96 protein-coding genes and 1 pseudogene (2 of these 97 running past the window's edge) are annotated in these 113,859 nt (G+C 72.8%); 37 read left to right on the plus strand and 60 right to left on the minus strand.

Annotated elements, in window-relative coordinates:
- Position 1, minus strand: partial view of a hypothetical protein gene (locus ACFWUZ_RS09775; protein WP_384369926.1) — a 1-nt sliver only. Its footprint begins 248 nt before the window's first position; just 1 of its 249 coding nucleotides falls inside the window; only part of the start codon is in view: it crosses the left edge, with 1 base visible at position 1; its stop codon lies beyond the left edge, outside the window.
- A 216-nt stretch (positions 2–217) separates the two neighbouring features.
- Here ACFWUZ_RS09775 and ACFWUZ_RS09780 point away from each other — a divergent pair, with 216 nt between their 5' ends.
- A complete protein-coding gene (locus tag ACFWUZ_RS09780; RefSeq protein WP_384369929.1) occupies positions 218–772 on the plus strand; it encodes a hypothetical protein in 555 nt (184 codons plus the stop codon).
- A 27-nt stretch (positions 773–799) separates the two neighbouring features.
- Here ACFWUZ_RS09780 and msrB read toward each other — a convergent pair whose 3' ends face one another.
- The 4 genes from msrB to ACFWUZ_RS09800 all read right to left on the minus strand — a co-directional run bounded on the left by msrB (position 800) and on the right by ACFWUZ_RS09800 (position 4,057).
- A complete protein-coding gene (msrB, locus tag ACFWUZ_RS09785; protein WP_384369932.1) occupies positions 800–1,207 on the minus strand; it encodes a peptide-methionine (R)-S-oxide reductase MsrB in 408 nt (135 codons plus the stop codon).
- A 15-nt stretch (positions 1,208–1,222) separates the two neighbouring features.
- A complete protein-coding gene (gene murC, locus ACFWUZ_RS09790) occupies positions 1,223–2,620 on the minus strand; it encodes a UDP-N-acetylmuramate--L-alanine ligase (protein WP_384369935.1) in 1,398 nt (465 codons plus the stop codon).
- Positions 2,621–2,680: 60 nt separating this feature from the next.
- Positions 2,681–3,148, minus strand: coding sequence for an indole-3-glycerol phosphate synthase (locus tag ACFWUZ_RS09795; RefSeq protein ID WP_384369938.1), 468 nt, complete (start codon positions 3,146–3,148; stop codon positions 2,681–2,683).
- Positions 3,149–3,283: 135 nt separating this feature from the next.
- Positions 3,284–4,057 (minus strand): pyrimidine reductase family protein, encoded by a 774-nt coding sequence (locus ACFWUZ_RS09800; protein ID WP_384369941.1) that lies wholly within the window; start codon positions 4,055–4,057, stop codon positions 3,284–3,286.
- A gap of 84 nt (positions 4,058–4,141) precedes the next feature.
- Here ACFWUZ_RS09800 and zapE point away from each other — a divergent pair, with 84 nt between their 5' ends.
- The 5 genes from zapE to ACFWUZ_RS09825 all read left to right on the plus strand — a co-directional run bounded on the left by zapE (position 4,142) and on the right by ACFWUZ_RS09825 (position 9,334).
- Complete coding sequence (gene zapE, locus ACFWUZ_RS09805; protein ID WP_384370321.1) at positions 4,142–5,203, plus strand: cell division protein ZapE; 1,062 nt, start codon at positions 4,142–4,144, stop codon at positions 5,201–5,203.
- Between the two features lie 62 nt (positions 5,204–5,265).
- Positions 5,266–5,694, plus strand: a complete 429-nt coding sequence (locus ACFWUZ_RS09810) for an OsmC family protein (protein ID WP_384369944.1) — start codon at positions 5,266–5,268, stop codon at positions 5,692–5,694.
- Positions 5,695–5,998: 304 nt separating this feature from the next.
- Positions 5,999–7,342: an alkaline phosphatase PhoX gene (locus tag ACFWUZ_RS09815; RefSeq protein ID WP_384369947.1), complete on the plus strand. Its 1,344-nt coding sequence runs from the start codon at positions 5,999–6,001 to the stop codon at positions 7,340–7,342.
- An 85-nt stretch (positions 7,343–7,427) separates the two neighbouring features.
- Positions 7,428–8,402, plus strand: a complete 975-nt coding sequence (locus ACFWUZ_RS09820; RefSeq protein WP_384369951.1) for a PPK2 family polyphosphate kinase — start codon at positions 7,428–7,430, stop codon at positions 8,400–8,402.
- A 17-nt stretch (positions 8,403–8,419) separates the two neighbouring features.
- Positions 8,420–9,334, plus strand: a complete 915-nt coding sequence (locus ACFWUZ_RS09825) for a polysaccharide deacetylase family protein (protein ID WP_384369954.1) — start codon at positions 8,420–8,422, stop codon at positions 9,332–9,334.
- Between the two features lie 10 nt (positions 9,335–9,344).
- Here ACFWUZ_RS09825 and ACFWUZ_RS09830 read toward each other — a convergent pair whose 3' ends face one another.
- Together ACFWUZ_RS09830 and ACFWUZ_RS09835 are read right to left on the minus strand one after the other, a co-directional pair.
- Complete coding sequence (locus ACFWUZ_RS09830; RefSeq protein WP_384369957.1) at positions 9,345–9,536, minus strand: hypothetical protein; 192 nt, start codon at positions 9,534–9,536, stop codon at positions 9,345–9,347.
- A 65-nt stretch (positions 9,537–9,601) separates the two neighbouring features.
- Complete coding sequence (locus ACFWUZ_RS09835; RefSeq protein WP_384369960.1) at positions 9,602–10,276, minus strand: AIM24 family protein; 675 nt, start codon at positions 10,274–10,276, stop codon at positions 9,602–9,604.
- A gap of 71 nt (positions 10,277–10,347) precedes the next feature.
- On the opposite strand from ACFWUZ_RS09835, the gene ACFWUZ_RS09840 reads away from it, so the two are divergent.
- The 4 genes from ACFWUZ_RS09840 (at position 10,348) to ACFWUZ_RS09855 (ending at position 15,385) form a co-directional block, all read left to right on the plus strand.
- Complete coding sequence (locus ACFWUZ_RS09840; protein WP_384369963.1) at positions 10,348–11,097, plus strand: aminoacyl-tRNA hydrolase; 750 nt, start codon at positions 10,348–10,350, stop codon at positions 11,095–11,097.
- 120 nt (positions 11,098–11,217) lie between these two features.
- A complete protein-coding gene (locus ACFWUZ_RS09845) occupies positions 11,218–12,525 on the plus strand; it encodes a DUF692 domain-containing protein (RefSeq protein WP_384369966.1) in 1,308 nt (435 codons plus the stop codon).
- A complete protein-coding gene (locus tag ACFWUZ_RS09850) occupies positions 12,522–13,565 on the plus strand; it encodes a TIGR04222 domain-containing membrane protein (protein WP_384369969.1) in 1,044 nt (347 codons plus the stop codon). The genes ACFWUZ_RS09845 and ACFWUZ_RS09850 overlap by 4 nt, the downstream gene beginning before the upstream one ends.
- Positions 13,566–13,726: 161 nt before the next feature.
- Positions 13,727–15,385 (plus strand): alpha/beta hydrolase, encoded by a 1,659-nt coding sequence (locus ACFWUZ_RS09855; RefSeq protein ID WP_384369972.1) that lies wholly within the window; start codon positions 13,727–13,729, stop codon positions 15,383–15,385.
- Between the two features lie 113 nt (positions 15,386–15,498).
- On the opposite strand, the gene hemQ is transcribed toward ACFWUZ_RS09855, so the two are convergent.
- Both hemQ and hemG read right to left on the minus strand, forming a co-directional pair.
- Positions 15,499–16,212, minus strand: coding sequence for a hydrogen peroxide-dependent heme synthase (hemQ, locus tag ACFWUZ_RS09860; protein WP_254384570.1), 714 nt, complete (start codon positions 16,210–16,212; stop codon positions 15,499–15,501).
- A 23-nt stretch (positions 16,213–16,235) separates the two neighbouring features.
- Positions 16,236–17,693, minus strand: coding sequence for a protoporphyrinogen oxidase (gene hemG, locus ACFWUZ_RS09865; RefSeq protein ID WP_384369975.1), 1,458 nt, complete (start codon positions 17,691–17,693; stop codon positions 16,236–16,238).
- A gap of 138 nt (positions 17,694–17,831) precedes the next feature.
- On the opposite strand from hemG, the gene ACFWUZ_RS09870 reads away from it, so the two are divergent.
- Both ACFWUZ_RS09870 and ACFWUZ_RS09875 read left to right on the plus strand, forming a co-directional pair.
- A complete protein-coding gene (locus ACFWUZ_RS09870; protein WP_384369978.1) occupies positions 17,832–18,863 on the plus strand; it encodes a DUF4349 domain-containing protein in 1,032 nt (343 codons plus the stop codon).
- Between the two features lie 145 nt (positions 18,864–19,008).
- On the plus strand, positions 19,009–20,391 hold the full coding sequence (locus tag ACFWUZ_RS09875; RefSeq protein ID WP_384369981.1) for an FAD-dependent oxidoreductase: 1,383 nt from the start codon (positions 19,009–19,011) through the stop codon (positions 20,389–20,391).
- A 460-nt stretch (positions 20,392–20,851) separates the two neighbouring features.
- Here the strand turns inward: ACFWUZ_RS09875 and hemE are convergent, their stop codons facing one another.
- Complete coding sequence (hemE, locus tag ACFWUZ_RS09880) at positions 20,852–21,916, minus strand: uroporphyrinogen decarboxylase (RefSeq protein WP_384369984.1); 1,065 nt, start codon at positions 21,914–21,916, stop codon at positions 20,852–20,854.
- A gap of 91 nt (positions 21,917–22,007) precedes the next feature.
- Between hemE and ACFWUZ_RS09885 the strand changes: the two genes are divergently transcribed.
- The 7 genes from ACFWUZ_RS09885 to ACFWUZ_RS09915 all read left to right on the plus strand — a co-directional run bounded on the left by ACFWUZ_RS09885 (position 22,008) and on the right by ACFWUZ_RS09915 (position 30,463).
- On the plus strand, positions 22,008–22,664 hold the full coding sequence (locus tag ACFWUZ_RS09885; RefSeq protein ID WP_384369987.1) for a DUF3000 domain-containing protein: 657 nt from the start codon (positions 22,008–22,010) through the stop codon (positions 22,662–22,664).
- Between the two features lie 272 nt (positions 22,665–22,936).
- Positions 22,937–23,599, plus strand: a complete 663-nt coding sequence (locus tag ACFWUZ_RS09890) for a response regulator transcription factor (protein WP_007267191.1) — start codon at positions 22,937–22,939, stop codon at positions 23,597–23,599.
- A 104-nt stretch (positions 23,600–23,703) separates the two neighbouring features.
- Positions 23,704–24,984 (plus strand): HRDC domain-containing protein, encoded by a 1,281-nt coding sequence (locus ACFWUZ_RS09895; protein ID WP_384369990.1) that lies wholly within the window; start codon positions 23,704–23,706, stop codon positions 24,982–24,984.
- Positions 24,985–25,093: 109 nt separating this feature from the next.
- Positions 25,094–25,834, plus strand: coding sequence for a ferritin-like domain-containing protein (locus ACFWUZ_RS09900; RefSeq protein WP_384369993.1), 741 nt, complete (start codon positions 25,094–25,096; stop codon positions 25,832–25,834).
- A gap of 138 nt (positions 25,835–25,972) precedes the next feature.
- Positions 25,973–27,199, plus strand: a complete 1,227-nt coding sequence (locus ACFWUZ_RS09905; protein WP_366864286.1) for an acetyl-CoA C-acyltransferase — start codon at positions 25,973–25,975, stop codon at positions 27,197–27,199.
- A complete protein-coding gene (locus ACFWUZ_RS09910) occupies positions 27,196–29,334 on the plus strand; it encodes a 3-hydroxyacyl-CoA dehydrogenase NAD-binding domain-containing protein (protein ID WP_384369996.1) in 2,139 nt (712 codons plus the stop codon). The genes ACFWUZ_RS09905 and ACFWUZ_RS09910 overlap by 4 nt, the downstream gene beginning before the upstream one ends.
- A 91-nt stretch (positions 29,335–29,425) precedes the next feature.
- Positions 29,426–30,463, plus strand: a complete 1,038-nt coding sequence (locus ACFWUZ_RS09915; protein WP_384369999.1) for an LCP family protein — start codon at positions 29,426–29,428, stop codon at positions 30,461–30,463.
- Positions 30,464–30,536: 73 nt separating this feature from the next.
- On the opposite strand, the gene ACFWUZ_RS09920 is transcribed toward ACFWUZ_RS09915, so the two are convergent.
- From ACFWUZ_RS09920 to ACFWUZ_RS09945, 6 genes are all read right to left on the minus strand, one after another.
- The gene (locus ACFWUZ_RS09920) at positions 30,537–32,033 is read right to left on the minus strand and encodes an amino acid permease (protein WP_384370002.1); all 1,497 of its coding nucleotides are present in this window, start codon (positions 32,031–32,033) and stop codon (positions 30,537–30,539) included.
- A gap of 96 nt (positions 32,034–32,129) precedes the next feature.
- On the minus strand, positions 32,130–34,046 hold the full coding sequence (dxs, locus tag ACFWUZ_RS09925; RefSeq protein ID WP_384370005.1) for a 1-deoxy-D-xylulose-5-phosphate synthase: 1,917 nt from the start codon (positions 34,044–34,046) through the stop codon (positions 32,130–32,132).
- Positions 34,047–34,311: 265 nt separating this feature from the next.
- Positions 34,312–35,604 (minus strand): sugar ABC transporter permease, encoded by a 1,293-nt coding sequence (locus ACFWUZ_RS09930; protein WP_384370324.1) that lies wholly within the window; start codon positions 35,602–35,604, stop codon positions 34,312–34,314.
- Between the two features lie 26 nt (positions 35,605–35,630).
- Positions 35,631–36,419: an ATP-binding cassette domain-containing protein gene (locus tag ACFWUZ_RS09935; RefSeq protein ID WP_384370008.1), complete on the minus strand. Its 789-nt coding sequence runs from the start codon at positions 36,417–36,419 to the stop codon at positions 35,631–35,633.
- 180 nt (positions 36,420–36,599) lie between these two features.
- A complete protein-coding gene (locus ACFWUZ_RS09940) occupies positions 36,600–37,712 on the minus strand; it encodes a sugar ABC transporter substrate-binding protein (protein ID WP_384370011.1) in 1,113 nt (370 codons plus the stop codon).
- Between the two features lie 117 nt (positions 37,713–37,829).
- A complete protein-coding gene (locus ACFWUZ_RS09945) occupies positions 37,830–39,044 on the minus strand; it encodes an ROK family protein (protein WP_384370014.1) in 1,215 nt (404 codons plus the stop codon).
- A 624-nt stretch (positions 39,045–39,668) separates the two neighbouring features.
- Between ACFWUZ_RS09945 and mgtA the strand changes: the two genes are divergently transcribed.
- Entirely contained in the window at positions 39,669–42,431 is a 2,763-nt protein-coding gene (gene mgtA / locus ACFWUZ_RS09950) for a magnesium-translocating P-type ATPase (protein ID WP_384370017.1), read from the plus strand.
- Between the two features lie 43 nt (positions 42,432–42,474).
- Here mgtA and ACFWUZ_RS09955 read toward each other — a convergent pair whose 3' ends face one another.
- The 4 genes from ACFWUZ_RS09955 to acnA form a co-directional block, all read right to left on the minus strand.
- Positions 42,475–43,410 (minus strand): carbohydrate ABC transporter permease, encoded by a 936-nt coding sequence (locus tag ACFWUZ_RS09955; protein ID WP_384370020.1) that lies wholly within the window; start codon positions 43,408–43,410, stop codon positions 42,475–42,477.
- 13 nt (positions 43,411–43,423) lie between these two features.
- Positions 43,424–44,368, minus strand: a complete 945-nt coding sequence (locus tag ACFWUZ_RS09960; RefSeq protein WP_384370023.1) for a carbohydrate ABC transporter permease — start codon at positions 44,366–44,368, stop codon at positions 43,424–43,426.
- 43 nt (positions 44,369–44,411) lie between these two features.
- On the minus strand, positions 44,412–45,863 hold the full coding sequence (gene ngcE / locus ACFWUZ_RS09965) for an N-acetylglucosamine/diacetylchitobiose ABC transporter substrate-binding protein (protein WP_384370026.1): 1,452 nt from the start codon (positions 45,861–45,863) through the stop codon (positions 44,412–44,414).
- A 312-nt stretch (positions 45,864–46,175) separates the two neighbouring features.
- Positions 46,176–48,893 (minus strand): aconitate hydratase AcnA, encoded by a 2,718-nt coding sequence (gene acnA, locus ACFWUZ_RS09970; protein ID WP_384370029.1) that lies wholly within the window; start codon positions 48,891–48,893, stop codon positions 46,176–46,178.
- Positions 48,894–49,274: 381 nt separating this feature from the next.
- On the opposite strand from acnA, the gene ACFWUZ_RS09975 reads away from it, so the two are divergent.
- On the plus strand, positions 49,275–50,174 hold the full coding sequence (locus tag ACFWUZ_RS09975; RefSeq protein ID WP_384370032.1) for a transglutaminase domain-containing protein: 900 nt from the start codon (positions 49,275–49,277) through the stop codon (positions 50,172–50,174).
- Positions 50,175–50,185: 11 nt separating this feature from the next.
- Here the strand turns inward: ACFWUZ_RS09975 and ACFWUZ_RS09980 are convergent, their stop codons facing one another.
- Positions 50,186–51,010, minus strand: a complete 825-nt coding sequence (locus ACFWUZ_RS09980; RefSeq protein WP_384370035.1) for an SGNH/GDSL hydrolase family protein — start codon at positions 51,008–51,010, stop codon at positions 50,186–50,188.
- Positions 50,997–51,566: a PadR family transcriptional regulator gene (locus ACFWUZ_RS09985; protein ID WP_384370038.1), complete on the minus strand. Its 570-nt coding sequence runs from the start codon at positions 51,564–51,566 to the stop codon at positions 50,997–50,999. The genes ACFWUZ_RS09980 and ACFWUZ_RS09985 overlap by 14 nt, the downstream gene beginning before the upstream one ends.
- A gap of 89 nt (positions 51,567–51,655) precedes the next feature.
- On the opposite strand from ACFWUZ_RS09985, the gene ACFWUZ_RS09990 reads away from it, so the two are divergent.
- The 4 genes from ACFWUZ_RS09990 (at position 51,656) to ACFWUZ_RS10005 (ending at position 56,282) form a co-directional block, all read left to right on the plus strand.
- Entirely contained in the window at positions 51,656–52,081 is a 426-nt protein-coding gene (locus ACFWUZ_RS09990; protein WP_384370041.1) for a nuclear transport factor 2 family protein, read from the plus strand.
- Positions 52,082–52,551: 470 nt separating this feature from the next.
- Entirely contained in the window at positions 52,552–54,081 is a 1,530-nt protein-coding gene (locus ACFWUZ_RS09995) for a helix-turn-helix domain-containing protein (RefSeq protein ID WP_384370044.1), read from the plus strand.
- 232 nt (positions 54,082–54,313) lie between these two features.
- Positions 54,314–55,708 carry a cytochrome P450 gene (locus ACFWUZ_RS10000; RefSeq protein WP_384370047.1) on the plus strand — a complete coding sequence of 465 codons (1,395 nt, stop codon included), beginning with the start codon at positions 54,314–54,316 and terminating at the stop codon, positions 55,706–55,708.
- A 19-nt stretch (positions 55,709–55,727) separates the two neighbouring features.
- The gene (locus ACFWUZ_RS10005) at positions 55,728–56,282 is read left to right on the plus strand and encodes a hypothetical protein (RefSeq protein ID WP_384370050.1); all 555 of its coding nucleotides are present in this window, start codon (positions 55,728–55,730) and stop codon (positions 56,280–56,282) included.
- A 65-nt stretch (positions 56,283–56,347) separates the two neighbouring features.
- On the opposite strand, the gene ACFWUZ_RS10010 is transcribed toward ACFWUZ_RS10005, so the two are convergent.
- Both ACFWUZ_RS10010 and ACFWUZ_RS10015 read right to left on the minus strand, forming a co-directional pair.
- Positions 56,348–57,406 (minus strand): VWA domain-containing protein, encoded by a 1,059-nt coding sequence (locus ACFWUZ_RS10010; protein WP_384370053.1) that lies wholly within the window; start codon positions 57,404–57,406, stop codon positions 56,348–56,350.
- An 80-nt stretch (positions 57,407–57,486) separates the two neighbouring features.
- Positions 57,487–58,953, minus strand: coding sequence for an MFS transporter (locus ACFWUZ_RS10015; protein ID WP_384370327.1), 1,467 nt, complete (start codon positions 58,951–58,953; stop codon positions 57,487–57,489).
- A 185-nt stretch (positions 58,954–59,138) separates the two neighbouring features.
- Here ACFWUZ_RS10015 and ACFWUZ_RS10020 point away from each other — a divergent pair, with 185 nt between their 5' ends.
- A complete protein-coding gene (locus ACFWUZ_RS10020) occupies positions 59,139–61,217 on the plus strand; it encodes a prolyl oligopeptidase family serine peptidase (protein ID WP_384370056.1) in 2,079 nt (692 codons plus the stop codon).
- Between the two features lie 69 nt (positions 61,218–61,286).
- Here the strand turns inward: ACFWUZ_RS10020 and ACFWUZ_RS10025 are convergent, their stop codons facing one another.
- The 14 genes from ACFWUZ_RS10025 to ACFWUZ_RS10090 all read right to left on the minus strand — a co-directional run bounded on the left by ACFWUZ_RS10025 (position 61,287) and on the right by ACFWUZ_RS10090 (position 77,517).
- Positions 61,287–62,303 (minus strand): ABC transporter ATP-binding protein, encoded by a 1,017-nt coding sequence (locus ACFWUZ_RS10025; protein WP_384370059.1) that lies wholly within the window; start codon positions 62,301–62,303, stop codon positions 61,287–61,289.
- Positions 62,300–63,325 carry an ABC transporter ATP-binding protein gene (locus ACFWUZ_RS10030; RefSeq protein ID WP_384370062.1) on the minus strand — a complete coding sequence of 342 codons (1,026 nt, stop codon included), beginning with the start codon at positions 63,323–63,325 and terminating at the stop codon, positions 62,300–62,302. Before ACFWUZ_RS10030 ends, ACFWUZ_RS10025 begins: the two co-directional genes overlap by 4 nt.
- Entirely contained in the window at positions 63,325–64,311 is a 987-nt protein-coding gene (locus tag ACFWUZ_RS10035) for an ABC transporter permease (protein ID WP_384370065.1), read from the minus strand. Before ACFWUZ_RS10035 ends, ACFWUZ_RS10030 begins: the two co-directional genes overlap by 1 nt.
- Positions 64,308–65,258, minus strand: coding sequence for an ABC transporter permease (locus ACFWUZ_RS10040; RefSeq protein WP_384370068.1), 951 nt, complete (start codon positions 65,256–65,258; stop codon positions 64,308–64,310). The genes ACFWUZ_RS10035 and ACFWUZ_RS10040 overlap by 4 nt, the downstream gene beginning before the upstream one ends.
- 28 nt (positions 65,259–65,286) lie before the next feature.
- Entirely contained in the window at positions 65,287–67,029 is a 1,743-nt protein-coding gene (locus ACFWUZ_RS10045) for an ABC transporter substrate-binding protein (protein WP_384370071.1), read from the minus strand.
- 200 nt (positions 67,030–67,229) lie between these two features.
- Positions 67,230–67,946 (minus strand): GntR family transcriptional regulator, encoded by a 717-nt coding sequence (locus ACFWUZ_RS10050; RefSeq protein WP_384370074.1) that lies wholly within the window; start codon positions 67,944–67,946, stop codon positions 67,230–67,232.
- A gap of 70 nt (positions 67,947–68,016) precedes the next feature.
- Positions 68,017–68,955 carry an ornithine cyclodeaminase family protein gene (locus tag ACFWUZ_RS10055; RefSeq protein WP_384370077.1) on the minus strand — a complete coding sequence of 313 codons (939 nt, stop codon included), beginning with the start codon at positions 68,953–68,955 and terminating at the stop codon, positions 68,017–68,019.
- Positions 68,952–69,977 carry a proline racemase family protein gene (locus ACFWUZ_RS10060; protein WP_384370080.1) on the minus strand — a complete coding sequence of 342 codons (1,026 nt, stop codon included), beginning with the start codon at positions 69,975–69,977 and terminating at the stop codon, positions 68,952–68,954. The genes ACFWUZ_RS10055 and ACFWUZ_RS10060 overlap by 4 nt, the downstream gene beginning before the upstream one ends.
- Complete coding sequence (locus ACFWUZ_RS10065; protein ID WP_384370083.1) at positions 69,974–70,978, minus strand: proline racemase family protein; 1,005 nt, start codon at positions 70,976–70,978, stop codon at positions 69,974–69,976. The genes ACFWUZ_RS10060 and ACFWUZ_RS10065 overlap by 4 nt, the downstream gene beginning before the upstream one ends.
- Before the next feature lie 35 nt (positions 70,979–71,013).
- Positions 71,014–71,931, minus strand: a complete 918-nt coding sequence (locus ACFWUZ_RS10070) for a dihydrodipicolinate synthase family protein (RefSeq protein WP_384370086.1) — start codon at positions 71,929–71,931, stop codon at positions 71,014–71,016.
- Between the two features lie 75 nt (positions 71,932–72,006).
- Complete coding sequence (locus tag ACFWUZ_RS10075; protein WP_384370330.1) at positions 72,007–73,410, minus strand: FAD-dependent oxidoreductase; 1,404 nt, start codon at positions 73,408–73,410, stop codon at positions 72,007–72,009.
- Between the two features lie 118 nt (positions 73,411–73,528).
- On the minus strand, positions 73,529–73,855 hold the full coding sequence (locus tag ACFWUZ_RS10080) for a (2Fe-2S)-binding protein (protein WP_384370089.1): 327 nt from the start codon (positions 73,853–73,855) through the stop codon (positions 73,529–73,531).
- Positions 73,855–75,033: an NAD(P)/FAD-dependent oxidoreductase gene (locus tag ACFWUZ_RS10085; protein ID WP_384370092.1), complete on the minus strand. Its 1,179-nt coding sequence runs from the start codon at positions 75,031–75,033 to the stop codon at positions 73,855–73,857. Before ACFWUZ_RS10085 ends, ACFWUZ_RS10080 begins: the two co-directional genes overlap by 1 nt.
- A gap of 81 nt (positions 75,034–75,114) precedes the next feature.
- The gene (locus ACFWUZ_RS10090) at positions 75,115–77,517 is read right to left on the minus strand and encodes a collagenase (protein WP_384370095.1); all 2,403 of its coding nucleotides are present in this window, start codon (positions 77,515–77,517) and stop codon (positions 75,115–75,117) included.
- Between the two features lie 200 nt (positions 77,518–77,717).
- Between ACFWUZ_RS10090 and ACFWUZ_RS10095 the strand changes: the two genes are divergently transcribed.
- Entirely contained in the window at positions 77,718–79,088 is a 1,371-nt protein-coding gene (locus ACFWUZ_RS10095) for an aminopeptidase P family protein (protein ID WP_384370098.1), read from the plus strand.
- 248 nt (positions 79,089–79,336) lie between these two features.
- Here the strand turns inward: ACFWUZ_RS10095 and ACFWUZ_RS10100 are convergent, their stop codons facing one another.
- Positions 79,337–79,735: a RidA family protein gene (locus tag ACFWUZ_RS10100; RefSeq protein ID WP_384370101.1), complete on the minus strand. Its 399-nt coding sequence runs from the start codon at positions 79,733–79,735 to the stop codon at positions 79,337–79,339.
- Positions 79,732–80,859: an acyl-CoA dehydrogenase family protein gene (locus tag ACFWUZ_RS10105; protein WP_384370105.1), complete on the minus strand. Its 1,128-nt coding sequence runs from the start codon at positions 80,857–80,859 to the stop codon at positions 79,732–79,734. Before ACFWUZ_RS10105 ends, ACFWUZ_RS10100 begins: the two co-directional genes overlap by 4 nt.
- A 120-nt stretch (positions 80,860–80,979) precedes the next feature.
- On the opposite strand from ACFWUZ_RS10105, the gene ACFWUZ_RS10110 reads away from it, so the two are divergent.
- From ACFWUZ_RS10110 to ACFWUZ_RS10120, 3 genes are read left to right on the plus strand one after another with little or no spacing between them, the layout of a single operon-like run.
- Entirely contained in the window at positions 80,980–82,632 is a 1,653-nt protein-coding gene (locus ACFWUZ_RS10110) for an AMP-binding protein (RefSeq protein ID WP_384370108.1), read from the plus strand.
- Between the two features lie 4 nt (positions 82,633–82,636).
- Positions 82,637–83,437 (plus strand): PaaX family transcriptional regulator C-terminal domain-containing protein, encoded by an 801-nt coding sequence (locus tag ACFWUZ_RS10115; RefSeq protein WP_384370111.1) that lies wholly within the window; start codon positions 82,637–82,639, stop codon positions 83,435–83,437.
- Between the two features lie 46 nt (positions 83,438–83,483).
- Positions 83,484–84,323: a GNAT family N-acetyltransferase gene (locus tag ACFWUZ_RS10120; protein WP_384370114.1), complete on the plus strand. Its 840-nt coding sequence runs from the start codon at positions 83,484–83,486 to the stop codon at positions 84,321–84,323.
- 24 nt (positions 84,324–84,347) lie between these two features.
- Here ACFWUZ_RS10120 and ACFWUZ_RS10125 read toward each other — a convergent pair whose 3' ends face one another.
- Together ACFWUZ_RS10125 and ACFWUZ_RS10130 are read right to left on the minus strand one after the other, a co-directional pair.
- Positions 84,348–86,594: a bifunctional salicylyl-CoA 5-hydroxylase/oxidoreductase gene (locus tag ACFWUZ_RS10125; protein WP_384370117.1), complete on the minus strand. Its 2,247-nt coding sequence runs from the start codon at positions 86,592–86,594 to the stop codon at positions 84,348–84,350.
- A gap of 4 nt (positions 86,595–86,598) precedes the next feature.
- A complete protein-coding gene (locus tag ACFWUZ_RS10130; RefSeq protein ID WP_384370120.1) occupies positions 86,599–87,426 on the minus strand; it encodes an enoyl-CoA hydratase family protein in 828 nt (275 codons plus the stop codon).
- A 60-nt stretch (positions 87,427–87,486) separates the two neighbouring features.
- Here ACFWUZ_RS10130 and ACFWUZ_RS10135 point away from each other — a divergent pair.
- Positions 87,487–87,597: pseudogene (locus tag ACFWUZ_RS10135) on the plus strand (ATP-binding protein); the annotation flags it as partial.
- Here the strand turns inward: ACFWUZ_RS10135 and argF are convergent.
- From argF to ACFWUZ_RS10170, 7 genes are all read right to left on the minus strand, one after another.
- The gene (argF, locus tag ACFWUZ_RS10140) at positions 87,598–88,620 is read right to left on the minus strand and encodes an ornithine carbamoyltransferase (RefSeq protein ID WP_384370123.1); all 1,023 of its coding nucleotides are present in this window, start codon (positions 88,618–88,620) and stop codon (positions 87,598–87,600) included. It abuts the pseudogene before it with no gap.
- A 152-nt stretch (positions 88,621–88,772) separates the two neighbouring features.
- Complete coding sequence (locus tag ACFWUZ_RS10145) at positions 88,773–89,999, minus strand: arginine deiminase (RefSeq protein WP_384370126.1); 1,227 nt, start codon at positions 89,997–89,999, stop codon at positions 88,773–88,775.
- A 46-nt stretch (positions 90,000–90,045) separates the two neighbouring features.
- Positions 90,046–90,558 carry a hypothetical protein gene (locus ACFWUZ_RS10150; protein WP_384370129.1) on the minus strand — a complete coding sequence of 171 codons (513 nt, stop codon included), beginning with the start codon at positions 90,556–90,558 and terminating at the stop codon, positions 90,046–90,048.
- A gap of 182 nt (positions 90,559–90,740) precedes the next feature.
- A complete protein-coding gene (locus tag ACFWUZ_RS10155; RefSeq protein WP_384370131.1) occupies positions 90,741–93,422 on the minus strand; it encodes a polynucleotide kinase-phosphatase in 2,682 nt (893 codons plus the stop codon).
- The gene (locus ACFWUZ_RS10160) at positions 93,419–94,903 is read right to left on the minus strand and encodes a 3' terminal RNA ribose 2'-O-methyltransferase Hen1 (RefSeq protein WP_384370134.1); all 1,485 of its coding nucleotides are present in this window, start codon (positions 94,901–94,903) and stop codon (positions 93,419–93,421) included. Before ACFWUZ_RS10160 ends, ACFWUZ_RS10155 begins: the two co-directional genes overlap by 4 nt.
- 38 nt (positions 94,904–94,941) lie before the next feature.
- The gene (gene mmuM / locus ACFWUZ_RS10165; protein ID WP_384370137.1) at positions 94,942–95,865 is read right to left on the minus strand and encodes a homocysteine S-methyltransferase; all 924 of its coding nucleotides are present in this window, start codon (positions 95,863–95,865) and stop codon (positions 94,942–94,944) included.
- A gap of 17 nt (positions 95,866–95,882) precedes the next feature.
- Positions 95,883–96,806 (minus strand): LLM class F420-dependent oxidoreductase, encoded by a 924-nt coding sequence (locus ACFWUZ_RS10170; RefSeq protein ID WP_384370140.1) that lies wholly within the window; start codon positions 96,804–96,806, stop codon positions 95,883–95,885.
- A gap of 202 nt (positions 96,807–97,008) precedes the next feature.
- Here ACFWUZ_RS10170 and ACFWUZ_RS10175 point away from each other — a divergent pair, with 202 nt between their 5' ends.
- Positions 97,009–97,272: a hypothetical protein gene (locus ACFWUZ_RS10175; RefSeq protein ID WP_384370143.1), complete on the plus strand. Its 264-nt coding sequence runs from the start codon at positions 97,009–97,011 to the stop codon at positions 97,270–97,272.
- 316 nt (positions 97,273–97,588) lie between these two features.
- Here the strand turns inward: ACFWUZ_RS10175 and ACFWUZ_RS10180 are convergent, their stop codons facing one another.
- The 4 genes from ACFWUZ_RS10180 to ACFWUZ_RS10195 form a co-directional block, all read right to left on the minus strand.
- Entirely contained in the window at positions 97,589–98,074 is a 486-nt protein-coding gene (locus ACFWUZ_RS10180) for a DUF6099 family protein (RefSeq protein ID WP_384370146.1), read from the minus strand.
- Positions 98,075–98,197: 123 nt separating this feature from the next.
- Complete coding sequence (locus ACFWUZ_RS10185; protein ID WP_384370334.1) at positions 98,198–98,539, minus strand: nucleotide pyrophosphohydrolase; 342 nt, start codon at positions 98,537–98,539, stop codon at positions 98,198–98,200.
- 98 nt (positions 98,540–98,637) lie between these two features.
- Positions 98,638–99,786: an ATP-binding protein gene (locus ACFWUZ_RS10190; protein WP_384370149.1), complete on the minus strand. Its 1,149-nt coding sequence runs from the start codon at positions 99,784–99,786 to the stop codon at positions 98,638–98,640.
- Positions 99,787–100,351: 565 nt separating this feature from the next.
- Positions 100,352–100,747, minus strand: coding sequence for a cell division protein SepF (locus ACFWUZ_RS10195; RefSeq protein WP_344166147.1), 396 nt, complete (start codon positions 100,745–100,747; stop codon positions 100,352–100,354).
- Between the two features lie 161 nt (positions 100,748–100,908).
- Between ACFWUZ_RS10195 and ACFWUZ_RS10200 the strand changes: the two genes are divergently transcribed.
- Together ACFWUZ_RS10200 and ACFWUZ_RS10205 are read left to right on the plus strand one after the other, a co-directional pair.
- Positions 100,909–101,649, plus strand: a complete 741-nt coding sequence (locus ACFWUZ_RS10200) for a DUF2470 domain-containing protein (protein ID WP_384370153.1) — start codon at positions 100,909–100,911, stop codon at positions 101,647–101,649.
- Between the two features lie 68 nt (positions 101,650–101,717).
- Complete coding sequence (locus ACFWUZ_RS10205) at positions 101,718–102,638, plus strand: NADP-dependent oxidoreductase (protein ID WP_384370156.1); 921 nt, start codon at positions 101,718–101,720, stop codon at positions 102,636–102,638.
- Positions 102,639–102,817: 179 nt separating this feature from the next.
- Here ACFWUZ_RS10205 and ACFWUZ_RS10210 read toward each other — a convergent pair whose 3' ends face one another.
- The 7 genes from ACFWUZ_RS10210 to ACFWUZ_RS10240 form a co-directional block, all read right to left on the minus strand.
- Positions 102,818–104,155 (minus strand): LLM class flavin-dependent oxidoreductase, encoded by a 1,338-nt coding sequence (locus ACFWUZ_RS10210; protein WP_384370159.1) that lies wholly within the window; start codon positions 104,153–104,155, stop codon positions 102,818–102,820.
- Positions 104,156–104,223: 68 nt separating this feature from the next.
- Positions 104,224–105,351: an ABC transporter permease gene (locus ACFWUZ_RS10215; protein WP_384370162.1), complete on the minus strand. Its 1,128-nt coding sequence runs from the start codon at positions 105,349–105,351 to the stop codon at positions 104,224–104,226.
- On the minus strand, positions 105,348–106,169 hold the full coding sequence (locus tag ACFWUZ_RS10220; RefSeq protein ID WP_384370165.1) for an ABC transporter ATP-binding protein: 822 nt from the start codon (positions 106,167–106,169) through the stop codon (positions 105,348–105,350). The genes ACFWUZ_RS10215 and ACFWUZ_RS10220 overlap by 4 nt, the downstream gene beginning before the upstream one ends.
- An 8-nt stretch (positions 106,170–106,177) precedes the next feature.
- Positions 106,178–107,215: an ABC transporter substrate-binding protein gene (locus tag ACFWUZ_RS10225; RefSeq protein ID WP_384370168.1), complete on the minus strand. Its 1,038-nt coding sequence runs from the start codon at positions 107,213–107,215 to the stop codon at positions 106,178–106,180.
- 41 nt (positions 107,216–107,256) lie between these two features.
- Positions 107,257–107,814, minus strand: coding sequence for an NADPH-dependent FMN reductase (gene ssuE, locus ACFWUZ_RS10230; RefSeq protein WP_384370171.1), 558 nt, complete (start codon positions 107,812–107,814; stop codon positions 107,257–107,259).
- A 92-nt stretch (positions 107,815–107,906) separates the two neighbouring features.
- Positions 107,907–108,926 (minus strand): TauD/TfdA dioxygenase family protein, encoded by a 1,020-nt coding sequence (locus tag ACFWUZ_RS10235; protein ID WP_384370174.1) that lies wholly within the window; start codon positions 108,924–108,926, stop codon positions 107,907–107,909.
- 625 nt (positions 108,927–109,551) lie between these two features.
- Positions 109,552–110,055 (minus strand): hypothetical protein, encoded by a 504-nt coding sequence (locus ACFWUZ_RS10240; RefSeq protein ID WP_384370177.1) that lies wholly within the window; start codon positions 110,053–110,055, stop codon positions 109,552–109,554.
- Between ACFWUZ_RS10240 and ACFWUZ_RS10245 the strand changes: the two genes are divergently transcribed.
- The 3 genes from ACFWUZ_RS10245 to scpA form a co-directional block, all read left to right on the plus strand.
- Positions 110,054–110,569 carry an ROK family protein gene (locus tag ACFWUZ_RS10245; protein ID WP_384370180.1) on the plus strand — a complete coding sequence of 172 codons (516 nt, stop codon included), beginning with the start codon at positions 110,054–110,056 and terminating at the stop codon, positions 110,567–110,569. The two genes, ACFWUZ_RS10240 and ACFWUZ_RS10245, sit on opposite strands and share 2 nt — an antisense overlap.
- Before the next feature lie 62 nt (positions 110,570–110,631).
- On the plus strand, positions 110,632–112,491 hold the full coding sequence (locus tag ACFWUZ_RS10250) for a methylmalonyl-CoA mutase family protein (protein WP_384370183.1): 1,860 nt from the start codon (positions 110,632–110,634) through the stop codon (positions 112,489–112,491).
- Positions 112,488–113,859 carry the 5' portion of a methylmalonyl-CoA mutase gene (gene scpA / locus ACFWUZ_RS10255; RefSeq protein WP_384370186.1) on the plus strand. The gene runs 821 nt beyond the window's last position, so 1,372 of the gene's 2,193 nt are visible here — the first part of the coding sequence; it begins with the start codon at positions 112,488–112,490; its stop codon lies beyond the right edge, outside the window. The genes ACFWUZ_RS10250 and scpA overlap by 4 nt, the downstream gene beginning before the upstream one ends.

Genomic DNA, 113,859 nt, shown 5'->3' on the forward strand with positions numbered 1-113,859 from the left:
TCCAGTCGATGCCGCGGCCCCGCAGTCAAGCGCGCAGGGCCGCCATCGGGTGGGGGCGGCCCGGCAGGTTCTCGTACATCGCGATCGTGGTCCACTCGGCGCTGGGCGTCTGCACGCGCCCATGATGCCGGGCGGCGGCGCACGGGAGGGCGCCGGTGCCCGCCGGGACGCGAGCCGCCGGGTGGCAGGGTGGTCCGGATGGGCTCACGCTCGGGTCATGAACGGACACGAGCTCCCCTCCTGGCCGCCGTCGGAGCCCGCGCCGCAGGGCGGCGCACCGCGGTGGGGGCAGGTGCCCGCCCCGCCTCCGGCCGCGCCCTCGCGGCCGGGGTGGAAGCGCCTGCTGACCCACGGCGCGGCGGGTCTCGTCGGGCTGCTGCTGGGCATGGGCATCGGCGCCTCCGGGTCCGGTACGGCCCCGGAGGCGGAGGGGCCCGCACCGCCCGTGCGGAGCGCGGCCTCGACCGTCACGGCCGCGGCGAGCGCGGCGCCGGCCGGCCGGCCGTCCTCCGCCGAGGCGCCCCGCACGGAGATCGCGGGCGACGGCACCTTCCTCGTCGGCCGGGACGTGCGGCCGGGCACCTACCGGACGGCGGGGCCGCAGGACGACGCCTTCCCCAACTGCTACTGGGCCCGGCTGCGCAACACCAGCGGTGACCTGGCCGCCATCATCGCGAACGACAACGCGCAGGGCCAGGCCGTCGTCACGATCGCGGCCGGCGACCGGGCCTTCGACACGAAGGGCTGCCGGCCCTGGACGAGGATCGGCTGACCTCCTGGCCCCTCCGCGGCCCCGGCCTCAGCCCTCGGCGGGCGTCAGCCGCAGCGAGATCGAGTTGATGCAGTAGCGCTGGTCGGTGGGGGTCGGGTAGCCCTCGCCCTCGAAGACGTGGCCCAGGTGGGAGCCGCACTTCGCGCACCGCACCTCGGTGCGGACCATGCCGTGCGAGGTGTCCGCGATCAGCTCGACGGCCTCGGTGTCCTTCGGGTCGAAGAAGGACGGCCAGCCGCAGTGCGACTCGAACTTCTCCGACGAGCGGAACAGTTCCGCCCCGCAGCCGCGGCAGGAGTAGACGCCCTCCGTCCTGGTGTCCGTGTACTCGCCCCGGAAGGCCGGTTCGGTGCCCGCGAGGCGCAGCACCTGGTACTCGGACGGCGTCAGCTCCGCCTGCCACTGCTCGTCCGTCTTCTCGACCTCGTACGACATGACTCTCCCGCTCCCTCAGACGGCCAGGCGGGCGAGGATGGCCGGACCGAGGTCCGTGACGTCTCCCGCGCCCATGGTGAGAACGAGATCGCCCGGCTTGGCCATTCCCGCGACGACGTCGGCGACGGCCTCCTTGGAGTGCTCGGCGGTGACGTCGGCGCCCGCCGCCCGGGCGGCGGAGATGATCAGCTCGCTGGTGATCCCGGGGATCGGGTCCTCGCGGGCCGGGTAGATGTCCAGGACCACCGAGGCGTCGGCGAGGGTCAGGGCCTGGCCCATCTCCTTGCCCAGCTCCTGGGTGCGGGAGAAGAGGTGCGGCTGGAAGACGACCAGGATGCGGGAGTCCCCGGCGGCGCCGCGGATGGCCTCCAGGTCGGCGGTCATCTCCGTGGGGTGGTGCGCGTAGGAGTCGATGACCTGCACGCCCGCCGCCTCGCCCTTGAGCTGGAGGCGGCGCTTGACGCCGGTGTACTTGCCGAGGGCGGAGGCCAGGTTGTGCGCCGGGATGCCGAGGGCGACACCGGCGGCGAGGGCGGCCACGGCGTTGTGCGCGTAGTGGCGGCCGGGCACGGAGACGGTGAAGGTGAGCATCCGGCCGCCGAGGACGACGGTGACCTCGCTGGTCAGGCCGCGCGGGACGATCTTGACGATCCGGACGTCGGCGGTGTCCTCCTCGCCGTACGTGACGATGTTCAGGCCGGGGCGGCCGACGACCCGGGCGGCGATCTCGGCCGCGCCCGCCTGGCCGTGGGCGACGACGAGGGTGCCGCCGGGCACGACCTGGGAGACGAAGGTCTCGAAGGACTCGTAGATCTCCTCGATCGAGGCGTAGTTCGCGTGGTGGTCGAGTTCCGCGTTGAGGATGATCGCGACCTGCGGGGCGTACTTGTGGAAGGTGCGGTCGCTCTCGTCCGCCTCGGCCACGAAGATGTCGCCCTCGCCGTGGTGGGCGTTGGAGCCGGGGGCGTCCAGGTCGCCGCCGATGGCGTACGAGGGGTCCAGGCCCAGGGCCGAGAGGGAGACCGCCAGCATCGAGGTGGTGGTGGTCTTGCCGTGCGTACCGGCGACGGCGATGGGGCGCAGGCCGTCCATCAGGCGGGCGAGGGCGTCGGACCGGTGCACGACGGGGATGCCGAGCTCGGCCGCGCGGGCCAGCTCGGGGTTGTCGGCGCGGATGGCGCTGGAGACGACCACGCAGGTGGTGTCGGGGGCGAGGTTGCCGGCGGCGTGCCCGCCGTGGACCGTGGCGCCGTGGGCGCGCAGCGCCTCGGCGGTCTCGGAGTCACCACGGCTGTCGCTGCCGGCCACCTGCGCGCCGCGCTGGGCGAGGATCTTCGCGATGCCGGACATGCCGGCGCCGCCGATGCCGATGAAGTGGGGCCGTTCCATGGCGGTCGGCAGGCCGGGCTTCATTCAGGTCGCTCCAGGATCGAGTGCTGTGCTTGTGCGCTTTCGAGCTCTGACGGCCCCAGCCTATTCGTTGTGGGCGAAGAGCTTGAGCACCGGAACCCCGACCAGGTGCCGGGCGCGCGAGGCCCAGTCCCGGTGGAAGAACTCCTCGACGAAGTGCGGGGCGGTCAGAACGATCACCTCGTCGGCCCCGGTCTCCTCGACCACCGCCTTGAGTTTGTCGAGCGGGTGGTCCTCGATGATCTGCCCGACGGCCTTGGCGCCCTTGTGGCGCAGGGCGTTCAGGGAGTGCGCGAGGGCGTGCGCGGCGGGGCCGCGGGCGGCCTCGCCCTCGGGTTCGTCGCCCTCGCGGACGGCGTCGGGGAGCTCACCGAGCGCGACGTCGTCGATGGCACGCAGCAGGCGGTCCTGGTCGCCCCGGGGCTGCATGAGGACGATGAAGGACACCGCGTCGTCCCCGTGCAGGGTGGTGACGAAGTCCACGTCCACCGGGGTCAGCGGCTGCTCGATCATCAATACGCTCGTGAACACGGACGCCCTCTCCTTCATGGGCCGAGGCCGGGGGGCCGGCCCCTGCGGAAACCATCCTGCCCCGCTGTCGCACGGGGCCTGCGCAGGTATATGTGCCCAGCGGAAGCAAAGCGGAACGGCAAATTCCGCCCCTTGTCAGATCCGACGGTAGCTCGTGAAGAGGAACCCGGCCTCCTCCAGTACGCACGCGGGGGCGAGCCTGCGCGGAACCGTCATGGAGGGCCCTGCGGCGACCCGCTGGGCGTCGCCCGCGGTCAGCATCGGCGAGAGCGTCAGGCACAGCTCGTCCAGCACGTCGGCGGCCACGAGCTGCCCCAGCAGCCGGGGCCCGCCCTCGGTGAGCTGGCGGCGCAGCCCCCGTCCGGCCAGCTCCCGGACCGCGCGGGCTGGGTCCACGGCCGCCCCGTCACCCGCCACCACGACCTCGGCCCCGGCCCCGACCGCCTCGGCCACCCGCTCGGCGGGGGCGGCGGCCCCGGTGACCACCAGGGTGGGCACCAGGGGGGAGGTGAAGAGGGGCAGCGTGAAGTCCAGGTCCAGGCTCGCGGTGACCACCGCGATGGCGGGGGCGGGGCCCTGTCCGGCGGCCTCACGGCGGGCCTCGAAGGCCTCGCGGGCCCGGGCCGGACGGTAGCCCTCCTGGCGAACCGTTTCCGCGCCGACGACCACCACATCGGCCAGCGCCCGCAGGGTGCCGAAGATCCGCATGTCCGTCTCGCCCGAGATGGGCTGTGAACGCCCGTCGTGCTGGGCCGCGCCGTCGAGGGTGGAGACCATGTTCGCCCGCAGCCAGGAGGCGTCCTCGGGCAGCGCGGGATAGGCGTAGGCCTCGGCCAGCTCGTCCAGCGACCACTCGCGGTCGGCCTGGGCTGCTGATGTCTGATCGGTCACAGGGAACAGGCGTCGCATCGGTGCAGTGTGCCACGCCCCGTAGAGTGAAGAGCTGTGTCGACATCACTCTCCGCTCCCGGTGCCGCCTCCGGCCGGCCCCCGATAGCCGACGCGGGGCCCCAGGCCCTGTGCGCCCGCGAGCCGCGCGTACCCGCCGAACGGCTGGTGGCCGAGATGGTGCCGCCGCCGCGCTTCGACTCGGTGCGCTTCGACACGTACGACCCGGACCCGACCCAGCCGAGCCAGTCCGAGGCCGTCACCGTGCTGAGCGGCTTCGCCGCCGGGCTCGGGGGCGCCCACGCGAGCGGTGCCGGCAAGCGGCGCTGGTTCGCCAGGACCCCGAAGAACACGGCCCCCGCCGGCCCCCGCGGGGTCTACCTCGACGGCGGCTACGGCGTCGGCAAGACCCACCTCCTCGCCTCGCTGTGGCACGCCACCCCGGCCGAGCCCGCGCTCAAGGCCTTCGGCACCTTCGTGGAGCTGACCAACCTGGTCGGCGCGCTCGGCTTCCAGCAGACCGTGCAGACCCTGGGCGGGCACCGACTGCTGTGCATCGACGAGTTCGAGCTGGACGACCCGGGCGACACCGTACTGGTGTCCTCGCTGCTCAGCCGCCTCGTCGAGCAGGGAGTGGCACTGGCCGCCACCTCCAACACGCTGCCCGGCAAGCTCGGCGAGGGCCGCTTCGCCGCCGCCGACTTCCTGCGGGAGATCCAGGGGCTCTCGGCGCACTTCCGGCCGCTGCGCATCGACGGCCAGGACTACCGGCACCGCGGTCTGCCGGAGGCCCCGGCCCCCTTCTCCGACGAGCAGGTGACCAAGGCCGCGTACGCGACCGAGGGCGCGAGCCTGGACGACTTCCCCGGCCTGCTGGAGCACCTGGCCCGGGTGCACCCGAGCCGCTACGGCGCGCTGACCGACGGGATCGCGGCGGTCTGCCTGACCGACGTGGGCCCGGTGCCGGACCAGTCCACGGCGCTGCGCCTGGTGGTGCTGGCCGACCGGCTGTACGACCGCGAGGTCCCGGTCCTCGCCTCCGGGGTCCCCTTCGACCGGCTGTTCAGCGACGAGATGCTGAACGGCGGGTACCGGAAGAAGTACTTCCGAGCCATATCGCGGCTCACCGCGCTGGCACGCGACGCGAAGCCCCTGGTCTCGCAGTAGGTTTGGCACGGCCGGGCTCCTGCTGGCGCCCGGCCGTTTCCACTTCTGCGAAGGGATCCACCATGGCTGCCACACGCAACGCACACGCCGTCTGGGAAGGCGATCTGTTCGAGGGCAAGGGCGTCGTCACCCTCGACTCCTCCGGTCTCGGCAGTTACCCCGTCTCCTGGCCCGCGCGGACCGACGAGGCGGCGAACGGGCGGACCAGCCCCGAGGAGCTCATCGCCGCGGCGCACTCCAGCTGCTTCAACATGGCCTTCTCGAACGTCCTCACGAAGGCGGGCAACCCGCCGGCCAAGCTGACCACCTCGGCCGCCGTCACCTTCGTACCCGGCAAGGGGATCACCGGCATCCACCTCACCACCGAGGGCGAGGTGCCCGGCCTGGACAGCGACGCCTTCGTCGCCGCCGCCGAGGACGCCAAGGCGAACTGCCCGGTCAGCCAGGCCCTCACCGGCACGACGATCACCCTGGACGCCAAGCTCGTCTGACCGGCACGAAGCCGTGTCCGCCCCTGCCCGGGCACGATCTTCACGGATCGGCCCGGGCGGAGGCCGGCGGACACGGGTCGGCAGCTCGGCAGCTCGGCAGTCGAGCGAACGGCAGGGCGAGCGGCAGGACGGCAGGGCGGGACCTGACGCGGTGCCGCCGGCGCCCCGGCACCCCCGTGCAGGGGCCCGCACGCACACGGTGGTGTGACGCGGCGGCCGGCCCGCACGCGTCGGCGCCGGACGGAGGCGCCCGCGTGGTACGACGAGGCCGTCCCGCCTCCGCTTCCGCCGCCGGGAGTTGCCGATGTCCGTCCCCCGACGCAGCCTGCTCGCCGCCGGTGCGATCGCCTTCAGCGGGGCGCTCGGCGCCCTGTTCGCCGGCAGCCCCAGCGCCGCCCGGCCGGCTCGGGGGTACGGGCCGCTCGTGCCCGATCCGCGCGGGCTGCTCGACCTGCCCGCGGGGTTCGCCTACCGGGTGCTCTCGCGCGCGGGCGACCCGCTCCGCTCCGGCGGCGGAACCGTTCCGGGCAACTGCGACGGCATGGCCGCCTTCGGCGCGGGCGGGGGCCGCGTGCGCCTGGTCCGCAACCACGAGAACCGCACCACCGCCGCCCTGCGCGTCCCCGCCGTCCCGGGACTGACGTACGACCCCCACGCCCTCGGCGGCTGCACGGTGCTCGACCTCGGGCCCGGCGGCGAGGTCACCGGCGAGCGCGTCGCCCTCGCGGGTACCGCCGTCAACTGCGCCGGCGGCCGGACCCCCTGGAACACCTGGCTGAGCTGCGAGGAGACCGAGGACCGGGCGGGCACCTCCGGATACGCGCTGGACCACGGCTACGTCTTCGAGGTGGACCCCGCGGATCCGCACCGCTGCGGCGCCGTCCCGCTCACCGCCCTGGGGCGCTTCGCGCACGAGGCCGTCGCCGTGGACCCGTACCGCGGGGTCGTGTACGAGACCGAGGACGCCTTCGACGCACCCTTCGGGCTGTTCTACCGGTTCCTGCCCCAGCGCCCGCTCGGAGGCCGCGGCTCGCTGCGGGCCGGCGGCGTCCTGGAGGCCCTGCGGGTCCCCGGCGTGGCGGACCTGGCCGCGGTGGACGAGCCCGGGGCCGAGTTCCCGGTCGCCTGGGTCCCCGTACCGGATCCCTCCGCGGCCGGAACCCCGGTGCGCCTCCAGGACTTCGGGCCGGCCGGGATCACCCACGCCCAGAAGCTGGAGGGGTGCTACTGGGGCGAGGGAGTCGTGCACTTCGTCTCCAGCTTCGCCCGCAGCCGGGAGGGCGCCGCCGCCGACCACCACGGGCAGGTCTGGTCCTACGACCCGGGCCGCGCCCGGCTCCGGCTGGACGTGCTCTTCGGCCCGGCCGCCGACGTCCGGCTGCCCGGGGACTCCCCCGACAACATCTGCCTGGCCCCGGACGGCGGGCTGATGGTCTGTGAGGACGGCGGCGGCGACCAGTACGTCCTCGGAGTGACCCCGGACGGCGAGGTCTATCCGATGGCGCGCAACGCCGAGGGCATCGGGCTGCCGGGGGCGCCGGAGTGGGGGGAGTTCGCCGGGGTCACCTTCTCCCCCGACCGGCGGACGATGTACGTCAACGCCTACGCCCCGGGGACCACCTTCGCGGTGACCGGCCCCTGGCACTGACCCCGTCGCCGACCCCGGCCGCCTCGCGGCTCCGTCCGATCTCCTGCAGGATCGTACGGAACCGACGGGATCGGGGTGGACAGCGATGGCGAGGAAACAGACCGAGCGGCCCAGGAGCAAGGGCAAGGGCAAGGGCAACAGGACCGGGAGCGGAACCGAGGCCGAGCCCGAGGCCAAGGCCAGGACGGGGACCGAAGCCGGGACCGGGGCCGGGTCCGTGCCGGCGGTCGGACTGCGGGAGCTGCTGCGCGCCCCGGCGGGCCGTCTCGACCTCCGCCGCTTCGACCCGCGCGCGACCCCTGCGGGTCCCCCCGGAAAGGCGGCCGCACGCGCCGCGGCCGCGGCGGTGGAACCACGGCTCGCCTCCCTCCAGGAACGGCTCTACGCGGCGAGCACCGCGGGCGACCGGCGCCGCGTCCTGCTGGTCCTCCAGGGCATGGACACCAGCGGCAAGGGCGGCACCGTCAAGCACGTGATCGGGATGTTCAACCCTTCCGGATGCCGCGTCAGGGCCTTCAAGGCGCCCACCCCCGAGGAGCAGGGCCAGCCCTTCCTGCGACGCATCACCGAGGCGCTCCCCCTGCCGGGGGAGATCGGCATCTTCGACCGTTCGCACTACGAGGACGTCCTGGTGGCCCGGGTCCGCGAGCTGGTCCCGCGCAGCAGGCTGGGGCGCCGGTACGCCGAGATCAACCGGTTCGAGCAGTCCCTCGCGGACGACGGCGTGACCGTGGTGAAGGCCTTCCTCCACATCAGCTACGAGGAGCAGCGCAAACGGCTGCTGGAGCGGCTCGACAACCCGGACAAGCACTGGAAGTTCAGCATGGGCGACATCGAGGACCGCGCTCTGTGGCCCGAGTACCAGCACGCGTACGAACTGGCCCTGGAGCGCTGCTCGACCGATGCCGCGCCCTGGCACATCGTCCCCGCGGACCGCAAGTGGTACCGCAACTGGGCCATCGCCCAGCTGCTGCTGGAGCACCTGGAAGCCCTCGCGCCGCGCTATCCGGAGGGTGACTTCGACGTGGAGGAGTGCCGCATCCGTCTTATTTCCACATAGTCATATATTTTGCGTACGTGACCATCTCTGTGCGCAAAGTAGCGGCCGTGGCCGCTCTCAGTGCCGCCCTCGGTGCCGCCCTCACCGGATGCGGGGGCGGCACCGGTCCCTCGGAGGCCGGCCGTGAAGCCCGTCTGGGCACGGGCGGGACCGCCCCTTCGGCTTCCGCCGGCTCCCCCGCCGCCCCGGAACCCGGCTCGGCGGCGGGCCCGCTGCCGGGCACACCGGGCAGGGCCCCGATGCTGGCGCCCGGTCCGAACGGCCTGACCCCGGTCTTCGAACGGACGAAGCAGAGCGGCGACAAGACCGTGGCGCTGACCTTCGACGCCGACATGACGGCCGATCAGGGGCCCCGCGCGGCATCCGGGGAGCGCTTCGACAACCCCCAGCTGATCGCGACCCTGCGGACCCTCAAGGTGCCCTCGACGGTCTTCATGACGGGCCGCTGGGCCGAGGAGTACCCGGACCAGGCCAAGGCCATCGGCACCGACCCGAACTTCGAGATCGCCAACCACTCCTACAGCCACCACGCCTTCACCTCCCCCTGCTACGGGCTCCCCGCACTCGACGGCGCGGCCGCCCGGGCGGACGTGGACCGGGCCTTCGAGTCGTTCCGCAAGGCGGGCGCCGTGAACACCGTGCCGTACTTCCGCTTCCCCGGAGGCTGCTACGACGACCGGGCGCTGCGGGCCCTGATCCCGGCGAAGGTCACGGCCGTCCAGTGGGACGTGGTGAGCGGGGACGCGTTCGCGAAGGACCCGGACGCGGTGGCCGAACAGGTGCTCGCCGGGGTGAAGCCCGGCTCCGTGGTGGTCATGCACTGCACGCGCAGCGCCGCCCCGGTCACCGAGGAGGCGATCCGGAAGATCGTCCCCGAGCTGCGCCGGCGCGGCTACCGGTTCGTGAAGGTCTCCGAGCTGATCGGCAGGTGAGCGCGGCGGGTCAGCCGGAACAGGCCGTCCGCTCCGCGTCCTGCCACTCGCACACCGGGCACAGCACCACACCCGGTGTCGCGACCCCGTACTCGGTGGGCTTGCCGCACTCCAGACAGTCCGCGTACGGCGGCCCCGCCACCGGGCCGGCCGGGGCCGCCGGGGCCGGGCAGTACGACGGGTTCTCGTCCGGCTGGTCCATACGTACGAGGGTACTCGTCCCGGCCCCGGCCCGGCGGGCCCCCGGGGCCGGGCGGACTGCTTCCGTCAGTGGGCCGCCGCGGCCTCGGTGACCTCGCTCGGCCGGACGATGACGAAGCCCTCGCCGCGCAGCTCCAGTTGCACGGCCTCGCCCGAACCTCCCCGGATCATCGACCCGACCGACTGGGAGCGGTGCAGGCCGGTGTCCAGCCCGGAGCTCCAGCCGACCACCGCGTCCGTGTCCACGTAGACCGGGGCCTGCGGGGTCACCGGGATGATGATCGGGCTGCCGTCGCAGACCACGGCGAGCTTGCCGGTGCCGGTGAAGACGCTGTTGAAGAGGCCGCCGCCGGTCATGCCGGCGCCCTTCACCATCTTGATCTCATACGCCAGGGTCGGGTCGAAGCACAGCACGTTGCGGCCGTTGACGGTCAGGGCGTCGCCCGGCTCGAAGTCGATGACGAAGCAGTTCGCGGCCTGGTGGGCGAACCACACCTCCCCCTGTCCGCGCACGGACATCAGCGCCAGGCCCTCTCCGGTGACGGCGCGCTTGAGCATGCCGCCTATGCCCTGCCCCTTGCGTTCGAACTGGAGGTTGCCGCGGTAGGCGACCATCGAGCCCTGCCGCGCGAGCACCTCACCGTTGACGGTGTACTTCACGGACTTGGCGTTCTGGAGGGTCATGCCCGGAGCGGCGGGTGCCTGGGCCAGGTTGTCGGACGCGAACAGATCACTCTTCATGCACCCGATCGTCGCCCGCGGCGGGCACCCGGGACATCATCCTCAAGGCGGATGCTGGCATCCTTGGCGGGATGAACAGCCAGCACACCCCCGACACCACCGCAGTCCCCGCGGTCGGCGCGGACAGCCCCTTCCGGCAGGAGCACGCCCTCCGCGACGAGGCCCCGCAGTTCGTCCTGCCGCTGGTGGTGCGGATCGAGAAGACCGAGCCGCCCGCCCGGACGGACGCCCTGGAGACGGCTGCGCGCGCGGTGCTGGTCCTGCTGACGGACGAGCGCGCGCACGGCGAGGGCGAGTGGGCCGAGGCCGTACGGGACTGGCAGGACGCCCGGATCCGGAAGGTGGTCCGGCGGGCGCGCGGGGCGGAGTGGCGCAAGGCCCAGACGCTGCCCGGCATCACCGTGCACGGGGACGCCTCGGAGGTACGGGTCTTCCCGCCGGTGCCGCTGGACGGCTGGCCCAAGGAGCTGGCCAAGCTCCAGGTGTCCGGCACCGACCTGGACGACCCGGCTCCGGCCGGCCCGGCCGGGCCGGGACTCCCCGTGCTCTGGCTCAACCCCGACCTGCAGATGTCGGCCGGCAAGGCGATGGCCCAGGCCGGGCACGCGGCGCAGCTGGCCTGGTGGGAGCTGACCGGCCCGGAGCGGGCCCGCTGGCGGGAGTCCGGTTTCCGGCTGGCCGTACGGACGGCCGCGCGCGACCGGTGGGCCGAGCTGAACGGGAGCGGGCTGCCGGTGGTGCGGGACGCGGGCTTCACGGAGATCGCGCCGGGCAGCGCCACGGTGATCGCCGACCACCCGGCTCTGCGGGCCCGGACCTGACACCGGTTCCGACGCTGCCGTAACCTCAAATGTTGCTCTGAAACCCCGCCCCGTGCGGTTGGCCGGACCCTGCCGGGGCCATCACACCGGCAGACGGACCGACGAGAGGGGGGACGGGACATGAAGCCCATGGCACACCTGGGGGTGGGCATCGGCTGGCGGCCCGAGATCGCGGACGCGGTCGAGCGGCTGCCCGGTCTGGACTGGGTCGAGGTGGTGGCCGAGAACATCTGCCCGGGCCACCTGCCGGAGTCCCTGCTGCGGCTGTCCGAGCGCGGTACGCGCGTCGTGCCGCACGGGGTCTCGCTGGGCCTCGGCGGCGCCGACCGTCCGGACCCGGCCAAGCTGGCCGCGCTCGCCGAGCGGGCGGTGGCGCTGGGGGCGCCGCTGGTCACCGAGCACATCGCCTTCGTCCGCAGTTCCTCGCCCGCGCTGGAGGCCGGCCACCTGCTGCCCGTCCCGCGGACCCGGGACGCGCTGGACGTCCTGTGCGAAAACGTACGGATCGCGCAGGACGCCCTTCCCGTGCCGCTGGCCCTGGAGAACATCGCCGCGCTGATCGCCTGGCCCGGCGAGGAGTTCACGGAGGGGCAGTTCCTGACGGAACTCGTCGAGCGGACCGGCGTACGGTTGCTGATCGACGTGGCCAACCTGCACACCAACCGGGTCAACCGGGGCGAGGACCCGGACGCCGTGCTCGACGGCATCCCGCTGGAGGCGCTGGCCTACGTCCACGTGGCGGGCGGTGTCGAGCGGGGCGGCGTCTGGCACGACACGCACGCACACCCCGTCCCGCCGGTGGTGCTCGACCTGCTCGCCGGGCTCCGATCCCGCACGGACCCGCCCGGTGTCCTGCTGGAGCGCGACGACGACTTCCCGCCCGAGGCGGAGCTGGCGGACGAACTGGCCCGGATCCGGGCCGTGGTGGACGCCGGCCCCCACCCCGCCCCGCGTACCGCCGCAGCGCCGGCCCCGGCGCACGGCGGACCGGGCGGTCCGCAGGACGGCCCCCTCGGGGCGGCGCGGATCCGCCTCGGCCTGAGCCAGGCCGCGCTGCTCTCGGCACTGGTGGCCGGGACGCCCGTACCCGAGGGCTTCGACCGGCAGCGGATCCGGGTGCAGGCCCGGGCGCTGACCGCCAAGCGGGCCGGGGTGGTGGCCAAGCTGGCACCGGAACTGCCCGAGATCCTGGGCGGTGACCGGCCGTACCGCGAGGCCTACGCGGCCTACGCCAAGGGCCGTCCCCTGGCCGCGGCCGGGTACCGCCGCGAGGCACTGGACTTCGCGGAGCACCTGCTGGTGCAGGACCTGCCCGCCGACCCGGCCGCACGGCGCCGGCTGACCAGGTGGTGGCAGGACCGGGCGGGGGCGCGGCCGGCGCGCCGGGTGGTGCGCTGGGCCCGGGCGCTGGTGGGGAGGGCGGCATGAACCTCCTCGCGCTGGCGACCTGGGTCGCCGTCCTGGTGTCCTCCGTCCTGCTGATCCGCGGCGTGCGCCGCTCCGGGCCCGCCGCGGGCGGGCCGGGGCCGCGGCTGCACGACCTGTCCGAGGCCGCGTTCGTCGCGGGCGGCCCGGGGAACGTCGTGGACACCGCGCTCGTCTCGCTGCTCGGGGACGGCCGGCTGATCGTGGGCGGTCCGGGCATCGTCCAGGTGCGCCCCGGGGCGCGGGCCGGCGACTACGCCGAGCGGGCCGTGCTCCAGGCCCACGCGGGCGCTTCCTCGGGCTGGCTGTACCAGGTGCGGTACGCCGCCATGCGCGACCCCGCCGTGCAGGAGACCGGGGACGCACTGGCCGCGCGCGGGCTGCTGCGCGTGCCCGGCTCCGCGCGGCCCTGGCGGAGCTGGGGGATCGCGCAGGCCGTGGTGTGCGCGCTCATGGTGCCGGTGGCGGTGGTGGTCACCGTCGTCGCCCTGGCCCTGGACTCCGGCGCCCAGATCCCCTTCGTCGCGAAGGTGATCCCCGCGCTGGTCGGCGGCCTGCTGGTCGGCGCGATCTGCGCCGCACGCGCCGGGCGGCGGGTCACCCTGGCCGGACAGCGGGCCCTGCGCGAACTGCGTGCCGCGCACCTGCACGACGGGTCCCCGTACGTGCAGACCGCCCTGTTCGGGTTGCGCGGTCTGCGGGACCCGTACCTGCGCCAGCAGCTGGTGCCGGCGGCCCGCGGCACCCGGCTGGCGGCGGCGCAGGCCCGGTCGGTTCCGCCCGGCACCGGCAGCTCGTACGGGCCGGCGGCCGAGTTCCTGCCGGTGCTGTGGTGCGCCGGGAGCGACGGCGGCCCGGGAGGCGGCGGGGGCGGTTCGGGCTGCGGTTCCGGCGCGGGGTGCGGCTCCTCGGGCGGTGGCGGTTCCTCCGGTTCCGGCTGCGCCTCCTCCGGCAGCAGCAGCAGCTGCGGCGGAGGCAGCAGCAGCGGTTCTGGCTGCAGCAGTTCCTCCGGCTCCAGCTGCAGCAGCTCCAGCAGTTCCTGACCGCCCGTCACGGGCCCGCGGCCTCGGCGGGCCCGGCCGTACGGCAACCGGGTCCGGATCCCGCGGCAAGGGGGGTACGGGGGCCGACACCGGCTGGTGATCCTTTACAGCCTCCCCGGGGACGGATCTCATCGGCTCATCCGATGAGAGGCAGGACAGCCATGCGGAGCACCCCCGCACGCCACGCAGGCGCCGCCGCGGCGATCTGCCTCCTGCTGGGCGCCGCGCCCGCGGCCCGGGCCGAGGAGCCCGCCCGGCCGCCGTCCGCCGAGGAGGCCGGGGCGGAACTCGTGGCCCGGCGCGCCGCCGATGCGGCCTCCGGCACCCCGGCCGGTGCCCGCCGGCCGCTGCGCTTCACCACCTGCCCCGAAGCCGAGGGCCTGCCCTCGCCGGTCCGCTGCGCCACCCTGCGCGTCCCGCTCGACTACGCCCGCCCCGACGGCCCGCAGATCTCCCTCACCGTCAGCCGGGCCGCGGCCACCGGAGCCGGCCGGGCCGCCCGGCAGGGCGCGCTCGTGCACAACCCCGGTGGCCCCGGCGCCTCCGGCATGCACTTCCCGCTTCTCGCCGGCCTCCCGGGCTGGGAACGCGTCGCCGCCGCCTACGACCTAGTCGGCTACGCCCCGCGCGGGGTCGGCCGCTCCGCCCCGCTGTCCTGCCAGGACCCGGCCACCCGGGCCCAGGGCCCGACCCAGGTCCCGGTCCACCCCTCCCCCGCGTACAAGAGGGAGCGGATCGCCGCCGCCCAGGCCTACGCGCGGGGCTGCGCGCGGCGGGCCGGCGCGGCCCTGCGGCACTACACGACGCCGAACAACGTCCGCGACCTGCACGTGCTGCGCGCCGCGCTCGGCGAGCCGCGGCTGACCTTCACGGGCGGCTCGTACGGCACCTACCTCGGGGTGGTCTACGCGACCCTGTACCCGGGCCGCGTCCGCCGGATGGTCCTCGACTCGGCGGTCGACCCGGACCCGCGCCGCATCTGGTACCGCAACAACCTGGCCCAGGCGCCCGCCTTCGAGCGCCGCTGGTACGACTTCCGCGCCTGGGTGGCCCGGCACCACGGCACGTACCGGCTCGGCGCCACCCCGGCGGCCGTCGGGGCGAGCTACGCGCGCGTACGGGACGCGGTGGCCCGCACCCCCGCGGGCGGAACCGTCGGGACCGGCGAACTGCACTCCGCCTTCGTCCAGACCGTGTACTACGACGACGTGTGGCCGGAGCGGGCCGCGGCGCTGGCCGCGTTCCTGCGCGGCGATCAGGGTCCGCTGACGCGGCAGGCCGCCCCGGACCCGGCGACGGCGGCGGACGCCGAGAACGCGACGGCCGTCTACACGGCCGTGCTGTGCAACGACGCCCCCTGGCCCGCGGACTGGGAGACCTGGGACCGCGACCACACCGCACTGGCCCGGACGGCCCCCTTCGAGACCTGGGCCAACGCCTTCCTCAACCTGCCCTGCGCCTACTGGCCCGTGAAGGAACGGCAGCGGCCGGTGGACGTGGGCGCCGCGCCGGGCGCCCTACTGCCGCCCACGCTCGTCGTCGCGGCGGAGCGGGACGGGGCGACCCCGTACCGGGGGGCGCTGGAACTCCGGCGGCGGCTCGGCGACGGGGCCGCACTGGTCACGGAGGAGGGGGCCGGAAGCCACGGAGTGGCCGGCGGGCGCAACGACTGCGTGGACCGTCACGTGGAGCGGTACCTGCTGACGGGTGGGACCCCGGGCCGCGGTGTCACGTGTGCGCCGCATCCGGAGCCCGCACCGGTGTCGCTGGACGACCGGGCAGCAAGCGCCCGCGGGGCACTGCTGCCGCCTGTCGTCTGAACTTCCGGGCGGGATCTCCGGCTGCGTCGTGTCGGGGGCAGGGCCTCCCGATCCACCGGAGGAACTCACCTGACGGTGTGGTCGTCCTCCGGCACTTCCCCCCAGGGGAGGTATCAGGCGAGCCCGGCCACCAGATCGGCGACGGACTTGCGGCGCCCGGTGTAGAAGGGCACCTCTTCACGGACGTGCATGCGGGCCTCGGAGGCGCGCAGGTGACGCATGAGGTCGACGATGCGGTACAGCTCGTCGGCCTCGAAGGCCAGCAGCCACTCGTAGTCGCCCAGCGAGAAGGACGCGACGGTGTTGGCACGCACGTCCGGGTAGCCGCGGGCCATCAGGCCGTGGTCCTTCAGCATGCGGCGACGGTCCTCGTCGGGCAGCAGGTACCAGTCGTAGCTGCGCACGAAGGGGTACACGCTGACGTAGTCGCGGGGGGTCTCGTCGGCCAGGAAGGCCGGGATGTGCGACTTGTTGAACTCGGCCGGGCGGTGCAGGGCCATGTTCGACCACACCGGCTCCAGGGCGCGGCCCAGCTTGGTGCGGCGGAACAGGTTGTACGCGGTCTGCAGCTCGTCGGAGGTCTCCGCGTGCCACCAGATCATGATGTCCGCGTCGGCGCGCAGGCCGGAGACGTCATAGGTGCCGCGGACGGTGATGTCCTTGGCGGCCAGCTGGTCGAACAGCTCCTGGACCTCGTCGGCGAAACCGGCGCGGTTCTCGGGCAGGACGTCCTTCAGCTTGAAGACGGACCACAGGGTGTAGCGAATGACCTCGTTCAGGTCCTTCGCCTTCTTCCCCGCGTTGGGAATCTTCTCTGGAGCAGTCATGTGCCTATTGTCCCGTGTGCTGATCAGTGGTCGGTGCCAGGGGTCCCGAAAGCGGCGGTCACCGCCTCCGCGGCCTTCCCGGCGCTCGCGATGCACGCCGGGATGCCCACCCCGTCGTAGAGGGCGCCGCACACGGCCAGGCCCGGCAGGGCAGCGACGGCGGCCCGGATCCGGGCGACCCGGTCCAGGTGGCCGACCGGGTACTGGGGCAGTCCGCCGTCCCAGCGCGTGACGGTGGAGGCGACCGGCCGGGCCGTCAGGCCCACGGCCTCGCCGAGGTCGGCCAGGGACACCCCGACGAGTTCGCCGTCCTCCCGCTTCAGCTCGCCCTCGTCCCCGTACCGGCCCACCGAGGTGCGCAGCAGGAAGAGCTCGGGATCCGCCCCGGCCCAGGCCCACTTGTTGCTGGAGAAGGTGGAGGCCTTGATCGTCCGTCCGTCGACGGGCGGCACGAGGAAGCCGCTGGCCCCGCCCCCGGTGACCGCGTCCGGCAGCTCGGAGCGCCGGAACGCCAGGGTGACCAGGGCCATGGAGGCGTACCCGACCCCGCGCAGCTCCGCCGCCGCCGCGGGCAGCAGCCGGTCCAGCAGGCGCGCGGCGGGCCCGGCCGGGGTCGCCAGGATCACGCCGTCGGCGTCGACGGCCTCGGCGTCGGCCACGACCCGCCAGCCCTCTGCCGTACGGAGGACCTCGCGCACGGGTGCGTCGGTGAGGATCCGGGCCCCGGCGCGGCGGCAGGCCTCGGCGACGGCGGCCGGGAGCCGTCCGATGCCTCCGTCGATGCCGGCGAAGACGGGGCCGGCGGCCTGCGGCTGCGCGGCCGCGCGGCGCTGGAGTTCCCGTACGCCCTCGCCCAGCGAGCGGTGCGTGCGGGCGGCCTCGAAGAGCTGGGGGACGGCCGCCCGCATCGAGATGCGGTAGGCGTCGCCCGCGTAGACCCCGCCGAGCAGGGGTTCCACCAGCCGGTCGACGACCTCGTGGCCCAGCCGGGCGGCGACGTACTCGCCGACGGCGACGTCTTCGCCGATCTCGGCGGGAGGCAGCTCGCGCTCGGCCTCGATGCGGGCCAGCCCCTCGGCGGAGAGCACCCCGGAGGCGGCGAGCGGCCCCAGGTCTCCGGGGACCCCCATGACGTGGCCGCGCGGCATCGGCCGCAGCGCGCCCCGGGTCCACAGGTGGGCGGTGGCCGTGGCGGGCGACTGCAGGGCCTCGCCGAGGCCGACGGACCGGGCGAGGTCCACGGCTTCGGGACGGCGGGCGAGGAGGGACTCGGCGCCGAGGTCGACGGGGGCGCCGGCCAGTTCCCCGGCGCGCAGCTTGCCGCCGAGCCGGGGTCCGGCCTCCAGCAGGGTGACGCGGACGCCGCCGGCGAGCAGCCGGTGGGCCGCCGCGAGGCCCGCGATGCCGCCGCCGATGACGACGACGTGGCCGGGGGCGCCGGTGCGGTCCGCCCGGTCCGTACGCATGTCCGCTTCGTGCATGGACACATCGTCTCAGACCGGTCGGCGAGGCCGGACCGTGACCTCATCGGGACCGGTCCGGGACCGTGGCGACGAAACCCGGGCGGGGACTTCGGACGTCGAAACGGCAACACCAGCCGAACCTCGGGGTTTACTGAGATGCAGACCGTCAGCAGACAGCGTTCCGCGGCCGCCCTGGCCGTCCTCTCCCTGGCCGGGGTGCTCGCCCTCACCGGCTGCGGTGCGGACGGCGAGCGGGCCGCCTCCTCCGACAAGGCGGCGGTCGCACCCGCCCCCGCGCAGGGCGGGGAGGCGGCGAAGGGGCCCGGGGCCGCCTCCTCGGCGGGCACGGACAAGAACGCGCAGCCGCCGGCCGCCGTACGCCCCCACGTGATCCGCACGGCGACCCTCGGCATCGAGACGGCCGACGTGCAGCAGGCCCTGGCCGCGGCGCGGGCGGCGGCCGCCGGCGCGGGCGGGTACGTGGGCAACGAGTCCACCAAGCGCGGCGGGGACGGCCGCATGACCTCGACGGTGACCCTGCGGGTGCCGGGCGAACGCTACGACTCCGTGCTCGCGGCGATGGAGGGCAGCGGGAAGCTCCTCCACCGCAAGGTCGAGGCCCAGGACGTGACGGAGAGGGTCGCCGACATCGGGAGCCGGGTGGCCTCGCAGCAGGCCAGCGTGGCCCGGGTGCGGGAGATGATGGGCAAGGCCTCGGCCCTGGGCGACGTGGTCATGCTGGAGGGCGAGCTGAGCAAGCGGCAGTCCGACCTGGAGTCGCTGCAGGCCCAGCAGAACGCGCTGAAGGACCAGACCTCGCTCGGCACGATCACCCTGGAGGTCTCGGAGCCGGCTCCGGCCCCGGTGGCGGAGAAGAAGGAGAAGGAGCCGGCGTTCACGGACGCCCTGCGCGGCGGCTGGGACGTCTTCACGACCGTGGTGCGGTACCTGATGCTGGCGGCGGGCGCGCTGCTGCCGTTCGCGGCGGTGGCCGCCGTGGGGCTGCTGGGGTTCCGGCTGTACCGGCGGGTGCGGCCGGCGCGGCCGCGGACGGGCCTGGTCCCGAGGAGCGTCCCCGCCTCCCGGCGGGAGCCGGCCCCGGCGGCCGGTTCCGCTCCCGCGGGCACCGCGGCGGGGGCCGGGCCACAGGCGCAGGCGCCCGCGCAGGACGGCGGTCCCCGGTCCTGACACCCGCCCCCGGAGGCCCGGTCCGGCGGTCCGGACCGCGGACGCCGGGTCCGGCGGTCCGAACGCTCCTTCGACGCACGGCCATTCGCCCGTAGCGTGTCCCTCCGGAAGACGACGACGGAGGACGGTGCGGACGGTGCGGACGATGGCGACGGAACGACTGGTGGTGATCGGCGGTGACGCGGCGGGGATGTCCGCCGCGTCACAGGCCCGGAGGCTCAAGGGCCCGGACGAGCTGGAGATCGTCGCCTTCGAGCGCGGGCACCACAGCTCGTACTCGGCGTGCGGGATCCCGTACTGGGTCGGCGGGCAGGTCGCCGGACCCGACGACCTGATCGCCCGCACCCCCGAGGAGCACCGCGCCCGCCACATCGACCTGCGCACCCGCACCGAGGTCGTGGAGCTGGACCTCGCCGGGCGCCGGGTCCGCGCCCGCGACCTGGACGGCGGATCCGAGTACTGGACGGGCTACGACAAGCTGGTCCTGGCGACGGGTGCCCGTCCGGTCCGCCCCCGGCTCCCCGGCATCGGCGCGCACGGCGTCCACGGCATCCAGAGCCTGGACGACGGCCGGCGCCTGATGACGACGCTGGAGCGTACGGAGGGCCGCCGGGCCGTGGTGGTGGGCGCGGGCTACATCGGCGTGGAGATGGCGGAGGCCCTGGTGGGGCGGGGCTACGAGGTCACGGTGCTGCACCGCGGCGCGCAGCCGATGGCCACGCTGGACCCGGACATGGGCGGGCTGGTGCACCGCGCGATGAACGGCATGGGGATCCGCACGGTCTCCCGCGCCGAGGTCACGAAGATCCTGACGGACGAGGACGGCAGGGCCCGCGCGGTGGCCACGGCGACCGGCGAGGAGTACCCGGCGGACGTGGTCGTGCTCGGCATCGGCGTCGAGCCGCGCACGGGGCTGGCGCGCGCCGCGGGGCTGCCCCTGGGCACCTCGGGCGGTCTGCTCACCGACCTGTCGATGCGGGTCCGGGGCCACGAGGACATCTGGTCGGGCGGTGACTGCGTGGAGGTCCTGGACCTGGTCGCCGGCCGCACCCGGCACATCCCGCTGGGCACGCACGCCAACAAACACGGCCAGGTGATCGGCTCGGGCGTGGGCGGCGGGTACGCGACCTTCCCCGGGGTGGTGGGCACGGCGGTGAGCAAGGTCTGCGACCTGGAGATCGCCCGTACGGGCCTGCGCGAGCGGGACGCCCTGGAGGCGGGCCTGCGGTTCGTGACGGCCACCATCACCTCCACCAACACGGCGGGCTATTACCCGGGCGCGGCGGAGATGACGGTGAAGATGCTGGCGGAGCGCCGCACGGGCCGCCTCCTCGGCGTCCAGATCGTCGGCGGCGCGGGAGCGGCGAAGCGGGTGGACGTCGCCGCGGTGGCGCTCACCGCGGGCATGACGGTGGACCAGATGGTCTCCCTGGACCTGGGTTACGCCCCGCCGTTCTCCCCGGTCTGGGACCCGGTCCTGGTGGCGGCCCGCAAGGCGGTCTCCGCGGTCCGCTCGGCGGGGGTCTAGGTCGTCCCGTCCGGATCCCGTCGGCCGGGCCCGCGGTCTGCCGGTGCCGTGCATCGCCCCGAGGTGCGGTGCCGGGCGCCGGCGAGGGCTCGGGCGGAGGAGTCGAGGGCGCCGCGGTGCATCTGCGCCGCCACTTCGGGTCCGACGTCCCCGTCGGCGCGCTCGCCCGGATCGGTCACCAGGATGCGCAGCGGTCGGCCGGTCCGGCCGCAGTGCGATCCTCCCGGAGGCGAGCGGCTTCCCCGGCCCGGCGAGGTCGGTCGCCTCGAACCGGCCGAGGGAGGTCCGGCCGTCCGCGTGGACGTAGAGGTGCCCGGGGTACCGCGGCCCGTCGAGCCGGTCGTGCCTGCGCCGCACGAGGCACCGGGCCCCGTAGGGGGTCTCTCCGCCGGACATGCGAAACGCCGGTCCGTGCCATGTCATGCACGGCACAGAACCGACGTTTCGATCGTGCTCCGGGTCAGCGCGCGGTCTGGGTGTGGACGTAGTCCACCAGGCGCGTCAGGGCCTCGGGGTCGGTCGTCGGGAGGACGCCGTGGCCCAGGTTGAAGATGTGTCCCTCCAGGCCCGCGGCGGCCGCGAGGACCTCGTCGGTCTTGGCCTCGACGGCTTCGGGGGTGGAGAAGAGCACCGCCGGGTCCAGGTTGCCCTGGAGCGCCTTGCCGGGGCCGACGCGCCGGACGGCCTCGTCCAGCGGGACCCGGTAGTCGACGCCCATGACGTCCGCGCCCGCCTCGCCCATCAGGCCGAGCAGCTCGCCGGTGCCCACGCCGAAGTGGATGCGCGGGACCCCGTACGAGGCGACGGACTCCAGGACCTTCGCGGACGCGGGCATGACCGAGCGCCGGTAGTCGGCCGGGGCGAGGGCGCCGACCCAGGAGTCGAAGAGCTGGACGGCGGAGGCGCCGGCCTCGATCTGGACCTTGAGGAAGGCGGAGGTGATCTCCGCGAGACGGTCGAGCAGGTCCGCCCACAGCTGGGGGTCCCCGTACATGAGCGCCTTGGTGTGCTCGTGGTTGCGGGACGGGCCGCCCTCCACGAGGTAGCTCGCGAGGGTGAAAGGCGCACCCGCGAAGCCGATCAACGGAGTGGAGCCCAGTTCACCCGTGAGCATGCCGATCGCCTCGGTGACGTACGAGACGTCCTCAGGGGTGAGGTCGCGCAGCTGTGCGAGGTCCTCGCGGCGGCGGATCGGGCGGGCGACGACCGGGCCGATGCCCGGCTTGATGTCCAGGTCGATGCCGATGGCCTTCAGCGGGACCACGATGTCGGAGAAGAAGATCGCCGCGTCCACGCCGTGGCGGCGGACGGGCTGGAGCGTGATCTCGGTGACCAGGTCGGGCCGCATGCACGACTCGAGCATCTGGGTGCCCTCGCGCAGCTTGCGGTACTCCGGGAGCGACCGGCCGGCCTGCCGCATGAACCACACGGGCGTGTGCGGGACCGGCTCGCGCCGGCACGCCTTCAGGAAGGCGGAATCGTAGGTCTGGCTCGGGTGGCCCGTCGGGCTGTCGTTGGCGCTCACGCGCCAAATCTTCGCACGTATGAAGAAGTGCCCGGCCCGGCGCGGGTGTCCCTGCGCCGTACGGGCGCCGCTTCCGCCTAGTCTTCCCCGCATGGCTGCGGCTCAGGGACGATTTTCAGATGGCGCTGACGGTATGGACAGCGCGGAGGAGAGCTCCGTCCCGCTCCCGTTCCGCCGGGCGGTCGACGGCTTGAAGAAGGCCCGGCTGCGCCCGGGGATCGAGATCGACCCCACGAAGCCCCCGCGGAGACTGGCCCCGTACGCCTACGCCCTGGAGGCGGCGGTCGTCGACGGTGAGGACGACCTGGCCGACGGCCGGCTCATCCTGCTCCACGATCCCGCCGGGCACGAGGCCTGGCATGGGACGTTCCGGCTGGTGACGCTCGTCCGGGCGGAACTGGAGCCGGAGATGGCCGCGGACCCGCTCCTCCCCGAGGTGTGCTGGTCCTGGCTGAAGGGTGCGCTGGACGCGCGCGGGCTCACCTACGGGGAGGCGAGCGGGACCGTGACCATGGCCGGCTCGCACTACTTCGGCGGGCTCGCGGAGCGGCGGCCGGCGACCCAGATCGAGATCAGAGCCTCGTGGACGCCGCGCGAGGTGGTGGGCGGGGTGCCCGACACCGCGGCCCACCTGGCGGCGTGGTGCGAGCTGCTGTGCCAGATCGCGGGCCTGCCCCCGGTGGGTCCGACCGAGACCGCGACGGGCGTGGTCTCCCTGCCACAGCGGCGCGGTCCGCACCACCCGTAGCCGCAGGGCCGTACGGCCGCCCCCGCGGGAGCGCGGACGGGAACGGACGGCCGAGCCCTCAGTCATGTGTCGGAACCGGGCGCCCGTTGTGGGCTTCTGATCACCCTATGATCGATCGTGCGTCCGAATTGCCCGAATTGTTACTCACCAAATCGTGATCATTCCCTAAAGCCGGGCGGGTGACGTGCCGAAGGAGTCAGTGACCATCCGCACGGTTCGCACCGGCTTCCTTCCCCGAGCCGGCCGTCCCGCCACTCCCCCAGGAGGCCTAGGTGTCCGTTCTTCTCGAGCAGCCCGCAAGCCTGGTCGCCTACCGCCCGAACAAGCCGACGGCCATGGTCGTCGTAGCCGACCCGCGCGTGCGTTCCACCGTGACCCGCCATCTGTGGGCACTCGGAGTACGTGACGTGATCGAGGCTTCGTCCATTGCGGAGGCCCGCCCCCGCGTCGGCAGCCCGCGCGACATCTGCGTGGCCGACGTACACCTGCCCGACGGTTCCGGTCTCACCCTGCTCTCCGAGACCCGCGCCGCCGGCTGGCCCAACGGCCTGGCCCTGTCCGCCGCCGATGACATCGGCGCCGTGCGCAACGCCCTCGCGGGCGGAGTGAAGGGCTACGTCGTCACCGGTACGCGGACCAACATCGGGCTCCCCACCCGGCCCGGCGCCGCCCCCATCGGCGCTGCCGCCGCCCGTATGCACCGCCGCCCCCCGGGTGCCCCGAGCCACCCGGGCGGCTACCGGGAGCTCTCCGGCCGCGAGGTCGAGGTCCTGCGCCTCGTCGCGGAGGGCCAGTCCAACAAGGCCATCGGCGTCTCGATGGGCCTGTCCGCCCTGACCGTCAAGTCCCACCTGGCCCGCATCGCCCGCAAGCTGGGCACCGGCGACCGGGCCGGGATGGTCGCCGTCGCACTGCGGACCGGGATCATCCACTAGCAAACCCTCCGGTGAACCCCGGGGAACGTCCGCACCCCTACCGCGCGCCCGTCGACGGAACGTTCCGGCGACGGGCGCGTCGCATCCACGGATACCCTTGACCGGTGACCGACGCCCAAGAGACCGCAGCACACCTGCGCACCACCACCGGGGGCGGCCCTCCGGACGACGAAGCTCCGTCCGATGGGCTGCCGATTCCCTTGCTGGAGCCCCGTGAGGGGATCCCTCCGGTCGTCGCCGACGCGGACGCGCTCGCCCGGGTGGTCGCCGCCTTCGCCGCAGGCACCGGACCCGTCGCCGTCGACGCCGAGCGCGCCTCCGGCTACCGCTACGGCCAGCGCGCCTACCTCGTGCAGCTGCGCCGCGAGGGCGCCGGGTCCGCGCTGATCGACCCGGTGGGCTGCCCCGACCTCTCCGCCCTCGGCGAGGCCCTGTCCGGCACCGAGTGGATCCTGCACGCCGCCACCCAGGACCTGCCGTGCCTGCGCGAAATAGGCATGGTGCCCACCTCCCTCTTCGACACCGAGCTGGCCGGCCGCCTGGCCGGGTTCCCGCGGGTCGGACTCGGCGCGATGGTCGAGAGCGTGCTCGGCTACGCGCTGGAGAAGGGCCACTCCGCCGTCGACTGGTCCACCCGCCCGCTCCCCGAGCCGTGGCTGCGCTACGCCGCCCTGGACGTGGAACTGCTGGTGGACCTGCGGGACGCGCTGGAGAAGGAGCTGGACCGCCAGGGCAAGCTGGAATGGGCCCGGCAGGAGTTCGACGCCATCGCCTCCGCACCGCCCGCACCGCCGCGCAAGGACCCCTGGCGGCGCACCTCGGGCATGCACAAGGTGCGCCGCCGCCGGCAGATGGCGGTCGTACGGGAGCTGTGGGAGTCCCGGGACCGGATCGCGCAGCGCCGTGACGTGTCCCCCGGCAAGGTGCTGGGCGACGCGGCGATCGTCGAGGCCGCCCTGGCCCTCCCCGCGGACGCCCAGGCCCTGTCCGCGCTGCCCGGCTACGGGCAGCGCATGGGCCGGCGCCAGCTGGACCAGTGGATGGCGGCCGTCGACCGGGCGAGGACCCTGCCCGAGAACGCTCTGCCGCAGCCGGGGGCGACCCCGGCCGGTCCGCCCCCGCCGCGCTCCTGGGCCGACAAGGACCCGGCCGCCGCGGCCCGGCTGTCTGCGGCCCGCGCGGCCGTCTCGGAGCTGGCCGAGGGGCTGAACCTGCCCCAGGAGAACCTGATCACCCCGGACACGGTCCGCCGGCTCTGCTGGGAGCCGCCGCAGCGGCTGGAGGCGGAGGCGGTGGCCCAGGCCCTGGCGGGCTACGGGGCACGCCCCTGGCAGATCGAGCAGGTGACCCGGGCCCTGGTCACGGCCCTGGCCGCGACCGCCTGACCCGCACCGACCCAGAAGACCCCCGGCCCGAGGCCGGGGGTCTTCTTGTTACGCGCTCATGACACGGCCAGCCTTTTGAACACGCTCAACGACAGCTAGATTATTGAACATGATCAAAACCGGGTACGCGGCATGGGTGGACGAGTTCGAGGCCGCGAAGGCGCGCCGGGCCGCGCTGGGGGACCCCGACTGGCGCTCGGGGGCGCAGCTGCCCCCCGAACTGGTCCGCAGCATCCAGAAGTTCCAGGTCGGCGAGGACGGAGACGGCTCCGCGCTCCTCGCCAAGGCGGACCGTGCGGGCGATCCCGTGTACGCCGCGGCCGCCCGGCTGTTCGTCGCCGAGGAGCAGAACCACGCCCGGATGCTCGCCCTGCTGCTGGCGGCGGCCGGGGCCGTGGTTCTCGACGGCCACTGGAGCGACGCGGCCTTCGTCCGGGTGCGCCGGCTGCTCGGGCTGAGGGTGGAGCTGCTGGTGCTGATGGTCGCCGAGGTGGTGGCCCTCACGTACTACCGGGCCCTGCGCGACGGCGCCACGGATCCGTCCGCCCGCGAGGTGGCGGGCCGGATCCTGGCGGACGAGCAGCGGCACGTCCCCTTCCACTGCCTGCGCCTGCACGAGGGACTGGCCCGCCTCCCGCGGCCGGCCCGGCGGGCCGTCACGGCCGGCTGGCGCGGACTCGTGGGCTGCGCGGGCCTGCTGGTCGCCGTCGACCACGGCGCGGCCCTGCGCACCCTGGGGACGAGGCGCCGGTCCTTCGTCGCGGAGGTCTTCCGCTCCTCGGCCCCGATGGCCTCGGCGATGGCCGACGGCCCGGCTCACGCGCCCGCCGCGGTGCCCGTGGCAGTGTGACCTTCACCGCTCCTCGGGGAGGGGGTGTGCACATTGGTTACCCGCAAGTAGCATGGGCCGGGTGAGCGGGCGCTCAGCAACACATGCCGAGCACGCCCCCGCGCAGCAGTGCACACCCGCACCTGGAGGAGAGCCAACGTGCCTCGTACCGTCAGGGACGTCGTCTTCGTCGACGGCGTCCGCACCCCGTTCGGCAAGGCGGGCCCGAAGGGCATCTACCACGAGACCCGCGCCGACGACCTCGTCGTGAAGGCGATCCGGGAGCTGCTGCGCCGCAACCCGGACCTGGACCCCGCGAAGATCGACGAGGTCGCCATCGCCGCGACCACGCAGATCGGCGACCAGGGCCTGACGCTGGGCCGCACGGCCGGCATCCTCGCGGGCCTCCCGCAGTCCGTCCCGGGCTACTCCATCGACCGCATGTGCGCCGGCGCGCTGACCGCCGTGACCGCCGTCGCGGGCGGCGTGGCCTTCGGTGCGTACGATGTCGCCCTCGCCGGCGGTGTCGAGCACATGGGCCGCCACCCCATGGGCGAGGGCGTCGACCCGAACCCGCGTTTCGTCTCCGAGAAGCTGGTCGACGAGTCCGCCCTGTTCATGGGCATGACCGCCGAGAACCTGCACGACCGGTACCCGACGATCACCAAGCTCCGCGCCGACGAGTACGCCGTGCGCTCGCAGGAGAAGGCCGCAAAGGCGTACGCCGACGGCAAGATCCAGCAGGACCTGGTGCCGATCTCGGTCCGCAACACCAACGAGGCGGCCGGTGAGACGGGCTGGGGCCTGGTCACCACCGACGAGCCGATGCGCCCGGGCACCACGCTGGAGAACCTGGCCGGCCTGAAGACCCCGTTCCGTACGCACGGCCGGGTCACCGCGGGCAACGCCGCCGGTCTCAACGACGGCGCCACGGCCGCGATCATCGCCTCCGAGGACTTCGCCCGCGAGAACAACCTCCCGGTCAAGATGCGCCTGGTCTCGTACTCCTTCGCGGGTGTCGAGCCGGAGGTCATGGGTTACGGCCCGATCCCGGCGACCGAGAAGGCCCTGGCCCAGGCCGGCCTGACCATCGACGACATCGGCCTCTTCGAGGTCAACGAGGCCTTCGCCGTACAGGTGCTGGCCTTCCTGGAGCACTACGGCATCGCCGACGACGACGCCCGCGTGAACCAGTACGGCGGCGCCATCGCCTTCGGCCACCCGCTCGCCTCCTCGGGCGTGCGCCTGATGACGCAGCTGGCCCGGCAGTTCGAGGAGCAGCCGCACGTCCGCTACGGCCTGACCACCATGTGCGTCGGCTTCGGCATGGGCGCCACGGTCATCTGGGAGAACCCGAACTTCAACGCCGAGGGAGACTCCAAGTGAGCACCACCGCTGAGCTCCTGAAGGGTGCGGCCGAGCTGTTCCCGGACGAGGTCGTCACGTCCGCGCACGTCCGCCACCTGGACCTGCCGTTCGGCGCCGGGCGCTTCGCGCTCATCACGCTGGACAACGGCTTCGACCACACCAAGCCGACCACCTTCGGCCCGCAGTCCCTCGCCAACCTGAACGCGGCGATCGACCAGGTCGAGCAGGAGGCCACCGCCGGCTCCATCGTCGGCGCGGGCATCACCGGCAAGCCGTTCATCTTCGCGGTCGGCGCCGACCTCAAGGGCGTCGAGCTGCTGAAGCAGCACGACGAGGCGCTCGCCATCGGCAAGGGCGGCCACGACGTCTTCAAGCGTCTGGCGGCCCTCGCGGTCCCGACCTTCGCCTACTACAACGGCGCGGCGATGGGCGGCGGCGTCGAGGTCGGTCTGCACTGCACCTACCGCACCGTCTCGAAGGCCATCCCGGCCTTCTCGCTGCCCGAGGTCTTCCTCGGCCTGGTCCCCGGCTGGGGCGGCTGCGCCCTGCTGCCGAACCTGATCGGCGCGGAGCGCGCGATCTCGGTGATCATCGAGAACTCGCTCAACCAGAACCGCCAGCTGGGGGGCAAGCAGGTCTTCGAACTCGGCATCGCCGATGCGATCTTCGAGGGCGCCGACTTCCTGGAGCAGTCCCTCATCTGGACCGCGAACGTCCTCAAGGGCGACACCCAGGTCGTCCGCGCCGAGGTCGAGCGCGGCGAGGCCTGGGACGCGGCCGTGGCCAAGGGCCGCGCCGTCGCGGACTCCAAGGTGCACGGCGCCGCCCCGGCCGCCTACCGGGCGCTGGACATCATCGCCGCGGCCAAGGACGGCGACCTCCAGGCCGGCTTCGACGCCGAGGACACCGCGCTCGCGGACCTCATCATGGGCGGCGAACTGCGCTCCGGCATCTACGCCTTCAACCTGGTCCAGAAGCGCGCCAAGCGGCCGGCCGGTGCCCCGGACAAGTCCCTGGCCCGTCCGGTCACCAAGGTCGGCGTCGTCGGCGCGGGTCTGATGGCCTCCCAGCTGGCGCTGCTCTTCCTGCGCCGCCTGGAAGTGCCGGTGGTCCTCACCGACATCGACCAGGAGCGCGTGGACAAGGGCGTGGGCTACGTCCACGCCGAGATCCAGAAGCTGCTCGGCAAGGGCCGCATCAACCAGGACAAGGCCAACCGCCTGACCGCCCTGGTGACGGGTGTCCTGGACAAGGCCGAGGGCTTCGCGGACGCGGACTTCATCATCGAGGCCGTGTTCGAGGAGATGTCCGTCAAGCAGAAGGTGTTCGCGGAGGTCGAGGCGGTCGCCCCGGCGCACGCGATCCTCGCCACCAACACCTCCTCGCTGTCGGTGTCGGAGATGGCCTCCAAGCTCCAGCACCCGGAGCGCGTGGTCGGCTTCCACTTCTTCAACCCGGTCGCGATCCTCCCGCTGCTGGAGATCGTCCGCGGTGAGCAGACCGACGACGCCTCGCTGGCCACGGCCTTCGGCGTCGCCAAGAAGCTGAAGAAGACCGCGGTCCTCACCAAGGACGCCCCGGCGTTCGTCGTGAACCGCATCCTGACCCGCTTCATGGGCGAGATCCAGAACGTCATCGACGAGGGCACCCCGGTGGCCACCGCCGAGAAGGCCATCGAGCCGCTCGGCCTGCCGATGTCGCCGCTGGTGCTCCTGGAGCTCGTCGGACCGGCGATCGGTCTGCACGTCTCCGAGACCCTGAACCGCGCCTTCCCGGAGCGCTTCACCGTCTCCCCCAACCTGAAGCGTGTCGTCGAGGCCGGCAAGCGCGGCTTCTACGTCTACAACGCCGAGAACGGTTTCAAGCCGGAGCTCGACCCCGAGGTCGCCGCTCTCCTGGTCCAGGGCGACAGCGTCCTGACCGAGGAGCAGGTCCGCGACCGCGTCCTGGACGCGGTGGCGCAGGAGATCGGCCTGATGCTGGAGGAGGGTGTCGTGGCCGAGGCCCAGGACATCGACCTCTGCCTCATCACCGGTGCGGGCTGGCCCTTCCACCTGGGCGGCATCACGCCGTACCTGGACCGCGAGGGCGTCTCGGAGCGCGTGAACGGCAAGAAGTTCCTGGCCCCCGGACTGGCGAGCGTCCCCGCCTAGTCCGGCCCGCAGGCAGGCATTTCGCGTCGGAGCCCGCCCCTTCCCGGGGGCGGGCTCCGGCCATTCGAATACGTGTCTAAGATTCACCCCCATGACGGAAAAGCACGCGCGGCCCAGGCGCCGCCGCCGCATTCTGCGGATCACCCTGCTGCTGGTCGCCGTGCTGATCCTGGGTGCGGCCGGCGCGGGCTGGTGGACGTACAGCCACCTCAACGGGAACATCGACAGCGTCGACCTGGACCAGGCCATCGGCGACAACCGGCCGAAGAAGGTCGTGGCGGGCGCACAGAACGTCCTGGTGCTCGGCTCCGACTCGCGGGCCGGGGCCAACGGCGACCTCGACCACGGCGACGTCAGCGGCGCCCGCTCGGACACCACGATGCTGATGCACATACCCGAGGGCCGGGCCAAGGCCACCGCGATCAGCATCCCCCGCGACACCCTGGTCACCCGGCCCGAGTGCAAGGACGCGGACGGCAAGACGGTGCCGTCGCAGAAGCGGGCCATGTTCAACAGCATCTACGGCCTCGGCGGGCCGGCCTGCGTGGTCAAGACCGTGGAAGAGATGTCCGGCGTCCGCGTGGACCACTTCGTCGAGGTGGACTTCGCCGGCTTCAAGGGCCTGGTGGACGCCCTCGGCGGGGTCACCGTCACCCTGGACAAGCCGATGACCGGGGCCAAGGGCGGCCTCAAGCTGGACGCGGGCACGCACCGGCTGAACGGGGCCGACTCGCTCAAGTTCGTCCGTACGCGCTACGGATACGGCGACGGCAGCGACCTCGGACGCATAGGCCTCCAGCAGCAGTTCATGATGGCCATGCTGTCGGAGATCAAGAACCAGGACGCCCTGGGCAACCCGGCGCGCCTCTACAAGCTCGCCGACGCCGGGACCAAGTCCCTGACGACCGACTCCGACCTCGCCTCGCTCACCGCGCTGTCCGACTTCGCGCAGAGCATGAAGGGCGTGGACCCCGACACCATGCAGACGATCATGCTGCCGGTCGCCTACGACAAGGTGGACCCCAACCGCGTGATCGTCGCGGAGCCGCAGGCCACGCAGCTGTGGGAAGCGCTGCGCAACGACCGCCCGGTCCCCGAGTCGGCGAAGAAGTCCCCGGCCAAGGGCTGACGCCCCCGCCGCCGTGCCGGAGCGGGCCGTACGGGGATCCCCGTACGGCCCGCTCCCGTGTGCGGGGCCGGTCCTAGAACTTGGCGTTGCGGCCCTCGCGGCCCAGCCGGCTGTGGCCGCGGCTGTAGGCGTAGTAGACGACGATGCCGATCGCCATCCAGATGCCGAACCGGATCCAGGTCTCGGCCGGCAGGTTGAGCATCAGCCAGAGCGAGGCCGCGATCGACACGATCGGCAGCACCGGCACCCACGGGGTGCGGAAGGCCCGGTGCAGGTCGGGACGGGTCCTGCGCATGATGATCACGCCGAGGGCGACCACCACGAAGGCGAACAGGGTGCCGATGTTCACCAGTTCGGCGAGCTTCTCCAGGCTGGTGAAGCCCGCGACGACGGCGATGACCACACCGAGCAGGACGGTCGCCCGGTAGGGGGTGCGGTACTTGGGGTGGGTGACGGAGAAGACGCGCGGCAGCAGTCCGTCACGGCTCATCGCGAAGAACACGCGGGTCTGTCCGAGCAGCAGGATCATGCTCACGGTGATCAGGCCGACGGCCGCCCCGAGACTGATGGCACCGGAGAAGAAGGGCTGGTTCACCGATTTGAAGGCTTCGGCCAGTGGCGCGGTCGGTGACATCTCCGTGTACTTCTGCATGCCGGTGACCACCAGCGTCACGGCGACGTAGAGCAGGGTGCAGATGATCAGCGAACCGAGGATGCCGCGCGGCATGTCCCGCTGGGGGTTCTTGGTCTCCTCCGCCGCCGTGGCCACGACGTCGAAGCCGATGAAGGCGAAGAAGATCAGCGAAGCCGCGGTGAAGATGCCCATGACGCCGAAGTTGGTGGGCGCGTAGCCGAACAGCAGCTGGACCAGCGGCGCGTGCAGGCCGCTGCCCGCCGTCTGCGGCTCGGCCGGGGGGATGAACGGCGAATAGTTGTCGGCCTTGACGAAGAACAGGCCCGCGATGATGACCAGCAGCACCACGGTGACCTTGACCGCGACCACGATCGCCGTGATCCGCGCCGAGAGCTTCGTCCCGATGACCAGGACCGCGGTCAGCGCCAGGATGAGCAGGAAGGCCAACAGGTCGAAGGTGCCTCCCGCGTCGGGTCCGGACAGCGCGACGGGCATGTCCCAGCCGAGGTTGGTCTGCATGAGGTGGCGCACGTACCCCGACCAGCCGACCGCCACCACGGCGGTGCCGAGCGCGAATTCGAGCACCAGGTCCCAGCCGATGATCCAGGCGGGCAGTTCACCGATGGACGCGTACGCGAAGGTGTACGCCGAGCCCGCCACCGGCACGGTGGACGCGAACTCCGCGTAGCAGAGCGCCGCGAGGGCGCAGACGATGCCGGCCGCCACGAAGGCGAGGGCCGTGGCGGGCCCGGCGTTGTTCCGGGCGGCGATGCCCGTGAGAACGAAGATGCCGGTGCCGATGATGACGCCGACGCCGAAGACGGTCAGGTCCCAGGCGGAGAGGGATTTGCGGAGCGCGTGCTCCGGCTCCTCGGTGTCCCGGATGGACTGCTCGACCGACTTGGTGCGGAAGGGACTGTTCAGATCCGTACTCACCGACGCACCTCCCAGAAACGGGAACGGGCCGGGAGGCCCACCCCTTCAAGGGTGATCTCCCGGCCCGTCCCGTGCAACTGCGCGTCGGTCCGCCGGCTAGTCGACGGTGGCGGCCTGCTCGCTGTCGTAGCGCCCGTCCAGCTTGGCCACCAGGCCGGTGACCTGGCGGGCGATGTCCGGCGCGGTCAGCCCGATCTCGGCCATGACCTCCTTGCGGGAGGCGTGGTCCAGGAAGCGCTGCGGGATGCCGAAGTCGCGCAGGGGCACGTCGACCCCCGCGTCCCGCAGGGCCTGGGACACGGCCGATCCCACACCGCCGGCGCGGCCGTTGTCCTCGACGGTGACGACCACGCGGTGGCCGTCCGCGAGCGGGGCGAGCGCCTCGTCCACCGGCTTGACCCAACGGGGGTCGACCACGGTGGTGGTGATGCCCTGCTTGTCCAGCAGGTCGGCGATCTCCAGGCACATCGGGGCCAGTGCACCGACCGAGACGAGCAGTACGTCCGGACGGGTGACGTCGGGGCCGGGAGTGCGCAGCACGTCCATGCCGCCGATCCGGCCGACGGCCGGGACGGCCGGGCCGACGACGCCCTTGGAGAAGCGCACGACGGTCGGCGCGTCCTTGACCTCGACGGCCTCGCGCAGCTGGGCGCGCAGCTGCTCGGCGTCGCGCGGCGCCGCGAGGCGCAGACCGGGGACGACCTGGAGGATGGACATGTCCCACATGCCGTTGTGGGAGGCGCCATCGGTACCGGTGATGCCGGCCCGGTCCAGGACGAAGGTGACCCCGCACTTGTGCAGGGCCACGTCCATCAGGACCTGGTCGAAGGCACGGTTGAGGAAGGTCGCGTACACGGCGAAGACCGGGTGGGCGCCGCCGGTGGCCAGCCCGGCCGCCGAGGTGGCGCCGTGCTGCTCGGCGATGCCGACGTCGAAGATCCGGTCCGGGAAGGCGTCCGCGAACTTCTTCAGGCCGACCGGGTGGAGCATGGCCGCGGTGATGCCGACGATGTCCGCCCGGTCGTGGCCGAGCTTGACCATCTCATCGGCGAAGACGGAGGTCCAGCTCGCGGCGTCGGTGGCGACGGGCAGACCGGTGTCGGGGTGGATGACGCCGACCGCGTGGAAACGGTCCGCCTCATGCTCCAGGGCCGGGGTGTAGCCGCGGCCCTTCTGGGTGAGGCAGTGCACGATGACCGGCCCGCTGAAGCGCTTGGCGCGCTGGAGGGCGGATTCCAGGGCCTCGATGTCGTGACCGTCGATGGGGCCGATGTACTTGAGCCCCAGGTCCTCGAACATGCCCTGCGGGGCGATGAAGTCCTTGAGGCCCTTCTTGGCGCCGTGCAGGGTCTCGAAGAGCGGCTTCCCGACGACCGGGGTGCGCTCCAGGATCTCCTTGCCGCGGGCCAGGAAGCGCTCGTAGCCGTCCGTGGTGCGCAGGGTGGCCAGGTGGTTCGCGAGACCGCCGATGGTGGGGCCGTAGGAACGCTCGTTGTCGTTGACGACGATGACCAGCGGGCGGTCCTTGGCGGCGGCGATGTTGTTCAGCGCCTCCCAGGCCATGCCGCCGGTCAGGGCGCCGTCGCCGATGACGGCGGCGACGTGGTGGTCCTCGCGGCCGAGCACCTCGTTGGCCTTGGCGATGCCGTCGGCCCATCCCAGCACGGTGGAGGCGTGCGAGTTCTCGATCACGTCGTGCTCGGACTCGGCGCGCGAGGGGTAGCCGGACAGGCCGCCCTTGGAGCGCAGGTTGCCGAAGTCCTGGCGGCCGGTGAGCAGCTTGTGGACGTAGGCCTGGTGGCCGGTGTCGAAGAGGACCTTGTCCTTGGGCGAGTCGAAGACCCGGTGCAGGGCGATCGTCAGTTCGACCACCCCGAGGTTGGGGCCGAGGTGCCCGCCGGTCTTGGAGACGGCGTCGACGAGGAAGGACCTGATCTCGGCGGCGAGCTGGTCGAGCTCCTCCTGGCTGAGCCGGTCCAGATCGCGCGGTCCCTTGATGCGGGTCAGCAGCACCCGTGCCTCCTTGCAGTTGCTTGCTGGTCTGTCGAGTCTAATGTTCCGCTCGCGGGCACGGTCATCGGGCTGTCCTGAGCGGGTCACACCTTTGTCATACATGTACGCACCCGAGCGAACCCACACATCACATTCGGGCGTAAATCCGCACAGGAGTGCCCATCGATGTACGCACGGATGCCCGGCGCCACACGGAGTGGCACCGGGCACTGTGACCGGTCTTACCGCCGGTCCGCTGCTGCGGAGGGGCGGTCCGGGCGCGCGGTCAGGCGCGTCCGGCCGTCTTCTGCGTCTTGCGGGTGACCGAGTCGATCACCACGGTGGCCAGCAGCACCGCTCCAGTGATCATGTACTGGATCGGGGTCGCAATGCCTTCCAGGGCCAGACCGTACTGGATCGAGGTGATGACCATGACGCCGAGGAGGGCGTTCCAGGTCCGGCCCCGGCCGCCGAAGAGGCTGGTGCCGCCGATGACGGCCGCCGCGATGACGTTCATCAGCAGGTCGCCGGCGCCGGCGCTCTGGTTGGCCGCCGCGATCTTGGAGGCCCAGAAGAGACCGCCGATGGCGGCGAAGGTGCCGGCGATGGCGAAGACCGTGATCCGGACCCGGTTGACGCCGATGCCGGCGCGCCGGGAGGCCTCGACGCTGCCGCCGAGCGCGAAGACCTGGCGGCCGAAGGTGGTGCGCCGCAGGACGAAGTCCGTGGCGACCAGCGCCAGCAGGAAGAGCACCACCGCCAGGGGCAGGCCCTTGTACTGGTTGAACACGATGGCGGGCCCGAAGGTGAACACCGCGAGCAGGCCGGTGCGCAGCAGGATCTCGGTGAGCGGCCTGGAGGGCACCCCGGCGGCCTGGCGGCGGCGCGCGTCGAAGAACGTGGCGAGGAAGTACCCCACCACCGCGATCGCGGCCAGGCCGTAGCCGACGGCCACGTCCGAGAAGAAGTACGTGGTCAGCCGGCCGACGACGCCTTCGGAGTCCAGGTTGATCGTGCCGTTGCTGCCGAGGATCTGCAGCATCGCGCCGGACCAGAAGAGCAGGCCCGACAGGGTGACGGCGAAGGCCGGGGCGCCGATCCGGGCGAAGAAGAAGCCGTGGATCGAGCCGATGAGGGCGCCGCCGGCGACGGCCGCGAGGATGGCCAGCCATTCGTTCATGCCGTGGGTGACGGACAGGACGGCGACGATGGCACCCGAGACGCCGCTGACCGAGCCGACCGAGAGGTCGATCTCGCCGAGCAGCAGCACGAAGATGATGCCCACGGCGATCATGCCGGTGGCGACCATCGTGATCGCGATGTTGGTGAGGTTCTCCGGGGAGAGGAAGTTCGAGTTCAGGCCCTGGAAGATGGACCAGATGATGATCAGGCCGAGGACGACCGGGATCGATCCCAGGTCTCCGGCCTTCATCTTGCGGCCGAACTCGCTCAGGTACCCGGACAGACCCTGCTCGCGGACGAGCAGGCGGGGGTCCACGGCGGGGATGGCGTCCGCCGCGGCGGCCGGGTTGACCACCTCGTGGTCCTCCGCGCCGTCGTTCTTGGCCGCCTTGTGCAGCGGGTCGGCGGCTGGGTTCTCGGTGCTCACTTGCGAGCCTCCCCGGTGCGGGCCGCCCGGCGGGTCACGGCGTTGTCCGTGGCTCCCGTGATGGCGGAGATGATCTCTTCCTGCGAGGTGTCGGCGACGTTGAAGACACCGTTGTTGCGGCCCAGCCGCAGGACCGCCACCTTGTCGGCGACGGCCTTCACATCGGCCATGTTGTGGCTGATGAGGATCACGGCGTGACCGCGCTCGCGCAGCCGCTCGACCAGGTCGAGGACCTGTGCGGTCTGCTCGACGCCGAGGGCGGCGGTGGGCTCGTCGAGGATCACGAGCTGGGGCTCGCCGAGCATGGAACGGGCGATGGCCACGGTCTGGCGCTGACCGCCGGAGAGCGAGGCGATGGGGATCCGGACACTGGGGATCCGGATGGACAGGGTGGTCAGGAGCTCGCGGGCGCGGCGCTCCATCTCCACCTCGTCCAGGATGCCGCGGCGCTTCAGCTCGCGGCCGAGGAAGAGGTTGCCGACGACATCGATGTTGTCGCACAGGGCGAGGTCCTGGTAGACCGTCGCGATGCCCAGGTTCTGGGCGTCGTGGGGCTTGCCGATGGTGACCGGACGGCCCTCCCACTCGATGACTCCGTCATCGATGGGGTGCACGCCGGCGATCGTCTTGACCAGCGTGGACTTGCCGGCGCCGTTGTCGCCGACGAGGGCGACCACTTCACCGGAGTGGATCTCGAGTTCTACGTCGGTCAGGGCCTGAACGGCGCCGAACCGCTTCGAGACCCCTCGCAACGCCAGCACGGGCGCAGCGGACACATGAACCATCTCCTTCGCCGCCTGACCGGCGGGGATGTCGTGCAAAAGAGCAGGAGCGGGGCGGATGGGGGAAAGACCGGGGGATGACGAGAGTGAAACGTTTCTGCCCGGCGCCCCGCGGTGGCGGGGTAAAGGGGGGCGGGGCGCCGGGCAGGCGCGGGGGTCGCCGCGTGCGGCGGCGACGGGGCCTTACTTGAGGCCGAGGGCCGTGCAGGCGGCGGCGTACTTGTCGGTGCAGATCTCGTCGACCGTGTAGACGCCGTCCTTGACGACGGTGTCCTTGATGTTGTTCTTGGTGAGCGAGACGACCGGGATCAGCACGGACGGAACGCCCTTGGCGGTCGGGCTGTCGACCGTGGAGGTGGTGACGCCGGAGACCTTCTCGCCCTTGGCGAGGGCGACGGCCATCTTCGCGGCGGCCTCGGCCTCGGGGGCGTACGGCTTGTAGACGCTCATGAACTGCTCACCGGCGACGATGCGCTGCACACCGGCGAGTTCGGCGTCCTGGCCGGTGACCGGGGGCAGGGTGGACAGGCCGGCGGCCTTGAGGGCGGTGATGATGCCGCCCGCCATGCCGTCGTTGGCCGAGTACACGCCGATGACCTTGTCCTTGCCGAGCGCGGAGAGGGCGGCCGCCATGTTGGTGTTGGCGTTCTCCGGCTTCCACTCGACGGTGTCGTACTCCTTGCCGATGTTCACCTTGCCGTCGAGGACGGAGTGCGCGCCGGACTTGAACAGCTTGGCGTTCGGGTCGGTGACCGAGCCGTTCATCATGACGATCTGGCCGTCCTTGGCCTTGTCGCCCAGCGCCTCCAGCAGCGCCTTGCCCTGGACCTTGCCGACCTCTTCGTTGTCGAAGGAGGTGTAGGCGTCGATCGGGCCCTCGGCCAGACGGTCGTAGGCGACGACCGGGATACCGGCGTCCTTGGCCCTCTTGACCGCGCCCGCGATCGCCTTCGAGTCCACCGCGTCGACGATGAGGACGTCCACCTTGTTGGTGATCATCGTGTCGACCTGGGAGTTCTGCGTGGTGGCGTCCTGCTTGGCGTTGGCGTAGACCACTTCGCCCTTGCCGCCGGTGAGTTCGGCGACCTTCTTCTCGATGAGCGGCTTGTCGAACTTCTCGTAGCGCGCGGTCTGGTTCTCCGGCAGGAGCAGCCCGACCTTGATCGCGTCACCCTTGGCGGCGCCGGATTCCTTGGTCTTGTCTCCGGCCTCCTTCGCACTGCCACAGGCGGCGAGGGAAACGGCCATGGCACCGGCGGCGACGGCTACGGCGGCTCTACGCATACGCGTGTTCATTACTTGAACCTCCCTGACGAGGCCGCAACGCTGCGGCCGAGGTGGATGTGAGTCAACCCCGGCCGCGTTTTGCCGTCAAGGAGTGAATCCTTAACGAGATGACAACGGTGCCATCCGTTATCTATCTGAAGACAAGACGGCTGGTGCTCGCACTCCACTTCCATGGTCCGACAAAAGAGTCGAATCGCCCATCTCGCTGAGTACGAGGGCCAGCGCCCCCAGCACCTCCGCCCGTCCGCCCAGGGAGCCCGTGAGCACCGACAGCTGGCGGGCCGCACTGGGGATCGCGTACCTCCCCACGGATTCACGGATGGGAGCCAGGACGAGTTCACCCGCGTCCGCGAGCGAGCCGCCCAGGACCACCCGGCTCGGGTTCAGGAGGTTGCACAGACTGGCCACGCCGCTGCCGATGTGGCGGCCCACGTCGGTGATCACCCGGCGGCAGCCCGGGTCCCCGCCGCGGGCCAGCTCGACCACCCGCTCCATCGTCAACTCCGGGCCGTGCGTGCCCTGGAGGAGGGGCAGGACGTACCGCGCGGCGGCGAAGGTCTCCAGGCAGCCGCGGTTGCCGCAGCGGCAGACCGGGCCGGACTCGTCCAGCGTGATGTGCCCGATCTCGCCTGCCGTACCGCCCGGTCCCCGGTAGATCTGGCCGTTGATGACGAGGCCCGCGCCGACGCCGCTGGCCACCTTGATGTAGGCCAGGTCCTTCACTCCCCGGCCGCTCCCCCATACGAGTTCACCGAGGGCGCCGAGGTTCGCGTCGTTGTCCACGTAGACGGGCACCCCGAGGCGCTGTGAGAGCTCCTGGCGGGGGTTGATGCCCGCCCACCCCGGCAGGATGGCGGTGGAGCCCAGGGTCCCGGACTCCACGTCGATGGGGCCGGGGACACCGAGGCCGACGCCGATGACCTTGTCCAGGCCCACCCCTGTGCCCGCGATCAGCCGTCCCACCAGGGCTTCGGCCCGGTCGAAGCCCTCCGCCCAGGAGGCGTCCACGTCCAGCGGCTCGGACTCCTCGGCCAGTACCTGGTGGGCGAGGTTGCCGACGGCGACCCGCAGGTGGGTGTGGCCGAAGTCGACGCCGATCACGATGCCCGCGTCGCCGCTGAGGGAGACGCTGCGCGCACGACGGCCGCCCGCCGAGGTGTCGGTGACCTCGACGGTCCCGGCGTCCTTGAGCTCACGGACGATGTTGGAGACCGTGGCCGCCGAAAGTCCGGTGGCGCGGGCGATCTCCGCCTGGGTCAGCGAACCCGCGAGCCGCACCGCCCGCACGACCCGTTCGAGGTTCGCCCGATGCAGCGAGGACTGCGATCCGGGAGTCTGCACGACTCATCCACTCCTGCCCATAAGCGACGGCCAGCCGTCGCCCCCCGGCCGGGCCGTCGCGGCTGCACACTCCGAGACCCCGGCGTCTCTCCAACTTGTGAACCTTAAGTCGAGCCTTTGGCCCTCCACACGTCAAGAGGCTGACACAGCACGAAAGGGACACTACCGACCATAAGAGGGGAGATACCCCCCGGGGAGATCGTGTTACGGTCGCTGAGGCGCCGGTCCTCTGCGGCCTTTCCGGCCGGACCGGGCGCCCCGAGATGTCGGCGCTACGCAAGGAGGTGTTCGGGATGAGTCCCGATCGAAGTCTTTGCAGCGCCCTCGCCGGCTGACCCGTACGTCTGCCGACCCGGCGATCGGCTGACCCGGTGATCCACCGGTCCAGGTGATCGGCTGCCCCTTCCCGCGCTGCGCACGGCCGCGGCAGAACGCCGTCTCGTGCCGCGCCGTGCCGGTGGGGTCCACCCCTTCCTTCCGCATGTCCGGCGCCCTCGCCCGGCCTGCGTCACCCATGCCCTCGGCGTGCCTTCCGGCCTTCCGTGCCGTTCCGCGCCGACCCGTGATCACTCCACGTGACCGTGCGGCTGCGCTGCCCGGACGCCGTGGAGGGAGGTATTCGTCATGACCATCCTCACCCCCCGTACCCCCACCCCGCTCGCACCGCCGGGCTGCGGCCGTCGCGAGCGCAAGGCCGCCGAGCTGGAGGCCCGTACCCGGCTCGTCGCCGCGCGCCTCGCCGGGATCAGCGCCCGCCCGGCCGTCCTCGCCCTGCAGGACGTGGACACCTCGCCGAACGGCCTCACCCACGCCGAGGCCGCGCTGCGCCTGGAGCGGCACGGCCGCAACGTCGTCGCCCAGGAGCGCGCCCCGCTCTGGTTCGTCCAGCTGGGGAAGGCGTTCTGGAACCCGTTCATCGGCGTCCTCGTCTTCCTGGCCGCCGTCATGTACGGGCAGGACCCCACAGACCCGGGCGTCGTCATCCTCTCCGTGATGGTGGGGGTCAGCGGGCTGCTGCGCTTCTGGCAGGAGTTCCGGTCCGGCCGCGCCGCGGACGCGCTGAAGAAGCTCGTCACCACGACCTGCGCGGTGCAGCGGCGGGCCGGCAGCGGCTCCGCCCCCACCACCTTCGAGGTCCCCATGGACCAGGTGGTCCCGGGCGACCTGGTGAAACTGGCCGCGGGCGACCTGATCCCGGCCGACCTGCGCCTGATCGCCTCCAAGGACCTGATGGTCGGCCAGGCCGCCCTGTCCGGCGAGTCGCTGCCGGTCGCCAAGGCCGACACCCGTGTGGAGGACCTCGGCCGGCCGCGCGGCGCGGACCCGGCGGAGGCCGGCGGCCTCGGCCGGCCGGAGGGCCCGGACCCCGTGGAGGCCGACAACCTCTGCCTCATGGGGACCTCGGTCACCTCCGGCACCGCCACCGGGGTCGTGGTCGCCACCGGCGCCGACACCTGGTTCGGCTCCATGGCCGGCTCGCTGGTCGGCGAGCGCCCGCCGACCAGCTTCGACAACGGCGTGCGCAAGGTCAGCTTCCTGCTGATCCGCTTCATGCTCGTCATGGTCCCGGTCGTCTTCGCGGTCAACGGCCTCACCAAGGGCGACTGGGACGAGGCCTTCCTCTTCGGCATCGCCGTCGCGGTCGGTCTGACCCCCGAGATGCTGCCCATGGTCGTCTCCGCCAACCTGGCGCGCGGCGCCGTCGCCATGTCCCGGCGCAAGGTGGTCGTCAAGCGGCTCGACGCCATCCAGAACCTGGGCGCGATGGACGTGCTCTGCACCGACAAGACCGGCACCCTCACCGAGGACCGCATCGTCCTGGACCGCTACCTGGACGTCCACGGCGACGAGGACGGCGAGGTCCTCGAGTACGGCTACCTCAACGCGCACTTCCAGACGGGTCTGCGCAACCTCATGGACCAGGCGGTCATCGACCGCGTCGACGAGGCCGAGGAGGTTGTCGTCGACGCACGGTTCTCGATGGTCGACGAGATCCCCTTCGACTTCGCCCGGCGGCGCATGTCCGTCGTCCTGAGCCGCAACTCCCTCACGGCCGGTCCCGGCCGCGCCGAGCACATCATGATCACCAAGGGTGCCGTCGAGGAGGTCCTGGACCTGTGCACCCACATGACGGACCGCGGTGAGAAGGTCGAGCTGACCGCGCAGCTGCGCCGCCGTGTCACCCGGACCGCCGAGGAGAACAGCCGCCGGGGCCTGCGCGTCCTCGCCGTGGCCACCCGTACGGTCGCCGGCCCCCGGGACACCTACACGGTCGCCGACGAGGACCGCCTGACCCTGGTCGGCTTCCTCACCTTCCTCGACCCGCCGAAGGCGGACGCCGCCCGGGCCCTCCAGGGCCTGGCCGACAAGGGCATCACCGTGAAGGTCGTCACCGGCGACAACGAGCTCGTCGCGGCCCGGGTGTGCGCGGACGTCGGCATCGCCGTGGGCCAGGTGGTCACGGGCCCCGCGACCGACGGCCTCGACGACGCGGCGCTGCGCGCGCTGGCCGCCCGTACGACGGTCTTCGCCAAGGTCAACCCGGTGCAGAAGGCCCGTATCGTGCGGGCCCTGCAGGCGGAGGGGCACACCGTCGGCTTCCTCGGGGACGGCATCAACGACGCGGCCGCGCTGCGCGGCGCGGACGTCGGCATCTCGGTGGACACCGCCGTCGACATCGCCAAGGAGTCCGCGGACATCATCCTGCTGGAGAAGGACCTGACCGTCCTGGAACAGGGCGTCGTCCAGGGCCGGACCACCTTCGGCAACACGATGAAGTACATCAAGATGACGGCGTCGTCCAACTTCGGCAACGTCTTCTCGGTGCTGGTGGCGAGCGCCTTCCTCCCCTTCCAGCCGATGCTCGCGATCATGCTGCTCCTGCAGAACCTGGTCTACGACATCTCACAGCTCGCCACGCCGTGGGACCGGATGGACGAGGAGTACCTGCGCACGCCCCGCAACTGGGACGCCAAGGGCATCTTCCGCTTCATGGTCACCATCGGACCCGTCAGCTCCGTGTTCGACATCTCGATGTTCCTGATCATGTGGAACGTGTTCGGTGCCGACAGCGAGGCCCACCAGGCCCTCTTCCAGTCGGGCTGGTTCATCGAGGGCCTGCTCTCCCAGACCCTGATCGTCCACATGATCCGCACCCGGAAGATCCCCTTCATCCAGTCCCGCGCCTCCTGGCCGGTGATGGTGATGACCGTCCTCGCGGTGCTGACCGGGCTCTACCTGCCCTTCTCGCCGCTGGCCCCCTCGCTGGGCTTCACGGCCCTGCCGGCGAGCTATTTCCCGTGGCTGATCGGCGTGCTGCTCGCGTACTGCACGCTCACCCAGCTCGTGAAGACCTGGTACGTCCGCAGGTTCGACAGCTGGCTCTGAGAGCCGCTCAGGGGCTGCGGACCCGGCCTGGCCTCGGGCACCCCTACTTCAGGGTGGCCGAGGTCAGGCCGGCCTGGATCTGGCGCTGGAAGGAGAGGTACACCGCGAGCATCGGGATGATCGCGATGGTGGCTCCGGCGAACAGCACCGGCAGGTCCGTCTCGTAGCCCATCTGGTACTGGAGCTGGATCAGCCCCTGGGTGAGCATGTAGCGCTCGGGGTCCCCGCTCGTCTGCGGCTGCATGAGCACGGCGGGCAGGATGTACTGGTTCCACTGGCCCAGCACGTTGAAGATCCCGACGCTGATCAGGCCCGGCTTGGCCATGGGCAGCATCACCTGGAAGAAGATCCGGGTGTCGGAGGCCCCGTCGATGACCGCGGCCTCGTGGATCGCCGTGGGCAGCGTCCGGAAGAAGGAGTGCATGAAGAAGACGGTGAACGGCATCGAATAGGCGACGTACACCAGGATCAGGCCCTGGTAGGTGTTCAGCATGTCGAAGCGCTTGACCATGAAGAACAGCGGCACGAGCGCCAGGAACACGGGGAACATCGCCCCGCCGACGAAGAAGTAGTAGATGACCCGGTTGCCCGTGAAGGGGTAGCGGGCCAGCACGTACGCGGCCATCGAGCCGAACAGCATGGTCAGCGGGACGGAGAACACCAGCACGATCAGCGTGTTGGCGAAGTAGCCTCCGATGCCCTTCTCCCAGGCCCGTCCGAAGGCGTCGAAGTGCCAGTTCGAGGGCCAGCTCAGGGCCGAGCCGCCGATCTGCGCGTCGGTCTTGAAGGAACCGAGGGCGAGCCAGATCAGGGGCAGCACGATCATGATCGCCCAGAGGACGAGGAAGCCGTGCGAGAAGACGTTGAGGACCACGCCCTCGGAGCTGCGCCGGCCCCGTTCCCCGGACCGGCCGGGTGCGCCGGATTTCTCCGCGTCCGATCCGCCGGGAACCTTGGTCACTGTGGGCGCTGCAGTCATCGTGGAACTCCGCTCAGAACTCGATGCGCTCGCGGCGGGTGGCACGCAGCGTGATGACGGAGAGGATCATGGTCAGGGCGAGCATGACCACGCCCATGGCGCAGGCGTAGCCGCTCTTGCCGAAGTACAGGAAGTTGCGCATCAGCACCGTCGACATGACCTCGCTGTGGTGGTCGGGCCCGCCGCCGAACTGCCCCGACGTCATGGTCGACACCAGGACGAACATGTCCATCGCGGCGATGCCCAGGTAGACCGCGGACGTCTGCACAGAATCCCACAGCAGGGGCAGCGTGACCTTGAAGAAGGTCTGCGCGCGCCCGGCGCCGTCGAGCAGGGCTGCCTCGTAGATGTCCTTCGGTACGGACTGCATGGCGGCGGAGAACAGGACGAGGTAGAAGCCGACGCCGTGCCAGACGACCACGAACAGCAGGCACCACAGGACGAAGCCGGGCTCGTTGAGCCATTCGATCGGGTGCTGCGGGTCGACCAGGCCGGCCTTGACGAGGAAGCCGTTGAGCAGGCCGCCCTCGTCGCTGCGGTAGATGGCGCCGAAGAGGACGGCGAGGATGGCCAGGGAGAGGACCTGGGGGAAGAAGTAGACGACCTTGTAGAAGCGGGAGCCGCTGACGCCCTGCACCCCGCCGGCCCCGCTGCGCCCTCCCGCGTTCACCATGAAGGCGAAGAAGAGGGCGAGCAGGATGGTGATCACCGGGACGAACACCAGGAGCAGCAGGTTGTGCCAGAGCGCGCCACGGAAGACCTCGTCCTGCAGCAACGTCGCGTAGTTGTCCAGGCCGACGAAATCGAACGTCGGTGACTGGCCCGACCAGTTGGTGAAGGAGTAGCCGAACGTCTGCACATACGGCCAGATGACGAAGGTGAGGTAGAGCGCGAGTGGCGCGATGAGGAATCCGGCGATGAAACCGTTCTTCCTCTTCCCCTGGGCTGCGTGGCTCATGGTGTCCGTCCCTGGTCTTGCCGGGTGGCCGGTGGGCGCGGTGTCAGCTGCGGCGGTTGTTCTTGGCGTTCGGGTCCTTGGCCGCCTTGTCTACCGCAGCCTGCGCCCTCCTGATCCATTCCTTCGGCTGGATCCGCTGGGCCATCAGCTCATTGGACGCGTTCTGGATCTCCGTGTCCATCTCGCTGTACCAGTCGGGGTAGCGGTAGCTGAAGGTGTTGGTCCCGGCGGCCTTGAGCGCATCGACCGCCGACTGGGTGCCCGGCCGCAGCTTGACGCTCGGGTCCACGCCGTCCTTGACGACGGTGAGCGAGTTGGCCTGCTGGGCGAAGATCGTGGACCATTCGCGGGACAGCATCGAGCGGAGGAACTCCAGGCCCGCGGCCTTGTTGGCGGCCTTCTCCGGGACGATGAAGGGCTCGTCGACACCGGCCCGGATGGCCTCGAAGGGCAGCTTGCTGCCGGCGAGCAGCGGTACCGGCAGGAACTTCATGTCGAAGTCCGCCGGGGTCTGCTTGAGCTGCTCGTTCTCCAGCCAGGAGCCGCAGGGGATGAAGGCCGCCTTGTACTCGTTCCAGGCGGTCTGCGACTCCGTGTGGGTGAGGCCGTTGGTGCCCGGCAGCAGCAGGCCCTTCTCGACGACCTCGTAGACCGCCTCGACCGCGGCGAGGGCGGCCGGATTGCCCTCGAAGGCGTTGGGTTCGAGGTGGTCGATCGCCTTGAGTGCGTCCAGGCCGCCCTTCTTGGCGATCAGGTCCATGATGACGACGTTGATGTAGTACGGATGCTTGCCCTGGTGGGCGAGGCCGCCGAGGCCGGCTTCCTTGGCCTTGGTGCAGACGGCCAGGAACTCGTCCCAGGTCTTCGGCGGGGCCCAGCCCTTCTCCTTGAAGAGCTTGCCGGAATACCAGAAGCCGGAGACGGCGTAGACGTACTTCAGGGTGACGAACTTGCCCCCCTGGTTGCCCTGGTCGACGGCCCCGTCGACCAGGGTGTCGCGGACCTTCTTGGCCGGGTCGTCGAGCGAGGGCGCGTCGAGGACGGCGGTGAGGTCGGCGAGCTGGCCGCTCTTGGCGAGCACGTCCAGCGGGATCTTCTGGGCGCCGGAGTCGTCGACGACGTCCGGGGGGTTGCCTCCGTTGAAGCGAGGCTGGAGCTTGGCCGTGATCTCCTGGGTGCCGAGGTGGGTACTGGTGGTGCCCCACTTCTTGTCGAAGGCGGCCTCCCAGGCCTTCGCGTAGTCGTCCCCGAATCCGCCCTTGAAGACGACGACGTCCAGCTTGCTGCCCTTGGCGACGCCGAAGGGGTTCTCCTTGGTCACCACACCCTTGTCGGGCCCCTTCGTGGAGTTCTCCTCGCCGCCCGAGGCGCACGCGGACAGGAAGCTCATCGTCGGCACGGTGATGAGGCCGAGTGCCGCGGAACGCTTGATCAGGTCACGGCGGCCGAGGCCCGCGCCGTTGCTGTGCTCGCCGTGGGCGGAGGTGGATCCCATGCTCAAGTCCTCGCCTTCGTCAGGAGTGTGAAGGAGAAGGGAATCCCTGGCAGTTGCCGCCCGTGCGGGCAACACCGCAGGTCCCCGCTCTCCCCCCGGCCCGGGGCCGCTCGTTCCGCGGCGATCCGGACGGGCACAGGTATAGTCCACTTCAGCTCGTGTGAGCAAGATCATGCACAAGGATGACCGCCAGCTTTTCCGAGTTGAGACCTGCCCGTCACCTGGGACCGCCACCGCGAAAAGCGAAAGGGCCGTACCCCCTTAACGGGGATACGGCCCTTTGGTGCCGAACGGCTCGGAGCCGGGCGGGACCTAGCCGCGGATGAGGTTCCGCAGGACGTACTGCATGATGCCGCCGTTGCGGTAGTAGTCCGCCTCACCCGGCGTGTCGATGCGGACGACCGCGTCGAACTCGACACCGGTGTCGGTGGTCACCTTGACCGTGCGCGGGGTGGTGCCGTCGTTCAGCTGCTCCACACCGGTGAAGGCGAAGGTCTCCTCGCCGGTCAGGCCCAGGGAGGCGGCCGAGGCGCCCTCCGGGAACTGGAGCGGCAGGACGCCCATGCCGATCAGGTTCGAGCGGTGGATGCGCTCGTAGGACTCGGCGATGACGGCCTTGACGCCGAGCAGCGCGGTGCCCTTGGCGGCCCAGTCGCGGGAGGAGCCGGAGCCGTACTCCTTGCCCGCCAGGATGACCAGCGGGATGCCGGCGGCCTGGTAGTTCTGCGAGGCGTCGTAGATGAAGGAGACCGGCGCGCCGTCGACGGTGAAGTCGCGGGTGAAGCCGCCCTCGGTGCCCGGCGCGATCTGGTTGCGCAGGCGGATGTTGGCGAACGTACCGCGGATCATGACCTCGTGGTTGCCGCGGCGGGAACCGTACGAGTTGAAGTCGCGGCGCTCGACACCGTGCTCGGTGAGGTACTTGCCGGCCGGGGTGTCGGCCTTGATCGCACCGGCCGGGGAGATGTGGTCGGTGGTGACCGAGTCGCCCAGCTTCGCCAGCACGCGGGCGCCGGCGATGTCGGAGACCGGGGTGGTCTCCATCGTCATGCCCTCGAAGTAAGGGGGCTTGCGGACGTAGGTGGACTGCGGGTCCCACTCGAACGTGTTGCCGGTCGGGATCGACAGCGCCTGCCACTGGGCGTCGCCCGCGAAGACGTCCTGGTACGACTTGTTGAACATGTCCTCGCCGATGGCGTTCGCCACGACGTCGTTGACCTCGGCCTCGGAGGGCCAGATGTCCTTGAGGAAGACCGGGTTGCCCTCGGTGTCGGTGCCGATGGCGTCCTGGGTGACGTCCACCTTCATGGAGCCCGCGATGGCGTACGCGACGACCAGCGGCGGGGAGGCCAGGTAGTTCATCTTCACATCGGGGTTGATGCGACCCTCGAAGTTGCGGTTGCCCGAGAGGACCGAGGTGACCGCGAGGTCGTGCTCGTTGATCGCCTTCGAGATCTCCTCGTCCAGCGGACCGGAGTTGCCGATGCAGGTGGTGCAGCCGTACCCGACGAGGTTGAAGCCCATCTTGTCGAGGTACGGGGTCAGGCCGGCCTTGTCGAAGTAGTCGGTGACGACCTTCGAGCCCGGCGCCAGGGTGGTCTTGACCCACGGCTTGCGGGTCAGGCCCTTCTCCACCGCCTTCTTGGCCACGAGCGCCGCGGCGACCATGACGTAGGGGTTCGAGGTGTTGGTGCAGGAGGTGATCGCGGCGACGGTGACGGCGCCGTGGTCGATCTCGAAGGACGAGCCGTCGGCCAGGGTGACCAGGGTGGGCTTGGACGGGGCGCCGTCCGGGTGGTTCGCCGGGGCGTCGGAGGCCGGGAAGGACTCCTTGCCCGCCTCGTCCACGTCGTCGACGTAGTTGCGCACGTCCTGCGCGAACTGCTGGGAGGCGTTGGCGAGGACGATGCGGTCCTGCGGGCGCTTCGGGCCGGCGATGGAGGGGACGACCGTGGAGAGGTCGAGCTCCAGCTTCTCGGAGAAGTCGGGCTCGGCGGCCGGGTCCAGCCAGAGGCCCTGCTCCTTGGCGTACGCCTCGACGAGCGCGACCTGCTGGGCGTCGCGGCCGGTCAGGCGCAGGTACTTCAGGGTCTCGTCGTCGATCGGGAAGATCGCGGCGGTGGAGCCGAACTCCGGCGACATGTTGCCGATGGTGGCGCGGTTCGCGAGGGAGGTGGCGGAGACGCCCTCACCGTAGAACTCGACGAACTTGCCGACGACGCCGTGCTTGCGGAGCATCTCGGTGATGGTCAGCACGAGGTCGGTGGCGGTGGTGCCGGTCGGCAGCTCGCCGGTCAGCTTGAAGCCCACGACGCGCGGGATCAGCATGGAGACCGGCTGGCCGAGCATCGCGGCCTCGGCCTCGATGCCGCCGACGCCCCAGCCCAGCACGCCCAGGCCGTTGACCATGGTGGTGTGCGAGTCCGTGCCGACGAGGGTGTCGGGGTAGGCCTGGCCGTTCCGGACCATGACCGTGCGGGCCAGGTGCTCGATGTTGACCTGGTGCACGATGCCGGTGCCCGGGGGGACGACCTTGAACTCGTCGAAGGCGGTCTGGCCCCAGCGCAGGAACTGGTAGCGCTCCTTGTTGCGGCCGTACTCCAGCTCCACGTTCTGGGCGAACGCGTCGTGGGTGCCGAACTTGTCGGCGATGACCGAGTGGTCGATGACCAGCTCGGCCGGAGCCAGCGGGTTGATCTTCGACGGGTCGCCGCCGAGGGCCTTCACGGCCTCGCGCATGGTGGCGAGGTCCACGACACAGGGCACACCGGTGAAGTCCTGCATGATCACGCGAGCCGGCGTGAACTGGATCTCCTCGCTGGGCTGGGCCTGCGAGTCCCAGTTGCCGAGCGACCGGATGTGGTCGGCGGTGATGTTCGCGCCATCCTCGGTGCGGAGCAGGTTCTCCAGAAGCACCTTCAGGCTGTAGGGAAGGCGGGCGGAGCCCTCAACCTTGTCCAGCCGGAAGATCTCGTACGACTCGTCGCCCACCTGCAGCGTGCTGCGGGCGTCGAAGCTGTTCGCCGACACGACAGTCTCCTTCATGCATGAATTCGCGCGTATTTACCGCATCCTGCCGCCACGCCCCTTGGCCAATCCGCTGAGGTAAGGCTAAGTTAGGTAACCCTTACCAGCGGGGGCGGCTGCGGTACGCCTTCGGCAGATATCTCGATGTCGAGATAACTCTAGTACATGTCCGGGTGCGGGGACGAGGTGCGCACCCGCATCCGCCCCGCCGGACGGCGGGGCGGCCGCTTCAGCCTGCCCGGATTCCGCCCGCGGGGCGACTCCGCGGCCCCGCACCGGCGCCGGGCGGCAGCCGGCCCGGCTGCACTATTGAACGCGTTCAGGTTCTCTGTCAGGATGCGTCCTGCTGCCCTCCGGGGGCGGCTGGACGAAAGGACGCCGGCCATGACGAGCTCGCTTCTCCGACCGTGGGGCCGCGGCCGCACGCTCACCACGGGGGCCGGCGCCGCTGACGGGCCGGCCGCCGGGCGGGCGCAGGCCGCGGGGAGCACCGCGCCGACCCGGATCCTGGACTGGCGGCAGCCGCGCGTCGCCGCCCTCGTACGCGGCCTCGACGGCGCAGCTCCGTCCGCCGGCGACCCGGCGGACCCCGCCCGGCAGATCGAGGCCCTGCACCGGGCCCACCGGTGGATCTCCGCGAACGTGCGGCCGGTCTACTCGGTGCAGGACGAACGGCCGGTGTCGCAGGTGCTGCGCCTGGGCCGGGGGTCGTGCAGCCAGCGGCTGGCCGTACTGGAGTCGGTCGCGCGGGCCTCCGGCGTGGCCACGCGGGTGCGCGGCCTGCTGGTGGACGGCACGTTCTGGTACCCGCGCTTCCCGCACCTGCGCCGGATCGTGCCGGACCAGGTGCTGCTGGCCTGGCCGGAGTTCCGCCTGGGCGACCCCTCCGCCCCCGGCGGCCCGGCTCCGGCCTGGCTCACGGTCTCGGAACTCCTCGGCGGGCTGCGCCCGGCGGACACCGGTGGCCGCGGCGGCTTCACCAACGCCGGGCCGGAGACCCTTTTCGAAGCGCTGTCCAGGACGGCGATCGACTGGGACGCGGCGCCGGGGGCCTGTCCGGTCGCGGGTCCCGGAGCGGGCGGGGGCCCGGGCGGGGGCACTGGCGCGGGCCCGGGCGCGGGTTCTGCCGGCCCGGCCTGCGACCTCTCCGCGTTCGTCCTGGCGGACCTCGGCCACCACGACTCGCGCGACGAGCTCTTCACCCGGCACGGCCAGACCCTGTGCGGGATGGCCCGGCTGTTCGCGGAACCCGTCCTGGGCCGCCGGGCGGCGGGCGCGGCGTAGGGGCAGGGCCTTCAGGGCGTACGGGCCGCCCCCGGCTCCCCGGAGGGCGCGGCGCCCAGCGGCAGCAGCTGGGGGCGCTTCGCGGTGCGGCCGTCGCCGGAGGAGCGGCCGCGCAGCCGGCGCCCCAGCCAGGGGCCGAGGAAGCCGGCCGCCCAGCGCAGTTCGGCGGCCACCGCCGACCGGGTCGCGGGGGCGGGCGGCAGGGGCAGCGCCAGGGTCCAGCTGTCGTCGCTGCCGGGCAGGCCGAGGGCGTGGGCAAGGGCGGCGGCGATCCGTTCGTGGCCGAGCGGGCTGGCGTGGAGCCGGTCCTCGGTCCACATGCGCGGGTCGGTCACCGCCTCGGGCAGGGCGGTCTCGGCGACGGTGACCCCGTGGCGGGCGGCCGCGGCGCGGATGCGGTCGTTGAGGTCGGCCACGCGGGGGCCGACGGGCCGGGCCAGGGGCACGATCCTGCTCAGGTCGGGGAAGGTCACGGTCAGCACGTGCGCCCCGGCGCCCGTGAGCGCGGCGAACATCTCCTCCAGGTGACCGGCGGTCTCCGCCGCGTCGAACCGGGGCCGGAGCATATCGTTGACCCCGGCCACGACCGTGGCCAGGTCGGGGCGCAGGGCCAGCGCGGGGCCGAGCTGGCCGGAGCGGACCTGGCCGGCGAGACGCCCCCGGACGGCCAGGTTGGCGTACTGGAGGCCGGGTTCGACCGCCGCGAGGTGTGCGGCGAACCGGTCGGCGAAGCCGCGCAGGCCCGCGGTGTCGTCCCCGTCGCCTATTCCTTCGGTCTGGCTGTCGCCCAGGGCGACGTAGCGCAGGTATCCACGGTTGTGCTCACCGTTCGGCACGGTTCGTCTGCCTTTCCCTGAGGATGGCCGCGCTCCGGCGGCACCAGTCCCGGTGGCCCTGCTCGAAGGCCAGGCCGCGCAGGCAGGTGAGGTACCCGCCGATCCGCTCGCCCCGGAGCAGGAACTCCTCCTCGTCCATGCCGCCGCGCATCCGGCGCGCGATCTTGCCGAGGAGCTCGATCTTGGCGTCGGCCGCGGCCGCCCGCTCTTCGAGCTGTGCGATCACCGGCGCGGTGCCGATCCGGTCCGCGGTCTGGACCTTGACGAGGAGGTCGTCACGGATGACCAGGGGCTTCGAGGCGGCCGCGGCGAATTCCTCCAGCTCGGCGATGCCCGCGTCGGTGACGTGGAACAGGCGCTTGTTGGGCCGGGTCTCCTGGACCACCTGGCGGCCCTCGACCAGCCCGTCCCGCTCCAGCTTGGCCAGTTCGGCGTACAGCTGCTGGGGCAGGGCGTGCCAGAAGTTCGCGACGCCGATGCCGAAGGACTTCGCCAGTTCGTATCCGCTGTACTCGCCGTCCAGCAGCGCCGCCAGTACGGCATGTCGCAGGGCCATCGCAGCCGCCCATTCCCTTTCGTCGTCCGTCCCGGCATCATACTCATGAAAGTGACTAGTCACATTCTTGACTATGAGGAGGATCGGTCATGGAGACTGCCGAACGCTTCCGCGCCGCCGTGGAGAACCGCGATCTCGCCGCCCTGGAAGACCTGTTCACCGAGGACATCCGGCTCTACAGCCCGGTGAAGTTCACCCCGTTCGAAGGGCGGCCCATGGTGCTGGGGCTCTTCGGGGTCCTGCTGCGGGTCTTCGAGGACCTCCGCTACGTGGGCCGCTTCGAGGGCACGGCCGAGACGAGCACCGACGGCAAGGAGGCCCCTGGGGTGGTCCTGCCCTTCCGGGCCACGGTGGGCGGCAAGCAGATCCACGGCATCGACCTGCTCCAGTTCGACGAGGCGGGCAGGGTCAAGGAGTTCACCGTGATGGTCCGCCCGCAGTCCGCCGTGCAGGCGCTGGGCCAGGCGGTCCTCGCCGGCCTCGTCGCCGACGGCCTCGTCCCGGATGCCCCGTAGCGGACGTTGACGTAGCGGACGTGCCGTGGAGGGCACTGCGCAGCGGACGTGCAGCCGGTCGGGCCGCTGCGGGCGGGGGACCGGGGGCAGTGCGCGGCAGTCGGGCGGCGGCGGGTCGGCCGGCTGCCGTACGCGGCGCACGTACCGCGCCGGGGGCGACTGGGGCGCCAGGTGGGGCAGATGCCGGGAATTTACGCTATGCGGCCTTACCGCCGGAGAGGGCTGCGTTTGCGCACCGGGCGGCAGATGCCCGCGCAAACCATCACAACTACCCCATCCAGCCCAGGAAGCACTCCCGCCACCCCTCCCACACCGGTCCACGGAGGGGGCAGCGGCACCTCATTCACCTGCTCGGCCCACTCCCCGCGCACCCCTTCAGAACCGGCCCCACCATGGGAGTTGACGGTCGGTGACACCCGTTCGCCACACCCGGCGCGAACCACATCTCATATCTGAGATAACGTGCACCTATGGCAGACGACTACCTCGTACGCATCGGCAAGCTCATCCGTGACGCCCGGCAGCACAGGGGCTGGACACAGAGTCAGCTCGCCGACGCACTCGGCACCAGCCAGAGTGCCGTCAACCGGATCGAGCGCGGCAACCAGAACATCAGCCTTGAGATGATCGCCCGCATCGGCGAAGCCCTCGACAGCGAGATCGTCTCTCTGGGCTACGCCGGCCCGATGCACCTCCGGGTCGTCGGCGGCCGCCGCCTGTCCGGTGCCATCGACGTCAAGACGAGCAAGAACGCCTGCGTCGCCCTGCTGTGCGCCTCACTCCTCAACAAGGGCCGCACGGTCCTGCGGCGCGTGGCCCGCATCGAGGAGGTCTACCGCCTGCTCGAGGTCCTGAACTCCATCGGCGTACGCACCCGCTGGATCAATGACGGCGTGGACCTGGAACTGATCCCGCCGGCCCGGCTCGACATGGAGGCCATGGACGCCGATGCGGCGCGCCGGACCCGGAGCATCATCATGTTCCTGGGCCCGCTGCTGCACCGGATGGACACCTTCCGCCTGCCCTACGCCGGCGGCTGTGACCTCGGCACCCGCACCATCGAGCCGCACATGATCGCCCTGCGCCGTTTCGGCCTGGACATCACCGCGACCGAGGGCATCTACCACGCACAGGTCGCCTCCGGCATCTCCCCCGACCGGCCGATCGTACTGACCGAGCGCGGGGACACGGTCACGGAGAACGCGCTGCTCGCCGCGGCCCGGCACGACGGCGTGACGGTCATCCGCAACGCCTCGTCCAACTACATGGTCCAGGACCTGTGTTTCTTCCTGGAGGCGCTCGGGGTCGAGGTCGAGGGCGTCGGCACCACCACGCTCACCGTCCACGGCGTCCCGAACATCGACGTGGACGTGGACTACTCGCCCTCCGAGGACCCGGTCGAGGCGATGAGCCTGCTCGCCGCCGCGGTGGTCACGGAGTCGGAGCTGACCATCCGCCGGGTGCCGATCGAGTTCATGGAGATCGAGCTCGCGGTGCTGGAGGAGATGGGCCTCGACCACGACCGTTCGGCGGAGTACCCGGCGGACAACGGCCGCACCCGCCTGGTGGACCTGACGGTGCGCCCGTCCAAGCTCGAGGCGCCGATCGACAAGATCCACCCGATGCCCTTCCCCGGGCTGAACATCGACAACGTCCCGTTCTTCGCGGCCATCGCCGCCGTCGCCCAGGGCCAGACCCTGATCCACGACTGGGTGTACGACAACCGGGCCATCTACCTCACCGACCTGAACCGCCTCGGCGGCCGTCTCCAGCTCCTGGACCCCCACCGCGTCCTGGTCGAGGGCCCCACCCGCTGGCGCGCGGCCGAGATGATGTGCCCGCCGGCCCTGCGCCCGGCGGTGGTCGTCCTCCTCGCGATGATGGCGGCGGAGGGCACCTCGGTGCTCCGCAACGTCTACGTCATCAACCGCGGCTACGAGGAACTGGCCGAACGCCTCAACTCGGTCGGGGCCCAGATCGAGATCTTCCGCGACATCTAGGAAACCGCGTACCCGCTGAGGCCCCGCCACCCCTCCACCGGGGGTGACGGGGCCTCAGCGGTCCCACGTCCGGCCGCCCTCAGGCAGCCGTCGCGCCGCACCCGGCCGGCCACCCGGCGGCAACCACGGCAGGCGCGGCCGACCGTCGGTTTTCGGCCTGTTGGGAACCGGCTGTCGCCGACGGCCCGGGGAACCGGCAGAATCGGACGTACGTACGGGACGAGGGGCGGCCATGGCAGTCGAAACGAACACAGGTGTCGACACGGAGGTCCCCGGTCTCGCGGGACTGCCGCTGCTCGGGTCGCTGTTCGATCTGAAGTCGGACTCGCTGGGCACCTATCTGCGGGCCCAGCACGAACACGGCGACGTCGTACGGATCAGCGCCGGCCCGCCGGGGCTGCGCGCCGAGCTGTACTGCGTGTTCTCGGCCGAGGGCGCCCAGCAGGTCCTGGCTTCGGAATCGGCCAACTTCCGCAAGGACAACCCCTTTTACCAGGAGGTCCGGGACTCCTTCGGAAACGGCCTGCTGACCAGCCAGGACGAGGACTACCTGCGTCAGCGCCGACTGGTGCAGCCGCTGTTCACCCGGCGCCGGGTGGACGGCTACGCCGAAGCCGTGGCGACCGAGACCCGGTCGACCGTCGAGGCCTGGCGAAAGGCCCCGGACGGGGTCGTCGACGTCTCCGAAGCGATGATGCACCTGGCCCTGCGCGCGGTCGCGAGGATCCTCTTCGGCACCGACGTCGAGGCCACCGTCGACGTGGTGGACCGGTGCTTCCCGGTCATCACGGACTACGTCCTGCGCCGCGGGTACTCCCCCGCCAACGTGCCGCGCAGCTGGCCCACTCCGGCCAACAAGCGGGCCGCCGCCGCGATGGACGAGCTGTACGCGGTCTGCGACCGGATCATCGCGGAACGGCGCGGCGCCGCGGGCCCCGAGGGGGTGCAGGACGGCGGCGGGGACCTGCTGACCCTGCTCGCCGCCGCGAAGAGTTCGGACGACCGCGAGTTCGACGCCGCCGAGCTGCGCGACCAGGTGCTGATCTTCCTGCTCGCCGGGCACGAGACGACCGCCACCTCGCTCGCCTTCTCCCTCCACCTGCTGGCCCGCCACCCCGAGCAGCAGGACCGGGCCCGCGAGGAGATCAGCCGGGTACTGGGCGACCGGACGCCCGAGGCCGCCGATCTGGACCGGCTCCCGTACCTCACCCAGGTCCTCAAGGAGGCCATGCGCCTGTATCCGGCCGCCCCGGTGATCGGCCGCCGGGCCGTCGCCGCCACCCAGGTCGGCGGGCACACCGTCCCCGCGGGCGCGGACGTGATCCTCGCCCCCTGGGTGACGCACCGTCATGCACGGTACTGGCCCGACCCGGACCGCTTCGACCCCGAACGGTTCACCCCGGAGGCGGAGGCGCAACGCCCCCGTTACGCCTGGTTCCCCTTCGGCGGGGGGCCGCGGGCCTGTATCGGGCAGCACTTCTCGATGCTCGAATCGGTGATCGCGCTGGCGATGATCCTTCGGGAGTACGAGGTCGAGGCCGTGGACACCGAGATCGCGGTCAGCGCCGGGATCACCCTGCGGACGGACGGCCCCGCGCGCTGCCGGCTCCGGACTCCGGCCGGATGAGCCGTGCGATCATGGTTCGATGGATGAAGAGATACCGGGGCGCCTGAGCCCGCATGTGCGCCGGCCCGCGCGGACCGCGCTGCCGGGCTCCCCGGCCCGGCCGGCGCTGACCCGGCGGATCGGCAGCTTCTTCCTCCTCCGTTTCCTGGTCGCACTGCCCGACGACCTCGCGGACGCGGTGGCCGCGCTCCTCGACCCGTTCCGGCGGGCCGCCCGGCTGGTCGGGCGGGTCTTCCACGGCCCGGCCCTGTACGGCGGCTGGGACAGCGAGGCCGGGCGGCTCGCGCTGGCCCTGCACGGTTTCCACTGGACGCACTGGCACACCGAGACCGAGGGGCCGTACGCCACCTTCGCCGCGAGCCAGGACCGTCCGGGCAAGCTCACCGTCCGCCCGCCCTGGGGCCGTGGTGACCCGGGGCGCGAGTCCCTCCTGGTCGCCTGCACCCTGCGCCCCGTCCCGCGGCTGCGCCGCCGGCCCACCCGGGTGGACCTCGCCTTCGCGGACGGCTCCTGGCTGGCGCTGTGGATGAACACCCCCGCGGACGCCTCCCGGCTGCGCGGGCTCCTGGGCTGAGGGCGTCCCCCGCCCGCACCGCCCGAGCCCGTACCCCGGCCCCGCCGGCGACCCGTCTGTCCCTGTCAGAGCATGATGAGCAGACGCGTCTTCGGCTTGAGCTTCCTGTTCACCGAGCGGCTCTGCACGTACACCTCCAGCTGGGGATTGCGCCCCGCCTTCACGGAGACGGTCCCCTGGACTCCCGTACCGAACAGGAGGCTGCGGGCCGCGTCGCCCGTGTAGGCGCGGTCGGTGTCCTTCTCGACGACGATGACCTCCTTGTCGGGCTGGACCTGGACCCGGGTGCCCAGCTGGTAGTAGCAGGAGCCGCGTTCGTAGGTCACGCCCGGATGCGAATCGACGAAGGACCGGATCTCGACCTCCGTGTCGACCTTCAGGAGCCGGTACTTGTCGGCCGGGACCGGTTCGAGGTTCGCCCGTACGTCGTCGACCGACAGGTCCTGGCCGACCGCGAACAGGTTCTTCGTGCCGCGCACGCCCTGCTCGCGGCCGCGGAGGAAGCTGGTGGCGGCGGCGCGCACGGTACCGATCGCCTCCTCGACGCCCTCCTGGGAGTCCGCGTCCCAGATGGCGATGTTCCCGGCCGGGAAGCCGTAGTTCTGGGCCGTCCGCTTCGCCAGGGAGTTCGGGACGAGGATGGCGGACGTCCAGTGGCCCGGGAGCGCGCCCATCTTCGCGGCGATCCTGTCGAGCCACGGGCCGAGGACGGTCATGTCGCCGTCGTGCCGCCGGTCGCCGCCGGAGGCGTTCTCCTCGCCGTCCGTCACGACGATCTGCAGGAAGCTGTGCTCGCCGTACTCCTCCCAGATGTGGCCGAGGTCGTCCAGGGACTTCAGGGAGGCTTCGATCAGGGCCGTGGCGCCGTTGTTCACCTTGTACAGGCCGCGCATGGAGGGCAGGTGCTTCACGTCCATGTCCCAGACCAGGTTCTCCACCCTGTGGTCGAAGGAGTAGAGGCTGATCCGTGTCTCGTGGCCGAGGCTGTCCGATTCGGCCTTCAGGCCCGCCACGAACTCGTCGACGACGCGTATGAGCTGACTCTCGTGCTGGCGCATGGAGCCCGAACTGTCCACGACCAGCGCGACGTGGTTCACCTTGTGCCGGATCTTGTTTGCGGACATGGATCTGCTCCTTCGCCGAGGCTCCCCGAGTGATGTCTTCACCCTAGGGGGAGCTACTGACAGCGGAGCTTGACGGAGGATCAGCCGGGCGCCGCCTCGTCCGCCTTCGCCGGTGCGTGGTTGCCCTGGAGCCGTTCGATGTCCGACGGGCGGACCTGGATGGCCACGAGGGCGATCACCGCTGCGACGAGGGTGAAGAGGGCCGCCACCACGAAGGAGGCGCTGACGCCGGAGGTGAGCACCTGGTCGGCCCACGGTTTCGGCAGCTGCCCGGTGCTCCGGAAGGCGGCCAGCTGCTCGGGGGTCGCCGAGCGGAGGAAGGCCGGCACCTGGTCCCCGGCCTCGTTGCGGCTCGCCGTACCGAAGACCGTCACCAGGATCGACAGGCCGAGGGAGCCGCCGACCTGCTGCATGGAGTTGAGGAGTCCGGAAGCGGCGCCCGACTCCCGGTCGGGGACGTCGGACAGGGCCATCAGCGTCAGCGAGACGAACTGCAGGCCCATGCCGGTGGCGAACACCAGCATGGGGCCGAGGATGCTGCCCAGGTAGGTGGAGTGGATGTCGGTCTGCGTCAGCCAGGCGAGGCCGGCGGCGCAGCACAGCGCGCCGGTGACCATGAAGGGCTTGGGCCCGAACTTCGGAAGCAGTTGCGCGGCGACCCCGGCGGCCAGCGCGATCATGACGCTGACCGGCAGGAAGGCGAGGCCCGCGCGCAGCGGGCTGAACCCGAGCACGTTCTGCACGAACAGGGTCAGGAAGAAGAACATGCCGAAGATCGCGCAGGCGAGGAGGAGCATCATCCCGTAGGTCCCCGCCCGGTTGCGGTCGGCGAACATGTGCAGCGGGGTGATCGGCTGCGGCGAGCGGCGCTCGTTGAGGACGAAGAGGGTCAGCAGGACCACGGCCGTGGCGAAGGAGCCGAGGGTGAGCCCGTCCCGCCAGCCTTCCTGCGAGGCGCGGATGAACCCGTAGACCAGCGAGACCATGCCGAGGGTGGACAGCAGCGCGCCGAGGAAGTCGAAGTGGCCGGGGTGGCGTTCGGACTCGCGGATGACCTTCGAGCCCATCAGGGCGATGACCACGGCGATCGGGACGTTGACGAACAGCACCCAGCGCCAGTTGAGCCATTCGACGAGCATGCCGCCCGCGAGCAGCCCGATCGCGCCGCCGCCCGCCGAGACGGCGGCGAACACGCCGAAGGCGCGGTTGCGTTCGGGTCCCTCGCGGAAGGTGGTGGTGATCAGGGCGAGGGAGGTCGGGGAGGCGATGGCCCCGCCGACGCCCTGGAGGGCGCGGGCGGCCAGCAGCTGGCCCTCGTTCTGGGCGAACCCGCCGAGCAGCGAGGCGAGTCCGAAGAGCAGGACGCCGAAGATGAAGACGCGTTTGCGGCCCAGGATGTCGCCGGTGCGGCCACCGAGGAGCAGCAGGCCGCCGAAGGTGAGGGTGTAGGCGTTGACGACCCAGGAGAGGCTCTCGGTGGAGAAGCCGAGCGCGGTCTGGATGTGGGGCAGCGCGATGTTCACGATGGTGATGTCGAGAACCACCATGAGCTGACAGGAGGCGATGACGAAGAGTGCGAGTCCGTGTCCGCTTCCTCGGACCTTGCCGTCGGTCCCGGTGCTGCTGGTCGGCGATGCGTTCCGGTCCACCCTCCCGACGCTAAGCCTGCACCCTGGGGGTCACCACTCGAACGGCCTAGTATCAGTGACATTTCACATGTCACACTACGATGATGGATGACTTCCTCAGGCTCTCCGCGGACACGGCCCGGTTCACCCACGGAGCCCCGCGCGCGTTCACCTTCGGGGCCGACGGCCGGCTGCTCTGGTTCCTGCGTTCCACCGGCCCCACCGACCCCTTCGACAGCCTCTGGGTGCTCGACACCGCCACCGGGACCGAGACCCGGCTTGCCGACCCCCGCGCCCTGTGCCCTGAACCCGGCGTCCTCCCCGACGCCGAACGCCGGCTGCGCGAGCGGATCCGGCTCGTCGCCGCCGGGATCGGCTCGTACGCCCTCTCCGGCGACGGCCGCCGCGCCGTCTTCGCGCTCTACGGGCGGCTCTACGGGGTCTCCTACGAGGGGGCGGGCGGGCCCGCGGCGGCGCCCGAGGAGATCCCGGCCGCCGGACCCGCGGTGGACCCCCGCCCGAACGCCGACGGCTCCCGCACCGCCTACGTCAGCGGGGACGCCCTGCACCTCGCCCCGGGCGGCCGCGTCAGCCCCGCCGACGGGGCCCGCTGGGGCCTCGCCGAATTCGCCGCCGCCGAGGAGCTCGGCCGCGCCCGCGGCCACTGGTGGTCGCCCGACGGGATCCGCCTGCTGGCGGCCCGGGTCGACGAAGCCGCGCTCCAGCGCCGCTGGTTCGCCGACCCCGCACACCCCGAGCTCCCGGCCGAGGACTTCGCCTACCCCGAGGCGGGCGGGCCGAACGCCCAGGTCCAGCTGTGGGTGCTCGGCCCCGGCGAGGAACCCGTACGCCTCGACTGGGACGCCGGGGCGTACCCGTACGTCTCCGACGCGGGCTGGGAGACGGCCGAGGAGATCCTGCTGACCGTGCAGGACCGGCTCCAGCAGACCGTCCTGCTGCTCTCCGCCGACCCCGCCACCGGCCGCACCAGGGAGCTTTCGCGCACCACCCACCCGCAGTGGGTCGACCCGATGGTTCCCGGCACCCCCGCTCGCCTGCCCGACGGTCGGATGCTGACCGCCGCGGACACCCCGGGCGGCACGGCCCGCGCCCTCGCGGTGGACGGCGAACTGCTCACCGGCGAGGACCTCCAGGTCCGCCGCGTGGCCGGGCTCCACGAGGGCGGACTGCTGATCGAGGCCGGGCAGCGCGACCCCTCCGAACAGCAGGTGCTGCTGCTCGACCCGGTCACCGGCAAGCCGGCCCCCCTCGCCGACGGCCCCGGCGTGCACACCGTCCTCGCCTCCGCCGGGTCCCTGCTGCTGACCTCGGCCGGTACGGACGGGATACGCCGCACCGTACGCACCGCCGACGGGCGCGCGTTCACCCCCCGCGACCTGTCGCAGCCGCTGCCCCACCGGGTGGTCCCCGTCCTGGAGCGGGTCACGGAGCACGGCGTGCCCACCGCCCTCGTCCTGCCCCGCGGGCACGTCCCCGGCCGCAGGCTCCCCGTACTCGTGGACGCGTACGGAGGCCCCGGGCACCAGGACATCAGCGCCGAACCCCGGCGCTGGCAGGCCAAGCAGTGGTGGGCCGACCAGGGCTTCGCGGTGGTCACCGTGGACAACCGCGGCACCCCGTACGTCTCCCCGGCCTTCACGCACGCCATGTACCGCGGCTTCTCCCGGGTCACCCTGGAGGACCAGGTCGCGGCGCTGCACGCGCTCGGCGACCGGCACCCGGACCTCGACCTCGGCCGGGTCGGCGTACGCGGCTGGTCCTACGGCGGCTACCTGGCCGCGATGGCCGTGCTGCGCCGGCCGGACGTCTTCCACGCCGCGGCCGCCGGGGCCGCGCCGACGGACTTCCGCCACTACGACACCGCGTACACCGAGCGGTACCTGGGCCTCCCCCAGGAGCAGCCCCCGTCCCACGACGCCTACGCGCGGGACTCCCTCGTCCCCGACGCCCCGAAGCTGACCCGGCCGCTGCTGCTGGTCACGGGCCTGGCCGACGACAACGTCCACCCCTCGCACACCCTGCGCCTCTCCCAGGCGCTCACGGACGCCGGCCGCCCGCACCAGCTGCTGGCCCTGCCCGGCGTCACGCACATGACCCCGGGCGGGACCCGGGAGAAGATCATGGCGCTGGAGCTGGAGTTCTTCCGCCGCGAACTCGCCTAGCACGTCATGCGGAAGGGCCCCGGGGACGCCTTTGTCCCCGGGGCCCTTCGTCTTCCCACGGGATCCCCGTCAGTCTCCCGGGAAGTGACAGGCCACCTCACGGGAGGCGGCGATCCGCAGGAGCGGCCGTTCGGTGCGGCAGATCTCCTGGGCCTTGGGGCAGCGCGGGTGGAAGGTGCAGCCCGGGGGCGGGGCGGCCGGACTCGGCGGGTCGCCGAGCAGCACGATCCGCTCCCGCCGCCGCTCCGCCGCCGGGTCGGGCAGCGGTACGGCGGACAGCAGCGCCCGGGTGTAGGGGTGCTGCGGGCTCTCGTAGAGGGCCTTCTTGTCGCCGATCTCGACGATCCGGCCGAGGTACATGACGGCGACGTGGTCGCTGACCCGCTTGACCACCGACAGGTCGTGCGCGATGAACACGTAGGCCAGGCCCAGCTCCGCGCGCAGCCGCTCCATGAGGTTGACGATCTGGGCCTGTACGGAGACGTCCAGGGCGGAGACCGGTTCGTCGGCGACGATCAGGCGCGGGCTGGTGGACAGGGAGCGGGCGATGCCGATGCGCTGGGCCTGTCCCCCGGAGAACTCGTGCGGGTAGCGGTCGATGTGCTCGGGGATCAGCCCCACGAGCTCCATCAGTCCGGCCGCACGGCGGCGGGCGTCCGCGGCGCTCCAGCCCTGCACGAGCAGCGGGTCGGAGATGATGCGGGCCACCGTCTGGCGGGGGTTGAGGGAGGAGTGCGGGTCCTGGAAGACCATCTGGATGTTCTTGCGCAGGGGCCGCAGCGCGCCCTGGGAGAGCCGGCTGATGTCCTTGCCGTCGAAGGCGACCTGCCCGGAGGTGGGTTCCAGGAGCCGGACCAGCATCCGGCCGGTGGTGGACTTCCCGCACCCGGACTCCCCGACCAGGCCCAGGGTCTGCCCGGCCGCCAGGTCGAAGGAGACCCCGTCCACGGCGCGCACGGGCGCCCCCCGGCGCCCGGTCAGCGACCGCTTCCCGGGGAAGGTCATGGTGAGGTCCCGTACGGACAGCAGCGGCGGTTCGGCGCCGCTCACCGGGCCGGTCACCGGGCCGCTCATGGGGCCGCTCATCGGGCGGCCTCCTCGGCGGTGCGGGCTCCGGCGAAGTGGCAGGCCACGGTCCGGCCGGGCGCGCCGCGGTCCTCGGACGGTTCCCCGTACCCCGCGAGTTCCGGCCGTTCCTCTTCGCAGCGCGCCGCCGCCCTCGGGCAGCGCGGTGCGAAGGCGCAGCCCGGGGCCGGGGCGAGCAGGGACGGCGGTGAGCCGGGGATGGAGGGCAGCGGTGCGTCGTCGGCGGTGTCGAGGCGGGGAAGCGAGTCGAGCAGTCCCCGGGTGTAGGGGTGGGCGGGATCGGCGAACAGTGCGTCCACTCCCGCCTGTTCGGCCGCGCGGCCGCCGTACATGACGAGCACCTCGTGGGCGACGCGGGCGACGACACCCAGGTCATGGGTGATCATCACGACGCCGAGTCCGCGGTCGGCCTGGAGCCGGGCGATCAGCTCCAGGATCTGCGCCTGCACGGTGACGTCGAGGGCGGTGGTCGGCTCGTCGGCGATCAGCAGGTCGGGCTCGCAGGCCAGGGCCATGGCGATCATCGCGCGCTGGCGCATGCCGCCGGAGAACTGGTGCGGGTACTCCCCCGCGCGGCGGGCCGGTTCCGGGATGCCCACCTCGCCGAGCATGTCGACGGCCCGTCTGCGGGCGGCGGCCCGGCCGGCCTTGAAGTGGACGCGGAAGTGTTCGGCGATCTGCTCGCCGACCGTGTAGTAGGGGTGCAGGCTGGAGAGCGGGTCCTGGAAGATCATGGCCATCCGGCGGCCGCGCACCGTGGACAGCTCCCGCTCGGAGAGCCCCGTCAGCTCCCGCCCGGCGAGCGCGACGGAGCCGGTGACCTCGGCCGCTCCCCGGTGCAGGCCCATGACGGCCAGCGAGGTGACCGACTTGCCCGATCCGGATTCGCCGACGATGCCGAGGGTGCGCCCGGCTTCCACGGTGAAACCGAGGGAGTCGACCGCCCGTACGGTCCCGTGGGGGGTGGTGAACGTGACGCGCAGATCGCGCACTGCGAGAAGGGGGGCGGCCGTGGCGGCCATCAGTACCTCACCCTCGGGTCGATGACGGCGTACAGGAGGTCGACGACGAGGTTCGCGACGACGATGAAGAACGCGGCGAGCAGGGTGACCCCGAGGACCACCGGCTGGTCGGAGCTGACGAGCGCCCCGTAGAACAGCCGCCCGATGCCGGGGAGTCCGAAGATGGACTCGGTGATGACGGCGCCGGCGAGGAGTCCGCCGAGGTCCATGCCGAAGATGGTCAGGATCGGGGTCATCCCGGAGCGCAGGCCGTGCTTGACGACGACGGTGCGCTCGGGCATGCCCTTGGCGCGGGCGGTACGGATGTACGGCTCGGCCATGGCCTCGATCATCGAGCCGCGGCTCTGGCGCGCGTACATGGCGGCGTAGAGCAGCGCGAGCGCGGTCCAGGGCAGGAGCAGGTTCGAGGCCCAGGCGAGGGGGTTGTCGGTGAAGGCCTGGTAGGCGGGGTAGGGCAGGAGTCCGGCGGTGCGGATGACCCCGTAGATGAGCAGGACGGAGGTGAAGTAGACGGGCAGCGAGGCCGCGGCGACGGCGCCGACCATCAGGGCCTTGTCGGTGGCGGTGTCCTTGCGCAGGGCGGCGGTGACGCCGGCTCCCAGGCCCAGCAGCAGCCAGAGCACGGCGGCCCCGAGGGCGAGGGAGGCGGAGACCGGCAGCCGGTCCATGAGCAGGTCCCAGACGGGCAGGGAGTTCTCGTAGGAGTAGCCGAGGCAGGGGAAGCCGCACTGGACGGCGTACGGGCCGGTGCCGAGGGTGCGGCCGGTGAAGATGCCGGTGAGGAAGTCGGTGAACTGGCGCCACATGGGCTGGTCGAGCCCCAGGTAGGCGCGTACGTCGGCGAGCCGTTCGGGGCTGCAGGTCTTGCCGCAGGCGGCGGCCGCCGGGTCGGCGGGAAGGACGTGGAAGATGAGGAAGGTGACGGCGGCGATGGCGAGGAGCACACCCGCGAGGGAGAGCAGGCGGCGGGCGAGGTAGAGGATCAACTGCGGCCGCCCCTCGGGTCGAGGATGTCGCGCAGGGCGTCGCCGAGGAGGGTGAAGGCGAGCACGGCGAGGAAGAGGAAGAGGCTCGGGATGACGAAGTACATGGGGTCGGTCTCGTAGAAGGCGACGGACTCGGCGATCATCTGGCCCCAGGACGGGGTGGGCGGGCGGACGCCGACGCCGAGGTAGCTCAGCGCGGCCTCGGTGCTGATCATGCCCGGGATGAGCAGGGTGGTGTAGGCGATGACCGGGCCGGAGACGCCCGGGAGGATGTCGCGGGTGAGGATCCGCCAGGAGCCCGAGCCGCTGACGCGGGCGGCGTCCACGTACTCGCGGTGCTTGAGGGAGAGGGTCTGGCCGCGGACCACGCGGGCGACGCCGGGCCAGCCGAAGACGCCGATGACGGCGGTCATCAGGAGGATCCGGTTGACGTCCTTGGCCACGGACAGCATCGCGATCATGAAGATCAGGGAGGGGAAGGACATGGTCAGGTCCATGAGCCGGGACAGGACCGCGTCGGTACGGCCGCCGAAGTAGCCGGCGGCGATCCCGGCCGCGGTGCCGGTGACCACCACGATGGCGGTGGCGGCGAAGGCGATGAGGAGGGAGACCTGGGCGCCGTGGACCACACGGGCGAACAGGTCGCGGCCGGTGACGGGTTCGACGCCGAGCCAGTGCTCGGCGCTGATGCCGCCGAGGGGGCCGAGCGGCTGACCGCCGAGGTAGGGGTCGATGGCGGTCTTGTCGAACTCCTCCGGGGACCAGCCGCCGAGGGCGCTCAGCCAGGGGGCGGTGACGGCCATCAGGACGAAGAGCAGGACGAGGCAGAGACTGAAGCGGACGGCGGGGCGGCGGCGGAGTTCCCGCCGGGCGAGCTGCCAGGGGCTGCTGCCCGGGGGGACCTCCTTCGCCTGCGGGGCGCCGGCGGCGGGCGCGGTGGTGGTCATGGGAGGGTGCCCGGTGGCTCGTCCGGCCTCACCCCTGGCCCTTCGAGGGGTCCTTGAGCCCGATCGTGCCGTAGTCGATGGTGCCGGTCCACACGGGGTGGCCGAAGGCGCCCGCGACGTTGGTGCCGACGAGCAGCGGCTTGCGCTCCAGGAGGATCGGGACGGACGGGGACTTCTTCATGAGTTCGGCGTCGAGGTCGATCCAGGCCTGGTTGGCCTGCTTGGCGTCTCCCATGGCGTTGATCTCGTCGATCCGCTTGCTGGTGGCCTCGTCGCGGAACTGGCTGTAGTTGCCCTGGTTGCCCTTCTCCTTGACGGTGCGGCCGTCGAAGACGAAGGGGATCCAGGTGGAGCCGGAGGGGTAGTCGGGGCACCAGCCGGTGAGGGTCATGTCGGGGGTGGTGGAGAGGTCGCCGATGACGTCGTAGTAGGCGCCGGGGTCGACGGTGTCGACGACGACCTCGATGCCCACCCGGGCCAGGCCCTGCTGGACGGCTTCGGCCTTGGCCTTGTCCCCGGTGGAGACGGCGAGGGAGACCTTCAGCTTCTCCTTGCCGGCGGCCTTGAGGAGTTCCCTGGCCTTGTCGGGGTCGCCGGCCGGGGCGATCTTCAGGGTGTCGGCCTGCTTGCCGCCGGACAGGGCCGGGGGGAGGTAGGCGGTGGCGACCTCGTTGAGGGCCGGGCCGCCGCCGGCGGTGATCACGGCTTCCTTGTCGACGGCGTACTGCATGGCCTCGCGGACCTTGGGGTCGTCGAAGGGCGCGCGGGAGTTGTTGAGGTGGAGCATCTCGGTGCAGCCCTGGGACTCGGCGAGGAGGCGGGACTTGACCTCGGGCTTCGGGAGGACCTTGGGGGCGCTCTCGGGCCGCATGTCCTGGTACTGGACGGTGGAGGCGTCGGCCCCCTCCCCGGCGATGATCCGGTCGTCGACCTGGCCGCCCTTGAGGCCCATGACGACCACGAACCGGTCCGGGTAGGCCTTGCGGACGGGGTCGGTGGCGGCGTCCCAGTGCTCGTTGCGGACCAGGACCAGCTTCTTGTCGCGGTCGTACGACTCGATCTTGTACGGGCCGGAGGAGAAGGGGCGGGCGTCGTACTGGGTCCCCTTCTCCTGGGACTGCGGTACGGGAGCGAAGGTCGGCAGGGTGGCGGTGGCGGAGAACTCGGCGACGGGCCGCTTGAGTTCGAAGACGATCGTGCGGTCGTCGGGGGTCTTCACCGAGTCGAGGTGATGTCCCTGGAGGGGGCCCTTGTAGCCCTCGGTGCCGGCGAGGTACTGGGCCGCGTAGTCGGGGCCTCCGGTGAGGTCGGGGGCGAAGGAGCGCTCGACGTTGTACTTGATGTCCTGGGCCCTGACGGGCGAGCCGTCCTCGTACTTGACGCCTTCCTTGAGGGTGAAGGTCCAGGTGCGGCCGCCGTCGGAGGGGGTGCCGAGGTCGGTGGCGAGGTCGGGCACCAGCTCGCTGCCCGCCGCTCCGGGCTCGGCCTTGAAGGTGACGAGGGTGCGGTAGAGCAGCCGGGTGCCGAAGTCCATGGTGGGCATGACCCAGTTGCGGGCCGGGTCGAGGTGGGCGAAGTCCTGGTTGGACAGGACGGTGAGCGTGCCGCCCTTGACGGGGGTGCCGCCGAGGACCTTCCCGTCGTTGGCTGCGGCGGGGTTGGAGGCGCCCGCCCCGCCCGTGCCCTTCGTGGCGCCGGAGCAGCCCGAGGCGCCGAGTGCGAGGGCCGCCACCAGAGCGGTGGCGAGGGCGAGTTGGGTGCGCTTGGTCATGGTCACTCCAGTGAAGGGCCGCGCTCTATGATGTGACCGGTAACATAGTAATGTGAAATTGCACTGACAAGAGGTTGAGCCCGCCGTTATCCAGCCGTGTCCAAATCCGTACGCTGGAACGCGAGTTGGGCCCGGACCGAGGAGGTCCGGGCCCGGGGGCGCACGCGGGCAGGAGGCGCGACGGGGTGCCGGTGGCGGGGTCAGCCCTTGACCGTGCCGCCGAGGCCACCCGGGGCGCGGCCCACCGGCTCGTCGCGGCCCTGCGCCCAGAGGGAGCGGACGTGGCCCAGGTGGCGGGTCATGCACGCCTGGGCCGCCTCCGCGTCTCCGCTCAGCATCAGGTCGAGCAGCTCGAGGTGCTCCTCGGCCGAGGAGACCAGCTTGCCGGCCTCGTCCAGGCCGGTCAGGCCGTACAGGCGGGAGCGCTTGCGCAGGTCGCCGACCGTCTCCACCAGGCGGTCGTTGCCCGCGAGGGCGAGGAGCGTCAGGTGGAAGCGGCGGTCCGCCTCCAGGTAGCCGATGAGGTTGTGCTCCCGGGCGCTGGTGACGATCTCCTGCGCGATGGGCCGCAGGGCCTCCAGCTGCTCGGCCGTCGCGGTCTTCGTGATCCGGCCGATGGTCGGCACCTCGATCATCGTGCGCAGTTCGGTGTACTGGTCCAGGTCGCGCTCGCTGACCTCGGTGATCCGGAATCCCTTGTTGCGGACCGGCTCCACCAGGCCCTCGCGGGCCAGGTCCAGCATCGCCTCGCGCACCGGCGTGGCCGAGACGCCGAGTTCGGCCGCGAGGCCGGGCGCCGAATAGACGCTGCCGGGGCGCAGTTCCCCCGCTATCAGGGCTGCTCGGAGGGCGTGGCCGACCTGGTCGCGGAGCCGTTCCTGGGCCTTGATGAGACTGTGCTGCTTCAGGTCACCCATTGCATATCCTCCGAGACCCCCGACACTGCCGACGAGCAGGAGAACAGCGTACAATGTCACGTTTCGCTGCTCACCCGGCGGCCTCGAACAGCGCGACCGCCACGGCAAGATCCTCCCAGGCCATGCCGACGCTCTTGAAGAGCTGTGGACAACCCGGCGCCCCGCCCGCCGGCATCCGTCCGGCGACCAGGTCGGCGAGGGTGCCGGTGATATGACCGGGCCCGATCGCCCCCTCCGCCTCCGGGACCAGCAGGTCGCCCGCCTCGCGCAGGGCCGCCGCGCGCGACTCGACGTACACCGCCGCCCGTCGCACGAGGGCGGTGTCGGTCTCCCGGGCCGTCGGCTCGTGCGAGCCGACGGCGACGACGGTGCTGCCCGGCCCGGCCAGCCGCCCGTCGAAGAGCGGCTCCCGGGCGGTGGTGCAGCAGATCACCAGATCGGCGTCCGCCACGTCCTGCGCCGTGCCCGTCCGCGCGGGCACCCCGAGGGCCGCGGCATGCGCGGCGAGGGCCTCGGCGCCCGCCGGGTTCCGGGCGACCACCACCACCTCGGCCAGCTCCCGCAGCGACAGGACCGCTTCCAGGTGGCCGTACGCCTGCGGCCCCGAGCCGAACAGGACCAGGCGCAACGGGCGTCCGGCGGGCGCCAGAGCGCGCAGCGCGAGGGCCGAGACGGCCGGAGTGCGCAGCGCGGTCAGGGCCGCGCCGTCGAGCAGGGCCAGCGGGCGCAGGGTGGGCCCGTCCAGCAGCAGGTAGGACCCGGTGATCCGGGGCAGTCCGCGGGCCGGGTTCCCCGGCGCGACCCCGGCGATCTTCACCCCCGCGTACGAGCCCGACGCGGCCGGCATCAGCAGCAGTTCGCCGCCGCCGGGTACGGGGAGGGCGGAGCGCTGCGGGCAGTTCTCCGGGTCGAGGCCGCCGAGCAGGGCGGCGGCCAGCGCGTCGGCGGCGGCGGCCGGGGTGAGCAGCCCGGCCACCTGCTCGGCGTCCAGCTGCGCGAGCCCGGTCACAGCAGGAACCCGGCGCCGAGGGGGTCGTACGGGTCGGCCAGGAAGGTGTGTTCGCCGGTGCGGTAGGCGTTGCCGGTCACCTCGGTGAGCCCGCCGGGCAGGATCCGCCCGGTGAACACGGTGCCCGTGACCGACTCGTGCAGCAGGTCCTCGTCCGCCCCGAGCCGCCCGTCCTCCGCCAGCAGTGCGAGCCGCGCCGAGGTGCCGGATCCGCAGGGCGAGCGGTCGATCTGCCCGTCGGCGAAGACGGTGACGTTGCGCTGGTGCGGCCCGAAGGGGGTGTCGGGCAGCTCCTCGTGGAGGATCACCCCGTAGACCCCGGACAGCAGTGCGCCGCCCGGGTGCCAGGTGGCCGGGTGGGTGGCCAGTGCGGCCCGGACCTCCTGGGCGGCCCGTACCAGGGCGGGCAGCGCGGCCCCGGACACCTCCAGGCCGAGGTCGCGGGCGCGCAGGGAGGCGTAGCAGGCCCCCGCGTGGGCGATGTCCACCTCGGCGAGGCCGAGGGTGGTCGCGACGGGCACCTTGCGGGCGCCCACCCGCGCCGGGACGTTGCGGAAGGTGACCCCGGTGGTGCGGCCGCCGGCCCGGTGCACGGTGGCGGTGACCCTCCCCGACGGCACGTCCATGCGCACCTGCGCGTCCCCGTCGTCCGGGGCGGCCACCCGGCCGGTGTCCACGGCCCAGGCCCCGAGCGCCATGGAGCCGTGGCCGCAGGCGGTGGAGTAGCCGTCCTTGTGCCAGAACAGCACGCCGAAGTGGGCCCCGTCGTCGTCGGCGGGGACGACGAACCCTCCGTACATCCCGGCGTGCCCGCGCGGCTCCTGCACGAGCAGGCGGCGCACCTCGTCCAGCGGGCCCCGGCGGGGGGCCGTGGCCGATCCGCCGGGGCCGATGACGGTGGCACAGCGCTCGGCGACGGTGTCCCCCGGCACGGGCGGCAGCCCCCCGGCGGTGGTGTCGACGATCCGGAAGGGCTCCCCGGCGGTGTGGTAATCGGTGGTGCGGACGGCGGAGCCGGTCACAGGAGGAACCCTCCGGGGAAGGGGTCGGTGGGATCGAGGAAGTACTGGGCGGTCCCGGTGATCCAGGCCCGGCCGGTCACGGTGGGCACGACGGCGCGGTAGGGGCCGACGGTGGTCTCCCCGGTCAGCCGGCCGGTGAAGCGGGTGCCGATGAAGGACTCGTTGACGAAGTCCGCGCCGGTCTCCAGCAGGCCCCGGGCGTGCAGCTGGGCCATGCGCGCGCTGGTGCCCGTACCGCAGGGCGAGCGGTCGAACCAGCCGGGATGGATGGCCATGGCGTGCCGGGAGAGGCGGGCGTCGGAGCCCGGCGCGGCGAGGTACACGTGCTTGACCCCGGCGATGGAGGGGTCCTCGGGGTGCACGGGACGGTCGCCGGAGGCGTTGACGGCCTCCATCACGGCCAGTCCGGCGGCGAGCAGGTCGTCCTTGCGGGCCCGCTCGAAGGGCAGGCCGAGACCGTCGAGTTCGACGAAGGCGTAGAAGTTTCCGCCGTAGGCGAGGTCGTAGGTGACCGTGCCGAGCCCGGGGACCTCGGCCTTGAGGTCGAGCCCGGCGCAGAAGGAGGGGACGTTGGTGAGGGTGACGGCCGTGGCCGCCCCGTCCTCGACGCGGACGTCGACGCTCACCAGTCCCGCCGGGGTGTCGAGCCGGACGGTGGTGACCGGCTCGACGACGGGCACCATGCCGGTCTCGACGAGGACGGTCGCCACCCCGATGGTGCCGTGCCCGCACATGGGCAGCAGTCCGGACACCTCGATGTAGAGGACTCCGAAGTCGGCGTCGGGACGGGTGGGGGGCTGCAGGATCGCGCCGCTCATCGCGGAGTGGCCGCGCGGCTCGTACATGAGCAGGGTGCGGACGTGGTCCGTGTGCTCGATGAAGTGGAGCCGTTTCTCGGCCATCGTGGCGCCGGGGATCACCCCGACCCCTCCGGTGATGACCCGGGTGGGCATGCCCTCGGTGTGCGAGTCCACCGCGTGGTAGATGTGGCGCGTGCGCATGGATTCCCCTCGTCCCTTCGTCCCCTCGGGGCGTTCTAGTTGAGGCCCTCGGCGAGGGCCTTGCCGGTGGCGGCGCGGACGGCGGCCTCGACGTCCCCGGTGAGCGGGAAGCGCGGCGGGCGGGTGGCGCCGCCGGGGCGGCCGGCCAGGTCCATGGACAGTTTGATGGCCTGGACGAACTCCGTCTTGGAGTCCCAGCGCAGCAGCGGGTGCAGGGACTTGTAGAGCGGCAGTGCGGTGGCCAGGTCCCCGGCCACCGCGGCCCGGTAGAGGGTGGCGCAGGCCTGCGGGAGGGCGTTGGGGTAGCCGGCGATCCAGCCGACGGCGCCGGCGAGGGCGAGTTCGAGGAGGACGTCGTCGGCGCCGATCAGCAGGTCGAGGCCGGGGGCCAGTTCGGCGATCTCGTAGGCGCGGCGCACGTCGCCGCTGAACTCCTTGACGGCGACGATCGAGCCGTCGGCGTGCAGCCGGGCGAGCAGGTCGGGGGTCAGGTCCACCTTGGTGTCGATGGGGTTGTTGTACGCGACGACGGGGATGCCGGCCGCGGCGACCTCGGCGTAGTGGGCGCGTACGGTGTCCTCGTCGGCGCGGAAGGCGTTGGGGGGCAGGAGCAGGACGGAGCCGGCGCCGGCCTCGGCCGCCTGGTCGGCCCAGCGGCGGGCTTCGGCGCTGCCGTAGGCGGCGACGCCGGGCATGACGCGGGCGCCGTCGCCGGCGGCCTCGACGGCGGTGCGGACGACGCGGGCCCGCTCCTCGTCGGTGAGGGTCTGGTATTCGCCGAGAGAGCCGTTGGGGACCACGCCGTCGCAGCCGTTGGCGATGAGCCAGGCCACGTGTTCGGCGTACGCGTCGTAGTCGACGCCGAGGTCCTCGCGCAGGGGCAGCGCGGTGGCGACCATGATTCCGTGCCAGGGGCGGGTGCGGACGGGCGCGGGGGTGTGCGCGTGGGTCATGAGAAGCTCCCTAGAGTGATGTGTGACATTTTACTAGTGGGTGTGATGCGGCCACAAGGGCCCGGAGCCCGCGGATCAGCCGTCCGCGGGGGGAAGTTCGGCGAGGTGGCGCAGCGGCACCGGGCAGGACAGCGGCCGCCGGTCGGCCGCCGCGTCCTGCGACAGCAGCGACTCCCCGGCGAGGGCGGAGACCGCCGGACCGCACATCCGGCCCTGGCACCAGCCCATTCCCGCGCGGGTGAGCAGTTTGACGGTACGGGCGTCCCGCGCCCCGAGGTCGCGGACCGCCGCGCGGATCCGGCCGGCCGGGACCTCCTCGCAGCGGCACACGGCGTCGTCCTCGCCGAGCCAGTCCGTCCAGCCGGGGCCGGGTCGGTGCGCCGCGCCCATGGCACGGGCGAAGGCGCGCAGCCGGGCCCGGCGGCGGGCGAGCGGGGCGGGGGCGGGCCGGCCGGCGACGGCGTGCGCGGCGATCTCCCCCTCCACGAGGGCGAGTCCGGCACCGCCGATGCCACCGGTCTCCCCGGCGGACCAGATGCCGGGGACGGAGGTGCGCTGGCCGGCGTCCAGGTCGAGGGCGACCGTGCCGTCGGGGCTGCGGACGGTGGCGCAGCCGAGGCCGGTGGCCAGTTCCAGCTGGGGCACGAGCCCGTGACCGACGGCGAGGGCGTCGCAGGGGATCCGGCGGGCGGTGCCCGGCAGCGGCCGCCAGTCCCGGCCGAGCCGGGCCACGGTGACGGCCTCGACCCGGCTGCCGCCGTGGGCCTCGACGACGGCCTGCCGGCTGAGGAGGCGGACGCGGTGGCGCAGCAGGGCGCCGCCGAAGGTGCCGGCCTCGGCGAGTTTGCCGGGGTTGCGCAGCAGGGCGGGCAGGTGGCCGGCGTAGGCGGTGTACGAGGCCGCCTCCACCACGGCGGGCACGGTGGCTCCGGCGGCGGCCAGGGTACCGGCCACGGCCAGCAGCAGCGGCCCGCTCCCGGCGACGACCACCCGCTTGCCGGGCAGGACCAGGCCGCCCTTGACCATGGCCTGCGCCCCGCCCGCCCCGATCACCCCGGGCAGGGTCCAGCCGGGGAAGGGCAGTTGGCGCTCGTGGGCGCCGGTGGCGAGCAGGACCGCCCGGGCGCGGACGGCCGCCGCCCGCTCCCCGGGTCCGTGACCGGCGACCGCGTGCAGGATCCAGCGGCCGGGGCCGGCGCCCTGGTCGGGGACCACCGTCCAGACGTGGTGGGCCGGGAGGTAGGTGACGCGGCCGGCCGACTCGTGGGCGCGCAGGGCGGCTTCGCGCGTCGCGAAGGCCGGCCAGTCGTGGTGGAGCGCCTCGGGCCGGACCGCGCCCAGCCCGGGGGCGGGGTGCCGGTAGTACTGCCCGCCGGGGCGCTCCCCCGCGTCCAGCAGCGCGACCCGCAGCCCGAGGCCGGCGGCGGTGACCGCGGCAGCCAGCCCGGCCGGCCCGGCCCCGACGACGGCGAGGTCCACGACGTCCGGATCCGCGGCGGAGGGGTCTGTGGCGGAGGGGTCTGTGGGGGCAGGCTCCGCTGCCGGATCCCCCGTGGGCAGCGCTCCGGCCGGGGCCGCGGGGTGGTGCGGGGCGGGGTCAGACGGCGAGGTCGGCACGGCCCGTTCCTTCCTGGGTGGTGACGGTGTCCCCCGGTCGGGCCGGGACCAGGCAGGCGCGCTGGTTGGGGCTGCCGTTGACGGTGACGAGGCAGTCGTAGCAGCTGCCGATGCCGCAGAACACGCCGCGCGGGGCGCCGCCCTCGCGGGTGGTCCGCCAGGCCAGGATCCCGGCGCTCCAGAGCACGGCGGCGAGGGACTGACCCTCCTGCGCGGGCAGTTCCCGGCCGTCGAAGGCGATGGTGCAGGTGGCCGCCGGGACGCCGCCGACGAGCGAGCGGGGCGTCCTGGCGCGGGGGCTGCGCATCAGCGGTTCTCCTCGGGGGTGCCGGCGGCCGGGGCGAAGCGGTCGGGACGGAACGGCGCGGGGTCCAGCGGGGGTTCGGCTCCGGTCAGGGCCGCTGCGATCAGCAGGCCGGTCGCGGGGGCCAGGCCGATGCCCGCACCCTCGTGGCCGCAGGCGTGCAGCAGCCCGGCGCGGCGCGGGTCCCGGCCGATGGCCGGGAGGTGGTCGGGGAGGTAGGGCCGGAAGCCGTGGTAGGTCCGCAGGACCCGGACGTCGGCGAGGACGGGGAAGAGGGCCGCCGCCTGGGCGGCCAGCCGCCGCAGGGCCTCGGTGGACAGGGTGCGGTCGAAGCCGACGCGTTCCCGGGTGGCCCCGATGAGGACCGGGCCCGAGGGGGTGCCCTCGACCACCGCCGAGGACTGGAGGGCGGCGGAGCCGCTGGCCACGTCGGCGATGTAGTCGGCGGCGTAGACCTTGTGCCGCACCACGCGCGGCAGCGGCTCGGTGACCAGGACGAACCCGCGGCGCGGGAGGACCGGCAGGCTCACGCCCGCCAGTTCCGCGACGCGCCCGCCCCAGGTGCCGGCCGCGTTCACCACGGCCGGGGCGAGGAGCTGCCGCCGCGGGGTGGCGACGCCCCGGACGGCGCCCGCCGCGTCCAGGAGGATGCCGGTGACCTCCTCCCCGAGGTGGACCTCCGCGCCGGACGCGGCTGCCGCGGCCAGCAGCGCCGCCGCCGCCAGGGCCGGCTGGACCTGGGCGTCCTGGGGGTAGTGGAAACCGCCGGCCGGATGGGGAGCGAGGTGGGGTTCCAGGTCGTGCAGGGCCCCGGCGGCCACCTCGGCCACCTCCACCCCCGCCGCGCGCTGGCCCTCGGTGAACCCGCGCAGGGCCTTGAGGGTGGTCTCGTCGGGGGCGACGACGAGGCCGCCCTTGGCCTCGTACTCGGTCTCCCCGGGGAGGGACGCCGCGAGTTCGCGCCACAGTCCGGTGGACAGCAGGGCGAGGTCGAGTTCCGGTCCCGCTTCCTTGTCGGAGACGAGCAGGTTGCCTTCGCCGGCACCGGTCGTGCCGCCCGCCACGGGGCCGCGGTCGACGACGGCCACGGAGAGTCCGGCGCGGGCCGCGTAGTAGGCGCACGCGGCCCCGACGACGCCGGCGCCGATGATCACGGCGTCCAGGGAGTGTCTCTTGAGCACGGCAGTAATATGTCACATTCTTCAGTGCCTGCCCAGACCGGTCCCGCGGCCTCGCGGACGACGGGACCGGTCCGGTCCGGATCAGCCGCGCAGCGGGCCCTCGCAGCTGTAAGCGGAGGTGCCCGCGACCTTGTTGCTCCAGATCTCCAGCGGACCGAAGGAGCAGTTCATGTCGGCGAGGTTGTTGGAGGCCGCGCCGGCCCGGTCGAGGATGAAGTAGTCGACCGTCTCGGACATGTCCTTGAAGTTCTGGTCGTCGCTGCGCCAGTTCTTCAGGTTCGCGCTGATCTTGCCGGTACAGGTGAAGCGGCGCTTGCCGGGCTCGCCGTTCTCCACGCAGTCCGGGGTGTTGTACGTGGCGGTGGCGAAGGAGGACTTCACCGAGGCGAGCGCCGAGTCCCGCAGCTGCTCGACCGGGGTGAAGGTGGTGTTCGGCACGAACAGCTGGTCGACCTTGGCGATCTGCGCGTCCAGGAAGCGGTCGTAGTCCCGCTGGAGGTAGGCGTCCCCGCCCAGCCGGTTGCGCCAGGCGTCGTACGCCACGACGTCGTTGTTGCGCAGGTGGGTGTACATCTCGCGCAGCAGCGAGGGCTTCTCGGCCCACAGGAACTCGAAGAAGGTCCCCGCGTAGCTGTAGAAGCGGAAGCCGTCGCCCTCGTAGGTGGCGTTCAGCAGCTGCTCCACCGACATCCGCGGGCCGCCGCCCGCGGTGTCGCTGATGATGCTCTTGACCAGGGACTTGCGGACGGCGATGCCGTTGTCACGGGTGGCACCGTCGAAGAACTCGGCCGTGCCCTCGTCCATGGCGGTCGTCCGGTCGCCCTCGTACCAGGGGCCCTCGCCGAAGAAGCCGGGGACGGCGTAGCGCCCGTTGAGGTAGTGCGTGTACTCGTGGCGGAAGAGCTCCTCGAGGGTGAGGGAGGAGTCCTGCGGGACACGGCGCTGGTAGGTGTAGAAGGTGGCGCCGTTCTCGATGTAGATGCCGCCGTTGTTCGTGTCGTAGCCGGTCAGGATGGGGTGGTAGTTCTCGTAGTCGGCGCGGGAGCCGTAGAGCACGATGTTCAGCGTGGAGTTGGGGTCGCCCGCGAGCGGCTGCTCGGTTCCCAGGACGCGGTGGTACTGGGCCTTGACCTGCTTGCTGGCGTAGTAGAGCTGGTCGACGGTGGCGCGGTCGAGACCCGTGCGGACCTTGATCGCACCGTTGTCGTAGGTGTAGGTGTGGGGGAAGATCCGCTTCTCGATGTCCTCCTTGCACACGCCGTAGGGCTTGCACGCCTCGTAGAAGTTCAGCCAGTTGACGAGCTTGGCCCACTGCTGGCTGCCGTCGCCGAAGGCGGTCTTGACGGGCCCCAGCAGGGCGCCGAGGTCGGCGACCGTCTGGTCGCGCAGGCCCTCGACCTGGCCGAAGCGCCCGTACTCGCTGAGCGCGTCGCGCGCCACCCACGCGTTGCCCGTGTCCTTGAGGTGGGTGTAGGAGGCAAAGGCCTTGAAGGCGGCGCGGTACGAGGGGTCGCCGGCGACCGCGGTGTGGAAGGCGGCGTCCTGGTTGCCCGGGTAGACGCCGAGGTAGTTGACGGAGAGCGCGGCGAGGGCGGCGCCCGCCCATCCGGCGTCCTGGTTCGTCGCCGTGTGCGCCGGGTCCATGGTGGCCAGGACCTTCTTGATGAGGCCGAGCTGGTGCTGGCGCAGGCCCGGGGCGCTGGCGGTGTAGAGGGCCTCGCGCAGGGTGCGGGCATTGGAAGGGGTCACGTCGAAGGTGCGGGCCGCGCCCCCGAAGTCGGCGACGGCCTGGCGCATGGCGTTCACCGTCGGGGCGTCGGTGACGTCGATCTCCCCGCGGGAGTGGTCGTGGTAGGCGACCGCGTGGAGGTAGGTGAACATCTCCTCCAGGTGGGAGGAGTTGCGGCCGTCGTGGGCGGCGGAGAGGGAGGATATCCGGCGGGAGACGGCCTGGACGTGCGCATCGGACATGACGGGGGCCAGCCGGGCGTCCCAGGTCCAGATGAGGTCACGCAGACAGCCGTCGGCGGTGACGGCCCGGTCGGCGAGGAAGTCCGCGAACTGCTCGGGGCCGAGGTTCGTGATCCCGTCGAGGGTGCAGGGGACGGCGACGGCGAGGCTCCGCGCGGTGGGCGCGGCCTGCGCCTTCGGGTACGCCTCGTTCCGGTCGGCCGGGGCGGCGGACTCGGCGGGGCCGGGGATCTTCCCGGCGGCCGCGGCGGCCGCGGCGGCCTGGCCCGCGCCGGGGGCCGGGGCGGGGGCCGGGGAGTTGTCCCCGGCGTCGGCGAAGCGCTCGACCTCGTCGAACGGGTTCGACCCGCGCGCCCCGGAGGTGAAGGTGCCGGGCGCCGGACTGCCCGCCACGGTGGCGGCGGCGGTCCCCCCGTCTGCGGCCTGGGTCACGCCCTGACCCGCGGTGACGAGGAGGGTGACCGCGACGGCGGTGGAGAGGAGGGACGTACGCACAACTCTGTGCTGGAACACCAAGATCTCCTGATGGGAAGGGAGGTGGGGGACGTGGTGCATGAGGTGCCGCGTCCGGTGAGGAGCGCGTGAACTGCCCTGCGTCACGCGGCGTTTGACGGGGATTAACGTGCCGCGGTGTGAGCTGTAACATAGTAATGTGAAATTGCACTGACAAGACCTGTGCGCCCACCAGTTCGCATCTTCTTGAGGGAGCCTCCGTGACCGACACCCCCTCCCGCCTCCACACGGGCAGCCACGACCTTCCGGTATCGCCTGAGTTGACCCGTTCCATGGCGGGCGGCTGGGCTGCGACTCCGCTGCCCGGCCCCGCGCGCGTCCCCGCGCACGCCGTCACCCCGGCCCGCCGGGCCCGGCTCTCGGCGCGCTTCCCGGGCGAGCGGCTGATCATCCCGGCGGGCCGGCTGAAGGTCCGCTCCAACGACTGCGACTTCCGCTTCCGCCCGCACAGCGCGTACGCCTGGCTGACCGGTCTGACCGGCGAGGACCAGGTCGGCCACGTCCTGGTCATGGAACCGTCGGGCCCGCACGCCCACGAGGCGGTGCTCTACCTGCGTCCGCGCTCGCCGCGCGCGGACGGGAACGAGGAGTTCTACCGGGACCGCCGGTACGGGGAGTTCTGGGTGGGGCGCAGGCCCGACCTGGCGGAGGCCGAACGCCTCACCGGCATCCGTTGCGCGCACCTGGACGCGCTCGGCTCGCCGGCCGGCCGCGAGGCGGGCACCGACGAGGAACTCACCATCGCACTGTCGGAGCTGCGCCTGGTCAAGGACGCGTGGGAGGTCGAACAGCTCCAGCTCGCGGTCGACCACACGACGGCGGGCTTCGAGGACGTCGTACGGGCACTGCCCCGCGCGCTCGCCCACCCGCGTGGCGAGCGGTGGATCGAGGGCGTCTTCGGCCTGCGCGCCCGGGCGGAGGGCAACGGCACCGGCTACGACACCATCGCGGCCTCGGGCGCCCACGCCTGCGTCCTGCACTGGATCCGCAACGACGGCCGGCTCGACGCGGACGAACTGCTGCTCCTGGACGCGGGCGTGGAGACGGACACCCTGTACACGGCGGACATCACCCGCACGCTGCCCCTGTCGGGCCGCTTCTCCCCCGTCCAGCGGCAGGTCTACGAACTGGTGCTGGCCGCCCAGGACGCGGGTATGGCGGCGCTGCGACCGGGTGCCAGCTTCCGGGACTTCCACCGGGCCGGGATGCGGGTGATCGCCGAAGGCCTGGCGGAATGGGGCGTCCTGAAGGACGCGGAGGGTGACCTGCACCGGCGGTACACCCTGTGCAGCAGCGGCCACATGCTGGGCCTGGACGTCCACGACTGCGCGAAGGCGCGGGACGAGACCTACCTGGACGGCGTGCTGGAGGAGGGCCAGGTCCTCACGGTGGAGCCGGGCCTCTACCTCCAGCCGGACGACGAGACCCTGCCCGCGGAGCTGCGCGGCATCGGCGTCCGCATCGAGGACGACCTGGTCGTCACGGCGGACGGGGCCCGGCTGATGTCGGGCGCGCTGCCGCGGACGGTGGCGGGCATCGAGGAGTGGATGGGCCGCCTGCTGGAGGGCTGAGCCCTGTCGTCACAGTGGCGCCGGTCAGGCCCGCGGCGTCCGGCGCCGTGCATCGCGAGGCGGAGGGGCGCCCCCCGTACTGGACGTACTCGGGTGCCCCGACAACGCGGCGAGGTGCGGTGCCGGACGCCGCGGGCCGGACGCCACTTCGACGACAGGGCCCAGGGGGTGTCTCCGGAACGGCTCCCGGGCGGGGCCGGCGGGGCCTCCCGTCCGCCGGACCGCGCCCGGGATGCCGGGCCGTGGGGTTACGGGAGGACCGCGAGGCCGTCGAGTTCCACCAGGGCCTGCTCGTCCCAGAGCCGGACCACCCCGATGACGGCCATCGCCGGATAGTCCCGCCCCGCCAGCCGGCGCCAGGCGCGGCCCAGTTCGGCGGCCCGCAGCCGGTAGTCGGCGACGTCCACCGCGTACACCGTCACCCGGGCCAGGTCCGCCGGGGTGCCGCCGGCCGCGGCCAGGGCGGCGAGCAGGTTGCCCAGGGCCTGTTCGAACTGCTCGGGCAGGCTCTCGCCCACCACCTTGCCCGAGGCGTCGAGGGCGGTCTGGCCTGCGAGGAACACCAGCCGCGAGCCGGTGGCGGCGACCGCGTGCGAGAAGCCCTTCGGGGGCGACAGCTCCGCCGGGTTGATCCGCTCCAGGCTCATCGCGCGGCCACCTCCCGGTACAGCTCCTTGGCGATGATCGTGCGCTGGACCTCGCTGGCCCCTTCGTAGATCCGCGGGGCGCGGACCTCGCGGTAGAGGTGCTCCAGCAGGTGACCCCGCTGGAGGGCGACGGCTCCGTGCAGCTGGACCGCGTGGTCCACCACGTACTGGGCCGTCTCCGTGGCCAGCAGTTTCGCCATGGCGGCGCGGCGGGGCACGTCCGGGGCGCCGCGGTCGTGGGCCCCGGCGGCCGCGTACACCAGCAGCCGGGCGGCCTCGGTGCGGGTGGCCATCTCCGCCACCCGGTGCGCCACCGCCTGGAGGTCGCGCAGCACCCCGCCGAAAGCGGTGCGGCCCGCGGTGTACGCGAGGGTCGCGTCGAGCGCGGCCCGGGCCATGCCCACCGCGAACGCGCCGACGCTGGGGCGGAAGAGGTTCAGGGTGTCCATCGCGACGCGGAATCCCCCGCCGGGCTCGCCCAGCAGGTCCCGCGGGCCGACCGGGACCCCGTCGAAGGCCAGTGCCCCGATGGGGTGGGGGGAGAGCATCTCCAGGGGCTCGCCGGAGAGTCCGGGGCGGTCCGCGGGGACGAGGAAGGCCGACACCCCCTTGGCGCCCGGCCCTTCACCCGTCCGGGCGAACACGGTGTAGAAATCGGCCTCCGGGGCGTTGGAGATCCAGCGCTTCTCCCCGCTGAGGCGCCAGCCGCCCGCGGGGTCCGGGGCGGCCGCCAGGGCCAGGGCGGCCGCGTCCGAGCCGGCCCCCGGCTCGCTCAGCGCGAAGGCCGCCACGGCGCGGCCGGCCCGGACGGCGGGCAGCCAGCGCTCGCGCTGCGCCTCGCTCCCGGCGCTGAGGACCGGGTGGGCGCCCAGCCCCTGCAGGGCGAGTGCCGTCTCCGCCTCCGTGCAGCCGTAGGCCAGGGATTCGCGCAGCAGGCACAGCTCCAGCGCGCCCGATGTGAAGACCCGTTCGAGCAGGCCCACCTCCCCCAGTGCCGCCAGGAGCGGCCGGTTGACCCGGCCCGGCTCCCCCTTCTCGGCCAGCGGCCTCAGCCGCTCCGCCGACAGTGCGCGCAACTGCCCGCACCACTCTTCCTGGTCCGCCCCGAGCGCGAATCCGGTCATCCGAATGTCCCCGCATCTATCGCGTCCTGTTGACTGCCGTCACCATCACGATACGCTCGTATCGCGTTGGCACGGCCGGCTCCACCCCAATCCGGACCGTCGCAAGGGGGCGTACCCGCCTTGGACCTCAAGCCTTCCGCTCACACCGACACCTTCGCCCGCGACCACCTGCCGCCCGCCGGCTCGTGGCCGCAGCTCCTCTTCGAGCTGCCCGAGCTCGCGTACCCCGACCGGCTGAACTGCGGGGCCGAGCTGCTCGACGCGACCGTCGCCCGCTTCGGGCCCGACCGCCCGGCGTTCCGCACCGGCGCGGGCGAGGTGTGGACGTACGGTGCGCTGCGCGAGCGCGTGGACCGCCTCGCCCACGTGCTCACTGTCGATCTGGGCGTCGTGCCCGGCAACCGGGTGCTGCTGCGCGGGCCCACCGGCCCCTGGCTCGCCGCGTGCTGGCTCGCGGTGATGAAGGCGGGGGCGGTGGCCGTCACCGTCCTGCCCCAGCAGCGGGCGCAGGAGCTGGCCACGGTCTGCGCCATGGCCCGGGTGCGCCACGCCCTGTGCCACGCGGACGTCCTCGACGACCTGGTCAGGGCCGAGGTGCCGGGGTTGCGCATCACCGCCTACGGGGGCGGGGGCGAGGACGACCTGCTGCGGCTGGCCGAGGCGCGGGCGGACGTGCCGTTCCGCGCCGTCGACACCTCCGCCGACGACGTCGCGCTCATCGCCTTCACCTCCGGGACCACGGGGCGGCCCAAGGGCTGCATGCACTTCCACCGGGACCTGCTGTCCGTGGCGGACACCTTCTCCCGCGCTGTGCTGCGCCCCCGTCCCGACGACGTCTTCGCGGGGAGTCCGCCGCTCGGGTTCACCTTCGGCCTCGGCGGACTGGTCGTCTTCCCCCTGCGGGCCGGCGCCTCCGCGCTGCTGCTGGAGGAGGCGGGGCCGCGCACGCTGCTGCCCGCCCTGGCGGAGCACGGCGTGACGGTGCTGTTCACGGCGCCGACCGCCTACCGGACGATGCTGGACGCGCTGGGCCCGTACGACGTGGGCGCGTACGACCTCTCCGCGCTGCGCCGCTGCGTCTCGGCCGGGGAGAACCTCCCCGCGGCGACCTGGCAGGCCTGGTACGAGCGCACCGGCCTGCGGATCATCAACGGCATCGGGGCCACCGAGCTGCTGCACATCTTCATCTCCGCCGCCGACGAGGACATCCGGCCCGGTACGACCGGCCGGGTGGTGCCGGGCTGGCAGGCCCGGGTGGTGGACCGGTCCGGCCGGCCGGTCGCGGACAACGAGCCGGGGCTGCTGGCCGTGCGCGGCCCGGTGGGCTGCCGGTACCTGGCCGATTCCCGGCAGGCCGAGTACGTACGGGACGGCTGGAACCTGACGGGCGACACCTACGTGCGGGACCCGGAGGGGTACTTCCGCTACGTGGCCCGCGCGGACGACATGATCATCTCGGCGGGTTACAACATCGCGGGCCCGGAGGTGGAGGAGGCCCTGCTGCGCCACCCGGGCGTGGTGGAGGCCGCGGTGGTCGGCCGCCCGGACGAGCGACGCGGGCAGGTCGTGGTGGCGTACGCCGTCACGCGGGAGGGCGTGACCCTCACGGAGGAGGACCTGCGCACCTTCATGCGGGCGGAGCTGGCCCCGCACAAGTGCCCCCGTTCCTTCGTCTTCCTGCCCGCCCTCCCCCGCACGGCGACCGGCAAGCTGCAACGCTTCCGGCTGCGCGAGCCGGGATCCGACCTGAGCGGCCGGACACCCCTACAGTGAAACCGTGGCCGAGCAGCACACTCCGCGATCCCTGATCGTCACCTTCTACGGGGCCTACGGGCGGGCCTTCGAGGGGCCGGTCCCCGTGTCCGCGCTGATCCGCCTGCTGGGCCCGGCCGGGGTGGACGCGCCGTCGGTCCGCTCGTCGGTGTCCCGGCTGAAGCGGCGCGGCTTCCTGCTGCCCGCCCGGGCGGCGGACGGTTCGGCGGCGTACGAGCTGTCCCCGGAGGCGCGGCAGCTGCTGGAGGACGGCGACCGGCGGATCTACGGCAGCCCGCCGCGCTCGCCCGAGTGGCTGGTGGCGGTGTTCTCCGTCCCGGAGCAGGAGCGCCACAAGCGGCACCTGCTGCGCTCCCGGCTGGCCCGGCTCGGCTTCGGCGCGGTGGCGCCGGGCGTGTGGATCGCCCCGGCCCAGCTGTACGAGGAGACCGCGCACACGCTGGAACGGCTGCACCTGACCCCGTACGTGGAACTGTTCCGCGGCGCCCACCTCGGCTTCGCCCCGACCGCCGAGGCGGTGGCCCGCTGGTGGGACCTGGCCTCGCTGGCCAAGCAGCACGAGGAGTTCCTCGACCGGCACGAACCCGCCCTGCGCGCCCTGCGGTCGGGCCCCGGCCCGACTCCGGAGGAGGCCTACCGCGGCTACCTCCTCGTCCTGGACGGCTGGCGCCGCCTGCCCTACGCCGATCCGGGGCTGCCGCGCGAGCTGCTCCCGGCCGGCTGGCCGGGCGACCGGGCGGCGGCGGTCTTCGCGGAACTCCACGCGCGGCTGCGGGACGTGGGCGCCGCCTTCGCGGGGCTCTGACGGGAATCCGGGTGCGCGGGGGCCCGTGCGGACGCGAGGATGGGCCATGACCTGGACCTTCACTCGTGACCTGACGGCGTACCTGGCGGCGGCGGGCCCCTCCGTGGCCGCACGGCCCGTGTCGGACACCATGCTGCTGACCACGGCGGACGCCCTGGAGCGGCGCGGCCCGCACGCCTTCGGCCCGGCGGACCCCTTCTTCGGCTGGTGGACGGGGGCCGACGGGGCGGTCTCCGGCGCACTGCTGTGCACCCCGCCGTTCCCCGTGCTGGTCGGCGCGTTGCCGCAGGAGGCGGCCCGGGCCCTGGGGGCCGCCCTCGCCACCGAACCGCTGCTCGCCGGCATCAGCGCTTTCAACGCCCGCCGGGCCGACGCCGACGTACTGGCCGGGAGCTGGGACAGGCCGTCCCGGTGCGCCGAGGAGAACCGCCTGTACCGGCTGGCCGGGCTCCGCGCCCCGGATCCCGCCCCCGCCGGACGGGCCCGCGCTGCCACCGAGGCCGACCTCCCGCTGCTGCTGGACTGGATCGGGGCCTTCGACCAGGAGGTGGGACGGCCCGGGGCGGGCTCCCCGGCCGCCCTGCGCGACCGGATCTCGTACGGCGGGATGCTGCTGTGGGAGGACGCCGGAGTCCCCGTCTCCCTGGCGTCCTTCTCCCGCCGGACCGGTCCGGCCTGCCGCGTCGGCCCGGTCTACACCCCGCCCGGGGCGCGCCGGCGCGGCTACGCCGCCGGGGTCACGCACGCGGCGAGCCTGGCGGCGCAGGCGGCCGGCGCCTCGGAGGTCCTCCTCTTCACCGACCTGGCCGACGGGACCAGCAACGGCGTGTACCTGCGGCTGGGTTACGTGCCGGTCGAGGACCGGGCGGAGGTGGTCGCCGTCTGACCGGCCGCGGCCGGCGGGCGCCCGTCAGCCGCGGCCGGTCGGCGGCGGACGGCTGCCCGCCCGGTAGGGGGCGGGCCAGGGCGCGGCCGGGCCCTCGTAGGACTGCTCGGCGGCGGCGTGCAGGGTCCAGTGGGGGTCGTAGAGGTGGGGACGGCCGAGGGCGCAGAGGTCCGCGCGTCCGGCCAGCAGCAGGGAGTTGACGTCGTCCCAGGAGGAGATCGCGCCGACCGCGATCACCGGGATCCCCAGTGCGTTGCGGATCCGGTCGGCGTAGGGCGTCTGGTACGAGCGCCCGTACTCGGGGGTCTCGTCCGCCACGACCTGGCCGGTCGAGACGTCGACGGCGTCCGCGCCGTGGGCGGCGAAGGCGGCCGCGATCTCCACCGCCTCCTGTTCCGAGGTGCCGCCGGCCGCCCAGTCGGTCGCGGAGAGGCGGACCGTCATGGGCCGGTCCGCGGGCCAGACGGCGCGGACGGCGTCGAAGACCTCCAGCGGGAAGCGCAGGCGGTTCTCCAGGGAGCCGCCGTAGGCGTCGGTGCGGTGGTTGGTCAGCGGGGACAGGAATCCGGAGAGGAGGTAGCCGTGGGCGCAGTGCAGTTCCAGCAGGTCGAAGCCGCAGGCGGCCGCACGGACCGCGGCGGCCGCGAAGTCGGAGCGGACCGCTTCCAGGTCGGCGGGGGTCGCCTCGCACGGGACGGCCGAGACGCCCGGCCGGTAGGGCAGGGGGGAGGCGGCCAGCAGCGGCCAGTTCCCGTCCGGGAGCGGCTCGTCCATCCCCTCCCACATCACCCGTGTCGAGCCCTTGCGGCCCGCGTGCCCGAGCTGGACGCCCAGCGCGGTGCCGGGTGAGGAGGTGTGCACGAAGTCGGCGATCCGTTTCCACGCCGTCGCCTGCTCCTGCGCGTACAGGCCGGTGCAGCCGGGGGTGATCCGGCCTTCGGCGCTGACGCAGACCATTTCCGTCATCACCAGGGCGGCCCCGCCGAGGGCCCGCGCGCCGAGGTGTGTCAGGTGGAAGTCCCCGGGGACGCCCTCCACGGCCGAGTACATGTCCATCGGCGAGACCACGACCCGGTTGCGCAGGGTGAGTCCGCGCAGGGTGAACGGGGTGAACATCGGCGGGGTCCGCTCGTCCGGGGAGCCGAAGTCCCGTTCCACGGACCGGGTGAACCGCTCGTCGCGCATCCGCAGGTTGCCGTGGGTGACCCGGCGGCTGCGCGTGAGCAGGTTGAAGGCGAACTGCCGGGCGGGCTGGTCCACGTACCCGGCGATCTCCTCGAACCAGCGCATGCTGGCGGCGGCCGCCCGCTGGGTGCTGGCCACCGCGGGACGGCGCGCCGCCTCGTACGCGGCGAGTGCGGACGGAACGTCCGGGTGCGCGGCGACCGCTTCGGCGAGGGCGAGGGCGTCCTCCACGGCCAGTTTGGTGCCGGATCCGATGGAGAAGTGCGCGGTGTGGGCCGCGTCGCCGAGCAGGGCCACCTTGCCGTGCGACCAGCGCTCGTTCGCGACGGTACGGAACCGGGTCCACGCCGAGCGGTTCCCGCGCAGCGGCCGCCCGCGCAGGGCCTCGCTGAAGATCTTGGCGCAGCGGGCCGCCGACTCCTCCTCGTCGCACAGGTCGAGGCCCGCCGCCGTCCACACCTCCTCGCGCATCTCCACGATCACGGTGGAGGCGTCCGCGGAGTACGGGTAGGCGTGCAGCTGCATCACGCCGTGCTCGGTCTCGGCGACCTCGAAACGGAAGGCTTCGAAGGCGAAGTCGGCGGCCAGCCAGATGTACCGGCAGCGGCCGCTCGTCACCGTCGGCCGGAAGTGGGCGGCTGCGCCCTGCCGGACCGCACTGTGCACCCCGTCCGCGGCGACCACCAGGTCGTGGGAGGCGACCAGGGCGCCGGCGTCGGGGGCCTCGGCGCGGAAGCGCAGGCGGACGCCCAGTCCGGCACAGCGCTCGTGCAGGATCTCCAGCAGCCGGCGCCGGCCGAGGGCCGCGAAGCCGTGGCCGCCGGAGGTCAGCAGCCGGCCCCGGTGGACGACGTCCACGTCGTCCCAGCGTACGAACTCCGCGCTGAGGGCGGCGTGGACGACGGTGTCGGCCCGCTCGATGCCGCCGAGGGTCTCGTCGGAGAGGACCACGCCGAAGCCGAAGGTGTCCTCGGGGGCGTTGCGTTCCCACACCTCGACGGCGTGGCCCTGCCGCGCCAGGAGCGCCGCGGCGTACAGTCCTGCCGGCCCGCCGCCCACGACGGCGACCCGCAGTGCGCCGGGCACGGCGCTACCTGCCCTTCCAGTGCGGCGGCCGCTTCCCGGTGAAGGCCGCGTGGAACTCCGCGTAGTCCTCGCCGTTCATCAGCAGCGCCTGGGTGGCCGCGTCGAGTTCGACGGAGGCGGCCAGGGGCATGTCGAGTTCGGCGGTGAGCAGTGCCTTGGTCTGTGCGTAGGCGAGGGCCGGTCCGGCGGCCAGGTGCGCGGCCAGCTCGGCGGCCCGTACGTGGGCCTTGCCCTCGTCGGTGAGTTCGCTGAGCAGCCCGATCCGCTCGGCCTCGGGCGCGCGTACGGCCTCGCCGAGCATCAGCAGCCGGGTGGCGTGGCCGAGGCCGACGACCCGGGGCAGGAGGTAGGCGGCGCCCATGTCCCCGCCGGAGAGGCCGACCCGGGTGAAGAGGAAGGCGAAGCGGGCGGTGGGGTCGGCGATGCGGAAGTCGGCGGCGAGGGCGAGGACGGCTCCGGCTCCGGCGGCGACCCCGTGCACGGCGGCGATCACCGGGAAGGGGCATTCGCGGATGGCCCGCACCACCTGGCCGGTCATCCGGTTGAAGTCGAGGAGCTGGGCGGTGTCCATGGCGAGGGTGGCACCGATGATCTCGTCCACGTCCCCGCCGGAGCAGAAGCCGCGGCCCTCGCCGCCGAGCACGAGGGCCCGTACGGAGCGCTCACGGGACAGTTCGGCCAGCAGGTCGCGCAGGTCCGCGTAGGCGGCGAAGGTCAGCGCGTTCAGCTTCTCGGGGCGGTCGAGGGTGACGGTGGCGACGCCGTCCTGCCGGGTCACCCGGAGGTGGCGCCACCGTTCGGTCGCTGAGGTGGAACCGGTGAAGGGGCTCACACCACAGACGGTATCACTGGATCGTGACCATCGTCACAGAAACGCGACAGATGAGTGAAGGGGCGTGGGGCGCGGTGCGCCAGGGCACTGAGCACCGGGTGCGGGTACCGCCCCACCGCGCGCGGCAAGGCCGTGTGGTTCACCCTGTCCGCGCGGCCGTGCCCGGCATGACTATGCGCCGGGCTCCGCTCCGGAGCCGGTGAGCGTGGCGACGAGGACGGCCTTGATGGTGTGCAGCCGGTTCTCGGCCTCGTCGAAGACCACCGAGTGCGCCGACTCGAACACCTCGTCGGTCACCTCCAGGGAGGCGAGCCCGTGGCGCTCGTGGATGCCCCGGGCGACCTCGGTGCCCAGGTCGTGGAAGGCCGGCAGGCAGTGCATGAACTTCACGTCCGGGTTCCCGGTGGCCCTCAGGACGTCCATGGTCACCGCGTACGGGGCCAGGGCCGCGATCCGCTCGTCCCAGACCTCCCTGGGCTCCCCCATGGACACCCAGATGTCGGTCACGACGAAGTCGGCCTGGCCGACCCCCTCGCCGATCTCCTCGGTCAGGGTGATGCGGGCGCCGCTGCCCTCCGCGAGCTCCCGGGCCGCGGTCACCACCGACTCCGCCGGCCAGTACGCCTTCGGCGCCACGATCCGCACGTCCATGCCCAGCAGGGCACCGGTGACGAGATACGAATTGCCCATGTTGAAGCGGGCGTCGCCCAGGTAGGCGAAGGCGATCCGCTCCAGCGGCTTGTCGCTGTGCTCGGTCATGGTCAGGAGATCGGCCAGCATCTGGGTGGGGTGCCAGTCGTCGGTGAGGCCGTTGAAGACCGGCACGCCGGCGTGGGCCGCCAGCTCCTCGACGACGCCCTGGCTGTCACCCCGGTACTCGATGCCGTCGAACATCCTGCCGAGCACGCGGGCGGTGTCCCTGACCGACTCCTTGTGCCCCATCTGCGAACCCGAGGGGTCGAGGTAGGTGGTGTGGGCACCCTGGTCGGCGGCGGCGACCTCGAAGGCGCAGCGGGTGCGCGTGGAGGTCTTCTCGAAGATCAGCGCGATGTTCTTGCCCCGGAGCAGGCGCTGCTCCGTCCCGGCCTTCTTGGCGGCCTTCAGCTCGGCGGCGAGCTCGACGAGGCCGCGGAACTCGGCGGCGGTGAAGTCGAGCTCCTTGAGGAAACTGCGGCCGGCGAGATCGGTGGCCATGGCGTCGCTCCAGCGTCACGGTGACAGGGGATGCTGGAAGTCTATACGATCCTATGCATTCATATACAGGCCGGGGCCTCCCGTACCGGCCCGCGGGCCCGCCCGGACCTGCGCCCGGGCGAGCCCGCGGACACCCCTGGACCACCGGAGCGCTAGACCGCGTCCCGCTCCACGGGGCAGCTCATGCAGCGCGGACCGCCCCGGCCGCGCCCCAGCTCGCTGCCCGGGATCTCGATCACCTCGATGCCCTCCTTGCGCAGGTGGGTGTTGGTCGTCACGTTCCGCTCGTACGCGACCACCACCCCCGGCTCGACGGCCAGCACGTTGCAGCCGTCGTCCCACTGCTCGCGCTCCGCCGAGTGCACGTCCTGCCGTGCGGTCAGCACCCGGATCCTGTCCAGCCCGAGCGCCGCGGCGACGGCCCGGTGCATGTGCTCGGGCGCATGGTCGGTCACCTTCAGGTCGGAGGCCCCGGCTCCCGGCTCGATCGTGTAGGAGCGGAGCATGCCGAGCCCCGCGTACTGAGTGAACGTATCTGCGTCGACCATCGTCATCACCGTGTCCAGGTGCATGAAGGCCCGCCGCTTGGGCATGTCGAGCGCCACGATGCTCGTCGCCGACCCGGCCGCGAACAGGCCCCGGGCCAGCATCTCCACGGCCTGCGGCGTGGTCCGCTCGCTCATCCCGATCAGCACCGCCCCGTTGCCGAGGACCAGCACGTCCCCGCCCTCGATCGTCGAGGGGTAGTCCGCCTGCCCCTGCGACCAGTAGTGGAAGGCTCCGGAGGAGGTGAACAGCGGGTGGTGCTTGTAGATCGCCTCGAAGTGGACGGTCTCGCGCTGCCGGGCCGGCCAGCGCATCGCGTTGATGGACACCCCGTCGTAGATCCAGGCCGAGGTGTCCCGGGTGAAGAGGTGGTTGGGCAGCGGCCCCAGCAGGAAGTCGTCCAGTTCCATGGCGTGGAAGCGCACCGACACCGGCTCGGCGTGCCGCTCCAGGAACTCCCGCTTGGTCATACCTCCGACGAGCGCCTCGGCCAGGGCGGCCTCGCTCAGCCCGTCGAAGACCGACCGCAGGTGGTCGGTGGCCAGCGGCCCGTACTCCTTCTCGTCGAAGACCCGGTCCAGGACGAGGTGTCTGGCCTCCGGGATGGCGAGGGCCTCGCACAGCAGGTCACCGAAGAGGTGGACCTCCACGCCCCGGTCGCGCAGCACGTCCGCGAAACCGTCGTGCTCCTGGCGGGCCCGGCGCACCCACAGCACGTCGTCGAAGAGCAGTGCGTCCTTGTTGCTCGGTGTGAGCCGCTTCAGCTCCAGGTCGGGCCGGTGGAGGATGACGCGGCGCAGCCGCCCGGTCTCGGAGTCGACATGGAATCCCATGCCGTACACGTTCGCAGACCGGGCGGCCGTTTGACGTGGCGTCTGCTCAGCGGGGGGTGGCGAGGCCCAGAAGCGCCGACGGCGCACCGGTCAGCTCCGGGGCGATCAGGCCCAGCTCGGGCGTGGTCAGGTTCGGCAGACCGGAGTTGGAACCGTCCGGCATCGTCAGCGGGGAACCGACGAGCAGCCCCGGGGTCCGCGTGCGCAGGGTGCCGGCCGGGGACTCCAGGGACCCCTCGCCGTCCGTCTCCGGTGCGCCCAGCAGGTTCGGCACCGGCGAGGTGACGAGGGTGTCGCCGAGCTCGGTGCCGATCGGGACCACGGGGAGCAGCGGGGTGGGGAGCATGTCCCCCGTGTGGTGGCGCGGCGCCTCGGGCGCACCGACCACCGGGACCGGCACTCCGGTGGCCACGCGGGGGGTGTCCACCCCCAGGGTCGTCTTCACGGCGTCCAGCGGGACACCGACCGGGACCGAGTCGGCCACGGCCGGGGTGGCCGCGCCGGCCGCGGCCATACAGGTCATGAGCGCCGCAATGCTTCCGCGCGCGGTCATCTTCATAGGTGATGTTCCGTCCTTCCAGGGTCGCGGACACTCCGCTGCCCTGGATGAACGATCCCGCCGGTGGTTTTCCCGGAGTTCTCCGCGAAAGTTCCCCCATACGACCTAATTCGAGGCCGTACGGGGGCCCCGGCTTTACGCCCCGGCCCGGGAGCCGGGACCCCGGGGGCCGGGGCCGCGCGTCAGAGGCGGGGGTCGACGGGCTCCGACTCCAGGGCGAGCACCGCGAAGACGGCCTCGTGGACCCGCCACAGCGGCTCCTCGGCCGCCAGCCGGTCCAGCGCCTCCAGCCCGAGCGCGTACTCGCGCAGGGCCAGCGAGCGCTTGTGCCCGAGGAACCGGCCGCGCAGCCGCTCCAGGTTGTCCGGACGGGTGTACTCCGGGCCGTAGATGATCCGCAGGTACTCGCGTCCGCGCACCTTCACGCCGGGCTGGACCAGGCGGCCCTTGCCGTCGCGGGCGTACGCCTGCAGCGGCTTGACGACCATGCCCTCACCGCCGGCCGCCGTCAGTTCCGTCCACCACTGCGTGCCGGCCCGTACGGAATCGGGGTCTGCGGTGTCCACCAGGATCCGGCCGGTGCGCCGCAGCAGGCCGGTGCCCGCCGCCTCGTCGGCCGCCACGAGGCGGTCGAGCCAGAACAGCTGCTCGTCGTGCGGGACCGCGGCGAGCGACCGCCCGGCCGCCGCCAGCAGCTGGAACGGGGCGAACCGCACCCCGTCCAGCCCGTCGGTGGTCCAGCAGTAGCGGCGGTACGCCTCGGTGAAGGCGGCCGCGTCGGCGGCCCGGTCGCGCTGGCGCTCCAGCAGGGCGCCGGTGTCGATGCCCCGGGCGGACGCCGCTTCCAGCGCCGCGATCGCGTCCGGGAAGACGGCCCCGGAAGCCGCGCCCACGGCCGCGTACTGGTTGCGCAGCAGCCCGCCGGACTTCAGCGACCAGGGCAGCAGTTCCCCGTCGAGCAGCAGCCAGTCCGTGCCCAGTTCCTCCCACAGCCCGGCGTCGGTGACGGCCGACCGGAGCCGCGCGAGGACCTCCTCGGTGACCTGGGGGTCGTGGAAGAAGGGGCGCCCGGTGCGGGTGTAGACGGAGCCGGTCGGCCCGTCGGTGCCGAACCTCTCGCGGGCCGTCCCCGCGTCCTTGCAGACGAGGACGGTGGCGCGGGAGCCCATGTGCTTCTCCTCGCACACGACCTGGGCGATGCCGTCCTTGAGGTACTGGGCGAAGGCCTCGGCCGGGTGCTCCAGGTAGCCGGGCTCCTGCGAGGTGGCGGTCGGCGCCATGGTCGGCGGCAGGTAGGGCACCAGCCGGGGGTCCACCGCGAAGCGGCTCATGACCTCCAGGGCGGCGGCCGCGTTCTCCTCGCGCACGGTGACGTTGCCCAGGTGGCGGGTCTCCACCACCCGGCGCCCGTGCACGTCGGCCAGGTCGAGCGGGCGCCCGTCGTGCCCGCCGGGCGCCTCGGCGACCAGCGGCTTGACCGGCTCGTACCAGACCTTCTCGGCCGGCACGTCGACCAGTTCGCGCTCCGGCCAGCGCAGGGCGGTCATCTTCCCCCCGAACACCGCGCCGGTGTCGAGGCAGATGGTGTTGTTGATCCAGGAGGTGTCCGGCACCGGGGTGTGGCCGTAGACGACGACCGCCTTGCCCCGGTAGTCCTCGGCCCACGGGTAGCGCACGGGCAGGCCGAACTCGTCGGTCTCGCCCGTGGTCTCCCCGTACAGGGCGTGCGAGCGCACCCGGCCGGAGGTGCGGCCGTGGTACTTCTCCGGCAGCCCGGCGTGGCAGACGACGAGCTTGCCGCCGTCGAGGACGTAGTGGCTGACGAGGCCGCGGATGAACTCGCGCACCTCGGCGACGAACTCCTCCGGCTCCCCCTCCAGCTGCTCGATGGTCTCGGCGAGGCCGTGGGTCCGCTGGACCTTGGATCCCTTCAGGTAACGGCCGAGCTTGTTCTCGTGGTTCCCGGGCACGCACAGGGCGTTGCCGGACTTCACCATGCCCATGACCCGGCGCAGCACGCCCGGGCTGTCCGGTCCGCGGTCGACGAGGTCGCCGACGAAGACGGCGGTGCGGCCCGCGGGGTGGATTCCGTCCTCGTAGCCGAGCTTCGCGAGCAGGGTCTCCAGCTCGGAGGCGCAGCCGTGGATGTCGCCGATGATGTCGAAGGGGCCGGTGAGGTGGGTGAGGTCGTTGAAGCGCTTCTCCAGGACGACCTCGGCGGTCTCTGCCTCCTCCACCGAGCGCAGCACGTGCACCTTGCGGAAGCCCTCGCGTTCCAGTCCGCGCAGCGAGCGCCGCAGGTCGCGGCGGTGGCGCTGGATGACGGCGCGCGGGAGCCCGGCCCGGTCGGGGCGGGTGGAGTTGCGCGCGGCGCAGACCTCCTCGGGCATGTCGAGGACGATGGCGATGGGCAGGACGTCGTGCTCGCGGGCGAGCTGGACCAGCTGCCTGCGGGCGTCCGCCTGGACGCTGGTGGCGTCGACGACGGTGAGGCGGCCGGCGGCGAGACGCTTGCCGGCGATGAAGTGCAGGACCTCGAAGGCGTCCTTGCTGGCGCTCTGGTCGTTCTCGTCGTCGGCGACGAGGCCCCGGCAGTAGTCGGAGGAGAGGACCTCGGTGGGCTTGAAGTGCTTGCGGGCGAAGGTGGACTTGCCCGAGCCGGTGGCCCCGATCAGGACGACGAGGGACAGGTCGGTCACGGGCAGCACGCGGCCCCGGGACGTCGGTGCGGCCTCGGCGGCCGTGCCCCCGCCGGCTGCGGCGGGCGCGGCGGCTGCCCCGGCGGACGGGCCGGCGGTCCGGGTGTCGTTCCCGGTGCCGGTGGTCTCGGTGGTTCCGGTGGTTCCGGTGGTCTCGGTGGTCATGCCGCCTCGCCCTCCTTCGGGGTCTCGTTGTCGGTGACGGCGGTGAAAACGGCCATCTGGGTCGGCGGTCCGACCTCGGGGTCGTCGTCCCCGACGGGGACGAACCCGACGCCGTACCCGTGGCGTCCGGCGACGTCGCGCGCCCAGGTCCGGAACTCCTCGCGGGTCCACTCGAAGCGGTGGTCACGGTGGCGGACGTGCCCGGCGGGCAGGGTCTCCCAGCGGACGTTGTACTCCACGTTCGGGGTGGTGACGAGGACCGTACGGGGGCGGGCCGCACCGAACACCGCGTACTCCAGCGCGGGCAGCCGCGGCAGGTCCAGGTGCTCGATGACCTCGCTGAGCACGGCCGCGTCGTAGCCGGTCAGGCGCTTGTCGGTGTAGGCGAGCGAGCCCTGCAGGAGCTGGACGCGGGCACTCTGGCGCTCCCCCATCCGCTCCAGCCGCAGCCGCTTGGCCGCGGTGCTCAGCGCCCGCACGGACACGTCGACCCCCACGATCTCGGTGAAGGACACGTCTGCGAGCAGCGTCTGCACCAGCTGGCCCTGACCGCAGCCGAGGTCGAGCACCCGCGCGGCGCCCGCGGCGCGCAGGGCCGCCAGGATCGCCTCGCGCCGCTGCACGGCGAGCGGTACCCGCCGCTCCGTGGTGTCCGCGGTGGCCGCGTCGTCGTCGACGGCGTCGTCGAGTTCCTCGACCTCGCTGCCGTCGGCCTCGGCGAGACGGACCAGCTCGAGGCGCTCCAGGGCGTTCTGGGTCAGCCGCTTGTGGCGGGCCAGGTAGCGGGAGCTGATCAGGCCGTTCTCCGGGTGGGCGGCGAGCCAGCCGTCTCCGGCGCGGAGCAGTTTATCGACCTCGTCGGGGGCGATCCAGTAGTGCTTGGCGTCGTCGAGCACGGGCAGCAGGACGTACAGCTGCCGCAGGGCGTCCGCGAGGCGCAGCTCGCCCTCCAGCACGAGCCGCACGTAGCGCGAATCCCCCCACTCGGGGAACTGCTCGTCGAGCGGTACGGCTTCCACCTGGACGAGGTCCCAGCCGAGCGGGTCGAACAGCCGGTGCACCAGCTCCGCCCCGCCGCGGGCGGGCAGTGCCGGTACCTCGATCCGCAGCGGGCGCGCCTGCTCCGGCAGGTCCGGGCGGGCGGCGCACCGGCCCTTCAGCGCGCTGCGGAACACGCCGCTGAGGGCGACGGCCAGCAGCGAGGAGGCCGCGTACGGACGGTCGTTGACGTACTGCGCGAGTGCGACGTCCGGAGCCCCGCCCCGGCCCTTGCCCTGGCCGCGCCGCACGAGCGCGACGGGATCCACCTCCAGCAGCAGGGCCGCCGTGCACCGCTCGGCCGTGGCCTCGGGGTAGAACACGTGGGCGGTGCCGTGGGAGGTGGAGAACGCCTGCGTCTTCCCGGGATGCTTGTGCAGCAGGTAGCCCAGGTCCGTCGCGGGTCGTTCAGGGGAGCCGGTGGTGGAGATCGTCAGGAACACACGGCCGATTGTGGCTGGCCACCGGGGTGCACCGCCCCTTATTTTCCGCGCGGCGGGCCCGCCCCCGCGGCCGCGGCCAGCGCGGCGATCCGGTCGGGTCCGATACGGCAGCAGCCACCGGTGAGGCGGGCTCCGGCGCGGCGCCAGGCGGCGGTGGGCCAGGGGGCGGCCTCCTCGGGGGCGTGCCAGGTGCGGGTGGCGGCGTCCCAGACGGAGCCGTCGTTGGGGTAGGCCACGAGCGGCGCGCGGGTGACGGAGGCGGCTGCTTCGAGGGCGGGCAGGACCTCCGACGGGTCGCAGCAGTTGACGCCGAGGGCGATGACCTCCGGCGTCCCGGCCGCGAGCGCGAAGGCCTCGGGGAGGGGCAGGCCCGAGCGGGTGCGGCCCCCTTCGACGGTGTAGCTCAGCCAGGCCCGGGCGCCCGTCCCGGCGAGGATGCCGAGCAGGGCCTCGGCCTCGTCCGGGTCGGGGACGGTCTCCAGGGCCAGCACGTCGGGTCCCGCGGCGAGCAGGGCCTCGATCCGGGGCCGGTGGAAGTCGGCGAGTTCCCGCACGGTCAGGCCGTACCGGCCGCGGTACTCGGAGCCGTCCGCAAGGACCGCACCGTACGGGCCCACGGAGGCGGCCACCCACACCTCGTGGTCGGCGGCCTCGGCCGCGCGGACGGCGAGGTCCACGCTGCGCCGCAGCAGCGCTGTGGTCGCGGCGCGGTCGTGACCGTGGGCGGCGAAGGCGTCGTAGCCGACCTGGTAGGAGGCGGTGATCAGCACCTCGGCGCCGGCCCGGGCGTACGCCGTGTGGGCGGCCTCGATCTGGTCCGGCCGCTCGGCGAGCACCCGGCCGGACCAGAGGGCGCCGGACAGGTCGCAGCCCTGCGCGGCGAGCTGATTGCTCAGCCCGCCGTCCAGGACGAGGGACCTGCGGCCGAGGGCTTCGGCGAGCGGGCCGGACGCGCGGGGCACGGTGGCGGTCCCTGCCGTCAGCCGAGCTGGGACATGACCCGGGAGGAGATCAGCTCCAGGTGTTCCAGGTCGTCGAGGTCGAGCAGCTGGAGGTAGGCGCGGGAGGAGCCGACGGCCGCGTAGGTGCCGAGCTTGTCCACGACCTCGGCCGGGGAGCCGGCCAGGCCGTTGGCCTTGAGCTCGTCCACGTCACGGCCGATGGCGGCGGCCCGGCGGGCCACCTCGGCGTCGTCCTTGCCCACGCAGACCACCAGGGCGTTGGAGTAGACGAGCTCGTCGGCCCGGCGCCCGGCCTCCTCGGCGGCCTCCCGGACCCGGCCGAACTGGCGGGCGCTGTCCGCGACCGACGCGAACGGCATGTTGAACTCGTCGGCGTACCGCGCGGCCAGCCGGGGGGTGCGCCGCGTGCCGTGGCCGCCGATGAGGACGGGCACCTTGGCCTGGGCGGGCTTGGGCAGCGCGGGCGAGTTCTCCACCTGGTAGTGCCGGCCCGCGTAGTCGAAGCGGCCGCCGGGCCCGGTGGCCCACAACCCGGTGACGATCGCCAGCTGCTCCTCCAGCCGTGCCATCCGCTCCGCCGGGAAGGGGATCCCGTAGGCCTTGTGCTCCTCCTCGAACCAGCCCGCACCGAGGCCGAGTTCGACGCGGCCGCCGGACATCTGGTCGACCTGGGCCACCTGGATGGCCAGGACGCCGGGAAGCCGGAAGGTACCGGCCGTCATCAGCGTGCCCAGCCGGATCCGCCTCGTCTCGCGGGCCAGGCCCGCGAGGGTGATCCAGGCGTCCGTGGGGCCGGGCAGGCCGTCGGCCGAGCCCATCTTGAGGTAGTGGTCGGAGCGGAAGAACGCGTCGAAGCCGAGGTCCTCCGTGGCCTTGGCGACGGCCAGGAGGGTGTCGTAGTCGGCGCCCTGCTGGGGCTCGGTGAAGATGCGAAGGTCCATGTCTTCCATCCTGCCCTCCCCCACCCCTGCCGGGTGAATCTGCGTCAACCGGCAGGTCCTCCCGGGCCCCGCCAGTGACCGGCCCGGAGGGGGATCGTTGGCTCGGTCGGAGCCGGGCCGCCGGCCCGCGCGCCGGCGGCCCATCGCCGGTGCGTCCACCGCCCCCTTCCGCACCGGAAGGGCCAGGGCCGAGGAGGCCGCCATGTCCCAAGAGGCCGTGCCGGAGACCCCCCGCCAGACCGCACCCACCGGACAGGCGGCGCACGACGTCCCCACCCGGGGCGGCGCGCCGAAGGGCCTGCTGCAGCAGATGGAAGAGCTGATGGCGGCGCTGAACGCCGACCTCTCGCAGCTCGACGCCGACCTCCGGTCCTCCACGGACCGCACCCCGGCCGGATCCGACGCGTCGCCGACCGCGGGCAGCCGCACCAGCGGAAGCGAGTGCCCGTCCTACCGGTCGTCGTGACCGTACGGGTCCCGTCCCCCGCGACGGGACCCCACCCGTGCCGAACCCCTGCCGGGCGCCGCGCCTACCAGGCCCATCAGGGCTGAGGCCCCGCGTACCGGGGACCCACCTCGCCGGAACCACCCGGACGACGCCACCGGGCACCGGGCCCCAGCGTGCCGGACCCACCCCAGGCCCCGCGCACCGGACCAACCGAGCCGGAGCCCCCCGGGCAGCTCCACCGGGGGTGCCGGATCCACGCATACCGGACCCGCCCAGGCCGGAGGCCCCGCGTACCGGACCCACCCCGGCAGGCTGCGCCCGTCGCGGGACCCGATCAGGCCACGCCGGAGGTGGAGCCGCGTTCGCGGACCGTCAGGCGGCGCAGCAGCGCACGGACTCGGTCGCTCGACTCGTCCGCCGCGTCGATCGACTCTATGCACTGCCAGTACAAGGCCTCGTCGTCCGTCGCGCAGGCGACGCCGACCAGTGCTATCCCCACTTCTCCCAGCAGCGCCTGGAGCCCGAGCAGTGTCTGGCGGACGTCCGCCACCCCGGTCAGTTGCGCCGCCCGCGGCGGGTGGTCGGGCGCGATGCCCTCGCCGCACAGGGCCGCGCGGTCGAGCACGCCGCAGCCTCTGCCTCCCGCCTCACCCAGTCCTCTGGCCTCCGGTCTCAGCTCCGGCGGCCCGGTGACAGCCAGCCAGCCCCCCAGTCCCTGTGCGAGCGCCTGGGCCTGCCAGGCCTCGCCCACGATGTCCCACGCAGCCCCGCTCTGTGCCAGCGCGTGCCGGCCGGCCGCGATGAGCCGTACCGCATCCATATGCCGTCCCCCGTCCGCACGACATCCCGCCGTTCCCATCACTACCCAGAGTGAGGGCAATGGGCCAGTAAAGCCAGGGGTATTCGGAAATTGTGGACACAATCGTGATTGTGGACGAGGCCATCACTCCGAAGAGTGACGATGAGGGGTCGAAGCACCCGGAACCGGGAAGCGCAGCTCGTTTCTCTCGATCTTCGCGGCCAGCGCATCCAGCACATCCACCCCCAGAACCTCACAGAACTGCAGCAGATACGCGAGCACGTCGGCCACCTCGTCGGCCACCCGGTGCGCGGTCTCCGGCCTCCGCATCACCACCGCCGACTGTTCCGGCGTCAGCCACTGGAAGATCTCGACCAGTTCGGCCGCTTCCACGCTCAGGGCCACCGCGAGGTTCTTGGGGGTGTGGTACGGCTCCCAGCCCCGCGCCGCAGCGAACTGAGCCAGGCGGCGCTGCAGTTGGTACAGCCGCTCCTCCGGCCGCCCTTCCGGCCGCCCCTCGTGCCCGCCCGCGGCCCCCTCCGTGTCGCCCGTGCCGTCCGTACCGCCCCTGCCATCCATGTCGTTCACGGGGTCAGGTCTACCACCGTGACGCCCGGGATCCCACGGCCCAGCTCGGCCGCCGCCTCCCCCACCGCTGCCACCAGCCGGACGTGTCCCCGGCCGCAGGAGAGCAGGGCCAGGCGCAGCAGTTCGGCGGTCTGCCGCCGGTCGAGACCGAGGTCGAAGCCGTCCGCGAGGATCGTCAGCGCCTGCTGCGCGGAGAGCAGTTCGGCGGCGGGGTCCATGGCCAGTACCCCGGGTCCGGTCAGCAGGACCAGCGCCAGCGCGAGGAAGCGCAGCTCGCCCGCGCCGAGGCGGCCGATCTCCGTGGCGGGCCGGCCGGGGCCACGTTCCAGGAGCGCGGTGACGGGACCGTCCCCGGCGGCCCGTACGTCCAGCCCCGCGACGTGCCCCGCGCAGCCGGTACCGGCGGCTCCGGCGAGCAGCGCGTGCCGGGTGCCGCATTCGTGCCGGGTCCGGCGCAGTACGTCGGCCAGGTTGGCGCAGTCGCCCAGCAGCCGGCCCTCCCCCTGCGGGGCGGGCGCGCGCATGCGCTCGGGGCGGGGTGCGCACGGGAACACCGAGCGCAGGGCCACCACCACTTGCTCGGCGGCGGCCAGTACCTGCCGCTGTCCGGCCGTGGCGCCGGCCACGCGGAGCGGCAGCAGGGCCGTGCCGAGCCGGTCGTCGGGGAGCGGGGCCCGGGTGACGCCGGTGGCGCCCCCGGTCAGCCAGGCGGCCTGCACGGAGGCGCGGCCGGGATCGCGCAGGGCGGTGCTGAGCAGGATCTGGCCGTCCTGCGCGAGCCGTTCGCCGACGATCCGCAGGGCGGGCTCGGCCTGCACGGCGAGGTCCAGCCGGACGGGCCCGGCGGGCCCGTCGACGGTGCAGCCGATGCGGAAGCCGCGGCGCCGGTCGGCGTCGGGGACCGCCCGGTCCGGGATGCGGGCACCCGGGTCCGGGAAGGCCTCCTCCAGCGTGGCGCCGGAGCCCAGGGCGGCCAGGGCCTCGTAGGCGGCCAGGACCTGGGACTTGCCGCTGCCGCTGGGCCCGGCGAAGAGGGTGACGGGCCCGAGCGGGAAGACGGCGCCACGGTGCGGGCCGAAGGCGGAGAGCCTCAGCTCGGTGACGACGGGCCGGTGCTGCGGCTGCCGCTGCGCGGGCACGCTCACGGACCGGCCCACGACCGCCGGAGCCGGGGCCGCAGCCGGAACCGGGGCCGGGGCCGGGGCCGGGGCCGGGGCCGGGGCCGGGGCCGGGGCCGAAGACGGAGCCGGGGCCGGGGCCGAAGACGGAGCCGAAGCCAGGGCCGAAGCCTGGACCGGCGCCGGGGCCGGAGCCGGTGCCGGAAGCGCGGCCGAAATCGGGGCGGCCGAAGCCGAAACCGCACCCGAAGGCGGACCCGGATCCGGAGCGGGGGCCCGCACCCGAGCCGCGGCCGGAGGCGGTGCCGAAATCGGACCCGGAACCGGACGCGCGGCTAAGCGGAAGGGATCCCCGGGCACGGGTACCGGGCCCGGGCCGGGTGCGGAGCAGCCGGAGCGGGAGCGCGAAGCGGCGGGGGCGGGAACGGAGGCGGCGGTTGCGGTTGCGGAAGCGGGAACGGCGCTGGCGGCGAGGGCGGTTGCGACGGCGGCGGGCTCCGCCGCCGTGTCCAGGGAGGCATCCATGGCCCGGACGGTACGGGCCGCCGGCGCACCCGGGAGTCCGCCGAACCGTTCCGCCCCCGCGACCTTCCTACGATCGGGGGACAGCCGCGGCGGCGATCCCCTCGACCTCGGTCCCGACGGGCGCCAGCAGGAAGACGTTCCGGTCGACCCGGTGCATCCCGCTGCCCAGCCCGAAGACCACACCGCTGCTGAAGTCCAGGATCCGCTTGGCCACTTCGCCGTCCGCGCCGGTGAGGTCGAGCAGCACCGGGATCTGCGCGATCAGGTACTCGGCCACCTCCCGGGCATCCGCGAAGATCTGGACCCGGATCACCACGAAGCGCCGCTGTTCCGCCGCGGACGCCCCGGGCGCCTTGGGGATCGTGCGGTGGTCCACCCGGGAGGGCCATTCGTTGCGACTGCGCAGGGGTACCACCTGCGCGAGCCCCTCCCACTGTTCGTCCGTGACGTCGTACCTGCTCACCGGGCCGCCTCGGCCGTGCGCTTCATGTGCATCCCGCCATCTTCTCGCGTTTCACCCGTTCAGCCCAACAGCGACACGAGGGGGACGTACGGGTACTCCAGGAGAGCCGAGTAAGTTAGGTTAGGCATACCTAACCCACTCGGGACCATGGAGAGATCCGCATGCGCATGTCCGGTGACCCCGCCCACCCGGCCGCCCACCCCGCGCCCGTCACCCGGCCCACCGACGCCGAGCGGGTCCGGTCGGTCCTGGCCGCCGCCCACTCCATGACCGTGGTCGCGGACGGGCTGCGCTCCGAGGTGCGCCACCTCGACGGCGCCGACCCGATGGGCCGGCTGCACCTGCACCCCGCCGAACCGGGCGGCGGCGCCGAACACCGCCCGGCGATCCGCCTGGAGTTCACCGACATCGCCCCCACCCCCGTACGCGACCGGGTGCGCGCCCGGGTGACCGTCCTGGGCCGCATGCTCACGCCCTACCCGCAGGACGGCGCCGAGTCCGGCTCCTCCGACAGCACCTGCATGGAATTCACCCGGGCCGTCCTCGAGACCGGGGACGGGACCGCGCACATCGGCCTGGAGGAGCTGGACGCGGCCCGCCCCGACCCGCTCGCCCCGTACGAGGCCGGCATGCTCACGCACCTCCTCGACGACCACCCCGACCTCGTCACCCTCCTGCTGCGCCTGGTCCACCCCGTGCCCACCACCGCCGTGGTCCGTGCGCTGCCGGTCGCCATGGACCGGTACGGGATCACCCTGCGCCTGGAGGAACGACGCGGCCACCGTGACGTACGGCTGCCCTTCCCGTCGCCGCTGGACGACGTGGAGCAGTCCGGGGCGCAGATCCAGGCCCTCTTCAGTGCGGCCCGGCGGCGCTCGCACCGCAACACACTGCCCGCCTGAGACGCTGCCCCGCCGCATCGGCCCACGGGCCCGGAATAGCCCGCCCGGGACCGCTGTTGGGGACGATCATGAAGGCCATCACGTACAGCGCATACGGAACTGCGGCGAATCTCACGCTCGTTGACGTACCGAAGCCCAAGGTCGGCCCCGGCGAGGTGCTCGTCCGCGTCAAGGCCGCCGGGGTCAACCCCGTCGACTGGAAGCTCGGCGCCGGATACCTCGACGCGATCCTCGAGGTCCGCTACCCGGTCATACCCGGCTGGGACGTGGCCGGTGTCGTCGAGGCGGTCGGCGAGGACACCTTCGACTACGCCGTGGGCGACGAGGTCTACGGCTACGTCCGCAAGGAATGGGTCGAGCTCGGCACGTACGCCGAGCTGGTCTCCGCCCCCGTCCGCACCCTCGCCCGCAAGCCCCGCGGGCTGACCTTCGAGCAGGCCGCGGGCCTCCCGCTGGCCGGACTCACCGCCTACCAGTCGCTCACCCGGGCGGGCCTCACCGCCGGCGAGACCGTCGTCATCCACTCCGCGGCCGGCGGCACCGGCTCCTTCGGCGTCCAGATCGCGGTCGCCCTCGGCCTGCGCGTCATCGGCACGGCCGGCGAGCACAACCACGCGTACCTGCGCTCGCTCGGCGCCGAGCCCGTGCTGTACGGGGAGGGGATGGCCGAGCGCATCCGCGAGCTGGCGCCCGACGGCGTGGACGCGGGCCTCGACTTCTACGGCGACGGCGTCGTCGAACTGCTCCAGTCCCTGGTCAAGGAGCGCGGCCGGGTCGTCTCCATCGCCGACTACGAGGCCGCGGCCAAGGGGGCGCACCAGCTGTGGGTGCGTCCGGACACGGCCGATCTCACCTTCCTCGCCGAGCTCGCGGACGCGGGCCGGCTCACGGTCAACGTCGAGCACTCCCTGCCCCTCGCAGAGGCCGCGAAGGCCTGGGAGCTGAGCGCCGCGGGCCGGACCCGCGGCAAGATCGTGCTGACCGTCTGACCCACGGGCCCCTGGCCGCACGGCCGCACGGCCGCCCTGGCCGTCTGACCGCCGCACCGCCCGGCCCGCCGGACATCCGGCGGGCTGACCTCCGTACCGGCGGCACAGCGGGAGGGCGGGCCCCCGGAGCATCCGGCTCCGGAGGACCGCCCCGGGTCACGCGTGGGCGGCGGGGCCGGTCAGGCACCCGGCTGCCCGGTCGCGTAGCGGTTGGCCGGACGGGGCAGCCCGTAGTTCTCCCGGAGGGTGGTCCCGGTGTACTCGGTGCGGAAGAGACCGCGCCGCTGGAGGATCGGCACGACCTGGTCGACGAAGTCGGTCAGGCCGGTGGGCAGGACGGGCGCCATGATGTTGAAGCCGTCGGCGGCGCCCTGGGTGAACCACTCCTCCAGCTGGTCGGCGATCTGCTCCGGGGTGCCCGCGAAGACCCGGTGGCCGCGGCCCGCCCCGAGGCGGGCGATCAACTGGCGCAGGGTGAGGCCCTCCCGCCGGGCGAGGTCGGCGACGAGGGTGAAGCGGCTCTTGTTGCCGTTGATGTCCCGCTCCTCCGGGAGGCCGGGCAGCGGGTCGTCGAGCGGGAGCCCGGTCAGGTCGGTACCGAGCATGCCGGAGAGCTGGGCGAGCCCGTACTCGGGGACCTGGAGGTCCGTGAGCTGCTGCTCCAGGGCCTTGGCCTCGGCCTCGGTGGAGCCGATGACGGGGGCGATGCCGGGCAGGACGAGCAGGTCGCCCTCGGTGCGGCCGTACTGGGACAGGCGGGACTTGAGGTCCTTGTAGAAGGTCTGGCCGTCGGCGAGGGTCTGCTGGGCGGTGAACACGGCCTCGGCGTACCGTGCGGCGAACTCCTTGCCGTCCTCGGAGGAGCCGGCCTGCACGAGGAGCGGGTGTCCCTGCGGGGAGCGCGGCACGTTGAGCGGGCCGGCGACCTGGAAGTGCTCCCCGCGGTGGGCGGCGGGGTGGAGCCGGTCGGTGTCGGCGTAGATGCCGCGCTCCTTGTCGAGGACGATCGCGTCGTCCTCCCAGCTGTCCCAGAGCTTGGTGGCGACGTCGAGGAACTCGCGGGCCCGCTCGTAGCGCACGGAGTGTTCGAGGTGCTCGTCCCGGTTGAAGTTGCGGGCCTCGTCGACGGTGCCGGAGGTGACGATGTTCCAGCCGGCCCGGCCCCCGCTGATGTGGTCGAGGGAGGCGAACTTCCGGGCGGTGTGGAAGGGCTCGTTGAAGGTGGTGGAGACGGTCGCGATGAGCCCGATGTGCTCGGTGACGGCGGCGATCGCGGAGAGCAGCGTCAGGGGCTCGAAACCGCCGAGGGCGTTGTAACGGGCCTTGCCCCAGAGGGCGAGTCCGTCGGCGAAGAAGATGGAGTCGAGCTTCCCGCGTTCGGCGGTGCGGGCCAGTTCCTGGAAGTACTTCAGGTCGGTGACGCGTTCGGGACTGCTGTCCGGGTGGCGCCAGGCGGCGTCGTGGTGCCCGGCGTTCATCAGGAAGGCGTTGAGGTGGAGGGTCCGGCGAGCGGTCATGTCTGTTCCTCGGGGTGCGGTACGGGGCGGGGGCGGCGCGGGGCGGGTGGGGCGCGGCGGCCGGGCCGTCAGGCCGGTACGCGCCAGAGGCTGAGGCGGCGTTCGACGCCGACCAGGAGCTGGTTGAAGGCCACGCCGATCGCGGAGATGGTGACGATGCCCGCGTACATCTGCGGGATGGCGAAGTTGAACTGCGAGGCGTTGATCAGGTAGCCGAGGCCCGCCTTGGCCCCGATCATCTCGGCGGCGACCAGGACGAGGATGGACACGGCTCCGGCCAGCCGGATGCCGGTGAAGATCGTCGGCACCGAGGACGGCAGGATCACCTTCTGGAACAGCCGCGGGGTGGACAGGTCCATGGAGCGGGCCAGCCGGACCAGGGTGGGATCGGCGTTGCCGACCGCGCTGATGGTGTTCAGCAGGATGGGCCAGACGCAGGCGTAGACCACGATCGACACCTTCGAGGTCTCGCCGATGCCGAGCAGGAGCACGAAGACGGGCAGCAGGGCGAGGGCCGCGGTGTTGCGGAACAGCTCCAGCAGCGGGCCGAGGAACGCCGCGACCGGCCGGTACCAGCCGATCAGCAGTCCGAGGGGCACCGCCACGACCACCGCGATGGCGAAGCCCCCGAAGGAGCGGGTGAGGCTGGCCCCGACGTGCTCGCCGAGCCGGCCGTCGCCCAGCAGCTCCCCCCAGGCGACGGCGACTTCGCTGAACGGCGGCAGGAAGGTGGCGTCGACCAGGCCGAGGCGGGGCGCGGTCTCCCACAGGGCGAGGAGGCCGAGGACCGCCGCCGACCGGAGCACGGCGGCGCGCAGCCACCGGAGCGCGGTCGCCGCCGCGGAGGGCGTCCGGGCGGGGACGGCGTCCTTCCCGGCACGGCCGTCCCGCCGCCCGTCCCGCCGGGCGGCAGCCGCCTCCGGCACGGGCGGCGCGGACGTGTCGACCGGCGCGGACGTGTCGACCGGCGCGGACGTGTCGACCGGCGCGGACGTGTCGACCGGCGCGGCCCCGGGCGCGGCCGGCACCCCGGCTGGGGCCGGCACCGCGGCTGGGGCCGGCACCGCGGCTGGGGCCGGCCCGCCGGGGCCCGGGCGTCCCTCCGTGAGCGACGCACCGGGGGCGTCGGCGGTGTCCGTCCCCGGCCCCGACGGAGTGGCGGGCGCGGGCAGGTGGGTCTCGGTTCCGGTGCTCATACGGAGGCCTCTTCCTTCTCCAGTTGCTGGGCGCGGGCCACCTCGTCGTGGAGCAGGGTCCAGATCTCGTGGCGGTAGCGGGCGAATTCCGGGCTGGAACGCAGGTCCTCGCCCTGGAGGCCGGGGCCGCGGTCGTCGAAGGAGATCGGCACGACCTCTTTGATGCGGCCGGGGCGGGAGGTGATGACGGCGACCTTCTGCCCGAGGTACACGGCTTCCTCGATGCCGTGCGTGATGAAGACGACGGTCTTCCCGGTGCGCTGCCAGATGCGGCGCAGCTCGTCCTGGAGGGACTCGCGGGTCTGCGCGTCGAGCGCCGCGAAGGGCTCGTCCATCAGCAGGACGTCGGGGTCGTAGGCGAGCGAGCGGGCGATGGCGACCCGCTGGCGCATGCCGCCCGACAGCTCGTGGGGGTGCCGGTCCTCGAAGCCGGTGAGGCCTACCAGGTCCAGGAACTCCCGCGCCCTGGTCTCCCGTTGACGGCGCGGGACGCCGGTCGCCTCCAGGCCGAACTCGACGTTGCCCAGCGCCGTGCGCCACGGCAGCAGCGCGTACTGCTGGAAGACGATGCCCCGGTCCAGGCCCGGTCCGGTGACGGGCCGGCCGTCCAGCAGGATCCGCCCGGAGGCGGGCCGGGTGAGGCCCCCGAGGAGGTCCAGGAGGGTGGACTTGCCGCAGCCGCTGGGGCCCACGACGACCAGGAACTCGCCCGCCTCGATCTCCAGGTCGATGCCGTCGAGGGCGGTGAACTCCTCCTTGACCTTCTTGTCCTTGGTCGGGAAGGTCTTGGTGACCGACTCGAACACGATCTTCGCCATGGCGGTCGTCAGCCCTTCGCGTTGCCGTTGAACTCGTTGGTGAACAGGTCGGCGGCCTTCAGCCGGTCCTTCTTGACCTCGCCCCGGTCCCCGAGCCAGTCGATCCAGAGCTGGAACTCCTTCGCTTCGATCCGGCCGGAGGGCGCGGCGACCCCGTACGAGCGCCAGTACTGGAGGGTCGAGGTGTCCTCGTTGCGGCCCCGCTTCCTGACGATCTCCGTCATCCGGGCGATGACCTCCTCGCGGGACGTGGTGCGCGACCAGTCGATGGCCTTGCCGACGCCCGTCACGAAGGTCCGTACGGTGTCCGGGTTCTCCTTGATGAAGCGCTGGGTCATCACGTACGTGCCGCCACTGAAGGCGCCCAGCAGGTCGAAGTCGCTGAACAGCGGGCGGATCCCGCCGGCCGCGACGGCCTTGTCGCGCAGCACTCCGCTGAGGACGCCCACCTCTATCTGTTTCTGCCGCAGGGACTGCTCGGTGTTGACCGGGGGCACGACCAGGGCTTCGACCTTGTCGGAGTCGGCCCGGGAGAGGCCGCCGCGGCCCAGGTAGATGTCGAGGAGGGCCTGGGCGTGGGCGCCCAGGGTGTTCATGCCGACCTTCTTGCCGATGAGGTCGCGGGCGGAGCGGATCGGGCTGTCCTCCAGGACGTAGTACCCCAGGTTGGTGTCCTGGTCGGAGCCGTAGTAGGAGATGACGGCCTTGACCGGGGCGTCGCCCGCGGCGAGTTTGACGACCGCGCCGTTGAAGGCCCCGCCGAAGTGGGTCTGACCGGTCGCCGCGGACTGGATGTCCTGCGGGCCGCTGATGGTGTTGCCCACCCACTCCAGGCTGAGGCCGCCCAGGTACCCGAGGTCGGCGGCGAGTTCGGGAAGCGTCACCGCGCCGACGGCGCCCTGGTACTTGAGGGTGGTGACCTGCTTGCCGGATCCGGATCCGCCCGTGGCGGTGGCCGTGCCGCAGCTCACCGCGGCCGCCGAGATGCCGAGCAGGGCGAGGAACTGGCGTCGGGAGGTGGTGGTCGAGGTGAGGGCTGCGGGCATGGCGGATCCTTGTCGGTGCGTACGGGGTGAGGTGGGGCGCGCTACGGGGTGGCGGTGAGCGCGGGGGCCGCGACGGCGCGCAGGGCGTCGGCGAACTCGTCGACGGCCTGGAAGAGGTCCAGTTCGGCCTCGGGCCGCAGCCGGTCGGGGCCGGAGCCCCGCTCGACGGAGGAGTCCAGGACGAAACGGCCGGCGGTGACGTGCCGGGCGCCGAGCGCGGCGAGCACGGGGCGCAGGGCGTAGTCGATGGTCAGGACGTGGGCGAGGCTGCCGCCGGTGGCGAGCGGCAGGACCGTCTTGCCGGCCAGTCCGTCCTGCGGCAGCAGGTCGAGGAAGGCCTTGAGCAGGCCCGTGTACGCGGCCTTGTAGACGGGCGTCGCGATGACCACACCGTCGGCTGCGGCGACGGCCTCCAGTGCCCGGCGGATCTCGGGCTCGCCCCGGCGGGCCGACAGCAGGTCGGCGGCGGGGAGGTCGCGTACGGACAGGTGAGCGGTCTCGAACCCGGCGTGGGAGAGGCGCCGCAGCACGTGGACGGCGACGACGGCGGTACGGGAGTGGGCGGAGGGACTGCCGGTGATGGCGAGCAGACGGGGCACGGGGGCTCCTTGGGTGTCGTACGGGGAGCGGGTACGGGAGCGGTACGGCGGGGCGGCCGGGCGGGGCGGCCGGGCGGCCGGACCCGCGGCAGTCAGGCGGCGTCGGGCGCGGTGACCGGCCGGGGGCCGGGCTCGGAGGCTGCAGTGGGGGCGGAGGTGGAGGTGGAGGCGCCGGAGGCGATGCCGAAGGCGGGGTCCGGGACGGTCTCCGGGCTGATCAGGCGGGAGGGGACGCCGTCGGTGCCGACCGGGACGTCACCGTCGACGGTGACCCGGCGCAGGGTGCGCTCGTTGTCGTCGGAGTCGTCCACCCCGTAGTGCTGGGTGGCGCGGTTGTCCCAGATCGCGACGTCACCGGCGCGCCACTGCCAGCGAACGGTGTTCTCGGGGCTCTCGATGTGGGCCTGGAAGAGGTCCAGGAGGGCACGGGAGTCGCGGCCGGTGAGACCGCTGATCCGCTGGACGAAGTTGCCGAGCAGCAGGGTGCGTTCGCCGGTCTCGGGGTGCACGCGGACCACCGGGTGCTCGGTCAGGAACTCGGTGGAGGTGAACACCTCGCGGTACTGCGCCAGCGCCTCGGGCAGGGCGTCGGGCCTGAGGGCCGCGTAGTCGTACGCGTTGGAGTGGACGGCGCGCAGCCCGTCGGCGAGGGCGCGCAGCGGCTCGGGAAGGTGGGAGTAGGCAGTGGCGGTGTTGCCCCAGAGGGTGTTGCCGCCGTACGGGGGGATGGTGACGGCGCGCAGGATGGAGAAGGCGGGGTAGGCGGGAACGAAGGTGACGTCGGTGTGCCACTGGTTGGCGCGGGCTCCGTGGTGGGAGTCGATGCCGAGGGCGTAACGGCCATCGGCGGACGGCACGGTGGGGTGGGCGACCGGCGCGCCGAGCAGCTGGGCGAAGGCCTCGTGGCCGGCTTCGTCGAGGTGGTCCTGGCCGCGGAAGAAGACGACCTTGTGGGCGAGGAGCGCGGCCCGGATCTCGGCGACGGCCGAGGCGGGCAGCTCCCCGCCGAGCCGGACGCCGCCGATCTCGGCGCCGATGCGTCCGCCGATCCGGGTCACGGTGGTCACGGGGGTCGTGGGGGTGGTGGGGATGGTCTGCGTGGCGGTGGCCATGATTGCTCCTCGGGCGGGCTGCGGCCGTTATGTCCGCAGCGGAAGAAATGGGGCTGTGCGAGCGGGCACTGCACGGTGCGGGCGCGGGGCCCGGGCGGTGGAACGGCGAAACGGTGGGCCGGCGGACGACGGCCGGCGGACGGCAGGGCGGGGCGATGCGCACGGCGCCGCGGCACGGGGACCGGGCGGAACGGGAGCGTCGCGGCGCGATGCGCGCGCTCCGCGGGGCCGCTTCGGGGCAGCAGCGGACGGCCCGGAAGGACACGGGGCCGTGGCGCGGCGGGTGGCGGAGCTCAGGCCCGGCGCGGGGCCGGACAGCGGCCCGGACACCGGTCCGGCGCGGTACAGGGGCCGGAGGTGCGGAGCCGCGGGGCGAGGTGCTCGATCGCGGACATGCCCCGGAGCCTGTCAGCGGTGCCCGCCACCGGTCAACCCCCGCCCGGGGCCGCACCGACCCCTGCGCCCGAAGCCCCCGGCGCACCCTCCATACCTGCTTCGACCTGCCCTTTCACCCCTCTGACGGGATCCGGCCACACCCTCTCCGGCGGCTGGATCCCGTTGCCGGATTTCACGGCCCCGCAACGCCCCCGCCACGCCCCGCCCGCACGACACCCCTCCGGCATGATCAGGGGACCACCCGGCCCGGAGGAGACCGGCGGCAGGGGGCGCCGGCGTCGGCCGGCCGCGGATCGCGCTCGACCTGCACACCGGAGCCGTCTGCGGGCCGGTCGCGGCCGGGCTGCACATCGGAGTGCCGCTCTCCACCTTCAGCCTCGTCGATCTGCGCGGCCGCCTGCTCGCCCGCCGCGCGTTCCCGCACCGGGGCCCCCGCCCCCGGCCTACCCCGGGGCATCGCGGCACAACTGGGCGGATTCCTGAGCGAGTTCGACACCGGGCGGCCGCTGCTCGGCCGCGGGGCCGCCCTCGGCGGCCGGATCCGCCCCGGCGACGGGCCGTCGTACGGCACGAGGCCCTCGGCCGGCGGGACCGGCCCCTCGCCACCGAGCCGGCGGGGGCGCTGGAACTGCCCGTGTCCACGGACCACCATGCCCGCGCCGTCGCCCACGCCGAGATCCTCCTCCACCGCCCGGAGGCCCGCCGCAGCCCCGTCCACCTCTTCATCGGCCATGTCGGCGACGCCGCCTCCGGCATCGAGGGCGCCGTGCACCAGGCCCGGCGCGATCGCCGGCGACGTCGCCCCCCTCCCGGTCCCCGGCTCCCGGACCCCCTGCGCCTGCGGCCGTACGGGCTGCCTCCAGGCGACCGCGTCCGACACCGCGCTCGGCGCCGAGGCCGTCCGGCGCGGAATCCTCCCCGGCCCGTCCGTACCGCTGCTCGTGGACGCGGCCGCCACCGGCGACCCCCGCGCCGACCGGCTGCTGCGCGTGCGCGCCCGCGCGGTCGGCCGGGCCGCCGCCCCGCTCCTGGACGTCTTCAACCCGGCCGTCACGGTGGTCACCGAGCTGTCGAGCGGGCTGCACGACGGGTACCTCGACGAGATCCGCGAGGCGGCCGCCGCCCTTTCCGGCGTCCGGCGCGGTCCCGGGCGGACCGTGGGCCCGTCCGCGGGGCCCGCCGTGCTGCCGGGGGCCGCGACCGTACTGCTCCATCCGCTCTTCCGTGCCCCCTCCCCTCTCAGGTGAGAGGGCGAGATCACATCCGGTGGTTATGGTCGTTCCCTGAGCACCCCCCTAGCATTCGAGCCATGACGGTCCTGCCTGACGACGGGCTCTCCTTGGCCGCCGAGTTCCCTGACGCGACGCATGAGCAGTGGCAGCGCCTGGTTGAAGGCGTGCTGCGCAAGTCGGGCAAGGAAGTATCCGGCGAGGCAGCGGAAGACGCCCTGTCCACCACACTCGAGGACGGGCTCACCACCCGCCCGCTGTACACCGCGCCCGAGACGGCTGCCGACACCGGTTTCCCGGGGTTCGCCCCCTTCGTCCGCGGAGGAAGGGCCGAGGGCAACGCCGCGGACGGCTGGGACGTACGCCAGCGTCACCTGGGCACCGATCCCGTACGGGTGAACGAGGCGGTCCTCACCGACCTGGAGAACGGGGTCACCTCCCTCTGGCTCGCCCTGGGCCGCGGCGCTCTCCCCGTCGACGGCCTGGCCCGGGCCCTGGAGGGGGTCTACCTCGACCTCGCCCCGGTCTCCCTGGACGCCGGAGCCGAATACGCGCAGGCCGCGCGGGCGTTCCTCGCCCTGTGCGCCGAGCGGGAGGTGCCTTCGGCCGCGGTCCGGGCGAGCCTGGGCGCCGATCCCCTCGGCCACGAGGCCCGTACCGGCGAGGCACTGGACCCGGCCGAGGCCGTCGAACTGGCCCGGGAGGCCGCCGCCGGCTACCCGGGGGTGCGCGCCCTGGCCGTGGACGCCCTGCCGTACCACGAGGCGGGCGGCAGCGCCGCCGAGGAACTGGGCCTGTCCCTGGCCACCGGCGTCGCCTACCTGCGGACCCTCACCGCGGCCGGGCTGAGCACCGAAGCCGCGCTGGGGCAGCTGGAGTTCCGCTACGCCGCCACCGCCGACCAGTTCCTCACCATCGCCAAGCTGCGTGCCGCGCGCCGGCTGTGGGCCCGGGTCGCCGAGGCCTGCGGCGCCGCGGAGGCGGGCGCCCAGCGCCAGCACGCGGTGACCTCGCCGGTGATGATGACCCGCCGCGACCCGTGGGTGAACATGCTGCGCACCACCGTGGCCTGCATGGCCGCGGGCGTGGCCGGCGCGGACTCGGTCACCGTCCTGACCTTCGACCACGAGCTGGGCCTGCCCGACGCCTTCGCGCGCCGGATCGCCCGGAACACCTCCACCATCCTGGTGGAGGAGTCGCACCTGGCCCGCGTGATCGACCCGGCCGGCGGCTCGTACTACGTCGAGCAGCTCACCGACGAACTCGCCCGTGCCGCCTGGGAGTTCTTCCAGACCGTGGAGAAGGCCGGCGGCCAGGCCGCCGCTCTGCGCTCCGGACTGGTAGCGGACCGCCTCGCGGCCACCTGGGCCGCGCGCTCGAAGAAGCTCGCCAAGCGCCGCGAACCCATCACCGGGGTCAGCGAGTTCCCCCTGCTCTCGGAGAAGCCGGTCGTGCGGGAGCCCGCTCCCGAGGGACCCGCCGGCGGGCTCCCCCGCGTCCGGCGCGACGAGGCCTACGAGGCGCTGCGCGCCCGCAGCGACGCGCACCTGGCCGCGACCGGGGCCCGGCCGAGGATCTTCCTCGCCGCCCTGGGCCCGGCGGCCGCGCACACCGCGCGGGCCACCTTCGCCTCGAACCTGTTCCAGGCGGGCGGCGTCGAGGCGGTGCACGACCCCGTGTCCGTGGACCCCGCGACGGCCGCCGAGGCCTACGCGGCGAGCGGCGCCGACGGCATGGCCGTGCTCTGCTCCAGCGACGCGCTGTACGAGGAGCAGGCCGGGGCGGTGGCCGCCGCCCTGCGCGCGGCGGGCGCGACGACCGTGTTCCTCGCGGGCCGGCCGGGCACCGCCGGAGCGGCCGTGGACGAGTACGTCTTCGCCGGCTGCGACGCGGTCGCCGTGCTGTCCTCCGTACTCGACCGGATGGGAGTCGCGCTGTGAGCGGCACTGCAATCCCCGACTTCTCCGCACTCCCGCTCGGCGGCCCCGGCGCCTCCGGGTCCGAGGACCGATGGCACGCCGCGGTGAAGGAGTCCACCGGGTCCGCCACCGGCGACCTGCTGTGGGAGACCCCCGAGGGCATCGGCGTGAAGCCGCTGTACACCGGCCGGGACCTGGAGGGCCTGGACTTCCTGGCGACGTACCCGGGCGTGGCCCCGTACCTGCGCGGCCCGTACCCGACGATGTACGTCAACCAGCCGTGGACGATCCGGCAGTACGCGGGCTTCTCCACGGCCGAGGAGTCGAACGCCTTCTACCGGCGCAACCTCGCCGCCGGCCAGAAGGGCCTGTCGGTCGCCTTCGACCTGCCGACGCACCGCGGGTACGACAGCGACCACCCGCGCGTCACCGGCGACGTCGGCATGGCGGGCGTGGCGATCGACTCGATCTACGACATGCGGCAGCTGTTCGACGGGATCCCGCTGGACAAGATGTCGGTGTCGATGACGATGAACGGCGCGGTGCTGCCCGTCCTCGCGCTGTACATCGTGGCGGCGGAGGAGCAGGGCGTCTCCCCCGACAAGCTCGCCGGGACCATCCAGAACGACATCCTCAAGGAGTTCATGGTCCGCAACACCTACATCTACCCGCCCAAGCCCTCGATGCGGATCATCTCCGACATCTTCGCGTTCACCTCGCAGAAGATGCCGCGGTACAACTCGATCTCCATCTCCGGCTACCACATCCAGGAGGCGGGTGCGACGGCCGACCTGGAGCTGGCCTACACCCTCGCCGACGGGGTGGAGTACCTGCGAGCGGGGCAGGCGGTCGGGCTGGACGTGGATGCCTTCGCGCCGCGGCTGTCGTTCTTCTGGGCGATCGGCATGAACTTCTTCATGGAGGTCGCGAAGCTGCGCGCGGCCCGGCTGCTGTGGGCGCGCCTGGTCAAGCAGTTCGACCCGAAGAACGCCAAGTCCCTCTCGCTGCGCACCCATTCGCAGACCTCCGGCTGGTCCCTCACCGCGCAGGACGTCTTCAACAACGTCACCCGCACCTGCATCGAGGCGATGGCCGCGACCCAGGGTCACACCCAGTCGCTGCACACCAACGCCCTCGACGAGGCGCTGGCCCTGCCGACGGACTTCTCCGCGCGCATCGCCCGCAACACCCAGCTGCTGCTGCAGCAGGAGTCGGGGACCTGCCGGTCGATCGACCCGTGGGGCGGCAGCGCGTACGTGGAGAAGCTGACGTACGACCTCGCCCGGCGGGCCTGGCAGCACATCGAGGAGGTCGAGGCGGCCGGCGGCATGGCGCAGGCCATCGACGCGGGCATCCCGAAGCTGCGCGTGGAGGAGGCCGCGGCCCGTA

Origin of the sequence: Streptomyces sp. NPDC058646 (genome assembly GCF_042716875.1) — a bacterium.
GTDB lineage: Bacteria > Actinomycetota > Actinomycetes > Streptomycetales > Streptomycetaceae > Streptomyces.

What these genes read in the sequence shown, in the direction of transcription:
- ACFWUZ_RS10025 (WP_384370059.1), bottom strand. Translation starts at nt 62,303, where the DNA reads ATGAGCGGCCCCATGAGCGGCCCGGTGACCGGCCCGGTGAGCGGCGCC.
- ACFWUZ_RS09875 (WP_384369981.1), top strand. Translation starts at nt 19,009, where the DNA reads ATGGCGACGGAACGACTGGTGGTGATCGGCGGTGACGCGGCGGGGATG.
- ACFWUZ_RS09845 (WP_384369966.1), top strand. Translation starts at nt 11,218, where the DNA reads ATGAAGCCCATGGCACACCTGGGGGTGGGCATCGGCTGGCGGCCCGAG.
- ACFWUZ_RS10215 (WP_384370162.1), bottom strand. Translation starts at nt 105,351, where the DNA reads ATGAGCACCGGAACCGAGACCCACCTGCCCGCGCCCGCCACTCCGTCG.
- ACFWUZ_RS10030 (WP_384370062.1), bottom strand. Translation starts at nt 63,325, where the DNA reads ATGGCCGCCACGGCCGCCCCCCTTCTCGCAGTGCGCGATCTGCGCGTC.
- ACFWUZ_RS09995 (WP_384370044.1), top strand. Translation starts at nt 52,552, where the DNA reads ATGGCAGACGACTACCTCGTACGCATCGGCAAGCTCATCCGTGACGCC.
- ACFWUZ_RS09955 (WP_384370020.1), bottom strand. Translation starts at nt 43,410, where the DNA reads ATGACTGCAGCGCCCACAGTGACCAAGGTTCCCGGCGGATCGGACGCG.
- ACFWUZ_RS09800 (WP_384369941.1), bottom strand. Translation starts at nt 4,057, where the DNA reads ATGCGACGCCTGTTCCCTGTGACCGATCAGACATCAGCAGCCCAGGCC.
- ACFWUZ_RS09990 (WP_384370041.1), top strand. Translation starts at nt 51,656, where the DNA reads ATGGAGACTGCCGAACGCTTCCGCGCCGCCGTGGAGAACCGCGATCTC.
- ACFWUZ_RS10010 (WP_384370053.1), bottom strand. Translation starts at nt 57,406, where the DNA reads ATGTCCGCAAACAAGATCCGGCACAAGGTGAACCACGTCGCGCTGGTC.
- ACFWUZ_RS09835 (WP_384369960.1), bottom strand. Translation starts at nt 10,276, where the DNA reads ATGAAGAGTGATCTGTTCGCGTCCGACAACCTGGCCCAGGCACCCGCC.
- ACFWUZ_RS10205 (WP_384370156.1), top strand. Translation starts at nt 101,718, where the DNA reads ATGAAGGCCATCACGTACAGCGCATACGGAACTGCGGCGAATCTCACG.
- msrB (WP_384369932.1), bottom strand. Translation starts at nt 1,207, where the DNA reads ATGTCGTACGAGGTCGAGAAGACGGACGAGCAGTGGCAGGCGGAGCTG.
- ACFWUZ_RS10000 (WP_384370047.1), top strand. Translation starts at nt 54,314, where the DNA reads ATGGCAGTCGAAACGAACACAGGTGTCGACACGGAGGTCCCCGGTCTC.
- ACFWUZ_RS10175 (WP_384370143.1), top strand. Translation starts at nt 97,009, where the DNA reads ATGTCCCAAGAGGCCGTGCCGGAGACCCCCCGCCAGACCGCACCCACC.
- ACFWUZ_RS10145 (WP_384370126.1), bottom strand. Translation starts at nt 89,999, where the DNA reads ATGGGATTCCATGTCGACTCCGAGACCGGGCGGCTGCGCCGCGTCATC.
- hemQ (WP_254384570.1), bottom strand. Translation starts at nt 16,212, where the DNA reads ATGACTGCTCCAGAGAAGATTCCCAACGCGGGGAAGAAGGCGAAGGAC.
- ACFWUZ_RS09915 (WP_384369999.1), top strand. Translation starts at nt 29,426, where the DNA reads ATGACGGAAAAGCACGCGCGGCCCAGGCGCCGCCGCCGCATTCTGCGG.
- ACFWUZ_RS09885 (WP_384369987.1), top strand. Translation starts at nt 22,008, where the DNA reads ATGGCTGCGGCTCAGGGACGATTTTCAGATGGCGCTGACGGTATGGAC.
- ACFWUZ_RS09975 (WP_384370032.1), top strand. Translation starts at nt 49,275, where the DNA reads ATGACGAGCTCGCTTCTCCGACCGTGGGGCCGCGGCCGCACGCTCACC.
- ACFWUZ_RS10155 (WP_384370131.1), bottom strand. Translation starts at nt 93,422, where the DNA reads ATGACCACCGAGACCACCGGAACCACCGGAACCACCGAGACCACCGGC.
- murC (WP_384369935.1), bottom strand. Translation starts at nt 2,620, where the DNA reads ATGAAGCCCGGCCTGCCGACCGCCATGGAACGGCCCCACTTCATCGGC.
- ACFWUZ_RS10040 (WP_384370068.1), bottom strand. Translation starts at nt 65,258, where the DNA reads ATGACCACCACCGCGCCCGCCGCCGGCGCCCCGCAGGCGAAGGAGGTC.
- ACFWUZ_RS09850 (WP_384369969.1), top strand. Translation starts at nt 12,522, where the DNA reads ATGAACCTCCTCGCGCTGGCGACCTGGGTCGCCGTCCTGGTGTCCTCC.
- hemG (WP_384369975.1), bottom strand. Translation starts at nt 17,693, where the DNA reads ATGCACGAAGCGGACATGCGTACGGACCGGGCGGACCGCACCGGCGCC.
- ACFWUZ_RS10050 (WP_384370074.1), bottom strand. Translation starts at nt 67,946, where the DNA reads ATGGGTGACCTGAAGCAGCACAGTCTCATCAAGGCCCAGGAACGGCTC.
- ACFWUZ_RS10235 (WP_384370174.1), bottom strand. Translation starts at nt 108,926, where the DNA reads ATGGCCACCGCCACGCAGACCATCCCCACCACCCCCACGACCCCCGTG.
- ACFWUZ_RS10210 (WP_384370159.1), bottom strand. Translation starts at nt 104,155, where the DNA reads ATGACCGCTCGCCGGACCCTCCACCTCAACGCCTTCCTGATGAACGCC.
- ngcE (WP_384370026.1), bottom strand. Translation starts at nt 45,863, where the DNA reads ATGGGATCCACCTCCGCCCACGGCGAGCACAGCAACGGCGCGGGCCTC.
- ACFWUZ_RS09810 (WP_384369944.1), top strand. Translation starts at nt 5,266, where the DNA reads ATGGCTGCCACACGCAACGCACACGCCGTCTGGGAAGGCGATCTGTTC.
- ACFWUZ_RS10200 (WP_384370153.1), top strand. Translation starts at nt 100,909, where the DNA reads ATGCGCATGTCCGGTGACCCCGCCCACCCGGCCGCCCACCCCGCGCCC.
- ACFWUZ_RS10245 (WP_384370180.1), top strand. Translation starts at nt 110,054, where the DNA reads ATGTCGGCGACGCCGCCTCCGGCATCGAGGGCGCCGTGCACCAGGCCC.
- ACFWUZ_RS09855 (WP_384369972.1), top strand. Translation starts at nt 13,727, where the DNA reads ATGCGGAGCACCCCCGCACGCCACGCAGGCGCCGCCGCGGCGATCTGC.
- ACFWUZ_RS10170 (WP_384370140.1), bottom strand. Translation starts at nt 96,806, where the DNA reads ATGGACCTTCGCATCTTCACCGAGCCCCAGCAGGGCGCCGACTACGAC.
- ACFWUZ_RS10250 (WP_384370183.1), top strand. Translation starts at nt 110,632, where the DNA reads ATGACGGTCCTGCCTGACGACGGGCTCTCCTTGGCCGCCGAGTTCCCT.
- ACFWUZ_RS09780 (WP_384369929.1), top strand. Translation starts at nt 218, where the DNA reads ATGAACGGACACGAGCTCCCCTCCTGGCCGCCGTCGGAGCCCGCGCCG.
- ACFWUZ_RS10020 (WP_384370056.1), top strand. Translation starts at nt 59,139, where the DNA reads ATGGATGACTTCCTCAGGCTCTCCGCGGACACGGCCCGGTTCACCCAC.
- ACFWUZ_RS10080 (WP_384370089.1), bottom strand. Translation starts at nt 73,855, where the DNA reads ATGCGCAGCCCCCGCGCCAGGACGCCCCGCTCGCTCGTCGGCGGCGTC.
- ACFWUZ_RS10240 (WP_384370177.1), bottom strand. Translation starts at nt 110,055, where the DNA reads ATGGCCGATGAAGAGGTGGACGGGGCTGCGGCGGGCCTCCGGGCGGTG.
- ACFWUZ_RS10225 (WP_384370168.1), bottom strand. Translation starts at nt 107,215, where the DNA reads ATGCCCGCAGCCCTCACCTCGACCACCACCTCCCGACGCCAGTTCCTC.
- ACFWUZ_RS09935 (WP_384370008.1), bottom strand. Translation starts at nt 36,419, where the DNA reads ATGGTTCATGTGTCCGCTGCGCCCGTGCTGGCGTTGCGAGGGGTCTCG.
- ACFWUZ_RS10120 (WP_384370114.1), top strand. Translation starts at nt 83,484, where the DNA reads ATGACCTGGACCTTCACTCGTGACCTGACGGCGTACCTGGCGGCGGCG.
- ACFWUZ_RS09960 (WP_384370023.1), bottom strand. Translation starts at nt 44,368, where the DNA reads ATGAGCCACGCAGCCCAGGGGAAGAGGAAGAACGGTTTCATCGCCGGA.
- ACFWUZ_RS10045 (WP_384370071.1), bottom strand. Translation starts at nt 67,029, where the DNA reads ATGACCAAGCGCACCCAACTCGCCCTCGCCACCGCTCTGGTGGCGGCC.
- mgtA (WP_384370017.1), top strand. Translation starts at nt 39,669, where the DNA reads ATGACCATCCTCACCCCCCGTACCCCCACCCCGCTCGCACCGCCGGGC.
- ACFWUZ_RS10180 (WP_384370146.1), bottom strand. Translation starts at nt 98,074, where the DNA reads ATGGATGCGGTACGGCTCATCGCGGCCGGCCGGCACGCGCTGGCACAG.
- ACFWUZ_RS10005 (WP_384370050.1), top strand. Translation starts at nt 55,728, where the DNA reads ATGGATGAAGAGATACCGGGGCGCCTGAGCCCGCATGTGCGCCGGCCC.
- ACFWUZ_RS10150 (WP_384370129.1), bottom strand. Translation starts at nt 90,558, where the DNA reads ATGAAGATGACCGCGCGCGGAAGCATTGCGGCGCTCATGACCTGTATG.
- ACFWUZ_RS09815 (WP_384369947.1), top strand. Translation starts at nt 5,999, where the DNA reads ATGTCCGTCCCCCGACGCAGCCTGCTCGCCGCCGGTGCGATCGCCTTC.
- ACFWUZ_RS10015 (WP_384370327.1), bottom strand. Translation starts at nt 58,953, where the DNA reads ATGGTGGTTCTCGACATCACCATCGTGAACATCGCGCTGCCCCACATC.
- ACFWUZ_RS09870 (WP_384369978.1), top strand. Translation starts at nt 17,832, where the DNA reads ATGCAGACCGTCAGCAGACAGCGTTCCGCGGCCGCCCTGGCCGTCCTC.
- ACFWUZ_RS09840 (WP_384369963.1), top strand. Translation starts at nt 10,348, where the DNA reads ATGAACAGCCAGCACACCCCCGACACCACCGCAGTCCCCGCGGTCGGC.
- ACFWUZ_RS10100 (WP_384370101.1), bottom strand. Translation starts at nt 79,735, where the DNA reads ATGAGCCTGGAGCGGATCAACCCGGCGGAGCTGTCGCCCCCGAAGGGC.
- ACFWUZ_RS09820 (WP_384369951.1), top strand. Translation starts at nt 7,428, where the DNA reads ATGGCGAGGAAACAGACCGAGCGGCCCAGGAGCAAGGGCAAGGGCAAG.
- ACFWUZ_RS09830 (WP_384369957.1), bottom strand. Translation starts at nt 9,536, where the DNA reads ATGGACCAGCCGGACGAGAACCCGTCGTACTGCCCGGCCCCGGCGGCC.
- ACFWUZ_RS09900 (WP_384369993.1), top strand. Translation starts at nt 25,094, where the DNA reads ATGATCAAAACCGGGTACGCGGCATGGGTGGACGAGTTCGAGGCCGCG.
- ACFWUZ_RS10070 (WP_384370086.1), bottom strand. Translation starts at nt 71,931, where the DNA reads ATGACCCACGCGCACACCCCCGCGCCCGTCCGCACCCGCCCCTGGCAC.
- ACFWUZ_RS09985 (WP_384370038.1), bottom strand. Translation starts at nt 51,566, where the DNA reads ATGGCCCTGCGACATGCCGTACTGGCGGCGCTGCTGGACGGCGAGTAC.
- ACFWUZ_RS10065 (WP_384370083.1), bottom strand. Translation starts at nt 70,978, where the DNA reads ATGCGCACGCGCCACATCTACCACGCGGTGGACTCGCACACCGAGGGC.
- argF (WP_384370123.1), bottom strand. Translation starts at nt 88,620, where the DNA reads ATGGCCACCGATCTCGCCGGCCGCAGTTTCCTCAAGGAGCTCGACTTC.
- ACFWUZ_RS10105 (WP_384370105.1), bottom strand. Translation starts at nt 80,859, where the DNA reads ATGACCGGATTCGCGCTCGGGGCGGACCAGGAAGAGTGGTGCGGGCAG.
- ACFWUZ_RS10220 (WP_384370165.1), bottom strand. Translation starts at nt 106,169, where the DNA reads ATGGCGAAGATCGTGTTCGAGTCGGTCACCAAGACCTTCCCGACCAAG.
- ACFWUZ_RS09940 (WP_384370011.1), bottom strand. Translation starts at nt 37,712, where the DNA reads ATGAACACGCGTATGCGTAGAGCCGCCGTAGCCGTCGCCGCCGGTGCC.